Below are 109,239 nucleotides of genomic sequence, written 5' to 3'. Positions count from 1 at the left end.
AGTGCGGTGGTGGGGAGTGCGGTCATGGTTGACCTGGGGCTTGACGGTGAGGCTGGGAGTGCGGGAGCGGTGCGGGCCCGGGGGTTGGAGTGCGGCTGGGAGTGCGGGAGCGGTGCGGGCCCGGGGGTTGGGGTGCGGCTGAGAGTGCGGAAGGACTGCGGCCCAAGGGTGAGGTATGCCTGAGAACGCGGTAGGGCCCGTAGTTTCGGGGTGCGCTGAGTTGTGGAGTGCCGGTTGTTGCGGGTTCAGGGGTGGTGTGGCTGGGGCCGGTTAGGTCAGGCGGATTTCGGCTGCTGCTCGGCCGAAGAGTTTGCGGCCCTCGGAGATTCCGCTCAGTAGGACTGTGGCGGCGCGGCGGTCCGGGTCGATCGATTTGATCTTTCCGGAGAATTCGATGATGCCTGCTTCGGCGGGGGGAACGGGGACGAAGCCGGAGAAGCGGACGCTCAGCTTCTCGATGGCGGTGGGGTCGCCGAGCCAGTCGGTGAGGTATTGCGCGGCCAGGCCCATGGTGAGCAGGCCGTGCGCGACCACGGTGGGTAGGCCGGCCAGTTCGGCGGCGCGGTCGCTGAAGTGGATCGGGTTGGGGTCGCCGGAGACGCCCGCGTAGTTGGCCAGGTCGCCGCGGGTCACGCGGGCGGTGGCGGGGGGAAGTTCGGTTCCCTTTGCGAGGGTGTCGAATTCGGGGGTGGTGTTGACGGCGACGGGTTCGCGCGTGGGGAGCGCGGGGACAGGGCCGGTGTGGCGGACCAGGAGATCGCCGGTGTTCACACCGCCGATGGTGGCGGGGCGCGGGTGCATGCTGATGTTCTCGACGGCCTCGACGATATTGGGGTCGACCTCGATGCCGCGCCGGGCCACGATCGTGGTGGTGCCCTGCACGGCGACCTGGCCGTGCTGGTTGCGCAGCTTGAAGCCGACGCTGATGAAGTCGTTGTCGCTGAACTGGCGGATCGACTCGATCTCGATCTCGGTGCTGATCCGGTCGCCCGCCAGTATCGGGTGGAACAGCTCGAAAACCTGGTCGGTCTGCAGAACCTGCGACAGGTCGTACTCGGTGAGCACGCTGTCGAGCAGGGCGCGGGTGGCGGTCATCCCGATCACCGAGGCGAAGGTCGGCGGGGCGATCACCCCGTCGTAGCCGAGCTTGCGCGCGTCGACTTCCTGCTGATGGGCGGGGTGCAGATTCTGCACCGCGCGCGCGAATTCACGAATCTTCTCGCGGCCGACTTCGTAGTGATCGCGGACACCGAAACGCTGACCGACCGGCGTCGCATCCGGGACCACAGCATCGATGTCCGGCTGCGCCACTGTCTGTTCCCTGCTCATGATCCGGAAGACATTACTTGTTCACCCGGCTGGATCTCCAGTTATGTGTGACCCGTCATAGCAGTCAGCCATCGCGAAAAGAGACTGTTACGACGGGTCGACGCACGATCACGGAGTTCCCGCGGGGTCACACACCTTCCAGCTACCGTCGGTGCGCTGCAGGTCGAACGTTCGCGCCGTTCGCTTCGACGGATCCGCCGTGGTGTACACCGTGGCCTGGGCCAGGGCGGTATCGCCGGTGATCCGCACCGCGTCCACGCTGTCGACCACCGGAATGGAACCGCGCTCGGTCGAAACCTCGTGCACACCCTTGAACTGCTCGGCGGTGATGCCCTGATAGAACGTGTGCAGCTCGCCGCACGTGCTCGCTCGCAGGTCCTCCAGGTCACCGCTGCGCAGTGCGTCGGTGTAATCCCCGATCACCGCCTTCACCTGCCCTTCGGGCGAATCGTCGGCACCGCCCATCAGCGCCACGACCGTCGCGATCAGGGCGACGACCAGTACCGCGGCGCCACCGGCGGCCAACAGCCATTTCGACGACCGCTTGGTCGCGGGCGCACCGGCCTGCTCGCCCGGCCGGCCCCCGATCCGCTGCGGCGGCGCCACCTGCCGCTGCCCGTCGGCCAGTTGCTGAGCGGGTCTGGTCGGCTGGATATCGGCGGGTGACGGCGCGGATCCGCCCGTCCGCTGCGGTACGCCCGGACCGCGCGGCGGCGAGGGCTGTGTCTCCTCGACCCCGCGCTGATCGGAATCGACCGGTCCGGGACCACCGGGGGGCTGGTTACCCGCTGCCGCGAGACCGGCCGCCGCGGGACCGAATTGCTTGGGGCCCACGGGTCCCTGCTGGCCGGGGCCCTGCGGACCGCGCGGGGGTCCCTGCTGTGCGGGCCCCTGACCGTATGGGCCGAGACCCGGTCCCTGCGGGCCAGGACCGGCGGGACCGCCGAACCCTGGCTGTCCGGCCTGTCGGGGACCGGCCGGACCACGCGGCGTATTCGGCGGCGGCGTCATCGCGGGCCGCCCACCCGCGGTCGGCGTCACGCGGTCGGTCCCACCCGGTCCGGCGGTCTTCGCGCGCTGCACCGGCATCGCGGTGGTCGGCGCATCCGCCGCACTCACCGTCCGCATCGCCACGGTCCGATCTTCGGACCCGTCGGCCCCACCCTGGAGATCGGCGGTCTGGATCTTCTCGGTCGCGTCGACGTCGGTCGACTTGTCGCCCCGCGAGTTACCTTCTCCCGCGACGGCACTGGCCTTGACGACTGAAGGTCCGGCAACCGCGGATCCTGCGACGGACTCAGCTTTGGATTGTGCGGCCGGTGGTCCTGCTGCCTCGGTGTCTGCCGTTGGCCCGGTAGCCGAGGAGTCTGCGCCTGCGGGTCCGGTAACTGTGGACCCTGTGACCGAGTCGGCCTCGGTGTTCGCCGTCGCGGCCCCTGTCGGGTCGTCCTGCTGTTCCGCCGCGGCGGAGACACTCGAATCAGCTTCGGCGGCAGTGTCTTTTGCGGAAGTATCGCCGTCCTGCACTCGCGTGTCGGTGCCGTCTTCGGTGTTCGACTTCGAGGCCGTCGGATCCGACTTCTTGTCGGATCGACCGTCCGCTGTCGCCGCACCAGCGGCGACAGCGCCCGCCGCTACGGTTCCGGCGACGGCGCCGCGTGCGGTGATGTCATCCGGTGTGAAGTCGTCACCGAACTCCGCATCCGATGCCGCTGTGAGATCGGCCCTGTTCATCGCGGCAGTCGGCACATCGGCCTGAGCCGCTTTCGACTGGGAGCCACCCATTTTCACCGTGCGGTCGTCCGCCGAACCGCCGCGCGGCTGCGCCGGATTCCAGCCGGGAATCGACATCGAGGTCGTCGGCGCGTCCGGCCCGGCGGGCAATCCTTTCGACAACCCGGCCAGCGGAGACCCGTCCTCAGCTGAATCCTGTTCCGTCCCTTGCTCGCCGGGGCGGCCATTCGAACCCGGGGTCGCGTTCCCTTGCCGACCTGCCGAAGGCGATCCGCCACCGGGTCCACCGCGTGCGGTGCCACCCGGACCTGCGGGCTGCGCTCCACCATTCACGCTGCCCGGCCCGATCGGCTGGCGAGCAGTGGACGCATCGGCGTTTCCACCTGCGACACGTGGTCCGCCGGTCTGCTGCGAGCCGGGACCATATCCCGCGTGCGGTCCGCTCGCTTGCTGAGGGCCTGGCCCGCGTCCCGCCTGGGCCCCGCCTGCTTGCTGCGAACCCGGCCCGCGTCCGGCCTGGGGTCCGCCCGCCTGCTGAGGGCTCGGTCCGCGTCCCGCCTGGGGTCCGCCTGGTTGCTGAGGATCTGGTCCGCGTCCGGCCTGGGGTCCGCCTGGTTGCTGCGAACCTGGTCCACGTCCGGCCAGTGGCCCGCCGACATGTGGCGAACCGGGCCCGCCGCCCTGACCGGCCGCGCGTGGCGCACCCGGACCCGAATGCGGTTGTGCGCCAGGCGCATTGCCTGGACGGCCCGAAGGCTGCTGAGCGCCGGAAATACCACCCGGCCGTCCCGCGCCCGGACCATTGCTCGGACGCGCCCCGCCCGGCGCGAATCCCGGGCGGCCCCATGACTGCTGCGCGGGACCTGAAGGCTGTTGCCCACCGGGCGCATTGCCCGGCCGCGCGGGACCGCCCGGCCGTCCGGCGGCGGCGTTACCCTGCGGTGCGTGCGGCCCGACATTCGCGGATCCGCCCTGCGCCCGAGGCCCACCGGGAGACCCCGGTCCGCCTGCGCGCTGCACACCACCGGGCTGATCACCCCGCCCGCCGGGAGGCGGTGTCATGTCGGAACGTTCGTCCTGCACACGCGCGGCATCGGCGGGCTGACCCGGCAGGTCTTCTCGCCGGATCACCACCGTCTGATCGGGGCCGACCGGCGGCGTCGTCGCGCGGTCCGGCTCGGTGACCGAATTCGGTGCGCCGGGAGGGGACACGGACGAATCGGCACTCCGGCCGGGCGCGCCGGGCTCGGCAGACTCTGCTGCCGGATTGTTCTCGTCGGTCGGGTCGGACACCTCTGTACCCCTCGCTCAGGCTCGAACGTTGCACTCCGGGCTCAGCCTAATAGGCACAGCCGCGATGCGGTCCCAAGTCTCCCGCGCACGGCCGTGGCGAGGCGAAGTCGCCCTCGAACGCATGGCCGCGCGGCCGCGGTGCACAATGAACCCATGACCTCCTTCGGTGACCTGCTCGGACCGCAGCCGGTCCTCCTTCCCGAACTGATCGACGCCGAAGACGCCATCGCCGCGGGCACCGACCCGGTCGAGGTGGCCGCGCGGTTCCCGGCCGCGTCGATCGCGTGGGCCCAGCTGGCCGAGGCCGCGCTGGGGCGCGCGGGTGGCGAGGTGAACCACGACACCGTCGCGGCCTATGCCTTCGCCCGTACCGGTTACCACCGCGGCCTCGACCTGCTGCGTCGCAACGGCTGGAAGGGTTTCGGCCCCGTCCCGTGGAGCCACGAACCCAATCAGGGTTTCCTGCGCAGCGTCGGTGCGCTGGCGAGCGCCGCGAAGACGATCGGCGAGACCGAGGAGTACGCGCGCTGCCTCGACCTGCTCGAAGACTGTGATCCGCGCGCGGCGAACGAACTCGGCCTGGACTGAGCCGACGGTCGGGCCGAGCCGTAGGTGAGCGAACACAAGCCCTTCGTCGCCGTCGCCACGCCGGTTGTCGCGGCCGCCAAGGACACGACCGTCGGCCGGTACCGGTCGTCGATCGTGCGCCTGCGGCTCTCCGCGATCCCGATCATCCAGTGCGCGCTCGGCGCCGCACTGGCGTGGTTCATCGCGCACAACCTCGTCGGCCACATCGAACCGTTCTTCGCGCCGACCGCCGCGGTGGTCTCCATCGGTATCTCGTTCGGCGCGCGGGTGCGCCGGTCGGTGGAACTCGTGGTGGGTGTCGCGGTCGGCATCGGCATCGGTGACCTGTTCATCGCCCAGGTCGGGACGGGTGTCTGGCAGGTGGCCCTGGTGGTCGGCGGCGCCATGTCGGTGTCGGTCTTTCTCGGCAGCGGCGCGCTCATGACCATGCAGGCGGCGGGCTCGGCCGTGCTGGTCTCGACCTTGAATCAGGCGCCGGGCGCGGGTCCGAACCGCATGATCGACGCCCTGATCGGCGGCCTCGTCGGCGTGGTGATGGTGGCGCTGATCCCGCTGCACCCGGTGCGCCGGGCCCGCGAGCACGCCGCGGGCGTGCTGTCGGTGATGAGCAAATCGATGATCGCGTGCGCCGAGGGCCTGCTCGAACAGAACTCGACGAAGGTGGCGGACTCGCTGTCGGCGGTGCGCGGGACGCAGCCCCAGATCGATGCTCTGCGCGACGCGCTCGCGGGCGGCCGGGAGATCAGCCGCATCTCGCCGCTGTACTGGAATTCCCGAAAACGTCTGGAACGCATTCATAACGCGGCCGACCCGCTCGACAACGGCATCCGCAATACCCGTGTGCTGCTGCGCCGTTCCCTGACCCTGGTCCGCGACGACGAGGTACTCGATCCACGCTTGATCGACCTGGTCGACCAGCTGGGCCACGCCACCGACGTGGTGCGCAAGATGATGCTCGCCGATCCGGGCGAGCAACCCGATCAGGCCGAAGCCCTCACGGCGTTGCGCAGCGTCGCCAAGGGAGCCCGCCCCGAACTCGTCGTCGGGGCGGGGTTGTCGGCGCACGTGGTGTTCGCGCAGCTCCGCTCGATCGTGGTGGATCTGATGGTGGTGTGCGGAATGCAGCGCATCTCGGCGATCGCCCTGCTTCCGCCCACCGTGCCCAACCCGTATGTGACGCCGGAGGAGTAGAAGTGTCTCAGTCGCCTACCGGGGACACCCGAGCGCGCCCCGATTGCAGCGAGAAACGCTTGCGGTCGAAGTCCCACGCCCGGTAGATCGGCCACTGCGAGGTGTGCATGATCCAGGCGCCGGTGATCACCGCGCGATGGAACGGCACGACAGCGTAGCCCTGATTGGCGATGGTCTGCAGGCCGCGCAACTGGTACTTCCACCACACGTCCGGTGGGGTTTTGCGGCGGCGCGCGGAGATCTCGGCACGCAGGGTCGGCAGCTGGTCGATGCGCAACTGCGCCTTCGACAGGCACAGTGCCAGATCCAGGTCTTCGTGCAGGTCGCGACGGGTGGTGGTGGCGGCACGCACCTGGTCCCACGCCGAGCGCCGGATCGCCATATTGGCGCCGTGCACATTGCCCACGGGCTGGGTCTTGATCATCCCCAGCCGTCGCTGCCCACTGATCGCGGCCGCGAGGAAGACGCCGATCGGGGAGTCGTGATAGGTGCTGATGCCGGTCACCGCCATGGTGTCCGAGCAGGCGTCGAGGTGAGCGCGCACGGTGGCGCCCCACTCGGGGGAGACCAGGGTGTCGGCGTCGATGCGGCCGAGGTAATCACCGCGAGCCTTGTCGAAGCCGGTGTTGCGAGCGAACGCGACGCCGGGTTGCGGCTCGCAGATCAGCTCGATCTTGGGATGTCGGGTCGCGAATTCGGCGACGATCTCACGGGTGTTGTCAGTGCTGCCGTTGTCGACGACAACGATCTCGTCGATGGTGTCCTGGCCGACAAGGCGCTCGAGGCATGCGGTGATGCCCGCTGCTTCGTCCAGTGCCGGGATGACGACGGACAGAACAGCGGATGATCCGGTGGAGCTCATACGAAATTTCCGTTCCAGGGTCGATTCTGACCCGAGGCTATCAACGCCAGAAACGGGTCAACTGACCACCGTAGGCGGCCCACACCTCTGGTACCCCGGAGAATCCGAACAATGCGTAAACACTGTCGAAGAACAGCTGGCTGAGCGGGGTGAAGAAGATAACGGCGAACAAGATCAACATGCCGTACGGCTTGAACTGATCGAGCGAGCGCCGCGTCTGGTAACTCAGCGAGGGCTCGATGATCCCGTAGCCGTCCAGCCCCGGCACCGGCAGAATATTCAGCAGAAACGCGGTGATCTGCAAAAACGCCAGGAAGCTGAGCCCGCACCAGAACGCGGGCTGCTCGGCGACCGATCCGAAAGCCCGGATCACGATCAGCAGCACCACCGCGCACAGCGCGTTCGAGGCCGGGCCGACCGCGCTCACCAGGCGCTGCACGCTCGTCTTGAACCGCGTCGTATCCACATACACCGCGCCGCCGGGCAACCCGATCCCCCCGAGCGCGATGAACACCAGCGGCAGGGCGATCGACAGCACCGGGTGGCTGTACTTCAGCGGATTCAGCGTGAGATACCCACGCACCTCCACTTCGTGATCACCCGCCCGCCACGCCACATACGCGTGGGAGAACTCGTGCAGGCACAAACTGATGATCCAGCCGAACACCACGAGTACGAAGACGCCGACCTTGGCGCGCACCGAATCGACATCGGCGTCCCAGGCGAGCGCGCCGCCGCCCACGGCGATCAGCACGATCAGCAGGAAAACCGGGCTCGGCCGGACCGCGCTGTGCCCGGACCGCCGATCCGAGGGGAAGGAGTAGGTCATCGCACCAGGAGCCAGGGTTGTTCGAATCGATAGAACGTCGAGCGGGGAACGGCGCGTTCGGTGGTGATCCCGTCGCGGGTGACCACCGCCGCCGGCGTGCCGAGCTGGGCGGCGCGACCGGCGACCCAGGTGCGCTTGCGGAGTCCTTTGCGGACTCGCGCGCGGACGCCGGGCATGGTCATCGTCGGCGAGATCAGCATCGTGGTGACCTTGCCGGTGAACAGCAGCGTGTCGTCGACATACGCTTCGCCCTCTAGTTTCGCGGCGTCCACGCCGGTGATGCTCGCGCGGCCGACCAGCACGGTGCCGGTGTCGTCACGGATCAGGGGCGTCTCGATCGCTTTGCCCTCCACCGCTCGCTTCGCGGCGCCGTTGCCGGTTCCGGTCTGATAGACCCGCGAGGCGTAGGTGGTGTCGACCGGGACGAAACCGACTTCGACGTGCAACCGCTCGGTGCGCATCAGATGGGTGAGCACGGCGGCGAGCGAGGCATCGGCGCCGAGCACGATCAGGCGCGGCAGGCTGTCGGCGGCCAGCACGGGCAGCAGCTCGTCGATCACCGCGACATCGGGAACACGCCCGGTCTGGGTATTGGGTAAGGAGGAGAGTGCGATCGGGACCGGCATTTCACCGCATCGGAGAACGTGGGTACTCAAACTGCGGTACACCTTCCTCGGTCACGCAAGAACTCACTGCCGACTGGTAACCGTAACCGATCAGAGCAGGTGCGGTAGGGCGGGGTCGAACCACTCCGGCGGGGCAGGTCGACAGGACCTGATCAGGCGTCGGCTAGACTGTGCCTCCGGCCACCGCCTCAGTACGGCGGGTAGCTGCAGTGCCGCGTGTGCTGCCGTCGATCTGTAGGAGACTCCGAATGCCGGCAATCGTCCTCATCGGTGCCCAATGGGGCGACGAGGGTAAGGGCAAAGCTACAGACCTGCTCGGTGAGCGGTTGCAGTGGGTGGTCCGATACCAGGGCGGCAACAATGCCGGCCACACGGTGGTCCTGCCCAATGGCGACAAGTTCGCGCTGCACCTGATTCCGTCCGGCATTCTCACCCCCGGTGTGAAGAACGTGATCGGCAACGGCGTCGTCGTCGATCCCGGTGTGCTGCTCGACGAACTGGCCGGTCTGGAAGAGCGCGGAGTCGACACCTCCGGCCTGCTGCTCTCCGCCGACGCGCACCTGATCATGCCGTATCACGTGGCCATCGATAAGGTCACCGAACGCTTCCTCGGCAACCGCAAGATCGGCACCACCGGTCGCGGCATCGGCCCCTGCTACCAGGACAAGGTCGCCCGCGTCGGCGTCCGCGTGGCCGATGTGCTCGACGAGAAGATCCTCACCCAGAAGGTCGAAGCCGCCCTCGAGTTCAAGAACCAGGTGCTGGTCAAGATCTACAACCGCCGCGCGCTCGACCCGCAGCAGGTGGTGGACGAGGTGCTCGAGCAGGCCGAGTCGTTCAAGCACCGTATTTCCGACACCCGGCTCGAGCTGAACCTGGCGCTCGAGCGCGGCGACACCGTGTTGCTGGAAGGCTCGCAGGGCACGCTGCTCGACGTCGACCACGGCACCTACCCGTTCGTCACCTCGTCCAACCCGACCTCGGGTGGCGCGGCGGTCGGCTCGGGCATCGGACCGAACAAGATCGACACGGTGCTGGGCATTCTCAAGTGCTACACCACTCGCGTCGGCTCCGGCCCGTTCCCGACCGAGCTGTTCGACAACTTCGGTGAGTTCCTGGCCAAGAACGGCGGCGAGGTCGGTGTCACCACCGGTCGCGCGCGTCGCTGTGGCTGGTTCGATGCGGTGATCAGCCGGTACGCCACCCGCGTCAACGGGGTTACCGACTACTTCCTCACCAAGCTGGATGTGCTGTCCGGGCTGGACACGGTGCCGATCTGCGTGGCGTACGAGATCGACGGTGAGCGGGTCGAGCAGATGCCGACCACGCAGACCGGGTTTCATCACGCGAAGCCGATCTACGAGGAGATGCCGGGCTGGTGGGAGGACATCTCCCACGCTCGTACTTTCGAGGAGTTGCCCGCCAACGCTCAGGCGTATGTGTTGCGGCTCGAAGAGCTCTCGGGCGCGCGGATCTCGTGCATCGGTGTGGGACCGGGGCGGGATCAGACGATCGTTCGGCACGACGTTCTGGCTTGATGTGAGGCGACCCGGGTTGGTCGCGGCGGCGCTGCTCGTGCTGGCGGTGCTGCCGGGATGTGGTGCGCAGGAAGGTCCGGCTCCCGCGCCCAGCGTTGTTCCGGTGAGTTCGGTGCCGCCCGCGCAGACTCTCACTCCCGCACAGCAGCGCAACGAACGCATTCGCGGAATGCTCTACACCGCCGGTTGCACGAGCAACAGCTGCGTCCAGGCGTACTTCGCGTGTCTGGACGGCTACCTCACCGGTGAGCCGTGCCAGTTCTTCCGCGATCACCCACCGCCGCCCTGATTACCCTGTGCGGGTGAGGAATTCGCCGACAGCGGGGGCCAGGATCGAGATCTTGGGATTGTGGCTCACTCCGGTGAGTTCGGCGAATTCCGCATTCGGCAGCACCTGGGCGGCGGCCTTCGAGCCCTTGATGAGCAGCGGGGCGGTTCGGTCGCCCGCGAGAACGAGCACCGGGACCTCGACTCCCTGCCAATCGGCCGGGTCGAGCTTCTTGCCGCGCATGTAGGGCTTCATCACGGCCCAGTCGTGCGCGGTGGAGTTCGATGTCGCCGTCAGTGTCTTCCAGAACGGTGTCACCCGCATCGCGGCCACCATCAGCGACGGCATTCCCATCGCCTTGGTCATGTAGTAGCGCACGGTCTTCCCTCGATCGCCCGCGGCGATCATCGGGTGCAGCTTGGCGTCCAGATCCTTCGGCGGCACATGGCCTTTCGTGTCGACCACGAACGGCGGCTCGAAGGCGACAACCTCGGTGACGCCGGGCACGGACCGCGCGGCCAGCAGCGCCAGCACGGCACCGGAGGACCAGCCGAACAGCGCCACCTTCCCGCCCGCGGCCTCGGCGAGCGCGGCGATATCGGCGACCTCGTTGGCGGCGTCGTACACGCCGGGGGAGTCGGTGCTGTCACCGCGCCCGCGCCGGTCGTAGTTGAGCACGGTCAGCGCGTAATCGTCGGCCAGGGTCTGCGCGAGCTCGACCATCGTCGGGAACGCCCGGTAGCTGAACGCGCCACCGATCAGAATGACGGTTCCGGCTGTCCCCTCCCCGACCCGGTCGTAGGCGATCGTGGTGCCGTCGGCCGACGTCACAGTCTGCATGGGGATTCCTCTCGATAACGGGCCGCCGCGTTCGACGGTACGCGATCACCTCGACCGCAGGTCCGCGCGGGTTTCGCGGACCCGGTCGTCGACCCGAACCGGGTGGGTGGTGATCTTGTTCGTTGAGACGGGACTCGTCGAGCGGATTCATCGGTGGTCGGGCGGGGAAGTGCCGATCAGAACAGCATCGGTTCGCCGAACCCCGGCGTCCGTTCGATCTCCAGCAGCCGCGCCTTGGTGCCGATACCGCCCGGCGCCGAGAATCCGTGCAGCGCGTGATCGGCCGCGAGCACCCGGTGACAGGGAATGATGAGCGGTACCGGGTTGCGCCCCAACGCTTGTCCGACGGCCTGTGCGGAGCCGGGTGCGCCGATTCGACCGGCGATATCGCCGTAGCTGAGCGTGTGGCCGGGGTCGATCGCGCGCGTCACCGCGTATACCGCGCGATGGAATTCGGGCACGCCGCGCAGATCCACCTCGATCCAGCGCAGTGCGTCGACCGCTCCGTCGAGGTGGGCGCGAATCCCCGCGATCGCTTCGATGATCACGGGTCCCGGCGCGCTCTCCGGCACCGGTGACCCGTCGAACGGCCGAGTGATCCGGGCGAGGGTCTGCTCCTCACTCGCCTCGGGCAGCTGGAATCGGACGACGGTGTCACCGTGCCAGGCGATCGCGCACAGCCCGATGGCGGTGTCGAACAGTGCCGAGACCACCGTCTCGGTCTGCGTCGAGTCACTCATGGTCACAGTGTGCGCCGCCCCACCGACAAAGACATACTCACGCGGCTAGCGGTCCCTGTCGGGTGTCCGTCGAGTGGTCTTCAATGCCAGTTTTGGAAAACTGGACTGATTCTTCACCGATCTCGTGAGTACGCATCGCCTCTAGATCTCGGTAGAGGCGTTGCTCGTCGTAGGTGCCGAATGCCCGGTCATGCGGCAAATTATGAAAGGGCCAGAACGGCAGCTCGCCCTTCTTGGGGGAGAAGCGATAGACCGCCACCCCGAAGGCAGCGGCAACGGCGACGGCAAGAAAAGTGGTCATGCCAGTAAGAATCCACCGACTGGCCTTGCTTAGAAATATCCACTTAGGGAATACTGGACTTTATGGCGACAAGGGTTATCGGTGCGGCAGGCTTGGCTCGCGACCTCGGCCGGTGGCGTGACCCCGAAACCGGCGGCGACGCCGAACGCCGCCCGCACCGGCCCGCCTACCTGGCCCTGGCCGAGGCCATCCGACTGCTGATCCACGACGGCCGCGCGCCCCTCGGCGTCGCCCTGCCCAGCGAGCGCGATCTGGCGGGCACTCTCGGCGTCAGCCGCACCACCATCACCTCCACCTATTCGCTGCTGCGCGAACACGGTTACCTGATCAGCAGGCAGGGTTCGCGCAGTACCGTCGCGCTGCCGCCCGCGATCCAGCACGACGGCGCCAAGCCGAGCCGAGGGATCATGGCCCTGATGGCGCAGCCGGAACTGCCGACGATCGATATGACCTACGCCGCCATGCCGGCGTCCCCCGAACTCCACGACGCGTATTCGATTGCGCTACAAGGCATACCTACCTATCTCGGCACCCACGGCATGGACCCGGTCGGCATTCTCGCGCTGCGCGAGGCGCTGGCCCGCCGATACACCGCGCGCGGACTGCCGACAGAACCCGAACAGATCCTGGTGACGCTCGGCGCGCAACACGGACTCCGGTTGCTCCTCAACGTGCTCGCCTCACCCGGCGCCCGGGTGCTGATCGAGCACCCCTCCTACCCGAACGCCATCGAAGCGATCCGCGATGTCGGCGCCCGACCCATCCCGATTCCGTTGCGACCCGAATTCCCCGATGCCGGTTGGGATCTCGAAGGGCTACGCAGTACGGCGCGGCAGACCGCGGCCACGCTGGCCTACCTGGTTCCCGACTTCAACAACCCCACCGGCCTGCTGCTGGGCGCCGAGGGGCGTGCCGAACTGGCCGCCATCGCCCGCGACACCAGAATGACCATTGTCATCGACGAGTCGATGGGCGAACTGAGCCTGTCGGACGCGCCGATGCCGCCGCCGGTCGCCGCGTTCGCGAAGGGCTCCGAGATCGTCACCATCGGTTCGGCGTCGAAATCGTTCTGGGGTGGCCTACGCGTCGGCTGGATCCGTACCGGTCAGCCGCTGATCGCCAAGCTGCTCGGCATTCGCTCCACGGTCGACCTCGGCACCCCGGTGATGGATCAGCTGGCCACCGTTCACCTGCTCGAGAACGCCGAGCCCATCCTCGAACGCCGCCGCGAACAGCTGCGCGCCCAGCGCACCGCCCTGCTCGACGCGGTCGCCGAAGACCTGCCGGGCTGGCACATCGCGGTCGGCGCGGGCGGCATGTCGGTGTGGGCCCAGCTGCCGAGCCCGGTCTCCACCGCGCTCGCGGCCACCGCGCCCAATCACGGCGTATTGCTCGCCGCCGGGCCACGTTTCGGTGTTCAGGGCGCGTTCGAACGTTTCGTCCGGCTGCCCTACACCCACCCCGAAGCCGAGCTCCGCATCGCCGTCAAATCCATCGCCGCGGCCTTCGACGCGCTCACGCCCCGCGCCGCCGACCCGCTGCAACCGCTCACCTGCTACTGAACGCGCACGGGTTGTGCCCGGTAGAAGCCGGTTCCGGGCGGACGGTTTCATAGCCCGCCCCGAACATGAACAGCACCGAGGCCACCAGACCGAGCGCGGTCAGCGGCACCGCGACGGTGTTGCGTTCGGACGGATAGCGACAGAGCAACACCAGTAGGCACAGCAGTGACACGGCGGCGGCCAGCAGCATCCCGGTCGCGAGCCCGTTCAGCACGCTCACCATCACCGGTACCGGTGCCGCACTGTGGCAATGGTTTTCGGCGATCTGCGCGGTTCGGGCGTCGAACAGGCCCTCGGCCAGGATGAAACACAGGACTGCCGCTCCGAAGGTGGTGACCGCGATGAGGGCGGCGAGCACCTTCGGAGGGGTTCTGACGGTTCGGAACCTCGGCCTGGCGTCGATAGGGAGAACTTTACCGACGACAGGCCGACAAATCAGTCAGCCCAGACCGTTTCGATCGGTGTCGCGACGTTCGGCGGGGGAGTGGGCGTGCCGCCCGGAGTGCGCGAGAAGCGCGGCGCGGGCGCGTGCTGGACCACGCCGTCGATCTCGATCAGGCCGGTACGGGCCACGATGTGGGGGTTCTCGGTGGCCTCGGTGAAGGTGAGCACCGGTGTGGTGCAGGCATCGGTGCCGTCGAAGATCGCGGCCCACTCGTCGCGGGTCTTCGTCAGGAACTTGTCGGTGAACAGCTTGCGCAGCTGTTCCTGACCGTTCGGATCGATCTGCATCGGCAGACCTTCCGGATCGATCTCGAGCCCGGCCAGCAGTTCGGCGTAGAACTGCGGCTCGATCGCGCCGACCGCCATGTACTTGCCGTCGGAGGTCTCGTAGGTGTCGTAGAACGCCATGCCGGTGTCGAGCAGGTTGGTGCCGCGCTCATCGGACCACAGACCCATCCCGCGCATGCCCCAGATCATGTGCGACAGCGAAAGCGCCCCATCGACCATCGCGGCGTCGATCACCTGGCCCTTGCCGGAGTTCTGTCGCTCCACCAGCGCGGCGAGCACGCCGAACACCAGGAACATCGAGCCGCCACCGAAGTCGCCGACCATGTTCAGCGGCGGCACCGGCCGCTCGCCCTTGCGTCCGATGGCATTGAGCACACCGGTCAGCGAGATGTAGTTGATGTCGTGTCCCGCGCGCTCGGCGAGCGGGCCGTGCTGGCCCCAGCCGGTCATCCGGCCGTACACCAGGCGCGGGTTGCGGGCCAGCGTGTCGTCCGGGCCCAGGCCCATGCGCTCGGTGACGCCGGGGCGGAAGCCCTCGAGCAGGACGTCGGCCTTCTCGACCAGGTCGAGGATCTTGGCGACGTCGGCGGGGTCCTTCAGGTTCGCCTCGACGATCGTGCGCCCACGCCACTGCGGGCGTTCCATGAAGCCGGGTAGCTGGTTCGGGCGCTGCACGCGCACCACGTCGGCGCCGAGGTCGGCCAGCAGTAGCGCGGCGTGCGGGCCGGGCCCGATGCCCGCCAACTCGATGACCTTGATGCCCGCAAGGGGGCCCTGCTTGGCGGTGGACTCCGTGCTCACGCGGTGACCTCAGATCGTTGATCGAACGGTATTGACACTTCGACAATAGCGCTGGGGTGGCGACTCGGGTAGAGCATGGGCGAGAATTCGCCACGAGCGCGTCTCGGCGCGGCGCGGCAACGGGAGGACCCGGTAGTGGGTGTGTGGGGTGAGGTCGTTGTCGGCCTCGTCATTCTGATCGGCATCGTCGGCGTGGTCCTTCCGATCCTGCCGGGGGTGATCCTCGTCTTCGCGGCAATCGCGGTGTGGGCGTTCATGACCGGCGGCGCCACGGCCTGGACGGTGCTGGCGGTGGCGACCGTCGCGCTGGTGCTGTCCGGCGTCGTGAAGTACACGTGGCCGGGTAAGCGGATGCGCGAGGCCGGGGTGTCCAACCGTGCGCTGCTGGTCGGTGCGGTGCTCGGCATCGCCGGTTTCTTCGTGATCCCGATTGTCGGGCTGTTCATCGGCTTCGTACTCGGTGTGTACCTGGCCGAGCTGTACCGCTTGAAGACCAACGACCTGGCGTGGCCTGCCACCGTGCACGCGCTCAAAGGCGTCGGCCTGTCGATGCTGGTCGAGTTGTTCGGTGCGCTGATCGCGTCCGGCGTGTGGCTCGCCGGGGCGATCATCAGCTGAGTAGCGGCGGCCGTTCCCTACTCGATGATCGGCAGCGGACGGGTGTGATCGCCCGCGCCGGGAAGTTGGTGGCGCGGGATCGGGATGGTCGGATTCTCGACGCGCCGCGGCTGCGGCCGCGGACGACGGCGTGCGGGCAGACGGTAGAACTCGCGGGCGTTGTCCTCGAGGACAGCGTGGATGTCGGTGCCGACCACCTGTGAGATGAGGTCCACATCGCGTTCCTCGAACGGCCGACCGGCGCGCGAGCCGGGCAGATCGCTGCCGAACATCAGCGCAGCCGGGTTGACCGTGTGGATGCGCCGCAGCGTCTCGGCCACATCCATCTGGACCCGGCCGAACCCGGTCGCCTTCACCCTGGCGCCCCGGTCCACCAGGTCCAGCAGGTAGGGCAATCCCTCGTCGGACATGCCGAGATGGTCGATCGAGAGCGCGGGCAGTTTCGAGATCACCGGTTGCAGCGAGGCCAGCATCTGACCGTCGATGTAGAGCTCGACGTGCCAGCCCGCCAGTTCGTGGGCGCGCAACGCCTGCAGGGTCATCTCGGTGATGTCGGCGGCGGCGCGCTTGAGGTTGAACCGCAGGGCGCGCACGCCTGCCCGGTTCAGCTCGAGGATCTCGTCGTCGGTGGCGTCGAGATCGAGCCGGGTCACGCCGACCCAGTCGGGCCCGAGCGCGGCCAGTGCTGCCTTCAGGTAGCTCTGATCAACGCCTTGGAAAGACGCGCTGACGACAGCACCGCCGCGAACATCGAAGTGCGCCATACGCTTTCGATAATCATCGATCACGTAGGGCTCGGGCAGATAGCCTTCGTTCGCGATCAGCGGAAACCGCGGATCGATAAAGTGGACGTGGGCATCGAACACCAGTACAGAATGCCTTATCTCTGCGGCGCGAGCGCGCTCAACCCAGCGCCCCCACGAAGACTGGACCACCGAAACCCCGAGTCAAGGCCGTGACAGCAGCATCCCACCCCCACACATCCCGACCTCGAGGAGGGATCGGCGGCGAAGCCGCCTTCGCGGGCCATTCAGGGCCGCGAAAACGCGCGCGCCAGCGCGCCAAAAATCTAGCCCTTGTTCGGCTCGGAGGCGCGCAGCATGTCCTCGCGCTCCACGACCTTCACGCGCTCACGGCCTTCGGGCTCGCCGAGGGCGCGCTCGTGGGCGTCGAGGCGGTACCAGCCGGCCCAGGTGGTGAACGGGATGCCCTTGCCCTCGAGGAACTCGGTGACGGCGTCGAGTTCCGGCTTCGGCGCGGGGGCGAAGGCCTTGGCGTCGTCGAGCAGGCAGGCGATGGTCTCGTTGGCGTCGCCCTTGGTGTGGCCGATGAGGCCGACCGGGCCGCGCTTGATCCAGCCGGTCACGTAGGTGGCGGGCATGAACCGGGCGTCACCTACGGCGGTGTCGTCGGCGATCACGCGACCGGCCTCGTTGGGCACCGTGCCCGCCTGATCGTCGAACGGCAGCTGGGTGACGTTCTGGGAGAGGTAGCCGACGGCGCGGTACACGGCCTGGATGTCCCAGTCGGTGAAGTTGCCGGTGCCCTTGACGTTGCCGGTGCCGTCGAGCTGGGTGCGCTCGGTCTTGAGACCGACGACCTTGCCGTCCTCGCCGAGGACTTCGGACGGGGACTCGAAGAAGTGCAGGAACAGCTTGTGCGGGCGGTCGCCGTGGTCGCGGATGGCCCACTGCTCCAGGGTGTTGGCGACCATGTCGACCTGCTTGGAGTTGCGGCGCGCGGCTTCGGAGCCCTCGTCGTAGTCGATGTCCTCGGGGTTGACGATGACTTCGATGGTCGGCGAGTGATCCAGTTCGCGCAGCTCGAGGGGCGTGAACTTGGCCTGCGCGGGCCCGCGGCGCCCGAACACGTGGACTTCCAGGGCCTTGTTGCCCTTGAGGCCCTCGTAGACGTTCGGCGGGATCTCGGTCGGGAGCAGTTCGTCGCCGGTCTTGGCGAGCACGCGGGCCACGTCGAGGGCGACGTTGCCGACGCCGAGCACGGCGACCTTCTCGGCCTCGAGCGGCCAGGAACGCGGGACATCGGGGTGGCCGTCGTACCAGGACACGAAGTCGGCGGCGCCGTAGGAGCCGTCGAGGTCGATGCCGGGGATGGCCAGCGCGCGGTCGGCGTTGGCGCCGGTGGAGAAGATGACCGCGTCGTAGAACTGGCGCAGGTCGTCGAGGGTGATGTCGGTGCCGTAGTCGATATTGCCGAGCAGGCGGACCTGGTCTTTGTCGAGGACCTTGTGCAGGGCGGTGATGATGCCCTTGATGCGCGGGTGGTCGGGCGCGACGCCGTAGCGGATCAGGCCGAAGGGCGCGGGCATGCGCTCGTAGAGGTCGATGCTCACGTCGGCATCGGACTTCATCAAGGCGTCGGCGGCGTAGATACCGGCCGGTCCCGCACCCACGATCGCGATGCGAAGTGGGCGAGTCGCTGCACTAGTTTCGGTCATATCTACGCGCACCCTTTGGTCGAGAACTGTTTGACGGCGTCAACTTAGCTTAGGCTAAGTCGTCGAACCGGCTTGCTGGCAGCTGCCATCGAGTTGGCATCAGCCCGCAGTCATGGCGATTCTAGCTGCGGCATTGCGGCCACCCGCCGCGCGGTGTAGCCGCCCACGCGGGTCTGTCAGGATTACAGCATGAACGAGGAACAATCAGGCTCGGACGACCAGCCCGTAGTGGTGGATCAGACCGACAAGCGTTCCGTCGTCCCGTTCGTCGCGGCCGTGGTGATCGCGATCGTCGTGCTCATCGGCATCGTGGCGGGCGGACTGCTCTCTCCCGCTGAGAAAAATGTCACAGAGGCCGACCGTCTCGCGGCCGCCGTCACCAACTATATCGACGCCCGCTCGCGCAGCGACCTCCGTCCGCCGCCCGGCGTGGCCTGCCCCGGTTTCAGCGAGGAGACCTCCGGCCTCGGCGAACAGCTCGGTGGCCCGAATTCCACTGTCACGATCGACGGTAAGGGCTTCGAAAACGCCACCGTGAACGTCGACCGGGCCAAGATCGACGCGGCGCTCGTGGTCAACGGCAACCCGGTGCCGAGCAGCTGGAAACTGACCAGGGTCGACAGCGCGTGGCTGGTGTGCTCGTTCTGAATCGTTTGACACGATGACCGGTGCCGAGGCAATCTCAGATCGCAAGGTCATGAGTGCCAGCGTCAAGCCCCGGCTCGCTGGTCGGCAACCCTCCTCCGCGGTGGGGTGCTCCGGGTGACGACCTGGCCGTGCGTTCGGGGACTTCCGGCACGGCAAGAGCGGATTCACGCAGGAGGATCGACATGACTTACGCCGGCGACATCACCCCTGAGAAGGCGTGGGAGCTACTCACCGAGCACCCCGGCGCCGTGCTGGTCGACGTGCGCACCGAAGGCGAGTGGGCACACATCGGCATTCCCGACACCAGTTCCATCGAGCGCCCGGCTCACTTCATCGAATGGGTCGACGGCACCGGCACCCGCAACCCGGAGTTCGGCGTCCAGCTCGAGCAGGCGCTCGCCGGTCGCCCGGATGACGCACCCGTGGTGTTCCTGTGTCGGTCCGGTCAGCGTTCCGCGCACGCGGCGAACCTGGCGACGGCGGCGGGCGTCGCGCCGTCCTACAACGTGCTCGACGGTTTCGAGGGTGGTCCCGACGCGTTCGGTCAGCGCGGCAGCACCGGCTGGCGCGCTGTCGGCCTGCCGTGGCGTCAGGCATAAGGAGAAAAGCATGATCACCGGTGGTTCGTTCGACAAGCCGCTGCCCGAGGGCGTCGGGCCCGGCACGCTCGGCGTGCGTGGCGGCCTGCGCCGTTCGGGCTTCGACGAGACCTCCGAGGCGCTGTACCTGACCTCGGGTTTCGTCTACGAGAGCGCCGAAGCCGCCGAGGCCGCGTTCACCGGCGATGTCGAGCACTTCGTGTACTCCCGTTTCGGCAACCCGACCGTGGCCATGTTCGAGGAGCGCATCCGTCTGCTCGACGGCGCCGAAGCGGCCTTCGCGACCGCGTCCGGCATGTCGGCGGTGTTCACCGCGCTCGGCGCGCTGCTGAAGGCGGGCGACCGGCTTGTCGCCGCCCGCAGCCTGTTCGGTTCGTGCTTCGTGGTGTGTAACGAGATCCTGCCGCGCTGGGGCATCGAAACCGTCTTCGTCGACGGTGACGACCTCGACCAGTGGGAGCAGGCGCTCGCCGTGCCCACCCAGGCGGTCTTCTTCGAGACCCCCGCCAACCCGATGCAGAACCTGGTCGATGTCCGCAGGGTCACCGAGTTGGCGCACGCCGCGGGCGCGAAGGTGGTGCTGGACAACGTCTTCGCCACCCCCCTGCTCCAGCGTGGGTTCGAACTCGGCGCCGACGTGGTGGTCTACTCCGGCACCAAGCACATCGACGGCCAGGGCCGCGTCCTCGGCGGCGCCATCCTCGGCGCCAAGGACTACATCGACGGCCCCGTCAAAACCCTGATGCGCCACACCGGCCCCGCCCTGAGCCCGTTCAACGCCTGGACGTTGCTCAAGGGTCTGGAAACCATGCCGTTGCGCGTGCGCCATTCCACCGAGTCGGCCCTGCGGGTGGCCGAGTTCCTGGAGACCAAGGATTCGGTCGACTGGGTGAAATACCCCTTCCTGGAATCACATCCACAACACGCGCTCGCCAAGGCGCAGATGACCGGCGGCGGCACCGTCGTCACCTTCGCCCTCACCGGCGACGACGGCAAGAAGCGAGCCTTCGAGGTCCTCAACCGCCTGCGCGTCATCGACATCTCCAACAACCTCGGCGACGCCAAAACCATGATCACCCACCCCGCCACCACCACCCACCGAGCCATGGGCCCGGAAGGCCGCGCCTCGATCGGCCTGTCCGACGGCGTAGTCCGCATCTCGGTCGGCCTGGAGGACCTGGAGGATCTCCTCGGCGACCTGGACCACGCCCTGAGCTAGCGGAAGTACGCCAACCCGTCACGAGTCGATCGCAAGCTCCAATTCTCCTCGCCGCGGGCGCAGCTCACGCCGGGTCCTGTTCAGCGGCGAACCGGTAAACGGGAGCTGATCGAGATCGACCGTCGCGGCGGCTCGGAGCGCAAATTGCTGCGCTGATTTCACAGCCTTGGCAGGCAGGTCGATCTGTGCGGCGAACTCGGCCCAATCTCGTCGGCTGACATGCAGTCGACAAGCGCGGGAACGTCAACAGGTTCCGCACCGGCGGGAAATACTTGCACGTCGCCGGGTGCGTCGGCACCGACCGCGAGCAGGAGGCTGAGTTCGTCATCGGCACTGGTCTTCACGGCACGACGGAGCACTGTCAAGCGGTGTCCTTCCGGCAGCAGTCCGGTGAAGAACGCTGGGACAGCCTCAGATCCGCCGCTGATCGACTCAGCGCCGAGCGGCAGGGTCGAAGCGACAGCGCGCCCGCCACCGCTGCGACCGTCCCGATGCTGGGTGAACCTCGCCCCTGCTCGATATCGCGGACCGTTCGGGTCGAGGTGCCCGCAATCTCAGCAAGCTGCTCCTGCGTCAGCTGATGGAGACGCCGCTCCAATCGAATCCTCGCGCCCACGTCCTTCAACGTATCCACAGTCCAGTCTCCAATCGGCAGAATGCCGCCGAAATTGCCATCGGCAAGGTGAGGATGCCTCGAGCCGTTAATACATCGGCAGTATTCTGCCGATTAGCCCCTGAGCTGGATTCACATCCTCGCGGCGTCGAGGATCTTGATCGCCTCGTCGAGCGGATCGATGACGAACAGTTCGGTTCCGGCGTCGGTGTCCACCCGCAGACGAGTGCGCAGGCCACCGCTGAACAGGCCGCCATCCGGGCTTTGCTGCCCGACGGCGCGCAGTTGGGTCAGCGGCGCTTCCCAGCGCTTGCCGCCGGTGATCGCGTCGAGGTGATTGGGGACGAAGAGCAGCCGGGTTTCGGTCAGGTGCAAGCGTCCGCCGACGGCCCTGCTGCCCTGTGTGCGATTGGCGAGTTTCTGCCAGACGACGTTCTCGGCGTCGTTCAGCGCGGGGCTACCGATCCACAATCCCATGGTTGATTTCCTTGTGTCGTTCCGGCGTTCGTCACCATGGATCGATATTCGGCCGGACGTTGTTAATCACGCCCGGCCGGAGGTTCGACCGATCTCAGCCCAGAGCGCGCAGGCGGGGAGCCAGGTCGCGCTTGAAGAGGTCGAGGAAACGGAGCTGGTCGTGGCCGGGGGCGTGGAACACGAGGTGGTTGAGGCCCGCGTCGAGGTAGGGCTTGATCTGGGCGACGGCTTCGTCGGGGTCGCTGGCGACGATCCAGCGCTTGGCGACCTGTTCGATCGGGAGGGCGTCGGCGGCCTTCTCCATTTCGATGGGGTCGGTGATGTCGTGCTTCTGTTCGGGGGTGAGCGAGAGCGGGGCCCAGAAGCGCGTGTTCTGTAGTGCCAGTTCGGGATCGGTGTCGTAGGAGATCTTGATCTCGATCATCTTGTCGATCTCGGCGATATCGCGCTCGACCTTGCCCGCGCCCTCGGCGACGGCGGGCAGCAGCTTCTCGGTGTAGAGGTCCATGCCCTTGCCCGAGGTGCAGATGAAACCGTCGCCCGCGCGACCGGCGTACCTGGCGACCACGGGGCCGCCCGCGGCGATGTAGACGGGGATTCCGCCCTTGGGAACGTCGTAGATGGAGGCGCCGACGGTGTGGTAGTACTCGCCGTCGAAATCGACGCGATCGCCGGTCCACAGTTCGCGCATCATCTGCACCGATTCGCGCAGGCGGGCGAAACGCTCCTTGAAATCGGGCCATTCGCCCTTGTAGCCGGTGGCGATCTCGTTGAGCGCCTCGCCGGTGCCGACGCCGAGCATCACCCGGCCGGGGTACAGGCAACCCATGGTGGCGAAGGCCTGCGCGATCACCGCCGGGTTGTAGCGGAAGGTCGGGGTGAGCACGGAGGTGCCGAGCTGGATGCGCTCGGTGCGCTCGCCGACGGCCGCCAGCCAGGCCAGCGAGAACGGCGCGTGTCCACCGTCGTGGCGCCACGGCTGGAAGTGGTCGCTCACGGTCGCGCTGTCGAGACCGTGCTGCTCGGCGGCGACGCCGAGTTCGACCAGCTCTCGTGGCCCGAACTGCTCTGCCGATGCCTTGTACCCGAGCTTGAGCTCAACCATTGCAGCCACTCCTGTCATCCATTGACCCCTGCCAACACGACACTAGCGCGCGGCGCGTGATCCGCACCCCCGGCATTTCGTCACCCGCCACGCCGATTTTTAGCGGACAATTAACTGGTGGCCACCCATGATGAGCAGATTCTGTCCTACCTCACCGACATGGACGGCGTGCTGGTACACGAGGACCAACTGATCCCGGGCGCCGACGAGTTCCTCGCCGAACTGCGCGCCAACGAGATCCCGTTCCTGGTGCTGACCAATAACTCGATCCGCACGCCACGCGACCTGCAAGCCCGGCTGCGGCACACCGGCCTCGATATCCCCGAGGAGTCGATCTGGACCTCGGCGCTGGCCACGGCGACCTTCCTCGACGATCAGCGCCCCCACGGCACCGCGTACGTGGTCGGCGAATCCGGTCTCACCACCGCGCTGCACGAGATCGGCTACGTGCTCACCGACAGCGATCCCGACTATGTGGTGCTCGGCGAGACCCGCACCTACTCGTTCGAGGCCATCACCACCGCGATCCGCCTCATCGATCGGGGAGCGAAGTTCATCGCCACCAACCCCGATGCCACCGGGCCCTCCCGCGACGGCGTCCTGCCCGCCACGGGTTCGGTCGCCGCGCTCATCACCAGGGCCACCGGCAAGGAGCCGTATTACGTCGGTAAGCCGAATCCGTTGATGATGCGCTCGGCGCTGCGCCGGATCGGCGCGCACTCCCAATCGACGGTGATGATCGGCGACCGGATGGACACCGACGTGATCGCAGGCCTGGAGGCGGGCCTGCGCACGGTGCTGGTGACCTCGGGTATCTCGACGAAGTCCTCGGTGGAGGCCTATCCGTTCCGCCCGACCATGGTGGTGGGCTCGGTGGCCGACTTGGTCGGGCGAACGCGCCGCCCGTTCGCTGACCAGTGATGTGAGCTGCATCTCATCGGAATAGGTGCTGGCCTGTCGTGGTTATAGTTGCCATGGCAACCAAAGGAGGGCCCGTGCAGTTCGGAATCTTCAGCGTCGGCGATGTGACCACCGATCCCACCACCGGCCGCACCCCCACCGAGGCCGAGCGGATCAAGGCGATGGTCGCGATCGCGCAGAAGGCCGAGGAAGTGGGTCTGGACGTGTTCGCGATGGGCGAGCACCACAATCGGCCCTTCGTGCCGTCGTCGCCGACCACGATGCTCGGCTATATCGCGGGCCGCACCGACAACATTCTGCTGTCCACCTCGACCACGCTCATCACCACGAACGACCCGGTGAAGATCGCCGAGGACTTCGCGATGCTGCAGCACCTGGCCGACGGTCGCGTCGACCTGATGCTCGGGCGCGGCAACACCGGCCCGGTCTATCCGTGGTTCGGCAAGGACATCCGCGACGGCATCCCCCTGGCCATCGAGAACTACGCGCTGCTGCACCGGCTGTGGCGTGAGGACGTCGTGAACTGGGAAGGCAAGTTCCGTACGCCGCTGCAGTCGTTCACCTCGACCCCGCGTCCGCTCGACGACGTGCCGCCGTTCGTGTGGCACGGGTCGATTCGTAGCCCGGAGATCGCCGAACAGGCCGCGTACTACGGCGACGGCTTCTTCGCCAACCACATCTTCTGGCCCACCGACCATTTCAAGCGGCTGATCGACCTGTATCGCCGTCGCTACGAGCACTACGGCCACGGCAGCGCCGACCAGGCGATCGTCGGTCTCGGCGGACAAGTGTTCCTGCGCAAGAACTCTCAGGACGCGGTTCGCGAGTTCCGCCCGTACTTCGACAACGCGCCCGTCTACGGACACGGGCCTTCGCTCGAGGATTTCACCGAGCAGACCCCGCTCACCGTCGGCAGCCCGGAACAGGTCATCGAGAAGACGCTCACCTTCCGCGAGCACTTCGGCGACTACCAGCGCCAGCTCTTCCTGGTCGACCATGCCGGGCTCCCCTTGAAGACGGTGCTCGAGCAGCTCGACCTGCTCGGCGAGGAGGTGATCCCGGTGCTGCGCAAGGAGTTCGCCGCCCGACGCCCCGCGCACGTGCCCGACGCCCCGACACACGCCGCACTGGTGGCGGCCGAGACGGCGAAGGAGGTGACGGTATGACCACCCGCGTCGCGGTAGTGTCGGCCGGGCTCTCGCAGCCCTCGTCGACCCGACTGCTGGCCGACCGGCTGGCCGCAGCCACGGCGCGCGAACTCGGCGGCGAGGTGGAGTTGGACTTCGTCGACCTGCGCGATCACGCTCGCGATCTCGCCGACAACCTGCTCACCGGTTTTCCGGCTCCCGCGCTGCGGGCGGCGATCGAGCAGGTTGTCACCGCCGACGGGCTGATCGCCGTCACCCCGATCTTCAGCGCCTCCTACAGCGGCTTGTTCAAGACGTTCTTCGATGTGCTGGAACCGGATTCGCTCGCCGCGATGCCGGTGCTCACCGGCGCGACCGGCGGCACCGAGCGGCATTCCCTGGCGCTCGAGCACGCGGTGCGCCCGCTGTTCGCCTACCTGCGCTCGATCGTCGTCCCCACCGCCGTCTACGCGGCGTCGACCGATTGGGGCGCCAACGGCGCCGACAAGGCGCTCAACCATCGAATCGACCGTGCCGCAGCCGAATTCGGCGCGCTGCTACTCGGCAGGTCCGCCACCCGGCCGAGCGACCCTTACACCGACACCACCCCGTTCGAAGACCTTCTCGCAGCACAGCACTGATACACACCTACCTCGAAGGAGCACAATCGTGACCACCGCCATCGCCAAGGGACTCACCGCGGGCACCTGGGCCATCGACCCCACCCACTCCACCGTCGGCTTCTCCGTACGCCACCTGATGGTGAGCAAGGTCCGTGGCCGCTTCACCGATTTCGACGGCGCCCTCGTGATCGCCGAGGACGGCACCGCCACCGCGCACGCCGAGATCCGCGTCGACTCCCTCACCACCGACAACGCCCAGCGCGACGGCCACCTGCGCACCGCCGACTTCTTCCACGCCGAGCAGTTCCCGCTGATGACGTTCAAGTCCACCGGATTCCGTGGCGAGGGTAGCGATTTCGTCGTCGACGGTGAGTTCACGGTGCGCGGCAACACCAAGCCGGTCTCCCTCGAGGTCGAGTTCATCGGCGTCAGCCCGGGCATGGGCAACGGCCCGGTCGCCGGCTTCGAGGCCAAGACCGTGGTCTCGCGCCGCGATTTCGGCCTCGATATCGACATGCCGCTGCCCGATGGCGGCGCCGTGATCGGCGACAAGATCACCCTCACCCTCGAGATCGAGGCTGTCCTGCAGAGCTGACCGGTCACCGACACGACGCCCCCAGCACCTGTTCGGTGCTGGGGGCGTCGTGTCGCCGATGAACCTACTGGCCGACCTCCGCTGACATCACAGCTGGTCCTCGTCGGCGATGATCGTGTCGAGGGTCGCCGCGAGACGCTCGAGCGTCGCGACCGTCGCGGCGAACTCGGCCGGGCCGAGCGCCTCGGCCAACCGGTGGGCCATGGCCGCGTGCTGCGGGTCGATGCGCCGGATCGCGGCCTCGCCCTCCTCGGTCATCGCGACCAGCTTGGCCCGCTTGTGCGCCGGGTTGGGCCGGTACTCGCACATGCCCTTGCCCACCAGCAGGTCCGCGATCCGCTGCACACTCTGCCGGGTGACGCCCATCGCGCGGGCGATCCCGGCCACCGGCTGCGGCTGGTCCTGCACAGCGGCCATCACCTGCCACCAGGCCACCGAGATTCCGGCAGGCGAGGACAGTCCGTCGCCGATGGTCAGGAATTGGCCGTTGAGCCGGTAGACGGTGAGGGCGGCGCCGTCGAGTAGTTCCTGTTCGGAATTCAAGCCGCATGGCTCCCTTCGTATTCGGCGAGCACGGCGTACCCGGCCGGGTCCTTCCGCGCGTACAGCTGGTACCAGGCCTCGAGTATCCGCGGTTCGTACAGATCGAGGCGCGCGAAGATCTCTCTCGCGAATTCGAACGGCGACATACCGTCCGCGGTGATCACGTCACGGTCGGTGACCGCGGGCGCGTCAACGTAGTGTGCGGCGCCCGAATACTCGCTGTACACAAGCAATTCCGCCGCATTGCTGGTGTGCGTGCGGTTGTCGAGCAGGCCCGTCCTGGCCAGGCCGAAGGTCGCGCCGCAGATCGCCGCCACCGGTACCCCTGCGTCGACGAACTCTTTCGCCTTGTACGCGAACGCGATCAGATCCTCGCCCATCCACTGGTCCGCGCCGGGCAGGATCAGCATGGCGCTGTCGGCCGGCTCGAGGTCGGCGACAGCCAGGTCGGGCGTCACCCGCAGCCGACCCATGGTGGTGATCGCGTCGGTGGTGAGGCCGACGGTCGCGACCTCGAATATTCCGGGCTCCCGGTGCCAGTTGCCGTTGGCGATATGGGCCGTCGCGGCCCCCACTTCCCAGTCGGCGAGGGTGTCGTAGACGGCGACGTGAACTGTTTTCATCGACATGACAATATGCTGTCATATTTGACAGAATGCTGTCAATAAGAATTTTGCTACCGACTTGTAGCCGACCCTCCGTACGCTGACGGCATCCGGTGCGAGACAGAGAGGTTCACCCGTGATGACCGATTCCGTGCAGGGCATGACGGGCACCATCACGTCGCCGATTCGGGAGGCGGGCGCACTGGGTGAGGTACTGATCTCGATTCGCGGGGGCACCGAGCTCTATCTCGCCCGAGCCGACGAGCCGATCGCCGCCTGGACCACTGTGTTGATCGTCGCGGTCCATCCGGGGCGCCTGGTCGACGTGGTCACCTGGATACCGCTTCCCACTGACTGAAAGGGGCCCGCGATGCTGGGCTATCACGTTCCCGATCCCGACGAAGCCATGCTGGTCAGCGGTGCGAAGACCAAAGACGACAGCCCGTTCAAGGTGGTCATCGGGCGCGGCGCCTGGGTGGTGCCGCTGTTCCGCAAGGTTCGCTACCTGTCGCTGGCCATGTTCGAGTCCGAGATCCGCGAGCGCTGCGTCACCAAGCAGGCCATTCAGCTCGATGTGCGCGCGGTGATCGCGTTCAAGGTCGCCAACGACACCCAATCCATTGTCAACGCGGCACAACGCTTCCTGTCCGAACAGGAGCAGGAGATGTCGGTGCTGACCGGTCGGATCTTCTCCGGTCACCTGCGCTCGATCGTGGGCTCGATGACGGTCGAGGAGATCATCCGTGAACGGCAGAAGCTGGCCGACGAGGTACTCATCGCCTCCAAGGTGGAGATGAGCAATATCGGCCTGTGGGTCGACTCGTTCCAGATCCAGTCCATCGACGACGGCAACCTCGGCTACATCAATGCTCTCGCCGCACCGCACAACGCGGCCGTGCAGCGCGATGCCCAGATCGCCCAGGCCCAGGCCGCGCAGCGCTCCGCCGAGGCCGAGCAGGAATCGTTGCGGCGTCGCGCCGAATACGAACGCGAGACCTCGATCCTCAAGGCCCAGTACCAGCGCGACATCGACAAGGCCAATGCCGAAGCGGCACAGGCGGGCCCGCTCGCCGACGCCATCGCCAGGCAGGCCGTGCTGCACGCCCAGGCCGAACAGGCCCGCAAGAACGCCGAACTCCGTGAACAGCAACTCCAGGCCGAAGTGGTGAAACCCGCCGAGGCGGAGGCGGAACGAGTCCGCATCCTGGCGGTGGCCGAGGCCGACCGCACCCGCATTCAGGCCGAGGCGGCGGCGTCCAACAACCGCATCGCCCTGGACCAGATGCTCATCGAGCAGCTCCCCGAAATCGTCAAGCAGGCCTCCCACGGCCTCGCGGGCGCCAACCTCACCGTCCTCAACGGTCCCGACGGCGTCGGCGAACTGCTCAACGGCATGGTCGGCCAGGGGCTGACGGTCTTCAACTCCCTCCAGAAGGCCCTGTCGAACGGCGAGGTCGACAAGATCTGAGTACCGAGCGCCCCGGGCTCGCTGAGTCCGGGGCGCTCAGTGCGCAGCGGCCCGGACGACCTCGCGGCGGTGACCAACGACAAGACCATGGCCGCGGTCGCCGGTCACCTGGCGTCGGTGGTCTACGACCCGGTCCGACGCAGGGCGAACATGCGCAGGTCGCGGGTGGTGCGGTCGCGGTAGGCGGAGTAGGCGCGGGTGATCTCGATGAAGCGGGCGTAGATCGCGTCCTTGTCCGCGCCCTCGACCTGGGTCGCGACGACCGGTATGCGTTCGCCCGCGATGGCGACCACGGCGGTCGGGTCGGCGCGCAGGTTGCCGGTCCAGGCCGGATGGTGGGCTTGGCCGAAGTTGGACCCGACCACGTACAGGGTGTCGCCGTCGTGGACATAGAGCAGTGGCTGGGTGCGCGCGATACCGGACTTGCGGCCGGTGGTCGTGAGCAGGATCACCGGAGCGCCGATCGGGCCGAGCACGGTGTACTTGGCGTCGGTGCGCGCGAGGACGGCGCGGTCGAGCGGGGTGATGGTGCGGACCAGCCAGGAACCCGGCTTGGTCGCGGCGAAGCGGTTGGCCGCGCGGGACACGGCATTGGTGCGCGAACCCCACTGGCGATCCGGGAACTGCGATGTCATGGGCGGACTATAACGTCGACGATTCACTAAGCTCGCGAGCATGGTCGAACAAGCGCCGTCCACCGTGTACATCGCCTCGCCCGAGGGCGACACCGGAAAGTCCACGGTGGCGCTGGGTGTCCTCGGCATGCTGTGCGCGACCACCGCCCGCGTCGGCGTGTTCCGGCCGATCACCCGTTCCGCCGACGAACCCGATTACATTCTGGAACTGTTGCTCGAGCACAGCACCGCCGATATCAGCTACGAGCAGGCCGTCGGCGTCACCTACGAGGACGTCCACCGCGACCCCACCGCCGCTATCGGCGACATCGTGATGCGTTTCCACGACGTCGCCAAGGCCTGTGACGCGGTGGTGATCGTCGGCAGCGACTACACCGACGTCGCCAGCCCGAGCGAGCTGCGCTTCAACGCCCGCATCGCGGCGAATCTGGGCGCGCCCGTCCTGCTGGTCGTTCGCGGCGCGCAACGCAAGCCCTCCGAGGTCGAACAGCTCGTCGAACTGTGTACCGCCGAGCTCACCGCCGAGCACGCTCGGCTGGTCGCGGTCGTCGCCAATCGCTGCGCCCCGGACGCGATCGACGACATCGCCACCGCATTGGCGAGTTCCGAGGTGCCCTCCTGGACGCTGCCCGAGGTGCCGTTGCTGATGGCGCCGACCATGAGCGAGCTGTGCGCGGCGATCGACGGCGAGATCTACAGTGGCGATCCGGAGCTACTCCAGCGTGAGGCATTGCGCATCATGGTCGGCGGAATGACCGCCGAGCACATCCTGGAGCGACTCTCCGACGGTGTGGTGGTGATCGCGCCGGGCGACCGCTCCGACGTCCTACTGAGCCTGGTGAACGCCCATGAGGCGGAGGGCTTCCCGTCGCTGGCGGGGGTGATCATGAACGGCGGGCTGCGCCCGCATCCGGCCATCGCGCGGCTGATGGCGGGCCTGCGCCCCAGGCTGCCGATCCTGGCCACCGAGCTGGGCACCTACGACACCGCCAGCGCCGTGCACGGCACCCGCGGCCGAATGTGGGCGGGTAGCCCGGGCAAGGTCGACACCGCGCTCGCGCTGATGGAACAGCGGGTCGACGCACCGGAACTGTTGCGGCGCATCCAGGTTCCGTCCTCGACGGTGGTGACGCCGCAGATGTTCGAATACCGGCTGATCGAGCGCGCTCGCGCCGACCGCAAACGCATCGTGCTGCCCGAGGGCGATGACGACCGCATCCTGCGCGCCGCCGGACGGGTGCTGCAGCGCAAGATCGCCGACCTCACCATCCTCGGTGACGAGACCTCGGTGCGGGCCCGCGCCGCCGAGCTCGGCGTGGATATCGCCGACGCCCAGGTGATGTCGCCGCGCACCTCGGGCTACCTCGACGAATTCGCCGCCGAATACACCGAATTACGTAAGCACAAGGGCATGACGCTCGAGCGCGCGCGCGAAACCATGGCCGATATCTCGTATTTCGGCACCATGATGGTCTACAAGGGGATCGCCGACGGCATGGTCTCCGGTGCCGCGCACACCACCGCGCACACGATCCGGCCCTCATTCGAGATCATCAAGACGGTGCCCGGCGTCGCCACGGTGTCGAGCGTGTTCCTGATGTGCCTGGCCGATCGTGTTCTCGCCTACGGTGATTGCGCGGTGGTACCCGATCCGAGCTCGGAGCAGCTGGCCGATATCGCGGTGTCCTCGGCGGGCACGGCGGCCCGGTTCGGGATCGAGCCCCGGGTGGCGATGCTGTCCTATTCGACCGGCGCGTCCGGCACCGGCGCCGATGTCGACAAGGTTCGCGCGGCCACCGAACTCGTGCGTGAGCGCGCGCCGCGACTGCCGGTGGAGGGCCCGATCCAGTACGACGCGGCGATCGAGCCCGCCGTCGCCAGCGCCAAACTGCCCGACTCCGAAGTAGCGGGCAAGGCCACGGTTTTCGTCTTCCCCGACCTCAATACCGGCAACAACACCTACAAGGCGGTGCAGCGCAGCGCGGGTGCGGTCGCGATCGGGCCGGTGCTGCAGGGCCTGCGCAAGCCGGTGAACGATCTCTCGCGCGGCGCGCTGGTGGCCGACATCGTCAACACCGTGGCGATCACCGCCATCCAGGCTCAGGGAGACGGCAAGTGAGCGATCTCGTACTGGTGCTGAACAGCGGCTCCTCGTCGATCAAATATCAACTGCTACAAGCTGTCTCGTCGCAGGTGCTGGCCTCCGGGCTGGTCGAGAAGGTCGGCGAGTCGCACGGCGGGCGGATCGTGCACGAGGCAGGCCCCGCGAAACTCGAATACGACGGGGCGATCCCCGACCACCGGGCCGGACTGCTGCGGGTGTTCGAGATGTTCCGCGAGACCGGCCTCGACCTGGCCACGATCGGCATCGGGGCGGTCGGGCACCGGGTCGTACACGGCGGCGAGGTGTTCTGGGAACCGACCCTGATCACCGACGACGTGCTGCGCGCGATCGACGACCTGTCGGTGCTCGCGCCCCTGCACAACCCCGCCAACGTGGTCGGCATCGAATCGACCCGGGAACTGCTGCCCGGCGTACCCGAGGTCGCGGTCTTCGACACGGCGTTCTTCCACACCATGCCCGACGCCGCCAAGACCTATGCGATAGACGCGAAATTAGCGGCGGCCCATGGCATTCGGAAGTACGGATTCCATGGCACCTCGCATCAGTACGTGTCGGAGCAGGCCGCGCGGTTTCTGGGGAAACCGACCGAGGAGCTGAACCAGATCGTTTTCCACCTGGGCAACGGCGCGTCCGCGTCGTCGATCCGAGGGGGCGTCGCGATCGATACCAGCATGGGTATGACGCCGCTCGAAGGTCTGGTGATGGGGACGAGGCCGGGCGATCTGGATCCCGGTATCACGCCGTATCTGATGCGGGCGGCCGAGCTGGATGTGAGTCAGGTGGAACAACTGCTCAACCGCGGTTCGGGCCTCAAAGGGTTGAGCGGGGTCAACGACTTCCGCGAATTGCAGCAGCTCATCGACGGCGGCGACAGCCAGGCGAAACTCGCCTACGACGTCTACATCCATCGCCTGCGCCGCTACCTCGGCGCCTACCTGGTGGAACTGGGCCGCGTCGACGACATCATCTTCACCGCCGGTGTGGGGGAGAACAGCCCCGCGGTGCGCGCCGACGCACTCGCGGGGCTACAGGCGCTCGGTATCGACATCGACCCGACCAGGAACGAGACGAGAGCCCCTGGCATCCGGCGCATTTCGCCGGACCACGCCGCGGTGACGGTGCTGGTGGTACCCACCAACGAGGAACTGGCTATCGCCCGTGCCGCCTATCGGCTGGTCAGCACGCGCTGAGCTCAGAACCAGGATTTGGGGCGTAGGGAATTGGCCAGGTCGACGAGGGCATAGCGGTGCGTGCGGTTCGGGGCGTTGCGAGCGAGCGAACGCAGGCCGGTTTCGGTACCGTCACGCAGTTCTCGTTCGGTGAAGGCGCGGCCGAACAGCTTGGCGTCGAGGCGTTTCGGTGTGTTGCCGTCCTGGAGCCACGCCAATGCCGAGCCCTGGACCAGGGTGCGCATGAGCGTGGCTCGGTGCTCGCCCGCGGCGATGGACTGGGCGCGCGAGGCGGCCAGCCGCAGGACCTGCTCGTCGAGTTCGGCGACGGGAGAGCTGGTGAGCAGCAACAGGATCGCCGTCGTCTGGGCGGTGGTGAAGTGGCGTGACGCGGCGGGCACATCGTCGAGGGCATGGACCGCCTCGCCGACTCGTCCGGCGACCGCCAGTTGCCTGGCCAAGCCGAATGCCGCGCTCACCACGGCCCGGTCGGTGCGCCAGACGGTGTCGTAATAGCGCTCGGCGAAGCTTCGCCACTGCTCGGGGGCGGTGGAATCCCAGTGTTGCAGAATGAGTTCCGCGGTGGCGGCCAACGCGACCTTCGGCGCGATCTCGCCCGGCAGCACCCGCAACACCTCTTCGAACGAGGCGAATGCAGCCTCGTAGTCGAGTTCGAGCAGGTGAGCCTGACCGGTGAACCAGTCGGTGCGCCAATCGGATTCGATCGGCTCCCGGTCGAGCAGGTGCAATACCGCCGCCGACTCGCCCAGTTCCAGCCGAGCTCGCGCCTCGGCGAAGATCAGCTCACCGGCCAGGGTGTCGGGTGCGCTGTCGGGATCGGCTTCGGCCCGCTCGCGGGAGTCGTGCAGCGCCTCCAGTACCCGCTCCGGTTCCGGATTGGCGGTCGCGGCCAGCAGCGGCGCCGACGGGTCGGCGGGGTCGATCAGCGGAATCGGCAGCGCCGCGACCACATCACGGGAATCGAGCAGCGGCGAACGACCGGCGCCGTCGAGATAGGCGTCGGTCTGGCGGATCAGTTCCTCGGTCCCGAAGCTGGTGCGCTGTGGACTGAACACTGTGGACAGCTGTGGATGTTCGGTGCCGGTGTCGTAGGCGAGGATCTCGCGCAGGACACCCGCCAGCTGTGCCGACATCGCCCGTGCCGACGGAAACCGCTGTGCCGGATCGAGATCGGTGGCGGTGAGCAGGAATCGGTGGAAGAACTCGTAGCGGGCCAGCAGCGGTTCGTCGGCGGGGTCGGGGATGCCGTCGAGGTAGCGGCCGTGTTCGCTGGGCAGCGCCAGTGTGAGCGCGGCGATCGTCCGGCCGACGGTGTACACGTCGGAGGCGGGCGTCGGCCCGGTTCTGGCGATTTCAGGAGCTTGGAAACCCTTGGTGCCGTACAGGTTTCCGTAGGCGTCGATGGTGGCGACCGCGCCGAGGTCGATCAGTTTCACCTGATCCTCGGTGACCATCACATTGTCGGGTTTGAGGTCGTTGTAGGTGAGACCGATCGAATGCAGGTATTCCAGCGCGGGCAGGATCTCCAGGACATAGGCGATGGCCTCGGCCAGCGGCATCTGCTCGCCCCGGGGCCTGGCGTCGAGAATGTCGCGCAGCGAATGGCCGCCCACGTACTCCATCACGATGTAGCCGATGGATTCCTCGCCCGCGGTGTGCTCGACGAAGTTGTGGATCTTGACGATGCTCGGGTGCGCCACCTCGGCCAGGAACTGGCGCTCGGCCACCGCCACGGCCTGCGCCTCGGCGTCACCCGCGTGCAGCAACCCCTTGAGCACCACCCACCGATCGCTCACATTGCGGTCGATGGCCAGATAGATCCAGCCGAGGCCGCCGTGCGCGATGCACCCCTGGATCTCGTACTGCCCGGCGACCATATCGCCTTCGTGCAGCGACGGCCGGAAATCGAAAGCGGCCCCGCAGGTCTCGCATTCACCGCTGGACGAGGCGGCCCGCGCCGGTGTCGACCGCCCGACCGGATTAGCGCAGCGCCAGCAGAACCGCCTGCCTTCGGAGACCATCGGATCGGCCAGCACGGCGTCACGCGGGTCGGCCGGGGTGACGGTCGGAATCGGCACCAGCCCGGCGCCGAGCCGGCGCGTTGGCCGCGACCGCGCGGTCCGCACACTGCGGCCCGAACGGGCGGTACTCACGCCGGTCTGTGGCGCGGAGGGCCAGGGTTGCGATGTCGCCCCCGCACCGGTCGACTCGTCGCGCTGGGCTGCCTCGGTCGCCGCGTGCGGTGTGCCGGACGGGACCCGTTGTGCCATTTCGGTCGCCGCGTGCGGTGCGTTGGCCGGGGGCCGTTGTGTGGCTTCGGTCGCTGCGTGCGGTGTGCTGACTGGAACCTGTTGTGCGGCTTCGGTCGCTGTCTGCGGTGCGTTGGCTGGAACTCGCTGTGCCATTTCGGTCGCCGCGTACGGTGCGGTTTCGGCGGGGCGATGCGCCATTTCGGTGGCCGCGTAGGGTGCGGTCTCCCGGGCGTTCTGTGCCGCCTCGGCGGCGGTCGCCGTGGCCTCTGGGGCGCGTTGCGTTGCTTCGATCGAGACGTCGGCGGCGGATTCGTGGTCCACCGGCTCGGGTCGGCTCGCCCGCTGCGTCGCGATGTTCTCCCGCGCGTGCTGCGAGTCGGCAGGTGCGACGCCGCCGGTTTCGCGGCGGCCACCGGGCTCTTCGGCGCGACGGGTGGCGTCGATCGACGGGGTGTGGTCGCCGCCGCTCGCCTGCTTGTCCGCGAACTCCGCGGCCGCCTCGGCGGTGAGTTTGGGCAGCGGCCGGGTCTCGTCGTCGCCCGGCAGCGTCCAACCGCCGGGCAGGGTGCCGGGACGGTGGCGCTGCGTCAGCTGGGTGGGCACGCGCCGTGGCTCGTCCTCCGGTGGGGCGGCCTGGGGCGTCGAGTCGGTGCGCGCCGGGTCGTGGTCCAGTTCGTGGCGTGGAGCCGATGTGGTGGGCGCCGGGTTGTGATCTGGTTCGTGGGGTGGGGCGGATGCGGTGCGCGCCTCATCGTTCGCGACCCGATCACGTTGTCCTGGTTCACCATCGGTCGGATTCGTGTCCATGGCTGTCAGTCCTGGTACTTCGGTGCGGGCGGGCTCGGAGTCTCGCCGAGAGTCGCGAGCCAGCGGCGATGGATGCGGGTCCAGGTACCGTCGTTGCGGATGCGGTCCAGGGTGGAGTTGACGAAACGCACCAGGTCGTCGTCGCCCTTGGGAATGCCGATGCCGTACGGTTCGGCGCTGATGCTGCCCCCGACCACTTCGGTGTAAGGGTCCTGGGCGGCCAGGCCCGCCAGGATCGAGTCGTCGGTGCTCACCGCGTCGACCTGGCGTTGTTGCAGGACCACCAGGCAGTCGGCCCAGGTCGGCACCGTCAGGATCGTGGCGGCCGGTTGATCACGGCGAATGTGATCGAGGGAGGTGGTGCCGCGCACCACGCACACCCGCTTGCCCGCCAGATCGGCGAGACCGTCGATGCCGGAGCCCTTCACCGCGAGTACCCGCTGATCGGCCCGCAGATACACCGTCGAGAACGCCACCCGCTGCCGTCGCTCGCAGGTGATCGTCATCGTCTTCGCGACCAGGTCGACGGTGTGATTCTGCAGGGCTCGCTCGCGCTCTTCGGAAGCGAGACTGCGGTATTCGATCAGGTCGGGGTTGCCGAGCAGATCGCGGGCGATCTCGCGGGCGATGTCGGCGTCGAATCCCACGATGCGACCGGAGAGGGGATCGCGGAAGCTGAACAGGTTGCTGCCCGCGTCGAGGCCGACGACGAGTCGGCCGCGCGCACGGATGGCGGCGATGGTCGGGCCGGTGGCGGTGCTCGGTCGCAGACTCGCGGTCGGATCGCCACACTGCTCGCCGCCCGAAGGCGGCACCGGGGTGTCGGTGCCGATCGGAATAACCTTGGCGGGCAACGGTGGTACGGAATAGACACCCCGCTCGTCGGGCGCGGGAGTGCTGTCGGAACAGCCGGCCAGTAGCCCGGCCAGCACCAGCGCCGCGAGGACGCGGCCGCGCCTCACCGGTACTCCCGCAGCCGTGGCCACAGGCCGAGCGCGACGAACGCCGCCGCCACGATCCCGAGCACGAACGCGCCGGGGGAAAGGAACGACAGCACATCCATGGCTTGCGAGACCTTGGTGCGCAACGTGTCTCGTGTCGCCGCGCCCGCCTTGTCCAATGACCGATCGAGTGCGTCGACCTGGGCGGCGGAATCGGCGGCGCTCGGACCGGTCGCGACGGCGGCCGCGCCGAGGAAATCGCCGCGCTCGAGTGTGTCGTTCATCCGCTGATGGGCCGACTGCCAGCGGGTGAGCGCGGCGCGCGCGTGCGCCACCTCGTCGCGGGCGGGCGCGTCCTCGGGATAGCCGGCGAGCAGCTCGGTGAGCCGGGTGGCATTCGCATCGAAGGTGCGGTCGTAGTCGCCGGTCGCGTCGCGGCGCACCAGCTTCACCATTTCCGCTGATCTGGCTTGCTGCACCAGGATTCGGCTCTCGGCCAAACGCGCCGATGGCACCGCGCCCTCATCCCGGCAGCGGATCATCGCCACGGCGGAGACCGATCCGGCCGCGACCGTCCAGAGCAGGGTCAGCGCCAGCGCGCCGGTGCCGACCAACAGCCCCATATTGAAGAACCGGCGCGAGCGGCGTGCCAGCTCGACCTGCACCCAGATCAGCGCGCCGAGCGCCACCACCAGCAGCACGATCGCCGTCCACGGTGGCCGCACGTGCCGATACTGCGCCGCGGTGACCGAGTCGAAGCGGTGGTCCTCCAGCTCCTCGGCCATCGGTAGCAGTCGAGCCTGCATCTGATGCGATGCCTCGCTCAGATAGGCCGCGCCGACGGGATAGCCGTTGCGATTGTTCACCCGCGCGGTCTCGATCAGCCCGCTGTAGACGGGCAGCCCGGTCGCGATGCCGGTGCGCAGGCGGCGATCGGTGCCCGTCGGATCGGCCGCCTCCTCGTCGGAGATGTGCCCGGCCTGCGTCACCAGTTCGGCGGCGGCCTCACCGATGGCCTGGGTGTAGCGGTCACGCACCGCCTGGGGTTCGAGTCCGCCCGCGATGAACGCGGTGCCCGCGGCGGCGTCGGCGATGGAGAGCGAGGTGTAGAGGTGATTGGCCGAATGCGCGTCGGGTTCGGTGTCGTCGAGCAGAACGCCGAGAGCTTGCTGGCGCTCCATCACGGTCGTCGAAGTCACCGCGCCCGCGGTCACGCACAGCACCATCAGGACCAGTCCGGCGGCGACGAGCCGGCCCGGCGAGGAGTGCGCGAAGCTGCGCAACCGGGCGGGTCGGAACTGCGCGCGCAACGCCGCGACGTCGGGTGCGGGCGGCCGATCGACGGGCGCGGCCGGTCGGCGCGGCGGCGCTGAGCGCGGTGTCGCCGGTGCCGCGTCGGCCGTCCCCGCGTGCTTCGCACCCGCCTCGGCCTGCGACGACGGGCGAACGCGAACGGCCGCCACTTCCGTCGCGGCATGGCGATTCCCCGGTTCGACCATCGTTCACCTCCCGGCGCTGTCCGTGTACACCTACCTGTGCGGAGTTTATTGTGGGCCTACGGGTAGCGCAGCCCCTCACATACCCCCGCAGCGGTTGCTGGTCGGCTGCTCGCAGGAAAGAGTATGGGATGCGCGGCGACGGCGACGGCTGGTTCAAGAGCCCCGATGGGGTCAAGCACTGGGGCAGATTCGGTGCGGCGGGACTACTGCTGCGCGCGCCGCTGCCCGATGGCGGGTCCGCGGTGCTGCTGCAGCACCGGGCGCCGTGGAGTCATCAGGGCGGAACCTGGGCGCTCCCGGGTGGGGCGCGCGACTCGCACGAGTCACCCGAGCACGCGGCCGTCCGAGAGGCCGAGGAGGAAGCGGGCATCACCGCCGCCGACCTGCGAGTCCGCGCCGAGCGCCTGACCATGACCGCACCCAGCGGGTGGACCTACATCACCGTCGTCGCCGACGCCGACAAGCCCCTGCCGACAGTCGCCAACCGGGAGAGCGCCGAACTGGCTTGGGTGCCCGAGGACGAGGTCGCCGACCTGCCGCTACACCCCGGCTTCGCCGCCGCCTGGATCGAACTGCGCGCGGTGCCGTTGCGCGTGCGCCTCGACGCCGACACCGACCTCGCCGACGCCCTGCCCCGCACAGTCGAGCTGCCCGAACAGGGCTTCTTCTGGCTGCACGCCCGACCGGACGGCCCGGGCGCCGAAGTCGTCCTCGGCACGCAGGCTCTCGGCGCCCCTGCCCTCAGCCGCGCCGATATCCTCGCCTGATTCCCGCTGGTAGCTCTCGCCGAGCTCAGTCTATTTTCTTGATCACCCGGGCGGGGACTCCCGCGACCACAACGCCGGCAGGGACATCGTGAGTGACCACTGCGCCGGCGGCGACCACCGTGCCGGCACCGATGCTCACCCCCTGCGTGATCACGGCGGCCGTCCCGATCCAGACGTCGTCCTCGATGACGATCGGGGCGAAGCAGAGGTACTCGCGGCGCTCGGCCAAGGGCAGTGGATGGCCTCCGGTGATGAGGCTGACCTTCGGGGCGATCATGACGCCGTTCCCGATGCGGATGCCGCCCTTGTCCATGAAGGTGCATCCCTGGTTGACGAAGACGTTGTCCCCGAACGTCGTGTTCAGCCCGTGCTCGGTGAAGAACGGCGGGTAGATCGTCACCGATTCCGGCAGCGGACCACCGAACACAACGGATAGCAGTTCCGCGCGCCCTTCGCTGTCGCTGAACGGAAGTACGTTCAGCCGAGACGTCGCATCGGTCACTTCCGCGATCCGCTCCGTGTGACGCGTGAACTCAGCCGTCTGGACATACATGATCTGCTCTGTGCGGGTAGACATTCGCTGATCTCACCACCGCGCAGAACAGTCGATCAAACAACTCGGCACCAGACCGGACACAACCGCAGGTTGTGGAAATAGGCTGGAAGCGTGGATATTCGGGCGCTGCGGACGTTCGTGGCCGTCGCCGAGTTCGGCCAGTTCCAGGCTGCGGCCGACGAGTTGGGTATGAGCCAACAGGCGGTCTCCAAACGGATCGCGGCCTTGGAGCGGCACGTCGGGGTCGGGCTGCTGGTGCGCACCCCCCGAGGTTCCCGGCTGAGCCTGGACGGGCAGGTCTTCCTGCCGCACGCCAAGAAGGTCTTGGCGGCCGTTGCGCAGGCCGAGCAGGTCGTGCGCCCCGGAAAGCGCCTCCTGCGCATCGATGTCCTCAATCGGCGCATTTGCCCGGCCCAGGCCGTCTACCGGTTCTACCGCTCCCACCCCGAGATGGACCTCGACGCGGTCACGCTGAGTGCGGAGAACGCCGCCCAGGCCGCTCGAGCTGTGCTCGATGGGACCGTCGACGCGTCCTTCCGTGCCCTGTCGCCAGATCAGGTCCCGGTCGGCATCAGCGCCGAACGACTCCTGGATGCGCCCCTGGAACTCCTCGTAGGTCCCCGCCACCCGCTGGCTGATGCGCCCTGGGTCAGTCCCGCTGACCTGGCCGGCCACCGCATCTGGATCCCCGGGATCCGGCCGGGCACGGAGTGGGCGGCGTTCTATCAGGCGCTGTCCGAGGCGTTCGGACTGAGCATCGACGCGCTCGGTCCCAATTTCGGTGACGAGGCCCTGATGGACGCGCTGACCGACTCGGCCTCGCTGGCCACCCTGGTCGGTAGCGGGGACCGGTACCTGTGGACGCAGACTCACGATCTACGGCGTATCCCATTGCGTGACCCGACCCCGGTCTACCCACACATGCTGTTGTTCCGCAGCGAAGACCAGCACCCCGTGCTGACCGCGCTACGTGGGTATCTGCGCACCGCAGGCCCGCGACCCACGCTCGACGTCTGGGTACCGGGGTGGGTAGACCGCTGACCGGACAACCGAATCGGCAGGCACGCCCAGTTCGCGGTGGGCGCAGCTCGCCCCAGGAGCGATCCGCGAGCTCAGTTCGCGGCGAGGAGGGCTTGCTTGAGTTCGCGCGCGGCGGTTTCGGGGTCGGTGGCTTCGGTGATCGCCCGCACGACGACCACGCGCCGCGCGCCTGCCGCCAGCACCTCGGGCAGGCGCGTCGGGTCGACGCCGCCGATGGCGAACCAGGGGAGTGTGGGATGGGAGTCGGCGGTCGAGCGGATGAAGTCGACGCCCGCCGCCTGGCGGCCCGGCTTGGTCGGGGTGGTCCAGATCGGGCCGGTGCAGAAGTAGTCGAGATGGCCGTCGATGGCGGCCGAGCCCGCCTGCTCGCGGTTGTGGGTGGAGCGGCCGATCACCACATCGGGACCGAGGATGCGGCGCGCGTACGCGGGCGGCAGGTCACCCTGTCCGAGGTGCAGCACATCGGCGCCGGCGGCCAGCGCGATATCGGCGCGGTCGTTCACCGCGAGCAGCGCGCCGTGACGTCGGGTCGCGGCCTTGATCTCGGCCAACGCGCCCAGCTCGGCCTTCGCCTCCAGCGCGCCGAACTCGGCTTCGCCCGGCGATCCCTTGTCGCGCAGCTGCACGATATCGACGCCACCGGCCAGCGCAGCGTCGACGAATCCGGCCAGATCGCCCCTCTCCCGGCGCGCATCGGTGCACAGATACAGCAGTGCGCTCGACAGACGTTCCCTCGGCGGGACGGAATGGTTCGACTGGGAGGGCTGCACGCCCCCGACGGTAGTCGCGCTACCGTTGGAGTGCGAACGCCGTGGCGGGCGATAGGTGAAAAAGACAAGGTGGAACGTGATGCGAACTCTGGCGGTCGTTGGCGGCGGCGCCGTCGGACTTGCCGTCGCGTGGCGGGCCGCCGAGGCGGGCTGGACGGTCACCGTCTACGACCCGCGCCCCGCGCGCGGGGCCTCCTTCGTGGCCGGTGGCATGCTCGCTCCGCTGTCGGAGGGCTGGCCGGGGGAGGATCGGGTGCTCGCCTTCGGGGCGGCGGCGCTGGCACGGTGGCCCGCTTTCGCCGAACAGCTCGCCGCGGTGGCCGGTTCATCGATGTTCGTGGCCGAGCAGACGCTCACCGTCGCACTCGACAGCGCCGATGTGACGGACCTGCGTACGGTCTCGGACTGGCTGGCCGGTTTCGGTCACGATCTGCGAGTGCTCGACCGTGCGGGCGTTCGCGCACTGGAACCCGCGCTCGCGCGTACCGTCCGCGCGGGTCTGCACGCGAAAACCGAACCCGCCATCGACAATCGGCGGGTACTGCGGGCGCTCCAGTCCGCCTGCGCCGCGGCCGGGGTCGAGATCCGCGCCGAATCCGTGGCCGCGCTCGACGAGCTACCGCACGACCGGGTGGTTCTCGCGGCGGGGGCCCGCTCGGCCGAGCTCTGGCCCGGCCTGCCGGTGCGACCGGTGAAGGGTGAGATCCTCCGGTTGCGTCGCAGGCCCGGCGTGAGCCCGCCGCCGGCCAGGGTGATCCGCGCCCGAGTCCACGGCCGACAGGTCTACCTGGTTCCGCGAGAAGATGGAATCGTCGTCGGCGCGACACAATACGAGGCCGGCTTCGACACCACCGTGACCATCGGTGGGGTCCGTGATCTGATCGCCGACGCCGAAACCATCCTGCCCGGCATCGCCGAATACGAACTGGCCGAAGCGAACGCGGGCTCGCGGCCCGCGACCCCGGACAACCTGCCACTGCTCGGCCACCTCGATGACCGTGTCATCGCCGCCACCGGTCACGGCCGCAACGGAATGCTCACCCTCGCGCTCACCGCCGCGGTCGTGCCTGCGCTGCTCGATGGTGCGACCCCCGAGATTGTCGAAGCCGCAGCGCCCCAACGTTTTCCGGCATCGCAGATGCCATCTCTGTCGCAAGGAGGAGTTCGATGACCTCGACCATTCCGATCGGCGTCACCGTCAACGGTGTCGACCACGAGTTCCCCGAGCCGCTCAGCGTCCGCGAACTGCTGACTAGGCTCGAATTGCCCTGCCAGGGTGTGGCATTGGCAGTCGACGGCGCGGTCTTCTCGAAGTCGCGCTGGGACGAACCGGTCGGCCGCGGCTGGACCATCGAGGTGCTCACAGCGGTGCAGGGTGGCTGAGCCGCTGCGGATCGCCGACAAGGAGTTCGGCTCCCGCCTGATCATGGGCACCGGCGGCGCCGAGAACCTCGCTGTCCTCGAACAGGCACTGATCGCCTCGGGCACCGAGCTCACCACCGTCGCCATGCGCCGGGTCGACGCCGCGGGGGGCACCGGCGTGCTCGACCTGCTCAAGCGCCTCGACATCACCCTGTTGCCCAACACCGCGGGCTGTCGCACGGCCGCCGAAGCGGTACTCACCGCCCAGCTGGCCCGCGAGGCCCTCGACACCAACTGGGTCAAGCTCGAGGTCGTCGCCGATGACCGCACTCTCCTGCCGGACCCGTTCGAACTCCTCGATGCCGCCGAGAAGCTCGTCGACGACGGGTTCGTGGTCCTGCCGTACACCACCGACGACCCCATCCTCGCCCGCCGTCTCGAAGAAGCGGGCTGCGCCGCGGTGATGCCGCTGGGCTCCCCGATCGGCACCGGCCTGGGTATCGGCAACCCCCACAACATCGAGATGATCGTCGCCGCGGCCGGGGTCCCGGTGATCCTGGACGCGGGCATCGGCACCGCGAGCGACGCGGCGCTGGCCATGGAACTCGGCTGCTCGGCAGTTCTGCTCGCCACCGCCGTGACCAGGGCGAGAGAGCCCGAACTCATGGCATCGGCGATGTCGGCGGCGGTTCAGGCCGGCTATCTGGCCAGGCAAGCGGGCCGTATCCCCAAGCGTTTCTGGGCTCAGGCGTCTTCTCCGGCGGTCTAAGGGTCGAGGTCATCCTCGAGGATGACCCGACTCGCTACTTCCCGGCGACGCGCGGCACGGCGATCGTGCGGCAAGCTGGAGCGCATGATCGAGCTGAAGGGCCTGACGAAGCAATTCGGCCAGACCGTAGCGGTGCAGGACCTCACGTTCACCGTCCGACCAGGACTGGTGACCGGGTTCCTCGGACCCAACGGCGCCGGTAAATCGACGACCATGCGGATGATCCTCGGATTGGACAAGCCGACGGCGGGCAGTGCGCTCATCGGCGGCAAGCACTACCAGCAGCTGGAACGCCCGCTCACGCAGGTCGGCGCGCTGCTCGATGCGAAGTGGGTGCATCCGAACCGCTCGGCGCGCGCCCACCTGGAGTGGCTGGCCGCCTCCAACGACATCCCGAAGTCGCGGGTCGAGGAGGTGCTGCGGCTGGTCGGCCTGTCCGAGGTGGCGAGCAAGAACGCGGGCGGATTCTCGCTCGGCATGTCGCAGCGGCTCGGCCTGGCCGGCGCGCTGCTCGGCGACCCGAAGGTGCTGCTGTTCGACGAGCCGGTCAACGGCCTCGATCCGGAGGGCATCCTGTGGATCCGCCGGTTCATGCAGCGTCTGGCCGCCGAGGGACGCACGGTGCTCGTGTCGAGTCACCTGCTCTCGGAGATGTCGCAGACCGCCGAGCAGCTCATCGTCATCGGCCGTGGTCAGCTGATGTTCGACGGCACCACCCAGGAGTTCATCGACCGCGCCTCCGAGCAGTCGGTGCGGGTGCGCAGCCCGCAGCTGGATCAGTTGCGCAGCCTGCTCACCTCGCACGGCATGACCGTGAAGGAAGACGGCGCCGCCGCGCTGATCGTCGCGGGTGTCACCTCCGACGAGGTCGGCAAGGTGGCGGGCACGAACAACGTCACGCTCTACGAGCTGGCACCGCAGCAGGCCTCGCTCGAGGAAGCGTTCATGCGGATGACCGGCGGCGCCGTGGAGTACCACGGTGAAAGCTTCGATCAACAGGCGATGGGAGGTGCGCTCTGATGGGCGTGCTCGCAGCGGAACGAATCAAACTCACCTCCACCCGCTCGCCCTGGTGGTGCTCGGCGGTCGTGGTCGTGCTCGGTATCGGCCTCGCCGTGCTGATCGCCCTGGTCACCAACGCCGACTCCACGGGGGATTCGGGAGAGGGCCCGCCGTTGCTCACGCCGAGCGTGGCGGTGTCGGGTGTCGCGGGCTTCGGCGTCATGGTCCTGATGATCATGGCCGCGCTGACGGTGACCAGCGAATACCGCTTCGGCGTCATTCGCTCCAGCTTCCTCGCGGTACCGAACCGGTCCAAGGTCGTGCTGTCGAAGACCGCGCTGGTCGGCATCTACTCGGCCGTGCTCACCGGTGTACTCGCGCTCATCGCGTTCATTCTGGCCAAGCTGATCACCGGTGACGACGCTCCCGGTCTGGTGCTCGACGGCAACTGGCGGGCCATCTACAGCGTGCCGATCTACGCGTTCCTGTGCGTCATGCTCGCCATCGGTGTCGGTGTGCTGGTGCGTCAGTCCGCCGCGGCGATCTCGCTGATCGTGCTGTGGTCGCTGCTGTTGGAGAATCTGCTCGGCGCGTTCGGCAGCTTCGGCCGCACCGTCAAGCCGTTCCTGCCGTTCCAGAACGCGAACCGGTTCCTGAGCGTCGAGGAGTACGCGGGGAACTGGCACTGGGGCGTGTGGGGAAGCCTGGTCTACTTCGCCGTCTTCGTGGCGATCGTGTTCGCCGGCGCGCTCGTGGTGGTCAACCGCCGCGACGCCTGATAATCCAACCCGGGCCGTCCCCGCGACGGCCCGGGTCGCGAGGGCCGCGACCTTGTCGGGAGGTCGTGCCCACTCGAGCCCCCGACGTCCGCTGCCCGGACGTTGGGGGCTCGTGAGTTGGTGCGGTCATCAGTCGGGCGGTGGCGGATCGGCTAACCTTTTGTCGTGAGTGAAACGCCTTCTGGCGGGGTGAATCCGCGGCCCGACGCCGCCGCGGACGTGTCCATCCCGTTGGAGCCGATCGTCAGTGAATCCCCAGAGTCCGACACCGGCGCGCGCGCAGGCCGCAAGCGCGCCCAGCTCTCGTCGAAATTACAGGCCGCCAACCGCCGCGCCGATGTGATCGGCGCGCTGCGTAAGGCTCGTCAACAACTGCCCGGCGATCCCGCCTTCGGCGACCCGCTGTCGGTGACAGGTCCCGGCGGCGCCCGCGCGGTGGCTCGGGCGGCGGACAAGATCGCGGGCGGCGCGCCGACCGCGGCCAGGGAAATCGGTTTCGGCGCCCTGCAGGTGTGGCAGGCGGGGCTGGAGCGGATCGGCCGTGGGCGCGGGACCGAGGAGGTGACCATCGTGTTCACCGATCTGGTCGGGTTCTCGAGCTGGTCGCTGTCGGTGGGCGACGAGGGCACCCTCGACCTGTTGCGCAAGGTCGCCAAGGCCATCGAACCGCCGATCGTCGAGCGTGGCGGTCAGGTGGTGAAACGGATGGGCGACGGACTGATGGCGGTGTTCTCCTCGCCCGATCGGGCGGTGCGCGCCGCGCTGGCGGCCCGCCGCAATCTGGCCGGGGTCGAGATCAACGGCTACACCCCGCGCATGCGGGTGGGTCTGCACACCGGCACTCCCCGGGAGATCGGTGGCGATTGGCTCGGCGTCGATGTCAATATCGCCGCGCGGATGATGGAGGCGGGCGGCAACGGCAACACCATGATCTCCAGCACCACCTTGGCCGCGCTGCGCCCGGAAACTCTCGATGAACTGGGCGTTGTCGCCAAACCCTATAAGCGCAACTTCTGGGCCGCGCCGCTGAACGGGGTCCCGGAAGATGTCAGGATCTTCAAACTACATACGTCGCGCTGAGCGCTTCGCCAGCCGATCCTGTTCCTTCCAGTAGGCGCGGAACGCCTGCTGGGTGGGGGTCGGCTTGGTGGTCAGCGCCTGCCAGTTCGTCGAACGAACGAAGTCGATGATGAGCAGCACCGGCAGGATGAAGGCGTGGAAGAAGATCAGATAATCGCCGCCGTCGAACACGAACCACAGGTAGCCGGCGTACCCGAGAAACGCGATGCCGAACACGGTGTTGAGCCCGCGCGAGAGCTGGCCGCGGCCGTTGTCGATGGTGGCCATGATGATCATCGCGAGGCCGCTGACTGCGAGCAGGCCGACATACCAGGTGAACATGTCGGCAAGCCAACAGCGGACGCCTTGCCCTGAGCTTGCGAAAGGCTTGTCTATTCGAGCCAGAGCGCGGCGCCGAGGCCCGCGAAGACGGCGGCCACGATCAAACCGATCGCCATCGCGCGATTGTTCTTCCAGGTCGTATACGCGCCGCCGAGCAGGAATCCGGCGAGGGCGAAGAGGAGGACGGACAGCATGGGCTCCATCTTGCCTGGTCGAATCCGCGAAATTAACAAGCACGCATGCTTGCTTTTTTTCTGAACCGCTGCGATCCTGGGTGCCATGAGTGCTCTCTCCGCCGACCCGGACCTGATCCGGATCGGGAACTGCTCCGGGTTCTACGGCGACCGGCTCGGCGCCATGCGCGAGATGCTGGAGGGCGGTCAGCTCGACGTGCTGACCGGCGACTACCTCGCTGAACTGACCATGCTGATCCTCGGCCGCGACCGCGCGAAGGATCCGAGCCTCGGCTACGCCAAGACCTTCGTCAAGCAGCTCGAGGACTGCCTCGGACTCGCGCTGGAGAAGAACGTCCAGATCGTCACCAACGCGGGCGGGCTGAATCCGGCTGGTTTGGCCGAGCAGTTGCGCAAGGTGGCCGCCGAACTCGGGCTCGATGCCAAGATCGCGCATGTCGAAGGCGACGATCTGGTGGCACGGGTCGCCGAGCTCGACCTCGGTCAGCCGCTCACCGCGAACGCCTATCTCGGCGCCTGGGGCATCGTCGAGTGCCTGAACTCCGGCGCCGACATCGTCGTCACCGGCCGGGTCACCGACGCCTCCGTGATCGTGGGTCCCGCCGCGGCTCACTTCGATTGGGCCCGAACCGATTACGATGCGCTGGCGGGTGCGGTGGTCGCGGGGCACGTGATCGAGTGCGGCACCCAGGCCACCGGCGGCAATTTCGCCTTCTTCACCGAACTCGCGGATCTCGGACGCCCCGGCTTCCCGATCGCCGAGATCCGCCGTGACGGGTCCTGTGTGATCACCAAGCACGACGGCACCGGCGGCGCGGTCACCGTCGACACTGTCGAAGCCCAGCTCATGTACGAGATCCAGAGCGCGCGCTACGCCGGACCCGATGTGACCACCCGCCTGGACAGCATCACGCTGAGCCAGCAGGGCAGCGACCGGGTGCTGATCAGCGGCGTCACCGGCGAGGCCCCGCCGCCACAGCTCAAGGTCTCGCTGAACACCCTCGGCGGCTTCCGCAACGAGATGTCGTTCATCCTCACCGGGCTCGATATCGAGGCCAAAGCCGAACTGGCGCAACGACAGCTGGAATCCTGGCTGCCGGACAAGCCCGCCGAGCTCACCTGGACCCTGGCCCGCCTCGACCGCCCCGACGCCGAGACCGAGGAGCAGGCGAGCGCGATACTGCGCTGCGTGGTGCGCGATGTCGATCCGAACAAGGTCGGCCGTGGGTTCTCCAGTGTCGCTGTGGAATTGGCGTTGGCCAGCTACCCCGGCGCCAGTTTCACCGCCGTGCCGGGGCAGGGTTCGCCCTACGGGGTCTTCACTCCCGGCTTTGTCGACGCGCACGAGGTACCGCATGTCGCCGTGTTGGCGGACGGCACGCGGGTCGATATTCTCCCGGCCACGGAAACCGCTGTGCTCGAACCTGTTTCCGAACCGGAGTTGCCCGCACCGCTGTCACCGTCGCAGACCACTCGCGTCCCGCTCGGCACGATCGCGCTCGCCCGCAGCGGGGACAAGGGCGGCGACGCCAATATCGGCGTGTGGGTGCGCACCGACGACCAGTGGCGCTGGCTCGTGCACACCCTCACCGTCGACAAGCTGCGGGAGCTACTCCCGGAGACGGCCGAGCTGACCGTCACCCGCCACGTGCTGCCCAACCTGCGCGCGATCAACTTCATCATTTCCGGGCTGCTAGGCAAGGGCGTCGCCTACCAGGCGCGTTTCGACCCGCAGGCCAAGGGGCTCGGCGAATGGCTGCGCTCCCGCCACATCGATATGCCGACGGAGCTGCTCGAATCATGACATCAGTGTGGGAAACGCCGGAGCGTAAGGAACTGCGCGCCACCGTGCGTGGGTTCGTGGAGCGGGAGATCCTGCCCGATCTCGATGCCTGGGAGCGCGCCGGCGAACTGCCGCGCGAGCTGCACAAGAAGGCGGGCGAACTCGGTCTGCTCGGCATCGAGTACCCGGAATCGGCCGGTGGTGAGGGCGGCGATGCCATCGACTCGCTGATCGTCGGCGAGGAAATGCATCTCGCCGGTGGCTCCGGTGGTCTGTGGGCCTCGCTGTTCACCTGTGGAATCGCGTTGCCGCACATGATCGCCGCGGGCAACCAGGCCCAGATCGACACGTGGGCCAAGCCGACACTGACCGGCGACCTGATCGGTTCGCTGGCGATCACCGAGCCCGGCGGCGGTTCCGACGTCGGCCACCTCACCACCGCCGCCGTGCGCGACGGCGAGGACTTCGTCATCAACGGTGCCAAGACCTTCATCACCTCGGGTTGTCGCGCCGACTTCGTCGTCACCGCGGTGCGCACGGGTGGGCCGGGCGCGGCGGGCGTCTCGCTGATCCTGGTGCCCACCGATACGCCCGGCTTCACCGTCAGCCGCAGGCTGGAGAAGATGGGCTGGCTCGCCTCCGATACCGCCGAGCTGTCCTATGTGGATGTGCGGGTGCCCGCGTCGAACCTGGTCGGCGCCGAGAACAGTGGCTTCGCGCAGATCGCGTCCGCGTTCGTGAGCGAGCGGGTGGGCTTGGCGGTGCAGGCGTATTCGCTGGCCCAGCGCGCGCTCGACCTCACCGTGCGGTGGTGCCGTGATCGCGAGACCTTCGGGCGCCCGCTGATCAGCCGCCAGAAGGTGCAGATGACGCTCACCGAAATGGCTCAGCGCGTGGATATCTCGCGGACGTACACGCGTGCGCTCGTCGAGCGCTATGTGGCCGGGGAGCAGAACCTGATCGCCGAGGTCTGCTTCGCCAAGAACAACGCCGTCGAGACGGCCGAATGGGTGGCCAACCAGGCCGTGCAGCTGCACGGCGGGATGGGCTACATGCGCGAGTCCGAGGTCGAGCGCATCTACCGCGATGTTCGCATCATCGGCATCGGCGGCGGCACCAACGAGATCCTGACCATGCTGGCGTCGAAAGTATTGGGGTATCAGTCGTGACGACCTTCCGTTCCACGCTCGACAGCGCGTCGCCGGAGTACACCGCGGCCGCCGAGGCGATGACCACCAAGCTCACCGAGGTCGAGGCGGAGTTCGCCAAGGCGATCGCCGGCGGCGGCCCCGACAAGGTGGCCCGCCACCACAAGCGCGGCAAGCTCACCGCGCGGGAGCGCATCGAGCTGCTGCTCGACGAGGACTCGCCATTCCTCGAGCTGTGCCCACTCGCCGCCTGGGGCAGTGACTTTCAGGTCGGCGCGTCGACGATCGCCGGTATCGGGCTCGTCGAGGGCGTCGAGGTGATGATCGTCGCGCCCGATCCGACGGTGCGTGGTGGCGCGTCGAACCCGTGGACGCTGCGCAAGCAGTTCCGGATCAACGAGATCATCCGGGAGAACCGCCTGCCGGTGATCTCGCTCGTCGAGTCCGCGGGCGCCGACCTGCCGACGCAGAAGGAAGTCTTCATCCCCGGCGGCGCGATGTTCCGCGACCTCACCCAGGCCTCGGCCGCCGGAATCCCCACCATCTCACTGGTATTCGGCAACTCGACCGCCGGTGGCGCCTACATCCCCGGCATGTCCGACTACGTGGTGATGGTCAAGGAGGGCGCGAAGGTGTTCCTCGCGGGCCCGCCGCTGGTGAAGATGGCCACCGGCGAGGACTCCGACGACGAGACGCTCGGTGGCGCCGAGATGCACGCGCGCACTTCGGGTCTGGCCGACTACCTCGCCGCCGACGAGCAGGACGCGATCCGGCTCGGCCGCAATATCGTTCGCCGTCTGAACTGGAAGAAGCAGGGCCCGCAGCCGCGCGCCGAGGTGATCTCGCCGCTCTACGATCCCGAGGAACTGCTCGGCATCGTGCCCTCGGACCTGAAGATCCCGTTCGATCCCCGCGAGGTCATCGCCCGCGTGGTCGACGGCTCCGACTTCGACGAGTTCAAGCCGCTCTACGGTTCGAGCCTGGTCACGGGCTGGGCCGAGATCAACGGCTACCCGATCGGCATCCTCGCCAACGCGCGCGGCGTGCTGTTCTCCGAGGAATCGCAGAAGGCCACCCAGTTCATCCAGCTGGCCAACAAGAAGAACACCCCACTGTTGTTCCTGCACAACACCACCGGCTACATGGTCGGCAAGGAGTACGAGCGCGGCGGCATCATCAAGCACGGCGCGATGATGATCAACGCGGTCGCCAACTCCACGGTGCCGCACATCTCCCTGTTGGTCGGCGCCTCCTACGGCGCCGGGCACTACGGCATGTGCGGACGCGCGTTCAACCCGCGTTTCCTGTTCGCCTGGCCGAGCGCGAAGTCCGCCGTGATGGGCGGCGCGCAGCTCGGTGGCGTGCTCACCATCGTGCAGCGCGGCGCGGCCGAGTCCAAGGGCTTGCCGTTCGACGAGGAGGCCGCCGCCGGACTCGCCGCGATGGTGGAGGCGCAGATCGAGGCCGAGGCCATGCCGATGTTCCTGTCGGGCAGGCTCTTCGACGACGGCATCATCGACCCCCGCGATACCCGCACCGTGCTGGGAATGGCTCTGTCGGCCATTCACACAGCCCCGATCAAGGGCGCCGAGGGCTTCGGCGTCTTCCGAATGTGAGGCGAACAATGACTGCATCGCGAAGCGGTTCGGTGGCGGGCGGCCCGATCACGAACGTTCTCGTCGCCAACCGTGGTGAGATCGCGCGCCGCGTGTTCGCCACCTGCCGTCGGATGGGTATCGGTACCACCGCGGTCTATTCCGACGCCGATGCCGCGTCGCCGCATGTGGCCGAGGCCGACGCCGCCATCCGATTGCCCGGCAACACCCCCGCCCAGACCTACCTGCGCGGCGAGCTGATCATCGAGGCCGCGTTGTCGGCCGGTGCGGACGCGATCCACCCCGGCTACGGATTCCTCTCCGAGAACGCCGAATTCGCGCGCGCGGTGCTCGACGCGGGTCTGGCGTGGATCGGGCCGCCGGTCGCGGCGATCGAGCAGATGGGCTCCAAGGTGGAGTCCAAGAAGATGATGGACGCCGCCGGTGTGCCCGTCCTCGCCGAGCTCGACCCGGCCGAGGTCACCGACGCGCACCTGCCGGTGCTGATCAAGGCGTCCGCCGGTGGCGGTGGCCGTGGCATGCGCGTGGTGCGCGACCTGGCCGAATTGCGCGACCAGATCGCGGGTGCCCAGCGCGAGGCCGAGTCGGCTTTCGGTGATCCCACGGTGTTCTGCGAGCGCTATCTGGAGACCGGGCGCCACATCGAAGTCCAGATCATGTCGGACACTTTCGGGACCACCTGGGCTGTGGGCGAACGTGAGTGCTCGATCCAGCGTCGTCATCAGAAGGTCGTCGAGGAAGCACCGTCGCCGCTGGTCGAGAAGATCGACGGCATGCGTGATCGGCTGTTCGAAGCGGCTCGTCTCGCCGCCGAGGCGATCGGGTACGAGGGTGCGGGCACCGTCGAATTCCTGGCCGACGAGAAAGGCGACTTCTTCTTCCTGGAGATGAATACCCGCCTCCAGGTGGAACATCCGGTCACCGAACAGACCACCGGCCTCGACCTGGTCCGCCTGCAGTTGCAGGTGGCGGCGGGTCGGCCGCTGCCCGCCGTGCAACCGGCCCAGCGTGGTCACTCGATCGAGGTCCGCCTCTATGCCGAGGACCCCGCGCACGACTGGCAGCCGCAGAGCGGTCCGGTGCACAAGATCGAGATCCCGTTCACCGCAGGCGAGTTCACCGTCCTCGACCAGCCGGGCGTGCGCCTGGACACCGGTGTCGTCGACAATTCGGTGGTCGGGGTCCACTACGACCCGATGCTCGCCAAGGTGATCTCCTACGCCGAAACCCGCTCGGAGGCAGCGCATCTGCTCGCCACCGCACTGCAGCGCGCCAAGATTCACGGCCTCGTCACCAACCGCGACCTGCTCGTGCGCGTGCTGCGCCACCCGGCGTTCCTCGCGGGCGACACCGACACCGCGTTCTTCGCCACCCACGATCTGGCCGTGCTCTCGGCGCCGCTGGTATCGGCGGCCGACGAGGCGCTCTCGATCGTGGCGGCGGCGCTGGCCGATTCGGCGGTCAATCGGGGCGCCTCGCGCCTGGCCGGACTCACCCCGAGCGGCTGGCGCAACCTCGCTTCGCAGCCGCAGACCAAGTCCTACGAGAGCCGCATCTCCGGCACTCATGAGGTGCGTTACCGCTTCACCCGCACCGGTGTGGCGGTCGAGGGCCACGACGGCCTCGAGCTGATCTCGGTCGCCCCCGATCGTGTCGTGCTCGGCGTCGCGGGCGAACGCGGCTCGGTGCGTAGGCAATTCGAGATCGCCCGCTACGGCGACCTGGTCGCGGTCGACTCCCCGCTCGGTCCGGTGGCCGTGCGCAGACTGCCCCGCTTCACCGACCCGTCCGAGCAGGTCGCGGCCGGTTCGCTGCTCGCGCCGATGCCGGGCAGTGTGATCCGCCTCGGCGCCGCCGAAGGGGACCAGGTGAAGCAGGGTCAGCCGATCCTGTGGCTCGAGGCGATGAAGATGGAACACACCATCGCGGCTCCGGCCACCGGCATTCTCAGCGCACTCAACGTGACCGTCGGCCAGCAGGTCGAGGTCGGAACCGTCCTCGCCGTCGTCGAGGAAGAAGAGCAAGAGCAAGAGCAGGAGCAGGCATGAGTTTCGTCGAAACCGAAGAGCAGAAGGCGCTGCGCGCGGCGGTCGCCTCGCTGGCGAGCAAGTACAACTACCGCGACTACGTGCTCCCGCTCTCGCGCAAGAACGAGCCGCTCACCGAACTGTGGGACGAGGCGGGCAAGCTGGGCTTCCTCGGCGTGAACCTGCCCGAGGAGTACGGCGGCGGTGGCGCGGGCATGTACGAACTGGCGCTGGTGCAGGAGGAACTGGCGGCCCAAGGCGCCGGGCTGCTGCTGATGGTCGTCTCGCCTGCCATCTGCGGCACCATCATCACCAAGTACGGCACCGAGGCACAGAAGCAGAACTGGCTGACCAAGCTGGCCGACGGCTCGTCGAAGATGGTCTTCGCGATCACCGAACCCGACGCGGGCTCCAACTCACACCAGATCACCACCACCGCCCGCCGCGACGGCGGCGACTGGATCCTCAACGGCCGCAAGATCTTCATCTCCGGCGTCGACCAGGCCGAAGCCATCCTGGTGGTCTCGCGCACCGAGGATCACAAGACCGGCAAGCTCAAACCCGCGCTGTTCATCGTGCCGGTGGACGCGCCCGGCCTGGTGAAAAACGTCCAGGAAATGGACGTCATCGAGCCGGACAACCAGTTCACGCTGTTCTTCGACGACGTGCGACTGCCCGCCGACGCTCTCGTCGGGTCCGAGGACGCGGCCATCGCGCAGCTGTTCGCCGGGCTGAATCCCGAGCGCATCATGGGTGCGGCGATGGCGGTCGGGCTCGGTCGCTATGCCATCGATCGGGCTGTGGAGTACGCCAAGGAGCGGACTGTCTGGAAGACGGCGATCGGTGCGCATCAGGGTATTTCGCATCCGCTGGCCCAGGTGAAGATCGAGCTGGAGCTGGCCAAGCTGATGATGCAGAAGGCGGCGACGCTGTACGACTCGGGTGATGAGTTCGGTGCGGCTGAGGCTGCGAATATGGCTAAGTATGCTGCGGCTGAGGCCAGTATCAAGGCGTTGGATCAGTCGATTCAGACGCATGGTGGATCGGGGTTGACTCGGGAGGTGGGGTTGGCGGCGATGCTGCAGGCGGCTCGCATCGCTCGTATCGCGCCTGTTAGTCGGGAGATGATCTTGAACTTTGTTTCGCAGCATTCGTTGGGGTTGCCTCGGTCTTACTGATGTTCGGTAGTCCGTGGGGCACTGGCTGTGTTTTTGGAGCGCTGGCGCGTTTTTGGAGCGCTGGCGCGCTCGAGTCGCGGCCCCGAGGGGCCGCCGGTTAGGCACCGGGGCTTGCTCCTTCGTCGCGTACGCCCCGGCGCCTAACCGGCGGCCCGGCCGCGACCGCCCACTTTGTGGCCGTCCCTCCCTAGGGGTCGGGAGGGCGGTGGCTGGGTTGGGAGGGGTGTGGATGACGGGGACGGGCTGGGTGTGCGGTGTGGTGGAAGACGGGACGGGCTGGGTGCCCGGTGTTGTGGGTGTTGGAGGTGGGACGGGCTGGGTTGTGGTGAGTGGGACTTGGGACGGGCTGGGTTGTGGTGTTGCGGGTAGTGGAAGGCGGGACGGGTTGGGTGTGGGTGGTTGGGGGTGCGGTTGTGACGGAATCGGGAACTAGTAGGAGGCTTTGATGGACGGATCGGCTGATAGTCCTTATGTGCGGTATGAGGTTGTTGACGGGTTCGCGACGCTGACCTTCGACTCGCCGCATAACCGTAATGCGCTGTCTTCCAGGCTTGTTCGCGAGTTGCTTGCCGGATTCGACGCCGCGGCGGCGGACCCGGCGGTGCGCGGGATCGTGCTCGCTCACACGGGGGACACTTTCTGCGCGGGGGCCGATCTCAAGGAGGCGAGCAACGCCGATCCTGCGGTGGCCGCTGATGAACGCACCCGGGTGATGATCGATGTGCTGCGTGGGATCCTCGTCTCGCCCAAGCCGGTGATCGCGCAGATCGACGGCAATGTGCGGGCCGGCGGTATGGGGATCATCGGGGCCTGTGACCTCGTCGTCGCTGGGCCGGGCAGCAGTTTCGCGCTCACCGAGGTTCGCATCGGGATGGCGCCGTTCATGATCTCGCTCACGCTGGTACCGCGGATGGACCAGCGGGCGGCGAGCCGTTACTTCCTGACCGGCGAGAAGTTCGACGCCGCGACCGCGCAGGAGATCGGCCTGGTCACCGTGGCCGCGCAGGATGCCGCCGCCGAGGTGAAACGCCTGAGTGGTGAGCTGCGTAAGGGGTCGCCGCAGGGGTTGGCCGAGTCCAAGAAGCTGGTCAACGCGGCCGTGCTGGCCACCTTCGATACCGAAGCGGAGGCACTGGCCGCGCGGTCGGCGAGCTTCTTCGGCACCCCGGAGGTTATCGAGGGCATGACGGCCTTCTTCCAGAAGCGTCCGCCCACCTGGGCACAATAGTCCGATGGCGACACCCCACGAACCCAAGCAGGACCGCAGCCGGGCCACCCGGCAGCGGCTGCTGGAGGCGACTATCGACTGCTTGGCCGAAACCGGCTGGGCAGCCGCCACCGTGTCGGTGGTCGCCGAGCGGGCCGGGGTGTCGCGCGGCGCGGCCCAGCACCATTTCCCCACCCGCGAGGACCTGATCACCGCCGCGCTCGAGTTCATGTTCGAGTTCCGGATGGACATGGCCAAGGCCGAGTCCGAGACGGTGAACGCGGTCGCCGAGGGGGCCGGCCGGACGCGCGCCGTCGTTTCCGCGCTGGTCGAGTCCTACACCACGCCGTTGTTCAAAGCCGCCCTCCAGGTCTGGACCCACGCCGCCGCCGATCCGGCCCTGCGCGAACGCATCCTGCCCCTCGAGGCGCGCTTCGGCCGGACCTCCCACCGCCGCGCGGTCGAGGCACTCGGCGTCGACGACGCCGACCCGGTCGCCCACCACCTGGTCCAGGCCACCCTCGACCTGGCCCGCGGCCTCGGTCTGGCCGATGTCCTCACCGACGACTCCGCCCGCCGCAAACTGATCGTCGACCAATGGGCGGCCACCCTCCACACCGCCCTGCACCGGTCCCACTGAACCCTTGTGACCTGCCCGTTTCGAGGTATATAGTTCGGGCATGGGGGAATATATATCGAGGGACTGTGCGATGACCAAACGCCTGATCGAGATCGACGACGAGCTACTCGAGTCCGCGCAGGACGCACTCGGGACTACCGGCGTCTCCGATACCGTTCGCGCCGCGCTGAACTCGGCCGTGGTGGCGCACGCGCGCGCCAGTGAAGTCGAATGGTTGGTCAACGGCGGCATGGCCGAAATGGCCGACAAAGATCGGCGCGATGACGTATGGCGATAACGGCGCGCTACCTCATCGACACCAGCGCGGCCGCTCGAATGCGTCATCCGGACGTGGGGGCCGCGCTCGGGCCACTGCTCGAGGCCGGGCTCATCGCCACCTGCGCACCGCTCGATTCCGAGGCGCTCTACAGCGCTCGAAGCCCAGCCGAATACGAGCAGATTCGATTCCGGCGCCGCGCGGCCTATGAGTACCTGCCCACCAACGACGAACACTGGCAGAGCGCGTCCACGATTCAACGCGAACTCGCACGGTCGGGCCGCCACCGCGCGGTCGGCATCCACGACCTGCTCGCGGCGGTACTCGCGATCGAACACCGCCTCGTCCTCTTCCACTACGACTCCGATTTCGAAACAGTCGCGTCGGTGGTGGACCTGAATCATCGCTGGGTCGCGCCACGGGGCAGTCTCGAAACATCGTGACCAGGTGATGTCACACTCCGGACCGCTACTTCGTCGACTCTGTGAACGCGAAAGAAGCGACGAAGGAGTGGATCATGGCGCAGCAGAAGAAGATCGCGGTGGCGGGTGCGACCGGGCGGTTGGGTCGGCATGTGGTGGATGTGCTGGTCGAGCGCGGGTACGACGTGGTCGCGTTCTCGCGGGCCGACGGTGTCGACATCGAGACCGGTGTCGGTCTCGATGAGGCGTTGACCGGGGTCGACATCGTGATCGACGCGTCGAGTACCCCCTCGGCTGATCAGCAGGTGGCAACCGAGTTCTTCACCGCTTCCGCCCGGAATCTGCACGCGGCCGGGGAGCGGGCCGGGGTCGAACGACTGGTGGTGGTGTCCATCATCGGGATCGATGGTTCGCTCGCCGGGTACAACGCCGCCAAGCTCGCCCACGAGCAGGAGCTGCTCAAAGGCGCTCTGCCGGTGCAGATTCTGCGTGCGGCCCAGTTCCATGAGCTGGTCGAGGTGATGGTGGGCTGGGGAACACAGGGCTCCGTCGCCTACGTCCAGGGCATGCGCACCCAACTGGTCGCTGCCCGAAGCGTCGCGCAGGCGCTGGTCGATCTGGCCGCGAATCCGATTCCCGCCGAGGACATTCCGTTCCCGGAGATCGCCGGCCCGCAGCCGGAAACGATGGCCGCCGCGGCCGCCGCTCTGGTCGCGGCTCGCGGTGACGTCGTGCGGATCATCGAAACCTCCGACTCCGCCAATCCCGACCGCGAGCAATTCGAGAACGGCACCCTGCTGCCGTCCCCGCACGCCACGCTGGCCGGTCCATCCTTCGCCGAATGGGTCGCCGCCACGGTGCCCGCCGCTCGATGACGCTGCTCACCTGCCGGCACCGGCAACGTCACCGCGCCCAACTCACCCCCGACACGCAGGCCGAACGGCGGCGGGGTGCGTGACCGCGCAAAGGCTGGGCCCGGCGGATCGGGGTGATCCGCCGGGCCCAGCCATCGGTGAGACGGCTACGACTTCGGTTGGGTGAGGTCGTAGAGGGTGACGCCGTCGACTGTCGTCGCGGTGAAGTTCGCCGTCACCCAGGAGGTGATCGCCGAACTGGTCGATGCGCTGTTCCCACCGGGACCACCGCGCCCACCAGCGATGAAGTAGTGGATCTTGCCGTCGGCCACATACTGCTCGAACTGCTCGAGGGTGGGCGAGGGGTCACTGCCGTTGAAGCCGCCGATCGGCATCACCGGCAGCTCGGTGGCGAGCTGATACCCGGCGGCGCTGTTGGAGCCGACCGCCGCCGCGACCCAGGTGTAGTCGGTGCCGTTGGACTCGAGCAGGGTGACGATCTGCGCGCTCGGACGTGATCCGCCCAGCAATCCGCCCGTGCCACCCATGCGCTGGTCACCGTAGTTCGTACCCTGCGCGGAACCATCGAAGCCGTCACCCTGTCCTCGCGTGCCGCCGTCCGACGGCATGCCGCCCGGCGCACCCATGGCCCCACCGTCCGGGGGTGTACCTCCGGGTGATGTCATCGACGGGAGACCGTCCTCGCCGCCGGGTCTGCCGCCATCGCCGCCGGGGCGCGTTCCGGGGCCACCCATTCCGTGCATCCCACCCGAGCTCGGTCCAGCGGACGGAATCGAACCCGAGTGCGCGGACGCGAGGGTATCGACGGAATAGGCGATCGGTCCGGCGAGCCCGATGAAGGCGGCGGCGAGCGCGACGATCACCGATTGCCTGCGTCCGAGCGGGAACAGGAAGGTGACGGTGGCGACAACGCCGACAGCCAGGATCGACCAACGCAGCCATGGCTGGAAGGAAGTGCTGCGCGACAACAACATCCACGCGGTCGCCGTGGTGAGGCCGAGAGCCACAGCGCCTGCGCACCGCACCCACAACCGGTCCCGCGAACCCCAGATCTGCGCGGCTCCGATCCCGACCAGCGCCGCGACAGCGGGCGCGAGCGCCACCGTGTAGTACTGGTGGAAGATCCCCGCCATGTAGCTGAACACCAGCCCGGTGACGAGAAGCCAACCGCCCCAGACGATCAGCGCGGCCCGTCGAGCATCGGTACGCGGCGCCCGTCCGCGCAGGACGAGTCCGACCACGAGCGCGAGCAATGCAGCCGGGATCAGCCAGGCGATCTGACCGCCCTGGGCGGGTTCGAACATCCGGGTGATCCCGGTGCTGCCCCACATCCCGTTGCCGCCGGCGGGCAGTTCCCCGCCCGGCCCGACGCTGCCGGTCTCGTTGCCGTTCAACCGCCCGAGCCCGTTGTATCCGAGGGTGAGCTCGATGATCGAATTGTGCTGCGACCCACCGATCCACGGCCGCGAATCCGATGGCCACAGCTCCACCGCCAGCAACCACCAGCCCGCCCCGGCCACCATCGCGGCCCCGGCGGCGAACAGCTGCGCGATCCGCTTCCCCAGTTTCGGGGGGCCCGCGATGAGATACACCAGCGCCAGCGGCGGCACCACCAGCAGCACCTGCAACTGCTTGGCCAGGAACCCGAATCCGATGAATCCGCCGGTGAGCAGCAACCATCGCCACCGTCCGTCTTCGACCGCCCTGGTCATGGCCCACGCGGCCGCGATCATCAGCAGGACGAGCAACGCGTCGGGATTGTTGAACCGGAACATCAGCACCGCGACGGGCGTCACCGCCAGCACGGTGCCCGCGATCAACCCCGCCGCGGGTCCGAATGATCTGCGTACCGTGGCCCACAGCAGTGCGACGCTCGCGACGCCGAGCAGCACCTGCGGCACCAGCATGCTCCAGCTGTTGAGCCCGAACAGCCGGACCGACAGCTCCATCACCCACAGCGAAGCGGGCGGTTTGTCCACGGTGATCGAGTTGGCGGCATCGGAGGAGCCGAAGAAGAACGCCTCCCACGATTGCGAACCGGCCTGTACCGCAGCGGCATAGAAGTCATTGGCCCAGCCGTTGGCGCTCAGGTTGATGAGGTAGGCGATCAGTGTGCCGAGCAGCAGCACCGCCAATGCGGGCCGCTCCCAACGCTGTCGGGTGACAGTGGGCCGCGCTGTGTCGGCCGGTGCGATGGTCGTGGTCATCGACGGACCCCCACCGTGTTCGGGCGCGCTGCCGAATCCGCGCTGTCGGTTGCTACGACAGGCGAGACACTCGGGGTTCGATCAGCGCCCGCGTGCCGGAACACCCAACGCAGGCCGACGAAACGAGCAAGTGTCGCAACGAGGTTGGCGGTGATGAGGACGGTGAGTTCCACCGGGACCGGTGCGTCGGGAGCCCAGCGATGCAGGGCGAACAGGGACCCGCTGGTGACCGCGAGCCCGAACGCGAAGATGGCCAAACCCTGGAACTGGTGCGACATCGCGTCGCCGCGTCCGCGCACGCCGAAGGTGAATGCCCGGTTGGCGGCCGTATTGCCCACCGCGGTGATCAGCAGCGACACCAGATTGGCGCCCTGGCCGCCGAACAGCGGCTGCAACAACAGGTACAGGGCGATGTAGGCCAGCGTCGAGGTCACCCCGACGATCGCGAACCGCACCAGCTGACCGACCATGCCCAGCGGCACTCCGGCGACCAGTGGTTCACGCCCGACAGCGGCCCGCAGCTCGTCCAGCGGGAGCGCGCCGGTGGCCAGCGCCCTGGTCAACCGCCAGATGCCGCGCAGATCCTTACGCGCGGTGTCGACGATGTCCACCCGGCTGTCGGGATCGTCGATCCAGTCGACGGGCACTTCGTGAATCCGCAGACCCGCTCGCTCGGCCAGCACCAGCAGTTCGGTATCGAAGAACCACTCGCCGTCGCGAACCAGCGGCAGCAGTTCGCGGGCGACCTCGGTGCGCACGGCTTTGAACCCACACTGCGCGTCCGAGAAGTGGGCCCGCAGTGTGGTTTTCAGTAGCAGGTTGTAGCAGCGGGAGATGATCTCACGCTTGGGTCCGCGCACCACGCGCGACGACGAGTCGAGTCTGGTGCCGATCGCGAGATCGGAATGCCCGGACACCAGCGGCGCGATCAGCGGCAGCAGCGCGTTCAGGTCGGTCGACAGGTCGACGTCCATGTACGCGACCACCGTCGCGTCGGAGGCTTCCCACGCCGCCCGCAACGCTCGACCGCGTCCTTTGGCGTCCAGGTGCAGTACCTGGACGCCGTCGAGTTCGGCGGCCAGCAGCCGCGCCACCGCCAAAGTGGCGTCGGTGCTGGCATTGTCGGCGATGGTGATGCGGGCGGTGAACGGGAATCCGGCGCGCAGATAGGCGTGCAGCCTGCGCACGCACAGGCCGAGATCGACCTCTTCGTTATAGACAGGTATCACTACATCGAGCACCGGCGCGCGGCTGCTCGGCATGGCCTTCTGCTCGGCCTCGGTCTGAGTCATGGCACCCAGAGTCGATGGCCGCGCTGCCACCGGGCTGGGACCGAGCTGTGAGGTTGCTGGGGATCGTGGTCAGCCGCGACGCAGGCGCAGCACGCTGTCGGCGCGTTCGCCGACCACACCGTCGGGGCTGGTAGAGGGGCTGTGGACCAGCTCGGCGGTCTCGACCTGCCATTGCGGCCCGAGTTCGAGCTGCTCGAGTACCTGCTTGATAGTGGGGAACACATGGGCGTGCATCTGGCTGGAAGCCCAGCTCGGCGCGGCCGCGTGCGCGCCGATCACCAGCACGCCACCCGGGGCGACAGCCGCCGCCGCACTGCGCAGGATCCCGGCCCGCTCGTCGGGCCGCTCCACCGGCGAGTGCAGGAACTGCGCCGAGACCAGGTCGAAGGTGCCTGCCGGGAAGCTCGCCTGGAGGTCGTGGCGTTCCCATGCGATCGTCACGCCCGCCTCGGCGGCTCGCCGCGCGCCACGCTCCATCGCGGTGGCGGAGATGTCGACTCCGGTGACCCGCCAGCCCGCCTTCGCCAGCCAGATCGCGTCGGCGCCCTCGCCGCAGCCGAGGTCGAGGGCTGTCCCCGGGGTCAGTTCGGAGACCTCACGCACCAGGAGCGGGTTCGGGTTACCGGTCCAGATCTGCTCACGTTCGCGGTAGAAGTCTTCCCAGAACTCTTCGGCGTTCGCCACGGTCTCGGTCATCGATGCTCCTGGTCGGTCAGGGTGAAAGGATCATCCGATAGTGCATCGGCGGCTCCGACGACCGCCAGAAATATTGCCGTTTCGGCAAATGTGTTCCCGCTCTCGGTGGGGTGCGTAACCACGGGTACGGCCCGCCCTAGTATTACTACCGTGACGCGCGGTTACCCCAAGACGGACGAGGCGCCCCGGCGTCGTGTCGACGCGCGGACCGAACGCTGGCGTGAGCATCGCGTGCGGGTGCGTATCGAATTCGTCGACGCGGCGTTCCGGGCGCTCGATCAGGTCGGGCCCGATGTGAGTATGGGCGATATCGCCAAGGAGGCCGGTGCGGCCAAGCCGAAGCTATATCGCCACTTCGAGGACAAGACCGACCTCTACAACGCGATCGTCGACCGGGTACGCGACATGCTCTGGGATCGCGTGCTCACCAGCGTGAACCTCACCGACGATTCCATCGCCGAACTCGTCCACACCGCCGCCGCCGAATATGTGGCCGTGGTGTCGGCGCACCCGAATGTCTTCCGATTCATGCTGCACAGTCATTTCAGCCAGCAGGCCAAGGAAACCGAACGCGCGCTGGTGGCGGCCCGCCAATCGGCGCGGCGGGCGGCGGAATTCTTCGCTGGTCTGCTGCCGACGGAATCCATCGACGTGACCGGGATCGAATTGGTGAACTATTCGATTTTCGGCGCGGTCGCCTCGGCCACGGACTGGTGGCTCGGCGCGAACCAGCGCGAAGTATCGGCGATGCCGGTCGAGCGCTTCGTCGACTATCTGGCCGAGAGCATCTCGGCGCTGGCACATGCCCACGCCCGTTTCAACGGAGTGCGGATCGACCCGTCGAAACCCTTGCACAACGCGTTCGGCATCGACTGAATCCGTCGCGCCCGACACGAACTTCGTTGTTCTCGCCGATCACGCCTTTGGGGTCGGCGGGGGTGCGATGAGTTCAGTATGGACCCGGGCACCGACAAGTTCGCGACGCCACGCTCGGCGTATCCGACCCTTCGTTGTGGGCAGTGTGAGCGCTGCGACCGGTCAGGCGTCGGTGCGCAGTCTCCACAGCGGTGAAACGGGCCCATGGCCCGCGCCGAGGTCGTAGGAGGCCGCCAGGCAGCGGTAGGTCCATTCCTTGGCGAACTCCACCGCATCGGGCACCGAATAGCCGTGGGCGAGCGCGCAGGCGATCGCCGCGGCCAGGGTGTCGCCGCCGCCGTGATCATTGCCGGTGGCGATGCGCGGGGCGCTGAACTCGCGGAAAGTATCGCCGTCGTAGAGCAGGTCGGTGCTGAATTCGGAGGCGCGCAGGTGTCCGCCTTTCACGATCGCCCACTGCGCGCCCAGTGCGTGCAGTGCCTCGGCGGCCTTGCGCGCGGTGGGGTCGTCGACCACCTCGATGCCGGTGATCAGGCGCACCTCGTCGAGATTGGGGGTCACGACGGTCGCGAGCGGAATCAGCGTAGTGCGCACTGCCTCCAGGGCTTCCGCGTGCAACAGCGGATCTCCGTGCATCGAGGCGGCGACGGGATCGACCACCAGCGGGATCGTGCCCGCGCGCCCGATGCCGAGTTCGCGGCACACTCCGGCGACGGCTTCGATGATCGCGGTGGAGGCGAGCATGCCGGTCTTGGCCGCGCCGATGCCGATATCGCGAACGACCGCGCGTACCTGATCGGCCACGATCCGCGGCGGGATCTCGTGAAAACCGCTGACGCCCACCGTGTTCTGCACGGTGACGGCGGCCACCGCCACGCACGCGTGTACCCCGCACAGCGCCATGGTGCGCGAATCGGCCTGGATGCCGGCGCCGCCGCCGGAATCGGTGCCCGCGATGGTGAGCGCGCGAACGGGGGTCTGGCCATCGGGGGTCAGCGGCAACATCTTCACGCTCCCAACCCTACGACCGCGTTCGCCGCCGCGAGACCCCGCCGCCCAACTGTAAATGAAAACCATTATCATTAACTTGTGACCAACACCCTGACACCGCTGCCCGTCACCGTCCTGTCCGGCTTTCTCGGCGCGGGCAAGACCACGCTGCTCAACCACATCCTCGCCAACCGCGACGGCCGCCGGGTGGCGGTGATCGTCAACGACATGAGCGAAGTCAATATCGACGCCGCGCTGATCGCGGGCCAGGGCCACCTCGATCGCACCGAGGAGAAGCTGGTCGAGCTCACCAACGGCTGCATCTGCTGCACCCTGCGCGAGGACCTGATCGAGGCCGTCGCGCGGCTGGCGCGCGAGGGCCGCTTCGATCAGCTGGTGATCGAGTCGACCGGCATCTCCGAACCCATGCCGGTGGCCGCCACCTTCGACTGGGAGTTCGACGACGGGTTCCGCCTCGGCGATCTGGCCCGCCTCGACACCATGGTCACCGTGGTCGACGCCTCGACCTTCCTGGCCGAACTCGTTCGTGGACAGGCGCTGGCGGAGCGCGACCTCGCGGCGGGCGAGGGTGATGCCCGCTCGATCGCGGATCTGCTGGTCGACCAGGTGGAGTTCGCCGACGTGCTGCTGATCACCAAGACCGACCTGGTCAGCGCCAACGCCGCGGCCACCGTCGAAGCGACCGTACGCAAGCTGAACCCACGGGCCCACGTACTACGCACCGAGAAGGGCGTCGTCGACCTGGCCGAGGTGCTCGCCACCGGCCGCTACGACCCGCAGGTCGCCGCCGAATCCGACGGCTGGGCGGCGGAATCGGCGGGTGGGCACACTCCCGAAACCGAGGAATACGGGATCAGCAGTATCAGTTTCCTCGCCGACCGGCCCTTCCATCCGCAGCGCCTGGCCGACGCGCTGGCCCGGATGCGAGGGATGCTGCGCAGCAAGGGATTCTGCTGGATCGCGAGCCGTCCCGAGCTGGCGGCGATCTGGTCGCAGGCCGGTCCCAATATGACCTTCGAACCCGGCGCGTGGTGGTCGAGACTGGAAGTGCCCGCCGGACAGGAACTCGTGTTCATCGGGGTGCGCCTCGATGCGCCCGCGGTGCGACGCGAACTCGACGCCGCGCTGCTCACCGACGTGGAATTCGCGGCGGGCCCGCAGGCGTGGACCGGCTATGCGGATCCGTTTCCGGCCTGGGCCGAACTACACGAGCATTACTGATTGGCATCTTTGGTACACGGATAACACTGCGCTGGTGCATGATTCGGAAGGGCCGCGACCCACGCGCCGATGAGGGGAGCGTGGGCCGCGGCACCGAGGCGACTCAGGCGAGCCCGGCGAAGAACTCGCGGATGTCGCCGACCAGCACGTCGGGCGCCTCGTGCGCGGCGTAGTGCCCGGCCGCGTCGTTCGCGCCGCCCGTGCCCGCGCTGGTGTCGTAGGAATTCCAGCTCACGATCTTGCTGTGGTCGCGCTCGGCGAAGCGGCGGATCGACTGGAAATCGCCGGCGAACATGGCCAGCCCGGTCGGCACGGCGGTCGGCTCGCTCGGCTGCTCGCCTGCGTGCGCGTCCTCGTAGTAGAAGCGCAGCGACGAGCCCGCCGTGCCGGTGAGCCAGTACAGCGCCACATTCGCGATCACGAACTGCGCGTCGAGCGACTCGCCGAACAGCTGCGCGTTCCAGCCGAGCAGACCCACCGGGGAATCGGCGAGCGCGTAGGCCAGGGTCTGCGGCTGCTGGCTGTGCAGGGTGTTGAAGGCCATCTTGTTCTCGTGGAACCACTGAAGATGTTGCAGCGCGGCCATATCCGCCTCGGAGAGACCCTCGAATTCGGCCGGGTCGCCGGACGGGAAGGAGAACAGCTGGGTGACGTGCACGCCGATCACGTTGTCGGGTGCGATCCGGCCGATCTCGGGAGAGACCATCGAGCCGCCGTCGTTGCCGATGGCGCCGTAGCGCCGGTAGCCCAGGCGCGTCATCAGCTCGGCCCACGCGCGGGCGGTGCGGTAGCGGTTCCAGCCGGTGCTGCGGGTGGGGCCGGAGAAGCCGAAACCGGGCAGCGACGGGATGACCAGGTGGAACGCGGGCGCATCGGCCGATTCCGGCTCGGTGAGCGGCGCGATCACGTCGAGGTATTCCAGGATCGAACCGGGCCAGCCGTGGGTGAGGATCACCGGGGTCGCGTCGGGGCGCGAGGAGCGGATGTGCAGGAAGTGGATGTCCTCGCCCTCGATCTCGGTGGTGAACTGCGGGTAGGCGTTGAGCTCGGATTCCACTGCGCGCCAATCGAACTCTTCGAGCCAGTACTCGGCGAGAGCGCGGACGCGACCGGCCGGGACGCCGTAGGCATCGCCGACGCCGGGCAGCTCGTCGGGGTACAGGGCGCCGCGCAGCCGGTCGGCGAGATCGTCGAGGCGGGCCTGTGCGACGTCGATCCGGAACGGGGTGATGGTGGCCATGTCGACTCCTCTTATTGAAACGGAATGTTTCGTTCTGTTTCAAACGTAGCAGAACGGAACATTCCGTTTCAAGTGGTAGGCTGATATTCATGGCACACCAGACCGAAACCGCAGATCAGCCCCGCTTGCCCGGCCGCAAGGCACAGGCCGCGCGCAACGACGGACTGATCCTCGACGCCGCCCGCGGGGTGTTCCTCGACGATCCGAACGCGCCGATCGCCGCCGTCGCCGAACGAGCGGGCGTCGGGATCAGCGCGCTCTACCGGCGCTATCCGAGCAAGGAGGTGCTGCTGCGCACCCTCTGCCACCAAGGGCTACGGCGCTTCAACGCGGAAGCTGATGTGGCGCTGGCGGATCCGGACGGCTGGCACGGGTTCGTCGGGTTCCTGGAACGGGTCGTCGAGGCCGACGTGCACTCGCTCACCGTGCGCTTGGCCGGCACGTTCACGCCCGACGAGTCGATGCTGCCCGATGTCGTGCACTCGGGTGAGGTCGGTGCGGAGCTGGTCCGGCGCGCTCACGCGAGCGGTCGTCTTCGGGCTGATGTGGATGCGCTCGATGTGGGGTTGATTCTCGAGGCTTGTTCGGCGATCACGATGCCTGACCCGGTGCGCACCGCCGAATTGCGGCGACGGGTGTTGGCTTTGATGGTGGATGGGCTCGCCTGCGGTGGGGAGTTGCCGGGGCCTCGTCCGGTTTCGGGGGAATTCGCGTGGCGATGGGAGCGGAAGGGGTGACGGGTGGAGGGAGTGGCAGACTCGGGGTTTCACCTGAACTCGAGCGCGGAGGCGTGGAGTGGACTGGACGCTGGAAGTTGTGATCGTGCCGGTTTCCGATATCGATCGGGCCAAGGATTTCTATGCGCGGCAGCTCGGGTTCGCCGTCGATCACGACACGGTGATCTCCGAGGACGTGCGGATCGTGCAACTCACTCCACCGGGGTCGGGCTGCTCGATCGTGATCGGGAAGGGTGCGGTGCCGGAGATGGTGCCGGGCTCGGTGAAGGGTCTGCAACTCGTGGTCGCTGATATCGAGCGGGCGCACGCGGAGCTGGTGGCGCGCGGGGTGGAGGTCAGTGAGGTGCGGGAGCTCGGGGAGAATCCGCGGCCGGTTCCGCATCGGCTCGACAACGTCGGCTTCGTCTTCTTCAGTGATCCCGATGGGAATAGCTGGGCGGTGCAGCAGATCTCCAGTCGAGCCGACAAATCCTCGAGCTGATTCGAACCCTGTCGGTCTACCGCTTCGGGCGGGCACCATGCTCGCATGCTGTTGGAGAGGCCCACTGAAACCGGCGAGCGACGGATTCCGCTGTACCGTCGCCCGGGGTTGCTGCGCGCGCTCTCGCCGATCGCGGTCCTGATCATCTGGCAGCTCGCCAGCGCCAGCGGCGCGATCCCGGCCAAGAAACTGCCCGCGCCGTCGGCGGTGCTGGACGCGGGGCTGGAAACCTACCGATCCGGCCAGCTCACCGAGGCCCTGCTGGTGTCCGGTCAGCGCGCGCTGTACGGCTTCGCGCTCGGCGCGGTGCTCGCGCTGGTGCTCGGCGTGCTCGCGGGGCTGAGCAAGATCGGTGAGTACGCGGTGGACCCGCCGCTGCAGATGATCCGCACCATCCCGCTGTTCGGCCTGATCCCGCTGTTCATCATCTGGTTCGGCATCGGCGAGGAACCCAAGGTCTACCTGATCGCGCTCGGCGTGTTCTTCCCGCTGTACCTCAATACCTTCGCCGGCATCCGTCAGCTCGACCCGAAACTGCTCGAACTCGGCAGTGCCCTGCACCTCGGACTCGTCGAACGGCTGCGCCTGCTCGTGCTTCCCGGCGCCCTGCCGCAGATCCTGGTCGGCGCGCGCCAGAGTCTGGGCATCGCCTGGCTCTCGCTCATCGTGGCCGAACAGATCAATGCCAGTGCGGGACTCGGCTTCGTCGTCAACAACGCTCGCGAATTCCTGCGTACCGACATCGTGGTGTTCGGCCTGGTGGTCTACAGCCTGCTCGGCCTGCTCACCGACTCGATCGTGCGCCTGCTCGAACGCCGCGCCCTGCGCTGGCGCCCGGCGGTGCGCCACTGATGTCCGCTGCATCCGCCGACTCGAGGACCCACCCCGTCTTGCGAGTGGGCAGGCCCGCTACCCGCCGCCGTTCGATCGCGAGGTTCCCATCATGACCGCTGCCGCCGCCACGACCGTCACCCCCATCTCCGCTCGATCGGCCCGCGTGGCCGCCGCGCGAATCACCGCTCTCAGCAGGCGATTCGGTGAACGAACCGTGCTCGACGGGATGGATCTCGAGATCGGCGCGGGCGAGATCGTCGCGCTGGTCGGTCGCAGTGGCTCCGGCAAGTCCACGCTGCTGCGAATCCTCGGCGCACTCGATACCGCCACTCGCGGTGAGGTTTCCGTCGAAGGCAGGCCGACGATCGTCTTCCAGGAACCTCGGTTGATCCCGTGGCAGCCGGTGGTGCGCAATGTCGCCCTCGGCCGACCGAAGCCGCGCAACCGACGCGCCGACGAGCGCGCCGCCCGTGACCTGCTCGCCGAGGTCGGGCTGGCCGAACGCGCGGATGCGTGGCCGCTCACGCTCTCGGGCGGAGAGGCCCAACGTGCCGCGCTGGCACGGGCATTGGTGGCCGAGCCGACGCTGCTGCTGCTCGACGAGCCGTTCGGCGCTCTCGACGCGCTGACCCGGCTGACGATGCACGAGCTGCTCCTGCGCCTGCACGCCCAGCGCGAGTTCGGCGTACTGCTGGTGACCCACGACGTGCTGGAGGCGATCACCCTGGCCGACCGCGTTCTCGTTCTCGACGACGGTCGCATCGCCGCCGACGTCCCCATCGAACTGCCCCGCCCACGCACCGCCGCCGCGCCGGAAGTCGCCGAGTACGCGACGCACCTGCTCGCGCTGCTCGGCGTGCACTGAATCCTCCGCACCACCGCACGAAAGTTGTTCCTGTGAAACGCACTTCGATGTCCCGCCTGTCGGGCCTCGCCCTCGCTGTCGTCGCCACGCTCGCGCTGAGCGCCTGCGGCGACGACGCGACGACCGAGGCCGCGCCCTCGGGGCCGGTCGACCTCAGCACCGTCACGCTGAAAGTCGGTGATCAGAAGGCGATTTCGATCGAGGTGCTGTTGAAGGCATCGGGACAGCTGGAGAACCTGCCCTACAAGATCGAATTCTCCACCTTCACCGCCGGTCTGCCGCTGGTCGAGGCGGCGAGCGCGGGCGGCATCGACATCGCCCAAACCGGCAATACCCCGGTGATCTTCGGCGCGGCCGCCGATGCCGACGTCAAGATCGTCGGGGCGCTGTCGGCCACCGGCAAGGGTGACGCGATCCTGGTCGGCAAGGACTCCACGGTCGGTACCGTCGCGGGGCTCAAGGGCAAGAAGGTCGCCGTCTACAAGGGCAGTTCGGCCAACGCGAATCTGCTGCTGCAACTGCAGAAGGCGGGCCTGTCGCTCAGCGATGTCGAGCCGGTCTACCTCAGCCCCGCCGACGGCTACACCGCGCTCACCCGCGGTGACGTCGAAGCCTGGGCCACCTGGGACCCCTACACCGCCATCGCCGAGAAGGAGATCGGCGCCAAGTCGATCGCCACCGCCGACCAGGCCGCCAACGGCTACAACTTCTGGGTGGCGGGCAACAAGACCGTCGCCGACGCGGGCAAGTCCGCCGCCCTCGCCGACTTCTTCCAGCGCTACGCCGCGGCCACCAAGTGGTCCTCGGACAACCTCGACGCCTGGTCGACCAAGTACGCCGAATTGACCCAGATCAGCGTCGACGCCTCCCGCACCACCTGGACCCGCTCGATCAAGCAACCGATCAAGCTCTCCGACCAGGTCATCGCCTCCGAACAGGAAATCGCCGACGCCTTCACCAAGGCCAAGGCCATCCCCGGCAAAGTCGACTTCAAGTCCTTCGTGGACACCCGCTTCGACAAGCAGTAGTCCACGCCCGCCAGACCACGGCGCCCTCGATCCGTCTGGATCGTGGGCGCCGTCTTGCGTGGTGCGCCCACAATTCGCCGACCGCACGGTCGGGCTCCCGGGGGAACTGTCGCCGACTCGGTAGGTTGAGCGGCGGATCGGATGCCGGGCACCCGAATACCGGTCGCGACCAGAATCGGCGGTGAGGCGGCGTGGTGGAAGACAGCGCGGGAGCGTACGGGTCGGTGCGCTGGATGATGCTCGGGGTGTTGTGCGCCAGCCTGTTGCTGGTGGCGATGGACGCCACGATTCTCAACGTGGCGTTGCCATCGCTGATCGAGGATTTGCAGGTGGGGCCGCTCGAGCAGTTGTGGATCATCGATATCTACGGGCTCGTGCTCGGTGGGCTGCTCATCACCACCGGTGCGCTCGGTGATCGGGTGGGGCGAAAGCTGTTGTTCATCAGCGGTTTCGTGCTGTTCGGCATCGCCTCGGTGGTCGCCGCCACCGCGGACAGCGCGGCGCAGCTGATCGGTGGTCGGGTGCTGCTCGGGGTCGGCGGTGCGATGGTGATGCCCTCGACGCTGTCGCTGATCCGCACCATCTTCTCCGATGTGCGCGAACGCACCATGGCCATCGGGATCTGGGCGGCGGTCGCGGGCGTCGGCGCGACGGTCGGGCCGATCGTCGGCGGGTTCCTCGTCGAGCACTACGGGTGGGCGTCGGCGTTCTGGCTCAACGTGCCGGTGGTGCTCGTGACCGTGGCGGTGGGGCTGTGGGTGTTGCCGGAATATCGGGCGCCGCAGGCGGGTGGGCTGGACTGGTTCGCGGCGGCACTGTCGGTGGCGGGCATCGTCTGTCTGGCGTGGGGCATCAAGCATCTCGCGAAAGGTGAAGCGAGCGAGGTGGACTGGGTGATTCTGTGCGTCGGCATCGCCGCGCTGGCCTGGTTCACCCGGCGTCAGCTCACTGCCGCCGACCCGCTGCTGGATGTGCGCCTGTTCCGCAACGGCGCGTTCACCGCGGCGGCGCTCGCGACCTTGCTGGCCATGATGGCGATCGGCGCGGCGATGTTCCTGATCTCGCTGTGGCTGCAATACGTCCACGGTTACAGCCCGTCGCAGGCGGGCATCCGGATGTTGCCCGCCGCGCTCACACTGCTCACCGCCTCCCTGCTCACCCCGTTGCTGATGGAGAAGTTCGGTGTCCGCGCGGTGCTCGGTTTCGGCCTCGGCGCGGTGGCGCTGGGCTTTCTGCTGTTGGCGGTGAGTCCGGAACCCACCACCTATCCGGTGGTCGCGCTGGTGCTGGTGTCGTTCGGTCTCGGTGACGGTATGGCCGTGACCGCGGCGGCGGCGGTGCTGGTCGGCGCCGTGCCCGCGGACCGGGCCGGTCAGGCGGGCGCGGTGGAGGAGACCAATTACGAGGTCGGTGTCGGTTTCGGCGTGGCTCTGCTCGGCAGTCTGCACGCCAGGATCTTCAGTCAGCACATGACGGATCTGCCTGTCCCCGCCGACCGGGTGGACCAGGCGAGCGGCTCGATCGGCGGGGCGGCCGAGGTGGCCGCCGATCTCCCCGAACCCGCCCGCGACCAGCTCACCCAGGCTTCGAGCCACGCCTTCGACGTCGCCCTCACCACCACGTCCTACATCTCGGCTGTAGTCGTCGCGGTAGTGGCTGTGGGAACGGTCTGGCTCGTTCCGAAGGGCTTCCGCGTCACCGGCGGGCACTGAGCCACCCTTGACGCAACCAATTGGTTGCCATAAAGTCAGTAGCAACCAATCGGTTGCTACTGACGAAGGAGACATCATGGGATTCCCTGATCAGATCGTGCGAACTGTGGAACTCGCCCATCCGCCGACGAAGGTGTGGGCGGCGATCACGACGGCCGAGGGGCTGGGTAGCTGGTTCGGCAATACCGCCACCATCGACCTGCGGCCGGGCGGTGCGGCGCAGATGACCTGGGTGGAGGGGCATATCGCGAACATGCGGGTGGAGCGGGTAGAGGAGCCGTCGGTGTTCGGATACACCTGGGGGATCAATGGACTGCCCGATGACGATCCGCGCCGCACCTATGTCGAGTTCAGCCTCGAGGCGGTCGGCGACGGCACCCGGCTGACCGTCACCGAGACCGGCTTCGCCCAGTTGCCCGATGACGCGCACAAGGCAGCGTTCGAAGGCAATATCGGCGGCTGGAAGAGCGAGCTGGGCGAGCTCGCCGAGTACCTCGATGCGGCCTGAGCTGGAGGCCACCGCCGAACGAGTCTTCGTCGCGCTGGCCGATCCGAGCAGGCGGTCGGTACTGGCCGAACTCGCCGCGCACGGCCCGGCCACCGCGACCGACCTCGCCGATCGTCTGCCCATCACCCGGCAGGCGATCGCGAAACACCTCGCCCTGCTCGCGGAGGCGGGCCTGGTGATCGCGGAACCGGGGGAGCGGCGGCGGGTGCGCTACCGCCTCGACTCCGCCCCGATGCAAGTGGCACAACAATTCCTGGCCGCCCTGTCCCGTGACTGGGACGGCCCACTCGACGCGCTCCGCCGCCATCTCGACTGCTGAGCCGAAAGGAAAAGCGATGAGCGACAACGACTTCACCGCCACCATCACCGTCGCGAAGACACCCGACGAGGCTTTCGCGGCTATCAACAATGTATGGGCCTGGTGGTCGGAGACCATCGAGGGCAGCACCGGCACGGTCGGCGACAGCTACCTCTTCGAGGTCCCCGGCCTGCACCGCTGCACCATGACCACCACCGAATCGATCCCCGGCGAGCGCCTGGTCTGGCACGTCACCGACTCGCACCTGTCGTTCATCGCCGACACCACCGAGTGGGAGGACACCGACGTCGTCTTCGAGCTCACCGAGAACGCCGAAGGCACCGAAATCCGTTTCACCCATGCGGGTTTGGTCCCCGCCGGAGAATGCTACGAGGTGTGCGCCAACGCCTGGGGCGCCTACATCACCAGCAGCCTGCGCGGCCTGCTCACCACCGGCGAAGGCGATCCGTTCCGGCGCACGAGCACCGGGGAGTCGGAGTTGCGCAAGCACGGCAACGCCGATTTGGTGAAGCCGCGTCCCTGATCAGCCCCGCGGCGCGATGAGCAGCGTCTGGGTGCTGCGCCCGATCGGCCCGGTCTCGTCGAACAGCGCGGATTCGGCGAGACCGATGCCGTGTGGCTGTGGGTGGGTGATCGCGTCCAGGCACACCCACTCGCCGACGGGCTGGCGATGCAGGGTGACGATGAGGTCGGTATTGATGAACAGGTATTTCGACCAGTCGAGGACCGAGCTGACCCCATTGCCCGAGTCGGCGGCGGCCAGCGTGCGTTCCAGCGGGCTCGGGGTGGTGCCCGCGACGATCGGGTACTTCAACCGGATCCAGCAGACCGCAGGGCCCGGCGCGGCGAAAGAGCCTGCGCTGAAACGGTATTCGATACCGGTGTGAAAACCGATCGCCTGATCGGAGGGAAACCGCTCCGGCTCGGCCGCCGCGGGCAGCGGCCTGGTACCGGTCGGCACGAACTCCGTCGGCAGATCGAGGGCGGGCTCGGCGAGCTTGAGCCGCCACGCGTTGGCCTGCATCACCGGCCCGCGCTCCGACGACAGGGTCGCCTCGATCAGTTCGACACTGCGCCCCGAGCGCACCACCTTCGCCTGCGCGGTGAGCGGAGCCAGCGGTACCGGCCCGAGAATCTCGACGGCGACTCGTCCCACCTGGAATCCCGGCCGGGGCTCGCAACGCTCGATCACATGCCCGAGCAGAGCGGACGGTGGTCCGGCGTGCTGGGCGTCCGGCGACCACGGCCCCCGGGTCAGCTCGGTCGAGAGGTACCGGTTGGGGTCCGCGGGGTCTCGGCGGTAGAAGGCATCGGCCACCCAGCCGACGTTACCCCGCGCGACGATCCGGGCACAGCCGCGGTGCTCGTCGTCGGCGGCCGCGCTCCCGGGTGAATCCGCCGATCGGCGCGACCCACCACGGAGCTCGCTCGCGCGCGGGTCGGGTCTAGGCGCTGCCCGTGGTGATGGCTGTGAACAGGTCGAACAGCGGACGCAGGGCGCACGGACTGGTATCCGAGGTGCACCCGATGGACGACGAACCGGAGTCGGCGACCGGCACGGACGCGGCCGCGGCGGTGCCGAGCGGTGCGGCGATGGACAGGGCGGCGGCCGCGAGGGCTCCTGCGACGATGCGCTTCATTGATTCACCTCAGTGCTGGGCGTGCCGGTAGGTCGACACGATCGCCATCGTTACCGATCGCCACGGTGCGCGAAAGCCCCGAATTCAGGGTGCACGCGCCACGACGCCCGCCCGATCACGGTGACCGGACGGGCGTCGACGATGGTGGTGCGGGTCAGGAGACGACCGGGAGGTACACCTTGCCGCCCTGGTCGGCGAACTCGGCGGACTTCTCGGCCATGCCCGCCTCGATGGCCGCCACATCGGTGAGCCCCTGCCGCTGCGCGTACTCGCGCACATCGGCCGAGATGCGCATCGAGCAGAACTTCGGACCGCACATGGAGCAGAAGTGCGCGGTCTTGGCGGGTTCTGCGGGCATGGTCTCGTCGTGGTACTCGCGGGCGGTGTCGGGATCCAGCGAGAGCGCGAACTGGTCGTGCCAGCGGAATTCGAAACGGGCCTTGGACAATTCGTTGTCGCGGTCCTGGGCGTGCGGGTGGCCCTTGGCGAGGTCGGCGGCGTGGGCGGCGATCTTGTAGGTGATCACGCCGACCTTGACGTCGTCGCGGTTGGGCAGGCCCAGGTGCTCCTTGGGGGTGACGTAACAGAGCATCGCGGTGCCGGCCTGGGCGATGATCGCGGCGCCGATGGCCGAGGTGATGTGGTCATAGGCGGGCGCGATATCGGTGGCCAGCGGGCCGAGGGTGTAGAACGGCGCCTCCTCGCACAGCTCTTCCTCCAGCCGCACGTTCTCGACGATCTTGTGCATCGGCACGTGGCCGGGGCCTTCGATCATCACCTGCACGCCATAGGATTTCGCGATCTTGGTGAGTTCGCCGAGGGTGCGCAGTTCGGCGAACTGAGCTTCGTCGTTGGCGTCGGCGATGGAGCCGGGGCGCAGGCCGTCACCGAGGGAGAAGGTGACGTCGTAGCGCGCCAGGATCTCGCACAGTTCCCGGAAGTGCGTGTACAGGAACGATTCCTGGTGATGGGCCAGACACCAGGCGGCCATGATGGATCCACCGCGCGAGACGATGCCGGTGACGCGCCCGGCGGTGAGCGGGATGTAGCGCAACAGCACACCCGCGTGCACGGTCATGTAGTCGACGCCCTGCTCACACTGCTCGATCACGGTGTCGCGGTACATCTCCCAGGTGAGCTTGGTGGGATCACCGTTCACCTTCTCCAGCGCCTGATAGATCGGAACGGTGCCGATCGGGACGGGGGAGTTGCGCAGAATCCACTCGCGCGTCTCGTGGATGTTCTTGCCGGTGGACAGGTCCATGATGGTGTCGGCGCCCCAGCGCGCGGCCCACACCATCTTCTCCACCTCTTCGGCGATCGACGACGACACCGCCGAATTGCCGATATTGGCATTGATCTTGACCAGGAACTTCTTGCCGATGATGGTCGGCTCCAGCTCCGGGTGGTTGTGGTTGGCCGGGATCACCGCGCGACCGAGCGCTACCTCCTCGCGCACCAGTTCGGCCGAGACGCCCTCGCGGGCGGCGATGAACCGCATCTCGGGGGTGATGATGCCCTGGCGAGCCCAGGCGAGCTGGGTCGGTGGGCCGTCGACGGTGGGGCGGTCCCATTCGTCGCGCAGTTTCGGCAGCCCGGCTTCGAGGTCGATCACCGCGTTGTCGTCGGTGTACGGACCCGAGGTGTCGAACACATCGAAGTGATCGCCGTTGGTGAGGTTGATCCGGCGAACCGGGATGCGCAAGCCGTCTACCTGCTGGTAGTGCTTGACGCTGCCCTGGATCGGACCGGTGGTGACGGTGTCGACCGTCCTGTCAGAAGACGCGTTCGAACCCACGATATTTCCTCCCTACGCCGGCATTACCCGGTCAGGTTCAACGGTCGACGGCCCTGAGCGCCCGATATGGGCTAGCCGTCCTCTCAGCCCGCTGGTGCGAGCCCCCGTGTTTGTTGGAGCGCTGGCGCGCTCGAGGTCGCGGCCCCTGGTGTCCCGCCGATGGGAGGCCGTTGCTTGCTCCTTCGTCGCCTACGCATCGGCCTCCCATCGGCGGGACGGCCGCGACCGCCGACTTCGTCGGCGGCCCCTTCTCGAGGTCGGGGAGGGCGTGACGAGTGTGGAGTGTATTCGTTGCCTCGGGTGGCTGTTAGGCCGATGCGCTCTTTTCCAGGATTCCCGGGGTCGGTGCCGGTGTTTCCTCGGCTTCGTGCAGGCCGAATCGGTTGTGCAGTTTCACCAGGGGTTTCGGCGCCCACCAGTTCCAGACGCCCATCATGCGCATGAGGGCGGGGGCCAGCAGGCCACGGATGACGGTCGCGTCGCTGATCACCGCCAGCGCGCAGCCGAGGCCGAACAGTTTCATCATCGACACCCCGGAGCTGGCGACGCCGAGGAACACGATGCTCATCAGCAGCGCGGCGGCGGTAAAGATGCGCCCGGTGCGGGCCACGCCCATCGCGACGGCCTCGGTATTGCCCTCGGTGGTCTTCGGTCCGGCCAGCCATTCCTCGCGGATCCGCGACAGCAGGAAGACCTCGTAGTCCATGGACGCGCCGAAGGCCAGGCTGAACATGAGGATGGGCATGGCCAGGTTGAGGGTGCCGGTGGAGGTGAAGCCGAGCAGCCCGGACAGGTGGCCTTCCTGGAAGATCCACACCATCGCGCCGAACGTCGCCGCCAGCGACAGGATATTGAGGATCAAGGCCTTCACCGGCAGCACCACGCTGCCGGTGAACAGGAACAGCAGTACCAGTGTGGTGAGCGCGATCAGCGCGCCCGCCAGCGGCAGTTTGCCGGTGATGGCGTTGACCGAGTCCTGGTTCAGCGCGGCGGGGCCGGTGATCAGAGCCTTCGACGGCGCGGGAACGGCGCGCACGGTGTCGAGTTGGTCGCCGCCCGCGTCGGAGTAGGGGTCCAGCGAGGTGGCCACCGACAGGTAGGCGCCGTGCTGCGGGTCGGTCATCTCGGGCACGCCGGCGGCCACCCGCATCCCGTTGCGGTACACCGCCGCGCTGCTGAGCACGGCCGGTACATCGGCCACCTTGGACAGGTCGCGGGCGTAGGCATCGAGTTCGGCTGTGCTGCCCCGGAATTCGGGGAGGACGATGGTCGCGCTCGAGGCCATGTCGGCATCGAACTCGGTGCGCAGGATGTCGCCCACTTCGCGACTGGCGACGCCGGTGGGCAGCGATCGGTCGTCGGGGTAGCCGAACTGGACGCCGAGGAACGGCGAGCCGAGCAGCAGCAGGAACGCGGTGGTGGCCAGCGCGATCGACAACGGGCGCTTCATCACCCAGACGACGAGGCCGTACCAGAAGGTCTCACGCGGTTGCTTGTCCGCCCTCGGGGCCAGCCGGAACAGTCGGCGGACGGGGGCGCGCAGGTCGCCTGCGTCGATGCGGTCGCCGACCAGGATGAGCAGGGCGGGCAGCACGATCACGGCGGCGGCGGCCGCGGCGGCGACCACGGCGATACCCGCGTAGGCGAACGACTTGAAGAAGTACTGCGGGAAGACCAGCAGTGCCGACAGCGAGAGCGCGACGACCAGCGCCGAGTACACGACCGTACGACCGGCGGTCTGGATCGCGCGGATCACCGCCGCGGCCGGGGTAGCGCCGTTCGTGAGCTCCTCGCGATAGCGGCTCACGATGAACAGGCTGTAGTCGATCGCCAACGCCAGGCCGAGCGCCGTGGTCATGTTGAGTGCGAAGATCGACACGTCGGTGAGCGAGGTCAGCACGCGCAGAATGCCCAGGGACGCCGCGATGGCGAACAGCCCGAGCGCGATGGGCAGCGCGGCGGCCATGAGACTGCCGAACACCAGCGCCAGCAGCAGGCCGGTGATCGGGATCGCGATCGCCTCGGCGATGATCAGATCCTTGCTGATCTGGGTGTTGATATCGGCGAACGAGGCGGCGAGCCCACCGGCCCTGACGGTGACCGGACCGCTCTCCACCTGGAGTTCCTCGCTCAACTGGGCGGCCCGAACGGGCAATTCGGCGTCGTCGCCTTCGATGCTGGCCAGGATGAGCGCGTGCGTGCGGTCCTTGCTGAGCATCGCCTGCTTGAGGTCGGGGCGCGCGGTCCAGTACGACTGGACGCCGCTGACGATGTCGGGATGCGATCCGAGGACGGCGAGCGCGCGGTCGGCGGCGGCCCGCGCGGCGGGGGAATCGGCGACGCCCTCGGCGGTGACCGTCAGGACGTAGTTGGGCTCACTGCCGGGGAAGTGTTCGCTCAGGTACTGGCTGGCCTGCACCGAATCGAGATCTTCGGTGACGAATCCACCGGATTTCATGTGCGAGTGCACGGTGGCGCCGATCGCGCCGCACAACACCATCAGCACCAGTGTGACCGCGACCACCCATCGTGGTCGGGCAACGGCGGTGCGGGCGATTCTCGTCAACATCGTCGGTGCCCTCTGCTCGGAAACGTTCGAACCGTCACCGTATCCCGCGCCGAATTCTTTCCGATACCGCCTCGGGGTGGAGGTGGGTCCAGTACCATCTCCGCCCCTGGGTGGACGCGGAGACGGGCCCATAACCGCTAGCGGCGCCTCACGTGTCGCGTGCGGGCAGGATTGCGCCACCGACCTCGCCGAGGCCGATTCGCCTGCCCTCGGTGCCCGGCGCGGTGGCGGTGATCGTCACCTCGTCGCCGTCGGCCAGGAAGGTGCGGGTCTGATCGTTCACCATGACGGGTTGTGTTCCACCCCAGGATAATTCGATGAACGAGCCGCGTTGGGACGGTCCGGGGCCCGAGATCGTGCCGGAGGCGTAGAGGTCGCCGGGCCGGATCGAGGCGCCGTTGGCGGTGAGGTGGGCCAGCATCTGGGCGGGTGACCAGTACATGCGCGCGTAGGGCGGGTGCGCGACGACGTCACCGTTCCAGGAGACGGCCAGGTCGATATCGAGGCCGAAGTCCTCGGTGCCGCGCAGGTACGGGAGAGGTTGGGGGTGCTGGGTCGGCAGCGGCACCCGGGCCCGCGTCAGCGCGGCCAGCGGGGTGATCCAGGCCGAGAGGGACGTGGTGAACGATTTACCCAGGAACGGGCCGAGCGGCTGGTACTCCCAGGCTTGGATATCGCGGGCCGACCAGTCGTTGACCAAGGCGACGCCGAAGACATGCTCGGTGAACGCGTCGACGGTGACCGGCACGCCGAGCGGGGAGCCGCAACCGACGACGAAGCCGAGTTCGGCCTCGATGTCCAGCCGCTGCGATGGACCGAAATCAGGTGTGCCGGAGGCTGTTCGCCGTTGTCCGCGCGGCCGGATAACCGGGGTGTCCGACACGACGACGGTGCCCGCCCGGCCGTGGTAGCCCACGGGCAGGTGCCGCCAATTCGGCAGCAGCGGTGCGCTGTCCGGGCGCAAGAGCCGGCCGAGATTGGTGGCGTGGTCGATGCTGGCGTAGAAATCGACGTAATCGCCGATCCGCACCGGCAGCGCCATCCGCACCGTGGCGACGGGATACACGGCATCGGTCGGCAGCGCTGTATCGGCGAGTGCGCGCAACCGCTCGCGGACTTCACGCCAGCGTTCGTGACCCTGCGCGAGAAAACCGTTCAGCTCGGGGCGCGCGAAGACCGGATCGCCCAGTAGCGCGGCCACATCGAGCACCATGTCGCCCAGTCGGCAACCGACCCGGAAGTCGCCGTCGGGGGGTGCGAAAACGCCGTAGGGCATATTCTCCGGCCCGAACAGCGAGTCGGCCGGTATCTCGACCCGCGAAACCCCCGTGCCGGTCATCGGCTGCCCGCCGCGTTCGCTCATGCGAGCCCCGGTCCACGACCGGACCAGGTCCACGCGTAGGCGGGATCTTCGCAGGCCAGCGCCCCTTCGCCGAGTTGCAGCGGTCGGAAGGTATCCACCATCACCGCCAGTTCGTCGAAGTACTCCACCCCGATGCTGCGTTCGTAAGCGCCGGGTTGTGGGCCGTGCGCGTAACCGCCCGGATGCACCGAGACCGAACCGTGGGCGATCCCGGAACCCTTGCGCGCCTCGTAGTTTCCGCCGCAATAGAACATGATCTCGTCGGAATCCACATTCGAGTGGTAGTACGGCACCGGAATCGACAGCGGGTGATAGTCGACCTTGCGCGGTACGAAATTGCAGATGACGAAATTAGTGGCCTCGAAGGCCTGATGCGCCGGCGGCGGCTGATGAACGCGGCCGGTGATCGGTTCGAAATCGGCGATATTGAACGTGTACGGATACAGGCAACCGTCCCAGCCGACCACATCGAACGGATGCGTCGCGTAGACCATCCTGGTGCCGATCACCTCGTTTCCCGCCCGATGTTTGACCAGTACCTCCACCTCGGTGTCCTCGACGAGCGGGATTTCGAGCGGCCCGTGCAGATCTCGCTCGCAGTACGGCGAATTCTCCAGTAGCTGACCGAATTTCGAGAGATAGCGTTTGGGCGGGGTGATATGGCTCGATGCCTCGATCACATACGCGCGCAACGGTGCATCGCCGGTCGGCAACCAGCGATGCGTTGTCGCCCGTGGCATGAGTACCTGATCGCCCTGCCGGACCGGCACCACCCCGAACACGCTCTCCACCACGGCCGCACCGGATTCCACATAGACCAGTTCGTCGCCGATGGCATTGCGGTACAGCGGGGACGCGCCCTTGGCGACCACATACGAGATCCGCACATCGGCATTGGCCAGCAGCAACCTGCGTCCGGTCACCGGGTCGGTCGTCGTCGCGGTATCGCCGGGAAACAGCAGCGGTAGCCGCAGATGCCGATGGCGCAGCGGATGGTTCGGTGTCAATGTCTGGTCGGGCAGATTCCAGACCGCCGAGTCGACGATCGCGGGCGGCAGCGCGCGGTGATACAGCAGTGAGGAGTCCCGGCGAACCCCTCCTCGCCCATCAGCTCTTCGTAATAGAGGTTGCCGCGCTCATCCCGATGCTGGGTATGCCGCTTCGGCGGCACCGCGCCTACCTGACGATAGAACGACACGAAACGCACCTCCCGCTACGTTGCAGGCTGGAACTTCCGCCTCCAACGTATCCGAGAACGCGCGCGGTGCCGTCAGAATTCGGCGATCACCGGCGCGTGGTCGCTGGCGCCCTTGCCCTTGCGCTCCTCACGGTCCACCGAGGCGTCCTTGATCTGGTCGGCGAGAGTGGGCGAGGCGAGGATGAAGTCGATGCGCATGCCCTCTTTACGGGGGAAACGCAGCTGGGTGTAGTCCCAGTAGGTGTAGACGCCGGGACCGGGGGCGAACGGGCGCAGCACGTCGCGGAAACCGAGATCGAGCATCGACTGAAACGCCTCGCGTTCGGGCGCGGAGGTGTGGGTCTTGCCGACGAACAGTTCCGGCGCCCACACGTCGTCGTCGGTGGGGGCGATATTCCAGTCGCCGACCAGTGCGATCTTCGCGTCCGGGTCCTCGGTCAGCCAGCCGGCCGCCTGCGCGCGCAGGGTCGAGAGCCAGTTCAGTTTGTAGGTGTAGTGCGGGTCGGCGAGCGCGCGCCCGTTGGGGACGTAGAGGCTCCACACCCGCACCCCGCCGCAGGTCGCGCCGATCGCGCGCGCCTCGACCACCGGCGATTCGATCAGCGAATCGCCCGCGTCCTTGTCGAAGCCCGGCTGATCGGGGAACGCGAGTTCCACCTCGGTGAGCCCGACCCGGGAAACGATCGCGACGCCGTTCCACTGATTGAGGCCCACGTGCGCCACCTCGTATCCCGCGGCCTCGAACTGCTCGAACGGGAACTGATCGTCACGGCACTTGGTCTCCTGTAGGGCCAGCACATCGATATCGTGGCGGTCCAGAAAGGCGACCGCCCGATCGACGCGGGAGCGGATCGAGTTGACGTTCCAGGTGGCGAGACGCACGAGCGCGCTGGTCCTCTCGGGAGCTGTGTTACTGGCTTTGGGGGGCGGCGTAGCGGTAGGCGTGGTGTTCGATGAAGCCGAGTTCGCGGTAGAGGGCGATGGCGCCGGAGTTGCCCACCGCCACCTGGACGTACGCGTGGGTCGCGCCCTGTTCGGCACCCCACCGGATCAGTTCGGCGCACAGCAGCGCGCCGAGTCCGTTACGGCGGTGCGCGGCCGCCACGGCCACGCAGGTGAGCCCGATCCAGCGTCGGCCGTCCGAGGCGGTGGTCACCGCGCCCCGGCCGATGGAAAGGGGCTCGGGCAGGCCGAGCGAGGCGAAGCCGAGCACACCGTCAAGCACCGAGGTGAGCACTGCCCGGTCCGGTTCGCGCACTGCCGGGTCGACGGGTATCTCGCCGCGGTAGCGGTGTGTCCGCAGCCAGCCCTGCTCCGGTTCGTCGGCGATGCGTACCATCGACGGTCCTTGCGGCAGCACGAAATTCGCGATGTCGAGACCGAGTACCACGGTCTCGTTCCAGGTGTTCCAGGTCGGCGGGACGGGGGCGAGCCGGTCGGGCAGTTGCAGCAGCAGCGGCAGCTCCTGACTGGTGTACCAGTCCGCGATCTTGCGCATGGTGTCGATCGACAACACCGCGGGCATACCCGACTCACCCAGCGGCACAGCCGAATTCGCGCGCCCGGTGTAGCCGTTGCCCGCTCGCGCCAGCCAGCCGTCGATCCACAGATGCGCGCTGCCCGGCCAGGCCATGGCCGCCGCGGTCTCCAGTGAACGGATCTCCTTGGTCCGAATGGGCCTGGGCCCCAGCGCTTTCAACGCGACAACGCGATCAGCGGCCACCGAGACCAGCTCGCCCTCCGCGGTCCGCACCGACGGCGGCGTCATCGAGACCAGTTCGCCGATCACATCGGTGAGCGGCTGGGGATAACCCGCAGGCAGCTGATATCGCATCACCACCCGGCGACCCAGGGGGATCATTGTTCTCGGCCGCCTCGATCTGGACCGACCGGAGGGTGCGACGAGAACCGCGGCGCAGGCCGCCATCTCTCAGTCATGACCGAAGGGATCGGGAACGGTGCCCGGGATCCAGCTCAGACCTGGTGTGCCCCAGCCGTTTCGCTTGATCGCCTTCTTGGCGGCGCGGGCATTGCGGCCGATCAGCACGTCGACGTAGAGGAAGCCGTCGAGGTGGCCCACCTCGTGCTGGAGCATGCGCGCGAAGAAGCCGGTGCCCTCCAGTTCCACGGGCTCGCCGTCCGCGTCGGTCCCGGTGACCTTGGCCCAGTCCGCGCGACCGGTCGGGAACTGCTCGCCGGGGACCGACAGGCAGCCTTCCTCGTCGTCATCGGGGTCGGGCATGGTCTCGGGGATCTCCGAGGTCTCCAGCACCGGGTTCACCACCACGCCCTTGCGGCGCAGAGGGTTGCCGGTGGCGTCGAAGTCCGGGCAGTCGTAGACGAAGAGCCGCTTGCCGACGCCGACCTGATTGGCGGCCAGGCCGACACCCTTGGACTCGGCGAGAGTGTCGTACATATCCGCGATGAGCTCGGCCAGCTCCGCGGGGGTCTCCGTCACCTTCGCGGTGGGGTTGTGGAGAACGGGGTCACCGACGATCACGATCGGGAGAATTGCCATGCTCGCCATTATCGCCGCTGGCGTGGGCGGGCGATCGGCGGACCCCTGTGGGCCGCGCCACCCTACTGGCCTTCAGTCAACACACCGTGACATGGGTCGAGGGATCGGGCCGAGCCGTGGTTGAATGACGGCGGTATCTACCCATCTCGTGATACTCGGCGAGGGAGCAAGATGGACGGCGCAGCAGCTCAGCACATCGCGGCGGGCGAACAGGATTCGGCCGCCGACGAGAGCGCCGGTCTGAGTCGTCGCGAACTCGACATCCTGGACTTCGAGCGCAAATGGTGGAAATACGCCGGCGCCAAGGAAGACGCGATCCGTGAACTGTTCGCCATGTCGGCCACCAGGTACTACCAGGTCCTCAACGCCATCGTCGACTCCGACGCGGCGCTGGCCGCCGATCCGATGCTGGTCAAGCGGCTGCGCCGACTACGAGCGAGCAGGCAGAAGTCGCGTGCCGCCCGCAAACTCGGTTTCCAGGTCTGACATGACGGCCACACACTCTCGTTTGGGTCTAGGGTTGGGCGGGTGAGCAACCCGAACCCGACTCCCGGCGGCCCGCCGTTGCGCGCGCTGGCGATGGTGTTGATCGCGCTGGCCATTGTCTTCGCAGGTCTGGGTGCGATGTCGCTGTCGAACTCCGACGCCGTGGCCGCCGACGCGGAACCGGAGACCACCACCTCCAGCGCGGTCGCGCAGGCGCCCGCCACCACACCCGCGCCGAAGACCACCAGCGTGGCCGCCGCCCCGACCACAACCACCACCACGACGTCGGTGGCGCCTACGACCTCCGCCACGACACCCGCGACGGGCGGCACGGATCAGACTGTCTCGGTGCGGGTGCTGAACAACAGCCTGGTGGTCGGCCTGGCCGCGCGCACCGCGAGCGAACTGACCACCGCGGGCTGGACCAACGTGAGCACCGGCAACTACAACGGCGAGAACCTGACCACCACCACCGTGTACTACGGCGGCGGCGCGCGCGACAAGGCCGCCGCCACCGAGATCGCCGAGCAGGTCGGCGGAACGGTCGTGCCCAAGTCGGGCGACACCTCGCCGGGTGTCGTTGTCGTGCTGACCGGTCGCTGAACCAGGCGCGGCACGCGGTGCCGTAGGTCGTGTCGCCGCTGTGGCATCATCTTGAGCGGTATAGCCCCAGTCCGATAAGGAGTCCCCTGATGGCCACGTCGACAACTCGTCGCCCGTCCTGGCGCATTGTGACCCCGGTGCTCGCGGTCGCCGCGTTCGGGCTCGTTGCCTGCACCAACAGCCAGGAGTCGAGTGACGTCAAGGGCACCACGCCGCCGGTGTGGACCAGCTCACCCGCACCCGCGGGCGAAAGCGGCGGCCACGGTGGCGGTCACGCCGCGTCGTCGCAGTCCGCGGCCCCCGGCCACGGCGACGACCACGGTGGCGTGGCGGGCGGTCTGAAGACCTCGCTCAAGAACGGCGCGGGCGCCGAGGTGGGCACCGCGACCGTCGTCCAGGAGGGTAACCACCTGGTCGTCACCGTCGAGGCGCGCGGTCTGACGCCGGGCTTCCACGGGCTGCACTTCCACCAGAACGGCACCTGCGAGGGCGACTTCGCCTCGGCCGGTGGACATCTGCAGGTCGGCGGTGCCACCGCGCACCCGGCCAGCGGTGACCTCACCTCGCTGCAGGTCAACGCCGACGGCACCGCGAAGCTGGTCACCCGGACCGACACGGTCACCCTCGACAACGTCAAGGGCAAGGCGCTGATCATCCACGCCGGTGCCGACAACTTCGGCAACATCCCGTCGCGCTACACGCGTGAGGGTGGCACCGGACCGGACGAGACCACGCTGAACACCGGCGACGCGGGCGCCCGGGTGGCGTGCGGCGTCGTCGGTTAGCGAGACACATCCCATGGCCGGGGCATTCCAGCCGGTTCCGTTTCCTGGTTCGCCCCGGCCGACCATCGGCATCGAGTGGGAGATCGCGCTCGTCGACAAGGTGACGCGCGACCTGTCCAATACCGCCTCCGCGGTCTTCGACGCCGTCGGTGATCTGCGCGCCCACGACGGCACCCAGCAGGTCACCAAGGAGTTGCTGCGCAACACGGTCGAACTGGTTACCGGCGTGCACGACACGGTCGGTGGCGCGGTCGAGGATCTGCACGGCACCATGAACGCGGTGCGGCGCGCGGCCGATCCGCTCGGGGTCGACCTGTTCTGCGCGGGCACCCACCCGTTCGCGGCGTGGTCGGCCCAACAGCTCACGCGCTCACCGCATTACGACGAACTGATCGAACGCACCCAGTGGTGGGGCCGTCAGATGCTCATCTGGGGTGTCCACGTGCACGTGGGAGTGTCGCACCGGGACAAGGTCTTTCCGATCCTGAACTCGCTGCTGCTGTCGTATCCGCATCTGCTCGCGCTGTCGGCGTCCTCGCCGATGTGGTCCGGCGACGACACCGGCTACGCCAGCAACCGGGCGCTGATGTTCCAGCAGTTGCCGACCGCGGGCCTGCCGTTCCAGTTCGAGAACTGGCGCCAGTTCGAGGGTTTCGCGCACGATCAGATGAAAACCGGTGTGTTCGAACAACTCGGCGGCATGCACTGGGACATCCGGCCCGCGCCCAAGTGGGGCACCATCGAGGTACGCGTGTGCGACGGGCTGTCCAGCCGCGCCGAACTGGCCTCGGTGGCCGCGCTGATCCACTGCCTGATCGTCGACCTGGATCAGCGGCTCGAGAACGGCGAGGAACTGCCGACGTTGCCGCCATGGCATGTGCAAGAGAACAAATGGCGCGCCGCGCGCTACGGGCTCGACGCGATCGTGATCGTCGACGACGCCAGCAATGAGCGATTGGTCACCGACGATCTGATGGATCTGCTCACCCGGCTCGAGCCGACCGCGAAGCGCCTCGGCTGTGCCGACGAGTTGGCCGCGGTGGCGGATATTCCCCGGCACGGTGCCTCCTACCAGCGACAACGCCGTGTCGCCGCGCAGACACAGGGCGATATGGTGGCGGTCGTCGACGCGCTGGTACGCGAGCTGGATCAGTAGCGTTCAGCTACCCAGGGATATGGCGTTAACCCGCCGTTTACGATGGCTGGATGCTTGTCGAATATCCGCGCGCCGTTGCGGGGGGTGCAGACCTCGGTACGCGTCTGCGTGAACCGCGCGTACTCGCCGTCGTCGGGGTGGGCGCAGTGCTCGCGCTGCTGGTGGGATTACAGATCGTCGCCTCGGTCAGTGGCTTCGATGGACCGCTCGCCAGCCTGGCTCGTGACTTCGTCGGTACGCCCAAATCGATGTCGGTGCCATGGGCGGGGTTGATCCTCGCGCTCGTCGGGATCTCCACGCGCCGCCGCGTGTTGGCGCTGGCCGCCGCGATCGGGATCGATGCGGTCTGGGTGGCGCTGCGACTCATCGACGGCAAGCCGTTCACCGTCGGCAACGGGCCGACGATCGTGCTGGCCGCGCTGGCCGTCGTCGCGGCAGTGCGGTGGCGGGGGCGCGAGCGCGCCGACGCGCTGAAGGCAGTCGCGCTCGGCGCGCTGCTGGTGCTGGCCACCAAGGTCGGTGACGTGTGGTTGCACCTGACTTCGGCGATGCGACCCACGGTGTTCGACGAATACGCGCTCCTCGCCGATCACGCGCTCGGTGACCCGTCGTGGGTCGTCGGGCGGGTGCTGGATGTGCTCGGGCCCGAGGTGTACGCGGTGCTGCACTGGGTCTACATCGAGCTGCCGGTGGCCGCGATCGCGGTGGCGGTGTGGCAGTTGCGCAAGGTGGTCACCACCGGGCAGTGGCCGAGCCACTATCTGGTGCGCACCTTCCTGGTGCTCGGTCTGGTCGGGCCGCTGTTCTATGTGCTGTTCCCGATCGTCGGGCCGATGTTCGCGTTCGGCGCCGACGGGCACGGTTTCCAGGTGGGCAATTTCTGGCCCGCCGCGATGCCACCGCTGGGCTCGAACCCGGCCGCGCTGACCTTCGACGAGTTCACCCCGCGCAACTGCATGCCCTCGATGCATACCGCGTGGGCGCTGTCGCTGTTCATCCACACCCGCCGCGATGTCGACGGGTCCCGAGCCCCGGTCTGGATGCGCTGGGGCGGGGCGTTCTGGCTGGCCGCCACGGTCACCGCGACACTGGGATTCGGCTATCACTACGGCGTGGATCTGGTGGCGGGCGCGGTGCTGTGCCTGACCGTCGAATCGGCGCTGCGCGCGCCCGAGCGGGGTTGGGGCGGTTTCCGGATCGGGCTGGTCGGCTTCGGGGCGGCGGTGTTCGCGGGGCTGCTGCTGTCCTACCGGTATCTGGCGGTGCCGATGTCGGAGTATCCGGTGGTCGCGGGTGCGATCGTCATCGGGCTGCTGGCCGGGGTCGCTATCGCCTTCCACAACACCTGGTTCGCCACCGCGCCCGCACCGGCCATCGAGCGAATCGCGACGCCCGCTATCTAGAAGAGGCCATCGCGGTGGCGTTGTTCGCGGTAGGCGGTGCGGCCGATGAGATGGGCGATGACCGGCGCGGTGATGACCGTGAACAGACCGGTGAGCAGGAGCATCCAGACGTTGACGTCGTCGCGGATGTCGATACCCGCGCCGACGAGGACCAGGATGAGGCCGACCACCTGTGGTTTCGTGGCCGCGTGCATGCGGGTGAGGGTGTCGGGGAAGCGCACGATGCCGATCGACGCCGTGAACGCGAGCGCGCAGCCGGTCAGGATCAGGACCGCCGAAACCCATTCCCACACGCTCATCGGTCATCCCGCACCCGGAAGCGGGTCACCGCGGCGGAGCCGAGGAAACCGACCAGCGCGAGCGCCACGATCGCGGGGATCACGGTGGTGTCGCCGCTGTAGGCAGCCCAGACCGCGAGCCCGGACGCGGCGATGGCCATCAGCGAATCGATCCCGACGACCCGGTCGAGGGTGCTCGGCCCGGCGAGGACGCGGTAGCTGGTGATCACCGCGGCGGCCGTGAGCAGGACAGCGGCGATGACGGCGACGACGGTCATGGTTGCACCTCCGGTGGGGTTTCGACGCGGCGGCGCTCGCTCGGTCGTTCGAAGGCCATGATCATCAGATGTTCCAGACGCCGGGTGATGCGGTAGAACTTCACGACCGCCTCGTCGCTGCCCACATCGAGGACGTGGACATAGACCACACAGCGCGCGCGATCGAGTTCGAGGACCATGGTGCCGGGAATCAGGTTGAGCAGGTCGGTGCATATCACCAGCACGAGATCGGACTGGATGCCCAGATTCACGCGGAGCACGCCCGAGACCGGCGGTCCGCTGGGCCGGATCGCGAACCAGGCCACCTGAAAGCTCGATTCGAGCGCGTAATAGCCGGCCACAACGATCAATTCGAGAAACGACAGCGGATGGAAGCGCCCGGCCACGGGGACCAGGGGCAGAGGCAACGCGAACACCACGACCAGTGCGACGACGACGCCCGCGAAGGTGTTGGCCAGGCTCAGATCGCCCCAGAGCGCGATCCAGACGGCGGTGAGCCAGATCAGCACGCCGATGCGAAGGGCGTTGTCGCGGTTGATCAGTCGGCTCATCGCAGCACCGGGCCCAGGACCGAGTCGATGTAGACCGACGGGTCGTGCAGGTCGTCGGCGGCGCGTTCGGCGATGCCGAGAACCGGCCCGGCGAACACCGTGAGCGCGAGTCCCGCGCAGACGAGCCCGATGGTGGCCAGCGTCATCAGGACCGGCATACGGCCGGGATCGGTGCGATCCTCGTAGTGCACATCGGTCGAATCCTCCACCAGCGTGGGCAGATTCGCGGCGGTGAGATGGCCCTCCGGCGCGTCTTCGCGTGGTCGCCAGAACGCTTTGCTCCACACCCGGGCTACCGCGTACAGCGTGAGCAGGCTGGTGATCACCGAACCCGCGACCAGCACCCACGCCAATACACTGCCGTCGGCGGCACCCGCCTCCAGCAGCGCGACCTTGCCGATGAACCCGGAAAACGGCGGGATACCACCGAGATTCAGGGCCGGGACCAGGAACAGCACGCCCAGCAGCGGACTGGCGCTCGCCAGTCCGCCGATCCGGCGCAGCGACACCGACCCGGCCTGGCGTTCGATCAGTCCGACAGCGAGGAACAGCGCGGTCTGCACCAGGATGTGGTGGGCGATATAGAACACCGCGCCGGTGAGTCCCGCGGTGGTGGCGAGCCCGATCCCGAACACCATGTAGCCGATATGGCTGATCAGGGTGAACGAGAGCAGACGCCGGATATCGGTCTGCGCGATAGCGCCGAGGACGCCGACGAGCATCGTCGCCAGTCCGCATACCAGCAGGATGTCATCGAACGCGCCGTCGGGAAACCAGAGCGTGTGGGTGCGGATGATCGCGTACACACCGACTTTGGTGAGCAGACCCGCGAACACCGCGGTGACCGGCGCGGGCGCGGTCGGGTAGGAGTCGGGCAGCCAGCTCGACAGCGGGAACACCGCCGCCTTGATCCCGAACGCGATGAGCAGCACCGCGTAGCAGGCGGTGCGCACGCCACTGGGTGTCGCTTCCAGGCGCACGGCCAGTTGGGCGAGATTGAGGGTGCCGGTCGCCGCGTAGGTGAGGCCGATGCCGATCAGGAAGATCAGCGACGACACCATCGACACCATCACATAGGCGATGCCGGTGCGGATCCGCTCCTCGGTGGCGCCCACGGTGAGCAGCACGAACGAGGCGACGAGCAGGACCTCGAAGCCGACGAACAGGTTGAACAGGTCACCGGCCAGGAACGCGGTCGACACACCCGCGGTCAGGATCAGGTAGGTGGGCCGGTAGATCGAGGTCGGCTGGTGCTCGTCGCCGTCGGAGATGTTCTGTCCCGCACCGTAGATCGACACCAAGAGCAGGACGAAGGCCGAGACCAGCAGCATGGCGGCGCTGAGCCGGTCGACCACCAACGTGATGCCGATCGGGGTGGGCCAGCCGCCCACCTGCACGGCGGTGGTGCCGTCGCGGTCGGCGAGATACAGCAGCAACCCGCTGATCACCAGCACCGCCGACAGGGCCGTGAGCGTGATGATCGCCTGGAGTCGGGGGCGGCGGCCGAACACCAGCGTCGCCGCGGCGGCGAGCAGCGGAACCAGCACAGGCAGTGCGGCGATGGCGGGCAACAGCTCCGGGGACAGGGTCACTTCTCGGGATCCTCCCGTTCGCGGCGGGCGGCGACCTGGGCGTCTTCGGGGTCGTTGGTCACGTCTTCGGTGGTGGTCAGCATGTAGGCGCGATATGCCAGCGCCAGCACGAAAGCCGCCAGGCCCATGGTGATCACGATCGCGGTGAGCACCATGGCCTGTGCGAGCGGATCGGCCATGCCGTCGGGGGAGGTGTCGGAGCTGCCGAGGATCGGTGGTTTCCCGTCCTCGCCGCCCATCGTGAGAATGAGCAGGTTCACCGCGTTGCCGAGCAGGATCATCCCCAGCAGCATCTTCGAGACCACCCGCTCCAGCAGCAGGTAGACACCGCACGCGGTGAGTACACCGATGGTGATCAGCAGAACTAGGTTGGCGCTCACGGGATCTCCTTGTCCAGGCGGGCGCCGAGGCTGCGCAGGACATCGAGCACCAGCCCGACGATCACCAGGTAGACGCCGAGGTCGAAGAACATGGCGGTGACCAGTTTGATCTGCCCGAGCAGCGGCAGCGTCACCTCGATGATCGCCGAGGACAGGGGCGGCGCGCCGAGCAGCAGCGACGCGGTCGCGGTGCCCGCGGCGAGGGTGAGTCCGGCGCCGAGCAGGTGCCCGGCGTCCACCGGGAGCGCTTCGCCCAGTTCGTATCGGCCACCCGCCAGATACCGCAGGGTCAGGGCAAGCCCGGCGACCAGGCCACCCGCGAAGCCGCCGCCGGGCGCGTTGTGGCCGGCGAAGAAGAAATACACCGACAGCACCATGATGGTGGGGAACACCAGCCGGGTGGTGATCTGCAGGACCATCGAGCGATCGCGGCGATCCAGCAGACGGGCGGCGGGCAGCCAGCTCACCGCGTCGGGGTCGTAGTTCGGGGAATCGGCGGCGCGGGGTGCGCTGCCGAAGCGGCGGCTGCGAAAGACCAGTGACGCGACGCCGGTCGCGGCGACGACGAGCACCGAGATCTCACCGAGGGTGTCCCAGGCGCGGATATCGACCAGCAGGACATTGACCGCGTTCTTGCCGCCGCCGATCCGATAGGCCGCGTCGGGGATGGCCTGCCAGATCGGGTTGGCGTGCTTGGCGGCGATGGCGAACGCGGCGAGTACGGGGACGGTGATGCCGACGCCGATGGCCAGCAGCGCGCGCCGGAATTTGAACGCCGTGCCCTGACTCTCGGCGATCTCGGCCGGGAACGCGCGCAACACGAGCACGAACACGACCAAAGTCAGTGTCTCGACGAGAAATTGGGTCAGTGCGAGATCGGGGGCGCCGTGCAGCGCGAAGATCACGCCGCACCCGTAGCCCGTCACCCCGACGACGAGCACGCTGGCCAACCTGTTGCGCAAGACGGTGGCGGCCAGCGCCATCGCGATCAGGATCGCACCGATCGCCGCCTGCAACGGTGAATCCCACAGTCGCAGGCGCACTCCGGTCCTGGTACCGACCGCGAGCAGGACCGTCGGCAACACGATGAGCGTGCCGAGGATGGTGGCCTGGCTGGCGGGCAGCGAACCGGACTGCACAGTTGCGGTGATGCGCAACGACAGTCGATCCATCGCGCGCAGGGCCGCGTCGTAGCCGCGATCGGCGTTGCCCAGGCGCGGGTGCGCGGGTTCACCGATCCGGCCGCGGATCAGGAACAGCGCGATACCGGCCGCGACGATGACCACCGTCAGCGCGAGCGGTCCGGTGAAGCTGTGCCACAGGGCGAGATGGGCGTCGAGTACGCCGGGCAACGACCCGGCATAGGGGCTCAACCATCGGTCGACCGACTGGGTGTCGAAACCGCCCGCCAGCCCGGCCACCGCGAGCACCGCGGGCGGGCCGAGCAGCAGCGGGCCCGGTGCGTGCCAGGTGAGCGCGTGCCCGGGATTCGCGGTGCCGCCGAAAGCGCCCCAGACGAATCGGATGCTGTAGGCCACGGTGAACGCCGAACCGACGGTGACCCCGGCCAGCAGGGCCAACCGCACCGGTGAGCTCAGCACCTCGGCCGACCACAGCGCGCCGAGCGCCGACTCCTTGCCGACGAAACCGAGCAGCGGCGGCAGCCCGGCCATGCTGAGCGCCGCGAGCACCGCGGTCGCGCACAGCACCGGCACCCGCCGCCCGAGCCCGGACAGTTCGCGCAGATCCCTTGTCCCCGCGCCGTGGTCGATGATGCCGACCACCATGAACAGGCACGCCTTGAACAGCGCGTGCGCCACCAGCAGGGTGAGCCCGGCCAGCGCCGCGTCGGGCGTGCCGACGCCCATCATCGTGATCATCAAGCCGAGCTGGCTGACGGTGCCGAACGCCAGCACCAGCTTCAGATCGTGCACCTGGATCGCTCGCCACCCGGCCAGCAGCATCGTGGCGATGCCGAGCGGCAGCAGCATCAGATGCCATGGCGGGGTCTGCGCGAGCGCGGGCGCGAGCCGGGCAACCAGGTAGATACCGGCTTTCACCATCGCGGCGGCGTGCAGATAGGCGCTCACCGGTGTCGGCGCGGCCATCGCGCCGGGCAACCAGAAGTGCAGCGGCACGATCGCCGATTTGCTGATCGCCCCGATCAGCACCAGCCCGACCGCGACCGAGACGGCGCTGCCGGCCGGTACCGAGCTCGCCGCGAGCAGATCCGAGAGCAGGAAACTGTCGTAGCGCAGCCCGAGGATGACGATCCCGACCAGCATCGCCAGCCCGCCCGCGCCGGTCACCAGCAGCGCCTGGATCGCGGCCCTCCGACTGACCGAACGTTCGGCGTAGTGGCCGACGAGCAGGAACGACAGCACGGTCGTGATTTCCCAGAACACATAGAGCAGCAGCATGTTATCGCTGGTGACGAGCCCGAACATGGCCCCGGCGAACCCGGTCAGCTCGGCCGCGAACACCCCGAGCCTGGCCTCGTCGCGCTCGAAGTACCGCCCGCAGTACGCCAGGATCAGCGCGCCGATGCCGAGCACCAGCGTGCACATCACCGCGGTGAGGGCATCGAAACGCAGGTCGATGTTCATCGAGATCTGTGGCGCCCACTGCATCCGCGTGGTCACGGTGGTTCCCCAGTGCGCGATCACCCAGCCGAGGCTGCCGAGCGGTACCAGGGCGAGCAGGTAGAAAGCGTTGCGGCCGAGCACTCGTACACACAGCGGGGCCAGCAGGGCGGCCAGTGCGTGAACGAGCAGTACGGCTAGCAACTCCCCCTCCGTCGGGTAGGTAGCGGTCGAGTAGCGCGCCCCGATCCTACGGGCGCGGACGCGATGTGCGGCGGCACCGAGGTTGTCGCGTCGGCCATGTCGCGTGCGGTGTGGCTATGGCCGCGCCGCCTGGGGCCGCGCGGCGGGCCGGATCTGGTACAGCACAGCGAGTCCGGCCGCGGCCCCGACGGTGATGGCCAGCGCGACCTGTCCCGGCACCCGGTCGGCCAGGGCGGTGCCGCCCGTCGGCCACTGCCGCTCCCCGGTGGGAATGGACCACAGGACCGACGGCAGGTACAGGCTGCCGAGACACAGCATCGCGCTCGGCAGATAGCTCACCCGCAGGGAGCCGATCGCGAAACCGGCGACACCGGTCACCAGTAACACCCCGGCCGTCCACACTAACGCCCACGGAAGGCGGTCGGCCACGATGGCGAAACCGCAGAGCACGGCGGCGCCGAGCAGCGCGCCCCACGGTGTTGCCCAGCGCCGGCCCGCCAGGATGGCCGCCACACCGACGACGAGGACGAGGACGAGATGCCAGCCGAGGCTGGGTGCCTCACTGAGGGAATCGGCTGCCGCGGCGACGCTCACGGCGATCAGCACGCCGGTGCCGTCACGGCCCGGCAGCAGCACGGCGGCCGTGAACGCCGCCACGATGGTGACGATCACGGCGAGGGCGACCTGCCAGGGGTTCGCGCGGCGTCCGTCGAACTCACGGCCGAGCCATTCGGTGGCGATCAGCAGCGACAGCGACAGCACGGTGGTGGCGATGATCGGGGCGATCGGCAGATCCGCCGCGATTCGCGGCATCGCGGGCAGCATGAGGCCGTGCCGGTGGCGTGCGGTGTTCACCGCCAGCAACACCACCGCCGACCCGACCAGCCAGATCGGAGTGTGCACGACCTGGTCCGCCATCTCCGAGGCGTTCGAGGTGAATACCGCGACCACTTCGCCGTAGACGAACACGACCAGGACCCCGAGCCCGAAACCGACCGCTGACCAGCGCGTCCGCCACGTGCAGACGCACAGCGCCCCGAACAGCACACCGCCGCACAGTGAGTCGATGTAGTTCTGGGTGGTGAGCACATCGGCGGAGGTCATCGCCTCGCCGATGAGGTAGTTGAGCGCCAGCGTCGCCGCGCCGCCCGTCGCGGTGAGCCAGATCAGTCCCGGCCGGGTCACGGGCCTGGCCAGCACGGCGACGACAACAGCGACGATGAGACCGAGGGCGGCCGCGCGGGGAACGCTGTTGATCAGACTGGTGACGCGATACGGCGAATCGATCGTCGCGTCGTCACTGAAGCTGAACGGTACGAACAGCGACATCCCCGCGGCGGCGGCGCCGGCGAACGCCGCGACCGCGTCCAGACCATCACCGATCTTGGGCACCGCATCGACGTTACCGGCGATGCACGCCGCCACCGGGGATATCGGGGCCGGACCAGGGCGGCGAGTTCGACCTCACGCTCTGCTCTCGGCGTAGCGGCGCAGCGATTCGACCTGCGCGGGGTCGAGGGAGGGGCGCACGCTCGCGCGGGCGGTGGCCACGTCCTGCGCCGTGACATCGGCGGCGGCCATATCGCGGCGCAGTGCCGACAGCGCGGCCTCGCGGAGCAGTGCGGCGCAGTCGGCGGCCGAGTAGCCGTCGAGATCGGTTGCCAGCGCGGCCAGGTCGACGTCCGCGGCCAGCGGCACCGAGCGGCCCGCGGTGCGCAGGATCTCGAGCCGGGCCGGGCCGTCCGGCGGCGGCACGAAGACCAGGCGGTCGAGTCGGCCCGGCCGCAGCAGCGCGGGATCGATCAATTCGGGACGGTTGGTCGCGCCGACCACCACCACATCGCGCAGCGGTTCGACCCCGTCGAGTTCGGTGAGCAGCGCGGCGACCACGCGGTCCGCCACCCCGGAGTCGCTGCTCTGGCCGCGTCGGGGGGCGAGCGCGTCGACCTCGTCGAGGAAGATCAGCGAGGGTGCCGAGTCGCGGGCCCGCTGGAACAATTCGCGCACCGCGCGTTCCGACGAGCCGACCCACTTGTCCATCAGCTCAGCGCCTTTCACCGCGTGCACGCTGAGCTGGCCGGTCCCGGCCAGTGCCCGGACCAGGAAGGTCTTGCCGCAGCCGGGTGGTCCGTAGAGCAGGACCCCGCGCGGCGGTTCGATGCCGAGGCGGGCGAACGAGTCGGGGTGGCGCAGCGGCCACAGCACCGATTCGGTGAGTGCCTGTTTGGTTTCGACCATGTCGCCGACGTCGTCGAGGTCGAGCGAGCCGATCGCCAATTCCTCGGTGCCCGAACGCGACAGCGGTCGGATCACCGCCAGCGCGCCGATCAGATCGTCCTGGACGAGTTCGGGTTCGGTGTGCTCACGACTGGCACGGCCCGCCGCGCGCACCGCCGCTTCCCGGCTCAGCGCGGTCAGATCGGCGACCACGAAACCCGGTGTGCGTGCGGCGATCACCTCGAGATCCAGCTTCCCCGCGGGCACCTTGCGCAGCAGCTGCTCCAGCAGTGCCCGCCGGATCGCCGCGGTGGGCAGCGGCAACGCCAGTTCGCGATCGCACAGGTCGGGCGCGCGCAGCCGGGCGTCCACCTGGGTCGGATGGGCGGTGGTGGCCAGCAGGGCGACGCACGGTGCGCGCACCGCGGCCCGTAGCTGGTCGAGAACGAGGGTGGCCACGGGCTCGGCCTCGGCGGGCAACAGCGCGTCGATGTCGGTGATCAGCAGCACGCCGCCCTGTCCGGTGGCGACATCGGCCACCGCCTCGGCGACCGCGCGCAGTCGGTTGCCGCTCTCGGTGGCGCCGACACTCGGCCCGTCGAGTTCGACGATACGGCGCGGTGCGGCGACAGCTTTGGCGAACGTGGCCTTGCCGACCCCGGCGGGACCGGTGATCACCACACCGAGATGCGCCGGTGCGCCGAGTGTCTTGAGCAGTTCGGGTTCGTCGAGCGCCAAGCTCAGCCACTCGGCCAGCTTGGCCGCCTGGCTCTGCACCCCGGCCAGGTCCTCCAGCTGGATCGGCGCGCTGCCCGAACTCACCTGCACGGCCGCCGATCCCGGCTGATCCGGACTCGAGAACTGCCCCAGCTCGCTGTCCGAGGGCTGGTGCCCGTCTCGTTCCACCGTGTGCTGGATCGCGGCCGCGCCCGCACCCCAGCCGACGGCGGAGTTCGGTTGCACGCTCACCGGTCCCGGCATGGGGTCGATCGCCGTCACGGTGAGCAGTTCGGTGGTCCAGGCGATCCCGAAGGCGCGCGAGAGCGCCTGGGTGGCCGCCGCGGAACTGATATCGGGTCCCAGGTCGCGCGGCAGCAGCGACACCGTGTCGCCCACGGTCACCACCTTGCCGAGCAGCGCCTGGCGCAGGGTGGTCGCGGCGATACTGGCCATCGCGTGCGCCGAGCCGCTCAGCGAGATCTGTCTGGCGCCGAAGACGGTCACCGGCGCGACGGTCACCGCCGCGTTCTCCCGCAAGCCCACATTCGACAGCGTCACGTCATCGAGCAGCGCCACCCCCGGCGGACTGTCCGCGGGCGCCTTCGCCACCACCGCCGCGGTCCGACGGCCGCCGATCAGCGCGATGCCGTCCCATTCGCGCAGGCCGAGCGCGGTGAGCGTCTCGGGGTGCAGGCGCACCACCCCGCGCCGGGCGTCGGCCGCGGAGGGATTGAGCCGGGCGGTGAGCGAGAGTTCAGCCACCGCCCCATTCTGCCCCTCGCGCCGCGATCAGGAATCGATAGGCCGCTCGCAAGGTCAGGCGGCCATTCTGGCCGACATGACGAACTATCGCCGCCAGTCGGTACGCTGCACCGGACGCGCCGGAGGCACCGGCGCCACGATCTACCGGGGAAAGCAGCAGATGAACCGAATCTCCCTCGCCGTTCTGGCAGCCGGGACATTGGCCCTGACCTTGGTCGGGTGCGGGTCCGACGACTCCGCTGATGCGAGCGGGCTGCGCAAGGGCACGCCGAGCTCCAGCGCCCCCGCCACCACCAAGGCGTCCACCTCGAGCGCGGCGCCGACCTCGGCCTCGCCGAGCGCCGCCATCACCTGCACCCAGTTCAAGTCGCTCGACTCCGACGGTGAGAAGAAGGCGATCGATCAGATCCTCGCGGCCAACCCCGGCGGTCCGTTCGAGAACAGCCCCAACGTGGCGCTCAGCACCGTGAAACTGGTCTGCCTCGTCCCGTCCAACGCCGACAAGCCGGTAGCCGACGCCGCCGGAATGAAGCCGTAACTCCCCGCTCAGCCGAGCAGCGATTGCCAGTTCGCGGGGACCCGCGCGGCCGGTCCGGGAACGGACTGATCGGTGGGATGGCTGGTCGGCGCGGCGAGTTCGGGACCATCGCTGTACATCTCGCCACTGGCGAAGTTGTAGAACCAGTCCTCGCCCGGTTCGTAGCTCTGGATGAACGGGTGCGCGGTGGCCTCGAAGTGCTTCGTCGCGTGCTTGTTGGGGGAGCTGTCACAGCAGCCGACATGCCCGCATTCGGCGCAGCGGCGCAGATGCACCCACCAGCTGCCGCTCGCGTCGCACTCGACGCAGCCCGCGCCGCTGGCGGGCACGCTCGGGTCGATCCCGGCTTCAGCCATCCTGACCTCCTGTAGTAGGTGTGCTGACATCCTCCGCCGCCGGGTGCAACGGCAGACGGACGATGAAGCGCGTGTTGCCGGGTTCCGATTCCACCCGGATGTCACCGTTGTGCTTGTTCGCCACGATCCGGAACGAGATGTCGAGGCCGAGTCCGGTGCCGTCGCCGACCGGTTTGGTGGTGAAGAACGGCTCGAAGATCCGGCCACGCGCCTCGGGGGCGATGCCCGGCCCGGTGTCGCCGATCTCGATGGCGGCGCAGTCGTTGTCCTTGGAGGTGCGGATCGTCAGGGTGCCCTCACCGGCCATCGCGTAGACCGCGTTGTCGATCAGGTTGGTCCACACCTGATTGAGTTCGGCGGCGAAGCAGGGAATCGGCGGCAGGCCGCGGTCGTAGTCCTTCACCACGCGGATGCCGTCGCCGAGTTTGCGGTTGAGCATCACCAGGGTGGAGTCGAGTAGTTCGTGCAGGTCGACGACCTGATAGGGCGCGCGATCCATCTGCGAATACTGTTTGGCCGCCCCGACGAGCGTGGAGATCCGGGTGGTCGAGTCGAAGATCTCGTTCATCAGCAACTCGGTCTCGATGGTGTAGTTCAGCCAGCGCACGGCGCCCTCGAACACCGGCGCCTGGCAGGCCTCCAGGGTCGCGTGCACGCCCTCGAGCCAGTCGGTGTCCAGGCCGGCCTGCACGAAGGTGGGCGCCAGGTTCCAGCCGTCGGCGATGCCGCGCTCGTCGAACCACTCCGCCAGCGCGTCCTCGCGATCGGCGGCTTCCAAGGGGCTGAGATCGGGTGCCTTGGCGACCCGGTCGGCGGCCTGCTCCTGCAGCTCGACGAGTTGGACCAGGGCGTCGGCCGGGAACTTGCCCTCGGCCATCATCTTCAGCTTGTGCCGCATCCCGGCGACGCGTTCGCGCAGGCCGGAGGTGGCGCGCACCGCGGCGGCGGCGGGATTGTTGAGCTCGTGGGTGAGCCCGGCCGACAGCGATCCCAGCGCGAGCAGGCGTTCGCGTTCGGCGATCCGCTGGTTGGATTTCTGTCCGCCGAAGAACGCGCCCTCGAGCAGGTGCACGGCCATCGGGAACCACTCGCGCATGATCCTGGCGAAATCGGCAGCGTCCATCACCAGGAATCGGGAGCGGCGCAGCACATACATCGAGCCGTTGTAGTCCTGGTTCGCCCGCTCGCCCAGGTAGGCCATCCAGGCGCCCGCGTATACCCCGCGATGGTCGGTGCGGTTGATCTCGATGTCCACACCGCCGGACAGTTTGGTGAGCCGGACCTCGCCGTCGATCAGCACGTAGAAGCAGGTGGCGGGGTCACCCTCGCGGAACACCGGGCCCGGGTCGACGTACTCGATGCGCCCGATCGCGCACAGCTCGGCGAGCTGGGAGTCGTCGAGCTTCTCGAACAGGAACAGGGTGCGCAGTTCTTCCGGATCGCAGATCATCGAGTCCTCACTCACGCTGTCTCCATGGGCATGCTCGGGCCGCTCATGCCAGATACCGGTGAACGAGCATGACCGCCATCGCACCCTCACCGACCGCCGAGGCGACCCGCTTGGCGGATTCGGCGTGCACATCGCCGGCGACGAACACGCCCGGGACGCTGGTCTCGAGGTGTTGCGGTGGGCGTGGCAGTTCCCAGCCGGGTGGGCGCGCGCCGTCGACCATCAGATCGGGCCCGGCCAGTACGTATCCGGCGGCGTCCCGGAGGACGACGCCGTCGAGCCAGCCGGTCTGCGGCGCGGCGCCGATGAACAGGAACAGCCGTTGCGCGTCGACCTTGTCCTCGGTGCCGGTGCTGTTGTCTCGCAGGATGATCCGTTCCAGGTGCGTGTCGCCGTCGGCGCCGACCACCTCGGTCTCGGTGTGCACGACGATGTTGTCGATGCCCGCGATCTGGCGCACGAGATAGTGCGACATCGACCGCTCGAGCGAGTCGCCCCGAACCACCAGATGCACGCGAAGGGCGTTGCGGGACAAGAACACCGCGGCCTGCCCTGCCGAATTGGCCCCGCCGACGATGTAGACCTCCTGCTCGGCGCATTCGGCCGCTTCGGTCATCGCCGATCCGTAATACACACCGCGCCCGGTGAATTCGTCCACACCCGGCGCCGGATGACGTCGATAGTCCACGCCGGTCGCGATCAGAACTGTATGCGCGCACAGCTTTCCGCCATCGGCGAAGCGCACCGTGCGCGCCGACCCGTTGATCTCGAGCGCGACCACATCACGGGTGGTGATGAGCTCCGCGCCGAACTTCGACGCCTGCCGCCGGGCCCGGTCCGCCAGCTGCGAGCCCGACACCCCGTCGGGAAAGCCGAGATAGTTCTCGATCCGCGAGCTCTGCCCCGCCTGTCCGCCGGTCGCCGTGCGCTCGACCAGCACCGTGCGCAGTCCCTCCGACGCGCCGTAGACCGCCGCGCCGAGCCCGGCGGGTCCGCCGCCGACCACGATCAGATCGTAGAAGTCCCCGCTCGGCTCGACGGTGAGCCCGACGTTCTCGGCGAGCTCGCTGTCGGTCGGCTGGATCAGCGCGGTGCCCGCGGCCGTGATCACCACCGGACAGGTCAGCGGATCGGCGCCCGCCGCCTCGAGCAACCGGGTGCCCTCCGGCTCATCGACCGGGTACCACCGATACGGCAGCTGATTGCGCGCCAGGAATTCGCGCACCTGCGAAGACCGCGGCGACCATCGATCGCCGACGACCTTGGTCTCGTACACCGGCCGCTGCTCCGCGCTGCGCCACACCTCGAGCAACCCGTCGATCACCGGGTACAGCTTCTCCTCCGGCGGGTCCCACGGCTTGAGCAGATAGTGGTCGAGATCGATGACGTTGATCGCGTTGATCGCGGCGTCGGTGTCGGCGTAGGCGGTGAGCAGCACCCGGCGCGCGTACGGGTGCAGGTCCATCGCCTGCTCGAGGAATTCGATCCCGTCCATGCCCGGCATGCGGTAATCGGCGATCAGCACCGCCACCGGCTGCCCACGCAGTTTCATCTCGCGCAGCGCCTCGAGTGCCTGCGCCCCCGATTCGGCCCGCAGAATCCGATAGTCGGCGCCGTAACGGCGGCGCAGATCCCGAACCACGGCGCGCGATACGCCCGGATCGTCGTCAACGCTCAAAATGGCCGGTTTGGTTACCGAGGGAGTGCTCACCCGATCGAGTATCCCCTTCCGAGCCCCACTACCCACGCTCGTAGCCCCCAGCGGCCCGCCCGACCCCGGCCGGCGCTCCACAACCTAAACCTGGCGGTGCAGCACGATGTCGAGCTCAGAGGGCGTGAGCAACCGTTCGAGGCGTTCCTCGCGTTTGAGACGGGTGCCGCGCGGCATGAGCGCGCTGGGGAGCGCGAAGGCGTCCTCCGGTCCGATGCTCGGCAGGAGCGGGACCTCGTTGGTGTGCCTGCGTGGCAGGAGTGAGCGCAGTTTCACGGCCGATCACCTCGGGTTCGACGATGGGAAGGCTGGAGGCTGAGCTTCGTCGATCAGCAAAATGGAGATAGCGAAAAGTTTGCCAGCCTGTCCGGGCTGGTGCAAGAGGGGCAGGATGGACGCGGCGAGCCAGCCGGTCGGTGGCCTGCTCCGGTGCAGGCCACCCCCGGTTATGAGAGAAGTTGCCGGTCGGTTATTTCCAGGCGGGCATGGTGACAACCTGTGCCGCATAGGACAGCCCGGCGCCGAAGGCGATGAGCAGCGCGGTGTCGCCCGGCTTCGATTCACCCTTGCGTAGTAGCGCCTCCATTGCCAGGGGAACCGATGCTGCCGAGGTGTTGCCGGAATCCTCGATATCGTTGGCGAGCGCGCAGTGCTCCGGCAGTTCGAGTACCCGGGCCATGATCTCGATGATCCGGCCGTTGGCCTGGTGCGGGATCATCGCGTCGAGGTCGCCGGTGGTCAGGCCAGCGCGGTCGATCGCGTCGCGGCACACCTTCTCCAGCGAGTGCGCGGCCCAGCGGAACACCGCGGTGCCCTCCATCGTGAGATAGGGGCGCACCGCGTCGGTGCCCTTCTCCTCGATCTCGTCGAAGAACTCCACCCAGTCCTTGGTCTGGCGGATGGCGTGGTGCTGGGTGCCGTCCGAACCCCATACGGTCGGGCCGATGCCCTGTTCGGCGGACGGGCCGACGATGACAGCGCCCGCGCCGTCGGCGAACAGGAAGGCCGTCGCGCGGTCGGTGAAGTCGACTGTGACGCTCAGTTTTTCGACGCCGATCACCAGTACGTGTTTCGACGTACCCCCGCGGACCAGGTCCGATGCCATGCCGAGCGCGTGACAGAACCCGGCGCAGCCCGCCGAGATGTCGAAGGCGGCCGAGCCGGTCATGCCGAGTTCGGTGGCGATGCGTGGACCGACCGCCGGGGTGAGCATCAGATGGGTCGACGTCGCCACGATGACGCAGTCGATCTGGTCGACCTGCACCCCGGCGGCGGCGATCGCGTCGCGCGCGGCCGCGACGCTCATGGATTGGATGGTCTCCTCATCCGAGGCGAAGCGCCTGGTGTTGATGCCGGACCGGGAGCGGATCCACTCGTCGCTCGAGTCGATCGGCCCCGCTACCTCGTCGTTGGTGACCACCCGGGTCGGGCGGTAGACGCCCAATCCGAGGATCGCGGTGTGCTCAGTACCCGTTGTCTGGGCGATTCGAGCCATTGTGCGTCTCCTATGTACCTGTCTACCTGCGGCAGTACCGCTGGGTGTACCCGAAGCATCGAAATCTGTCCCTCATCGCCCGTGACTTGTGCGTGGACACCATGTGAACGCTCAGACATGAGGCTTCCTCATATTAACGCGTGGTGATCCGAGTGTCGATTGTCACAGCAGGGCCCGGGCGTACCGTGGACAAGACCATCGCTCGAGTGACCACAGGTGCTTGCCCCGGGGTTCCCGTAAGGTGTGAACGCTCGTAGTCATCACACGAAAGAGGGAGCCCGTGGCACGCCGCCCCACCCCGCCCGGCACGCCCGACACCACCGGCGTCGGACATGTCGTCGACCTGGTGCGGGCCGCTGTACCCCCGCTACATCCCGCCGGACTGCCGTTCGTGGCGGTGCCGTTGGCGGTGGCGGTCATCGGCGGACGCAATAAATGGGTGCGTCGGGCCGGCCTGGCCTCGGCCGCCGCCTGTGCTGCTTTCTTCCGGCACCCGCATCGGGTGCCGCCGAACCGGGCGGGCATCGTGGTCGCGCCCGCCGACGGCGAGGTGGCGCTGGTCGACACCGCCGTGCCGCCCGCCGAGCTCGGACTCGGCGATCAGCCGTTGCCGCGCGTGAGCATCTTCCTGTCGGTGCTCGATGTGCACGTGCAGCGCGTTCCGGTGTCCGGAACCGTGCGCGAGGTGCTGCATCAGCCGGGCAAGTTCCTCTCGGCCGATCTGCCGGAGGCCTCCGACGCCAACGAGCGCAACAGCATTGTCATCGACACCGCCGACGGCAAGCAGGTCGTCGTGGTGCAGATCGCCGGACTGTTGGCTCGGCGCATCGTCTGCGATGCCCGCGTCGGCGACCTGCTCACCATCGGTGACACCTACGGCCTGATCCGGTTCGGGTCTCGCGTCGACACGTACTTCCCGGTCGGCACCGAACTGCTGGTGGCCCCCGGACAGCGCACGATCGGGGCCGAAACAGTCCTGGCTGTGCTGGGATGATCGAACAGGCTCGAACAGCACCTCGCAAACGGCCCCGCTCGGTGCGATTGCTGCCGAGCGTGGTCACCATCCTCGCGCTGTGCGCCGGCCTGTCGGCGGTGAAGTTCGGGCTCGACGGCGAGCTCGGGATCGCGCTGGCGATGGTCGGTGCCGCCGCGGTACTCGACACGCTCGACGGGCGGCTCGCGCGCATGCTCGACGCCACCAGCAAGATGGGCGCCGAGCTCGACTCGCTGTCGGACGCGATCTCGTTCGGCGTCGCGCCCGCGCTGGTCATCTACATCACCCTGCTCGACGGCAACAGCGCGGGCTGGATCGTCGCGCTGCTGTTCGCGGTGAGCCTGGTCTTGCGTCTCGCCCGCTTCAACACCCTACTCGACGACGACTCCCGCCCGAATTGGGCGCGTGAGTACTTCGTCGGCGTCCCCGCACCCGCCGGCGCGCTGATCGCACTGGTGCCGATCGCGTTGAAGGTCCAGTTCGGTGACGGCTGGTGGGACAGTTTCGCTTTCGTCGCCGCCTGGACGGTCTTCGCCGCGTTGCTGTGCGTGAGCACGATCCCGACCCTGGCGATGAAGTCGGTGTCGGTAGCACCGCAGGCCGCGGCCGGGCTGCTGGTCCTCACCGCGCTGGCCGCCGCGCTGCTGGTCACCTACCCGATCGTCCTGCTGCTGATCTTGGTCGCGCTGTACCTCGCGCACATCCCGTTCGCCTGGCGGTCCGCCCGCTGGGTGGCCGCGCGCCCGGAAACCTGGCAGCACAAGCCGGCCGAGCGACGAGCGCAACGACGAGCCCAGCGCCGAATGCCCGCCATCCGCCGCCCCGCGATCCGCCGCCCCGCGATCCGCGGATCGGCCCGCCTACGCCTACGCCGCCCACGCAACGACGACGACTGAACAGACGCAAACACCCCGCGCCTGGACGTCTCCCCATGAAGCAACCACCGCCACCGCCCCCACCCGAAACCCTGCGGCGCCAGCCGAAAAGCTTCAGCAACCCCCGCGACTGGACGTCTCCCCATGAAGCAACCAACGCCACCACCTGAACCGGAGGACCACGGTTTTCGGCCGCCTCGGATCCGAGGGGCGAGACGGAACGCCGAAGGCGCAGTATCGCCCCTCGGATTCGAGGCCCCCAGGGCCGAAAACCCCGCGGCGCCAGCCGCCGAAGACACAGCAAACCCCGCGGCGCCAGCCGCCGAAAACACAGCGCCAGCCGCCGACGACACCTCCTTCCTGGAGCATCGGCAGCGGTTGTTCTCGTTGGCATATCGCATGTTCGGCGCCGTGGCCGAGGCCGAGGACGTGGTGCAGGAGGTCTATCTGCGGTGGGCGCTGGCCGATCGTGGCGAGATCACCAATCCTGAAGCGTGGTTGACGACCGTCACCGTGAATCTGTGTCGCACCCAGCTGGTTTCGGCTCGGGCTCGCCGCGAGACCTATGTCGGTCAGTGGCTGCCGGAGCCGGTGCCGACCGGCGCGGGCGCGCTCGGTCCGTTGGGGACCGTCGAGGAACGGGAGTCGGTCTCCCTGGCTGTGCTCACCGCGATGGAACGGCTCAGCCCGATCGAGCGGGCCGTGTTCGTGTTGCGCGAGGCCTTCGGCTACCCGCATGCCGAGATCGCGCGGATGCTCGATCTCACCGAGGCCAACACCCAGCAGATATTCCATCGGGCGGGTCAGCGCGTGCGCACCGGCAAACAGCGGTATGTGGTGTCGGCCGAACACGCGCGCACGATGATCGAGAAGTTCCTGCAGGCGGCGTCGACCGGCGATGTGGGTGGTCTGCGCGAACTGCTCGCCGACGACGTGGTGTCGGTCGCCGATGGCGGCGGCCGGGTGGTCGCGGCCAAGATCCCGGTGGTCGGTGGCGATGTGGTCGCGCGCTACCTGTCCAACCTGCGGCGTTTCCTCACCCCGACGGCGCGGTTCGAATTCTGCGAGATCAATGGCGACGTGGGACTGGTCCTGTTCCAGGACGAGGTCGTGGCCGGTGTGTTGGTCTTCGACTTCGACGACGCGGGTTCGATCGCGGCGGTGCGCACGGTCGTCAACCCGATCAAACTGGGCGCCGTCACTCTGTGATGCAGGTCACTTCGAGAACCTGTCAGGAACTCGGGTGCTGATCAGTCTGGTGTGTGTAGGCATTTCGAGAGAAGGAGCCACACCATGACCGGTCAGCATCGGATCGTCGTCCTCGGCGCCGGGTACGCGGGTCTCACCGCGGCCCGCGCGCTCGCGAAGAAGACCCGCGACACCAAGATCACCGTCGTGGACGGCCGTGCCGAGTTCGTGCAGCGGGTGCGCCTGCACCAGGCCGCCGCAGGCCAGCCGATCAAGCGGTTGAACCTGCGGAAGTCGCTGGGGCGCAAGGGTATCGAATTCCTCCAGGCGCGGGTCACCGATTTGGACCCGGACCGCAGGATCGTGGCGGTCGACGGCGAGTGGACGCTGCACTACGACACCCTCGTCTACGCGCTCGGCAGCCAGGCCGACCGCGACGCGGTGCCCGGCGCGGCCGAGCACGCGAAGTTCGTCGCGACCGCCGAGGACGTGACCGAACTGTCGGGACAGATCGTCATCGTCGGCTCGGGCCCGACCGGGATCGAACTGGCCACCGAACTCGCTGAGTCGCAGCCGGATTCGCGGATCAGCCTGCTCGGTACCGAGGATCCGGGCGCTTGGCTCTCGCCGCGCGCCCACACCGCGATCCGTGCCGCGCTCACCCGTCTCGGCGTCGAAGTCCGCTCCGGCGTCAAGGTCGTCGAGGTGCTGCCCGACGCTGTCCGGCTCGCCGACGGTTCCCTGGTGCCCGCCGCCACCACCGTCTGGACCACCGGCTTCACCGTGCCCGACCTGGCTCGGCGCGCGGGCCTGGAGGTCGCGAGCGACGGTCGCATTCGCACCGACAACACGCTGCGCTCGGTGTCGCACCCCGACATCTACGCCGTCGGCGATGCCGCGCTGATGACGGGCGTGGACGGTCGCCCGCTGCGGATGGCCTGTGCGACAGCGATTCCCGCCGGGCAGTACGTGGTGTCGGCGATCACCGCGCGGGCGCGTGGTCGCGAGCCGGAGCCGATGAACGGTCGCTACGTCGCGCAGTGCATCAGCCTCGGCCGTCGTGACGCGGTATTGCAGCTCGTCAAGGCCGACGACACCCCGACCGGCACGGTGTTCACCGGTCGCGTCGGTGTGGTGATGAAGGAACTCATCGTGCGCGGGACCGCCTTCACGGTCGGATTGCGCTAACTCGCGGCCCTACCGCCTCCTTCGCCGCTGACCAGGGCGGGCGAAGGGGGCGATGACGCCGGGTCGGTAGCCCGCGCAAGGCCGACGCGGCGCAGAGTCCACACCCAGGGCGCGATGGCGATCAGGATGAGCACACTCAGCCACGGCAGCCGCCACCACCAGCGCAGCTCCCGCCCGAGCGTTGTCGGTGGCTCGGTGAGCGGCCGGGCTGTCGAGGACCACACGACGAACGCGTCGCCGATCGGCAGCAGCCCGAACGCGTAACGTTTGGACCAGGGCAGATCGACCGGCAGTCCGATCAGCTCGCCTTCCGCGCCGATCGCGGCGGCCAACGCGCGATCGCCGTTCATCCTGGCCGCGCCGACGGCGACGACGGTGGCCGACAGGCTGATCCCGGCCACCAGTGGCCCGGAGTCGACATCTCCGCTGCCGTCGACGCCCTTCGGATACTCGCGCACCACGGGGCCGAAACCGCCGGGGTAGGCGAGGAACTGGTCGCGGTAGCGCGTGTACTGGCTTGTCGCGAACGCTGGATCGATCTCGGGCAGGAATCGAAGTATCACTGTCTGTGAGGTTGCCCGCGCACCGGTGAGCATCGACCCGTCGGTGGGTGAGACCTGATGCGGCAGTAGTCCGGTCGCGGGATCGAGGCGGGTCTCGGCCTGCTCGAGCCACCGATCTGTCACCGCCGTGTACCGCGCACCGAACAGCTTGTCGTGCAGGCGAAGCGAGGCCATCGCGACGGTCGAGTCGACCGGCCACGCTTGTCCTCGATATGCCTGGAGAAACGGTGTATCGGCCGCGGCGAACGCCTGTGCGAGTTCGGTGCTGTGGGTGGAGAACTGTTGTACCGCAGCGGTATCGGATCGATCGAGGGTCAGGATCGCCCCGCGCAACCAGTTGGTCCACCCCGCCCAGAACACCCCGTACGCGGGCTGCAACCGGGGGCTGAAGATCGCGCGTCCCTCGTCGGATTCCACCCGTGCCAGCGCCCAGCGTGACTCGCGGAGCGCGTCGGCGCGCAGCCCCGGATCGGTGTGCGCGGCTTGCACCCAGGCGAGACCGTAGAGCACGTTGGAGAAGACGTACCCCTCCGGAAACAGCTGCTGCGCAGCGGTATCCGAGCCTTCGTCGAGCGCGTCACGGAGGAAGGCCAATTGGCGCGCGGTCGACCCGGGCTGTTCGTCGAGGCCCGGCTGCGGCCACAGCAGTCGCGTGGCCCCGATCAGGCAGGCCACT

At 68.1% G+C, this 109,239-nt stretch carries 107 protein-coding genes, 3 pseudogenes and 1 riboswitch (1 of these 111 cut by a window edge); of the genes and pseudogenes, 56 read left to right on the top strand and 54 right to left on the bottom strand.

All coding sequences use genetic code 11. The features are described 5' to 3' along the window. Positions 1 to 270: 270 nt before the first annotated feature. Entirely contained in the window at positions 271 to 1,329 is a 1,059-nt protein-coding gene (locus tag NA12_RS15090; RefSeq protein ID WP_067450395.1) for a fused (3R)-hydroxyacyl-ACP dehydratase subunits HadA/HadB, read from the bottom strand. Between the two features lie 108 nt (positions 1,330 to 1,437). Further along, entirely contained in the window at positions 1,438 to 3,225 is a 1,788-nt protein-coding gene (locus tag NA12_RS34635; protein WP_243654762.1) for an Rv0361 family membrane protein, read from the bottom strand. 1,284 nt (positions 3,226 to 4,509) lie between these two features. Here NA12_RS34635 and NA12_RS15075 point away from each other — a divergent pair. Then, a complete protein-coding gene (locus NA12_RS15075) occupies positions 4,510 to 4,944 on the top strand; it encodes a DUF3151 domain-containing protein (protein ID WP_067450531.1) in 435 nt (144 codons plus the stop codon). Between the two features lie 24 nt (positions 4,945 to 4,968). After that, positions 4,969 to 6,135 carry an FUSC family protein gene (locus NA12_RS15070; protein ID WP_067450388.1) on the top strand — a complete coding sequence of 389 codons (1,167 nt, stop codon included), beginning with the start codon at positions 4,969 to 4,971 and terminating at the stop codon, positions 6,133 to 6,135. A 7-nt stretch (positions 6,136 to 6,142) separates the two neighbouring features. On the opposite strand, the gene NA12_RS15065 is transcribed toward NA12_RS15070, so the two are convergent. Genes NA12_RS15065 through NA12_RS15055 form a run of 3 tightly spaced genes read right to left on the bottom strand, consistent with a single transcriptional unit; the run spans position 6,143 to position 8,452 of the window. After that, positions 6,143 to 6,997 carry a glycosyltransferase family 2 protein gene (locus NA12_RS15065; protein ID WP_067450385.1) on the bottom strand — a complete coding sequence of 285 codons (855 nt, stop codon included), beginning with the start codon at positions 6,995 to 6,997 and terminating at the stop codon, positions 6,143 to 6,145. Between the two features lie 40 nt (positions 6,998 to 7,037). Continuing rightward, positions 7,038 to 7,826 carry a site-2 protease family protein gene (locus NA12_RS15060; protein WP_067450383.1) on the bottom strand — a complete coding sequence of 263 codons (789 nt, stop codon included), beginning with the start codon at positions 7,824 to 7,826 and terminating at the stop codon, positions 7,038 to 7,040. Further along, entirely contained in the window at positions 7,823 to 8,452 is a 630-nt protein-coding gene (locus tag NA12_RS15055; RefSeq protein WP_084472772.1) for a hypothetical protein, read from the bottom strand. The genes NA12_RS15060 and NA12_RS15055 overlap by 4 nt, the downstream gene beginning before the upstream one ends. Before the next feature lie 248 nt (positions 8,453 to 8,700). Between NA12_RS15055 and NA12_RS15050 the strand changes: the two genes are divergently transcribed. Beyond that, positions 8,701 to 9,990: an adenylosuccinate synthase gene (locus NA12_RS15050; protein WP_067450377.1), complete on the top strand. Its 1,290-nt coding sequence runs from the start codon at positions 8,701 to 8,703 to the stop codon at positions 9,988 to 9,990. Between the two features lies 1 nt (position 9,991). Continuing rightward, complete coding sequence (locus NA12_RS15045; protein WP_067450374.1) at positions 9,992 to 10,279, top strand: hypothetical protein; 288 nt, start codon at positions 9,992 to 9,994, stop codon at positions 10,277 to 10,279. Here the strand turns inward: NA12_RS15045 and NA12_RS15040 are convergent, their stop codons facing one another. The 3 genes from NA12_RS15040 to NA12_RS15030 all read right to left on the bottom strand — a co-directional run bounded on the left by NA12_RS15040 (position 10,280) and on the right by NA12_RS15030 (position 12,139). After that, on the bottom strand, positions 10,280 to 11,098 hold the full coding sequence (locus NA12_RS15040) for an alpha/beta fold hydrolase (RefSeq protein WP_067450370.1): 819 nt from the start codon (positions 11,096 to 11,098) through the stop codon (positions 10,280 to 10,282). It lies immediately after the preceding gene. Positions 11,099 to 11,274: 176 nt separating this feature from the next. Next, positions 11,275 to 11,838, bottom strand: coding sequence for a methylated-DNA--[protein]-cysteine S-methyltransferase (locus NA12_RS15035; protein ID WP_067450367.1), 564 nt, complete (start codon positions 11,836 to 11,838; stop codon positions 11,275 to 11,277). A gap of 37 nt (positions 11,839 to 11,875) precedes the next feature. After that, positions 11,876 to 12,139, bottom strand: coding sequence for a hypothetical protein (locus NA12_RS15030; RefSeq protein WP_067450364.1), 264 nt, complete (start codon positions 12,137 to 12,139; stop codon positions 11,876 to 11,878). Between the two features lie 62 nt (positions 12,140 to 12,201). On the opposite strand from NA12_RS15030, the gene yczR reads away from it, so the two are divergent. Next, the gene (gene yczR / locus NA12_RS15025) at positions 12,202 to 13,701 is read left to right on the top strand and encodes a MocR-like transcription factor YczR (RefSeq protein ID WP_067450361.1); all 1,500 of its coding nucleotides are present in this window, start codon (positions 12,202 to 12,204) and stop codon (positions 13,699 to 13,701) included. On the opposite strand, the gene NA12_RS15020 is transcribed toward yczR, so the two are convergent. Together NA12_RS15020 and NA12_RS15015 are read right to left on the bottom strand one after the other, a co-directional pair. Then, positions 13,688 to 14,059, bottom strand: a complete 372-nt coding sequence (locus NA12_RS15020; RefSeq protein ID WP_067450358.1) for a hypothetical protein — start codon at positions 14,057 to 14,059, stop codon at positions 13,688 to 13,690. The genes yczR and NA12_RS15020 overlap by 14 nt on opposite strands. A gap of 77 nt (positions 14,060 to 14,136) precedes the next feature. Beyond that, a complete protein-coding gene (locus tag NA12_RS15015) occupies positions 14,137 to 15,234 on the bottom strand; it encodes a CaiB/BaiF CoA transferase family protein (protein WP_067450355.1) in 1,098 nt (365 codons plus the stop codon). 135 nt (positions 15,235 to 15,369) lie between these two features. Here NA12_RS15015 and NA12_RS15010 point away from each other — a divergent pair, with 135 nt between their 5' ends. Next, entirely contained in the window at positions 15,370 to 15,852 is a 483-nt protein-coding gene (locus NA12_RS15010) for a DUF456 domain-containing protein (protein ID WP_067450528.1), read from the top strand. A gap of 17 nt (positions 15,853 to 15,869) precedes the next feature. Here NA12_RS15010 and NA12_RS15005 read toward each other — a convergent pair whose 3' ends face one another. Together NA12_RS15005 and NA12_RS15000 are read right to left on the bottom strand one after the other, a co-directional pair. Continuing rightward, complete coding sequence (locus tag NA12_RS15005) at positions 15,870 to 16,718, bottom strand: amidohydrolase family protein (RefSeq protein ID WP_067450352.1); 849 nt, start codon at positions 16,716 to 16,718, stop codon at positions 15,870 to 15,872. A 203-nt stretch (positions 16,719 to 16,921) separates the two neighbouring features. After that, the gene (locus NA12_RS15000; protein WP_067450348.1) at positions 16,922 to 18,310 is read right to left on the bottom strand and encodes an FAD-dependent oxidoreductase; all 1,389 of its coding nucleotides are present in this window, start codon (positions 18,308 to 18,310) and stop codon (positions 16,922 to 16,924) included. 189 nt (positions 18,311 to 18,499) lie between these two features. On the opposite strand from NA12_RS15000, the gene NA12_RS14995 reads away from it, so the two are divergent. The 3 genes from NA12_RS14995 to NA12_RS14985 all read left to right on the top strand — a co-directional run bounded on the left by NA12_RS14995 (position 18,500) and on the right by NA12_RS14985 (position 20,776). After that, a complete protein-coding gene (locus NA12_RS14995) occupies positions 18,500 to 18,958 on the top strand; it encodes an Rv0361 family membrane protein (protein ID WP_132369707.1) in 459 nt (152 codons plus the stop codon). A gap of 45 nt (positions 18,959 to 19,003) precedes the next feature. Beyond that, positions 19,004 to 19,123, top strand: a riboswitch (SAM riboswitch). Positions 19,124 to 19,140: 17 nt separating this feature from the next. Then, positions 19,141 to 19,557, top strand: a complete 417-nt coding sequence (locus NA12_RS14990) for a rhodanese-like domain-containing protein (RefSeq protein WP_067450341.1) — start codon at positions 19,141 to 19,143, stop codon at positions 19,555 to 19,557. 10 nt (positions 19,558 to 19,567) lie between these two features. Then, positions 19,568 to 20,776: an O-succinylhomoserine sulfhydrylase gene (locus NA12_RS14985; RefSeq protein WP_067450338.1), complete on the top strand. Its 1,209-nt coding sequence runs from the start codon at positions 19,568 to 19,570 to the stop codon at positions 20,774 to 20,776. Positions 20,777 to 20,934: 158 nt separating this feature from the next. Here NA12_RS14985 and NA12_RS33115 read toward each other — a convergent pair. The 4 genes and pseudogenes from NA12_RS33115 to fgd form a co-directional block, all read right to left on the bottom strand. After that, positions 20,935 to 21,276: pseudogene (locus NA12_RS33115) on the bottom strand (HipA N-terminal domain-containing protein); the annotation flags it as partial. Positions 21,277 to 21,293: 17 nt separating this feature from the next. Then, a pseudogene (locus NA12_RS35055) lies at positions 21,294 to 21,392 on the bottom strand (hypothetical protein); the annotation flags it as partial. Between the two features lie 129 nt (positions 21,393 to 21,521). Further along, positions 21,522 to 21,866, bottom strand: coding sequence for a hypothetical protein (locus NA12_RS14980; protein WP_067450334.1), 345 nt, complete (start codon positions 21,864 to 21,866; stop codon positions 21,522 to 21,524). Between the two features lie 94 nt (positions 21,867 to 21,960). Next, positions 21,961 to 22,971, bottom strand: coding sequence for a glucose-6-phosphate dehydrogenase (coenzyme-F420) (gene fgd / locus NA12_RS14975; RefSeq protein ID WP_067450331.1), 1,011 nt, complete (start codon positions 22,969 to 22,971; stop codon positions 21,961 to 21,963). A 159-nt stretch (positions 22,972 to 23,130) separates the two neighbouring features. Between fgd and NA12_RS14970 the strand changes: the two genes are divergently transcribed. The 4 genes from NA12_RS14970 (at position 23,131) to NA12_RS14955 (ending at position 26,237) form a co-directional block, all read left to right on the top strand. Continuing rightward, entirely contained in the window at positions 23,131 to 23,892 is a 762-nt protein-coding gene (locus NA12_RS14970) for an HAD-IIA family hydrolase (RefSeq protein WP_371855998.1), read from the top strand. A 74-nt stretch (positions 23,893 to 23,966) separates the two neighbouring features. Further along, the gene (locus NA12_RS14965) at positions 23,967 to 25,058 is read left to right on the top strand and encodes an LLM class flavin-dependent oxidoreductase (RefSeq protein ID WP_067450525.1); all 1,092 of its coding nucleotides are present in this window, start codon (positions 23,967 to 23,969) and stop codon (positions 25,056 to 25,058) included. After that, positions 25,055 to 25,660: an FMN reductase gene (locus NA12_RS14960; RefSeq protein WP_067450325.1), complete on the top strand. Its 606-nt coding sequence runs from the start codon at positions 25,055 to 25,057 to the stop codon at positions 25,658 to 25,660. The genes NA12_RS14965 and NA12_RS14960 overlap by 4 nt, the downstream gene beginning before the upstream one ends. 28 nt (positions 25,661 to 25,688) lie before the next feature. Continuing rightward, complete coding sequence (locus NA12_RS14955) at positions 25,689 to 26,237, top strand: YceI family protein (protein ID WP_067450322.1); 549 nt, start codon at positions 25,689 to 25,691, stop codon at positions 26,235 to 26,237. A gap of 87 nt (positions 26,238 to 26,324) precedes the next feature. Here NA12_RS14955 and NA12_RS14950 read toward each other — a convergent pair whose 3' ends face one another. Together NA12_RS14950 and NA12_RS14945 are read right to left on the bottom strand one after the other, a co-directional pair. Next, positions 26,325 to 26,780: a MarR family winged helix-turn-helix transcriptional regulator gene (locus NA12_RS14950; protein WP_067450319.1), complete on the bottom strand. Its 456-nt coding sequence runs from the start codon at positions 26,778 to 26,780 to the stop codon at positions 26,325 to 26,327. After that, positions 26,777 to 27,403 (bottom strand): DJ-1/PfpI family protein, encoded by a 627-nt coding sequence (locus tag NA12_RS14945; protein ID WP_207905564.1) that lies wholly within the window; start codon positions 27,401 to 27,403, stop codon positions 26,777 to 26,779. Before NA12_RS14945 ends, NA12_RS14950 begins: the two co-directional genes overlap by 4 nt. Positions 27,404 to 27,524: 121 nt before the next feature. Here NA12_RS14945 and NA12_RS14940 point away from each other — a divergent pair, with 121 nt between their 5' ends. After that, positions 27,525 to 27,743 (top strand): NfeD C-terminal domain-containing protein, encoded by a 219-nt coding sequence (locus tag NA12_RS14940; RefSeq protein WP_067450312.1) that lies wholly within the window; start codon positions 27,525 to 27,527, stop codon positions 27,741 to 27,743. Positions 27,744 to 27,755: 12 nt separating this feature from the next. Continuing rightward, positions 27,756 to 28,853 carry an SPFH domain-containing protein gene (locus NA12_RS14935; RefSeq protein ID WP_067450308.1) on the top strand — a complete coding sequence of 366 codons (1,098 nt, stop codon included), beginning with the start codon at positions 27,756 to 27,758 and terminating at the stop codon, positions 28,851 to 28,853. A gap of 122 nt (positions 28,854 to 28,975) precedes the next feature. Here NA12_RS14935 and NA12_RS14930 read toward each other — a convergent pair whose 3' ends face one another. Then, the gene (locus NA12_RS14930; RefSeq protein WP_067450304.1) at positions 28,976 to 29,488 is read right to left on the bottom strand and encodes a nitroreductase/quinone reductase family protein; all 513 of its coding nucleotides are present in this window, start codon (positions 29,486 to 29,488) and stop codon (positions 28,976 to 28,978) included. A gap of 40 nt (positions 29,489 to 29,528) precedes the next feature. Here NA12_RS14930 and pta point away from each other — a divergent pair, with 40 nt between their 5' ends. Next, positions 29,529 to 31,607 (top strand): phosphate acetyltransferase, encoded by a 2,079-nt coding sequence (pta, locus tag NA12_RS14925; protein ID WP_067450303.1) that lies wholly within the window; start codon positions 29,529 to 29,531, stop codon positions 31,605 to 31,607. Further along, the gene (locus tag NA12_RS14920) at positions 31,604 to 32,803 is read left to right on the top strand and encodes an acetate kinase (protein WP_067450300.1); all 1,200 of its coding nucleotides are present in this window, start codon (positions 31,604 to 31,606) and stop codon (positions 32,801 to 32,803) included. The genes pta and NA12_RS14920 overlap by 4 nt, the downstream gene beginning before the upstream one ends. 2 nt (positions 32,804 to 32,805) lie before the next feature. Here NA12_RS14920 and NA12_RS14915 read toward each other — a convergent pair whose 3' ends face one another. The 3 genes from NA12_RS14915 to NA12_RS14905 form a co-directional block, all read right to left on the bottom strand. Beyond that, complete coding sequence (locus NA12_RS14915) at positions 32,806 to 35,073, bottom strand: serine/threonine-protein kinase (protein ID WP_067450522.1); 2,268 nt, start codon at positions 35,071 to 35,073, stop codon at positions 32,806 to 32,808. 794 nt (positions 35,074 to 35,867) lie between these two features. Then, complete coding sequence (locus NA12_RS14910) at positions 35,868 to 36,824, bottom strand: glutamate ABC transporter substrate-binding protein (protein ID WP_067450298.1); 957 nt, start codon at positions 36,822 to 36,824, stop codon at positions 35,868 to 35,870. Further along, on the bottom strand, positions 36,821 to 38,302 hold the full coding sequence (locus tag NA12_RS14905) for a GlnX family signal transduction membrane protein (RefSeq protein ID WP_243654761.1): 1,482 nt from the start codon (positions 38,300 to 38,302) through the stop codon (positions 36,821 to 36,823). The genes NA12_RS14910 and NA12_RS14905 overlap by 4 nt, the downstream gene beginning before the upstream one ends. A gap of 128 nt (positions 38,303 to 38,430) precedes the next feature. Here NA12_RS14905 and NA12_RS14900 point away from each other — a divergent pair, with 128 nt between their 5' ends. Then, positions 38,431 to 39,069 carry an NUDIX domain-containing protein gene (locus NA12_RS14900; RefSeq protein ID WP_067450295.1) on the top strand — a complete coding sequence of 213 codons (639 nt, stop codon included), beginning with the start codon at positions 38,431 to 38,433 and terminating at the stop codon, positions 39,067 to 39,069. Between the two features lie 25 nt (positions 39,070 to 39,094). Here the strand turns inward: NA12_RS14900 and NA12_RS14895 are convergent, their stop codons facing one another. Then, positions 39,095 to 39,622: a sugar O-acetyltransferase gene (locus NA12_RS14895; RefSeq protein ID WP_067450516.1), complete on the bottom strand. Its 528-nt coding sequence runs from the start codon at positions 39,620 to 39,622 to the stop codon at positions 39,095 to 39,097. A gap of 114 nt (positions 39,623 to 39,736) precedes the next feature. Between NA12_RS14895 and NA12_RS14890 the strand changes: the two genes are divergently transcribed. After that, positions 39,737 to 40,666 (top strand): LysR family transcriptional regulator, encoded by a 930-nt coding sequence (locus NA12_RS14890; protein WP_067450292.1) that lies wholly within the window; start codon positions 39,737 to 39,739, stop codon positions 40,664 to 40,666. Between the two features lie 71 nt (positions 40,667 to 40,737). On the opposite strand, the gene thiE is transcribed toward NA12_RS14890, so the two are convergent. Continuing rightward, entirely contained in the window at positions 40,738 to 41,436 is a 699-nt protein-coding gene (gene thiE, locus NA12_RS14885) for a thiamine phosphate synthase (RefSeq protein ID WP_067450289.1), read from the bottom strand. A gap of 79 nt (positions 41,437 to 41,515) precedes the next feature. Between thiE and thiO the strand changes: the two genes are divergently transcribed. The 6 genes from thiO (at position 41,516) to NA12_RS14855 (ending at position 46,428) form a co-directional block, all read left to right on the top strand. Further along, positions 41,516 to 42,607: a glycine oxidase ThiO gene (thiO, locus tag NA12_RS14880; RefSeq protein ID WP_067450287.1), complete on the top strand. Its 1,092-nt coding sequence runs from the start codon at positions 41,516 to 41,518 to the stop codon at positions 42,605 to 42,607. Continuing rightward, positions 42,604 to 42,819: a sulfur carrier protein ThiS gene (thiS, locus tag NA12_RS14875; RefSeq protein ID WP_067450284.1), complete on the top strand. Its 216-nt coding sequence runs from the start codon at positions 42,604 to 42,606 to the stop codon at positions 42,817 to 42,819. The genes thiO and thiS overlap by 4 nt, the downstream gene beginning before the upstream one ends. Next, entirely contained in the window at positions 42,812 to 43,567 is a 756-nt protein-coding gene (locus NA12_RS14870; protein WP_084472769.1) for a thiazole synthase, read from the top strand. The genes thiS and NA12_RS14870 overlap by 8 nt, the downstream gene beginning before the upstream one ends. Before the next feature lie 84 nt (positions 43,568 to 43,651). Further along, entirely contained in the window at positions 43,652 to 44,587 is a 936-nt protein-coding gene (locus tag NA12_RS14865) for an ABC transporter ATP-binding protein (RefSeq protein WP_067450281.1), read from the top strand. Beyond that, complete coding sequence (locus tag NA12_RS14860) at positions 44,587 to 45,348, top strand: ABC-2 transporter permease family protein (RefSeq protein ID WP_067450278.1); 762 nt, start codon at positions 44,587 to 44,589, stop codon at positions 45,346 to 45,348. The genes NA12_RS14865 and NA12_RS14860 overlap by 1 nt, the downstream gene beginning before the upstream one ends. A gap of 240 nt (positions 45,349 to 45,588) precedes the next feature. Continuing rightward, complete coding sequence (locus NA12_RS14855; protein WP_371855997.1) at positions 45,589 to 46,428, top strand: adenylate/guanylate cyclase domain-containing protein; 840 nt, start codon at positions 45,589 to 45,591, stop codon at positions 46,426 to 46,428. Here NA12_RS14855 and NA12_RS14850 read toward each other — a convergent pair. Together NA12_RS14850 and NA12_RS34145 are read right to left on the bottom strand one after the other, a co-directional pair. Beyond that, positions 46,411 to 46,749 carry a hypothetical protein gene (locus NA12_RS14850; protein WP_067450275.1) on the bottom strand — a complete coding sequence of 113 codons (339 nt, stop codon included), beginning with the start codon at positions 46,747 to 46,749 and terminating at the stop codon, positions 46,411 to 46,413. The two genes, NA12_RS14855 and NA12_RS14850, sit on opposite strands and share 18 nt — an antisense overlap. 50 nt (positions 46,750 to 46,799) lie before the next feature. Beyond that, the gene (locus NA12_RS34145) at positions 46,800 to 46,943 is read right to left on the bottom strand and encodes a CG2302 family histidine operon protein (protein WP_165914743.1); all 144 of its coding nucleotides are present in this window, start codon (positions 46,941 to 46,943) and stop codon (positions 46,800 to 46,802) included. 85 nt (positions 46,944 to 47,028) lie between these two features. Between NA12_RS34145 and NA12_RS14845 the strand changes: the two genes are divergently transcribed. From NA12_RS14845 to NA12_RS14800, 10 genes are all read left to right on the top strand, one after another. Beyond that, positions 47,029 to 48,747, top strand: a complete 1,719-nt coding sequence (locus NA12_RS14845) for an acyclic terpene utilization AtuA family protein (protein ID WP_067450272.1) — start codon at positions 47,029 to 47,031, stop codon at positions 48,745 to 48,747. After that, positions 48,744 to 49,895, top strand: a complete 1,152-nt coding sequence (locus tag NA12_RS14840) for an acyl-CoA dehydrogenase family protein (protein WP_067450269.1) — start codon at positions 48,744 to 48,746, stop codon at positions 49,893 to 49,895. The genes NA12_RS14845 and NA12_RS14840 overlap by 4 nt, the downstream gene beginning before the upstream one ends. Next, on the top strand, positions 49,892 to 51,490 hold the full coding sequence (locus tag NA12_RS14835) for an acyl-CoA carboxylase subunit beta (RefSeq protein WP_067450266.1): 1,599 nt from the start codon (positions 49,892 to 49,894) through the stop codon (positions 51,488 to 51,490). The genes NA12_RS14840 and NA12_RS14835 overlap by 4 nt, the downstream gene beginning before the upstream one ends. Positions 51,491 to 51,498: 8 nt before the next feature. Further along, positions 51,499 to 53,538 (top strand): acetyl/propionyl/methylcrotonyl-CoA carboxylase subunit alpha, encoded by a 2,040-nt coding sequence (locus tag NA12_RS14830; protein ID WP_067450263.1) that lies wholly within the window; start codon positions 51,499 to 51,501, stop codon positions 53,536 to 53,538. Next, a complete protein-coding gene (locus NA12_RS14825; protein ID WP_067450261.1) occupies positions 53,535 to 54,695 on the top strand; it encodes an acyl-CoA dehydrogenase family protein in 1,161 nt (386 codons plus the stop codon). Before NA12_RS14830 ends, NA12_RS14825 begins: the two co-directional genes overlap by 4 nt. A gap of 445 nt (positions 54,696 to 55,140) precedes the next feature. Then, the gene (locus NA12_RS14820) at positions 55,141 to 55,923 is read left to right on the top strand and encodes an enoyl-CoA hydratase family protein (protein WP_067450258.1); all 783 of its coding nucleotides are present in this window, start codon (positions 55,141 to 55,143) and stop codon (positions 55,921 to 55,923) included. 4 nt (positions 55,924 to 55,927) lie between these two features. Then, the gene (locus tag NA12_RS14815) at positions 55,928 to 56,542 is read left to right on the top strand and encodes a TetR/AcrR family transcriptional regulator (protein WP_067450256.1); all 615 of its coding nucleotides are present in this window, start codon (positions 55,928 to 55,930) and stop codon (positions 56,540 to 56,542) included. Positions 56,543 to 56,612: 70 nt separating this feature from the next. Next, the gene (locus NA12_RS14810) at positions 56,613 to 56,819 is read left to right on the top strand and encodes a hypothetical protein (protein ID WP_067450253.1); all 207 of its coding nucleotides are present in this window, start codon (positions 56,613 to 56,615) and stop codon (positions 56,817 to 56,819) included. After that, positions 56,810 to 57,241 carry a PIN domain-containing protein gene (locus NA12_RS14805; protein ID WP_067450250.1) on the top strand — a complete coding sequence of 144 codons (432 nt, stop codon included), beginning with the start codon at positions 56,810 to 56,812 and terminating at the stop codon, positions 57,239 to 57,241. The genes NA12_RS14810 and NA12_RS14805 overlap by 10 nt, the downstream gene beginning before the upstream one ends. Positions 57,242 to 57,315: 74 nt before the next feature. Then, positions 57,316 to 58,095 (top strand): SDR family oxidoreductase, encoded by a 780-nt coding sequence (locus tag NA12_RS14800; RefSeq protein WP_067450507.1) that lies wholly within the window; start codon positions 57,316 to 57,318, stop codon positions 58,093 to 58,095. A gap of 146 nt (positions 58,096 to 58,241) precedes the next feature. Here the strand turns inward: NA12_RS14800 and NA12_RS14795 are convergent, their stop codons facing one another. The 3 genes from NA12_RS14795 to NA12_RS14785 form a co-directional block, all read right to left on the bottom strand. Continuing rightward, complete coding sequence (locus NA12_RS14795) at positions 58,242 to 60,302, bottom strand: glycosyltransferase family 39 protein (protein ID WP_067450247.1); 2,061 nt, start codon at positions 60,300 to 60,302, stop codon at positions 58,242 to 58,244. Further along, complete coding sequence (locus tag NA12_RS14790; protein ID WP_067450244.1) at positions 60,299 to 61,594, bottom strand: bifunctional glycosyltransferase family 2/GtrA family protein; 1,296 nt, start codon at positions 61,592 to 61,594, stop codon at positions 60,299 to 60,301. Before NA12_RS14790 ends, NA12_RS14795 begins: the two co-directional genes overlap by 4 nt. Before the next feature lie 69 nt (positions 61,595 to 61,663). Then, positions 61,664 to 62,290 carry a class I SAM-dependent methyltransferase gene (locus NA12_RS14785; protein ID WP_067450241.1) on the bottom strand — a complete coding sequence of 209 codons (627 nt, stop codon included), beginning with the start codon at positions 62,288 to 62,290 and terminating at the stop codon, positions 61,664 to 61,666. 150 nt (positions 62,291 to 62,440) lie between these two features. Between NA12_RS14785 and NA12_RS14780 the strand changes: the two genes are divergently transcribed. Beyond that, positions 62,441 to 63,166: a TetR/AcrR family transcriptional regulator gene (locus tag NA12_RS14780; RefSeq protein ID WP_067450238.1), complete on the top strand. Its 726-nt coding sequence runs from the start codon at positions 62,441 to 62,443 to the stop codon at positions 63,164 to 63,166. Positions 63,167 to 63,328: 162 nt separating this feature from the next. On the opposite strand, the gene thiD is transcribed toward NA12_RS14780, so the two are convergent. Next, on the bottom strand, positions 63,329 to 64,177 hold the full coding sequence (gene thiD / locus NA12_RS14775; RefSeq protein ID WP_067450235.1) for a bifunctional hydroxymethylpyrimidine kinase/phosphomethylpyrimidine kinase: 849 nt from the start codon (positions 64,175 to 64,177) through the stop codon (positions 63,329 to 63,331). A gap of 78 nt (positions 64,178 to 64,255) precedes the next feature. Here thiD and NA12_RS14770 point away from each other — a divergent pair, with 78 nt between their 5' ends. Then, entirely contained in the window at positions 64,256 to 65,398 is a 1,143-nt protein-coding gene (locus tag NA12_RS14770) for a GTP-binding protein (protein WP_067450233.1), read from the top strand. Positions 65,399 to 65,501: 103 nt separating this feature from the next. Here NA12_RS14770 and NA12_RS14765 read toward each other — a convergent pair whose 3' ends face one another. Beyond that, positions 65,502 to 66,638, bottom strand: coding sequence for an epoxide hydrolase family protein (locus NA12_RS14765; protein ID WP_067450229.1), 1,137 nt, complete (start codon positions 66,636 to 66,638; stop codon positions 65,502 to 65,504). A gap of 89 nt (positions 66,639 to 66,727) precedes the next feature. Here NA12_RS14765 and NA12_RS14760 point away from each other — a divergent pair, with 89 nt between their 5' ends. From NA12_RS14760 to NA12_RS14720, 9 genes are all read left to right on the top strand, one after another. Continuing rightward, complete coding sequence (locus NA12_RS14760; RefSeq protein ID WP_067450226.1) at positions 66,728 to 67,375, top strand: TetR/AcrR family transcriptional regulator; 648 nt, start codon at positions 66,728 to 66,730, stop codon at positions 67,373 to 67,375. A gap of 58 nt (positions 67,376 to 67,433) precedes the next feature. After that, positions 67,434 to 67,856: a VOC family protein gene (locus NA12_RS14755; RefSeq protein ID WP_067450223.1), complete on the top strand. Its 423-nt coding sequence runs from the start codon at positions 67,434 to 67,436 to the stop codon at positions 67,854 to 67,856. 45 nt (positions 67,857 to 67,901) lie between these two features. Next, the gene (locus tag NA12_RS14750; protein ID WP_067450221.1) at positions 67,902 to 68,708 is read left to right on the top strand and encodes an ABC transporter permease; all 807 of its coding nucleotides are present in this window, start codon (positions 67,902 to 67,904) and stop codon (positions 68,706 to 68,708) included. A gap of 91 nt (positions 68,709 to 68,799) precedes the next feature. Further along, on the top strand, positions 68,800 to 69,555 hold the full coding sequence (locus NA12_RS14745) for an ABC transporter ATP-binding protein (protein WP_132369706.1): 756 nt from the start codon (positions 68,800 to 68,802) through the stop codon (positions 69,553 to 69,555). A 32-nt stretch (positions 69,556 to 69,587) separates the two neighbouring features. Then, positions 69,588 to 70,583 carry an ABC transporter substrate-binding protein gene (locus NA12_RS14740; protein WP_067450218.1) on the top strand — a complete coding sequence of 332 codons (996 nt, stop codon included), beginning with the start codon at positions 69,588 to 69,590 and terminating at the stop codon, positions 70,581 to 70,583. A gap of 191 nt (positions 70,584 to 70,774) precedes the next feature. After that, on the top strand, positions 70,775 to 72,295 hold the full coding sequence (locus NA12_RS14735) for an MFS transporter (RefSeq protein WP_207905562.1): 1,521 nt from the start codon (positions 70,775 to 70,777) through the stop codon (positions 72,293 to 72,295). A gap of 76 nt (positions 72,296 to 72,371) precedes the next feature. Next, a complete protein-coding gene (locus NA12_RS14730; RefSeq protein ID WP_067450215.1) occupies positions 72,372 to 72,803 on the top strand; it encodes an SRPBCC domain-containing protein in 432 nt (143 codons plus the stop codon). Then, the gene (locus NA12_RS14725; RefSeq protein ID WP_067450212.1) at positions 72,793 to 73,122 is read left to right on the top strand and encodes an ArsR/SmtB family transcription factor; all 330 of its coding nucleotides are present in this window, start codon (positions 72,793 to 72,795) and stop codon (positions 73,120 to 73,122) included. The genes NA12_RS14730 and NA12_RS14725 overlap by 11 nt, the downstream gene beginning before the upstream one ends. Positions 73,123 to 73,138: 16 nt before the next feature. After that, positions 73,139 to 73,645: an SRPBCC family protein gene (locus tag NA12_RS14720; protein ID WP_067450209.1), complete on the top strand. Its 507-nt coding sequence runs from the start codon at positions 73,139 to 73,141 to the stop codon at positions 73,643 to 73,645. Here the strand turns inward: NA12_RS14720 and NA12_RS14715 are convergent, their stop codons facing one another. The 9 genes and pseudogenes from NA12_RS14715 to NA12_RS14675 form a co-directional block, all read right to left on the bottom strand. Further along, positions 73,646 to 74,440 (bottom strand): thioesterase family protein, encoded by a 795-nt coding sequence (locus tag NA12_RS14715; RefSeq protein WP_067450206.1) that lies wholly within the window; start codon positions 74,438 to 74,440, stop codon positions 73,646 to 73,648. It abuts the gene before it with no gap. A 127-nt stretch (positions 74,441 to 74,567) separates the two neighbouring features. Continuing rightward, positions 74,568 to 74,762 (bottom strand): hypothetical protein, encoded by a 195-nt coding sequence (locus NA12_RS14710; protein ID WP_067450203.1) that lies wholly within the window; start codon positions 74,760 to 74,762, stop codon positions 74,568 to 74,570. A 154-nt stretch (positions 74,763 to 74,916) separates the two neighbouring features. Then, positions 74,917 to 76,560 carry a phosphomethylpyrimidine synthase ThiC gene (thiC, locus tag NA12_RS14705; protein WP_067450200.1) on the bottom strand — a complete coding sequence of 548 codons (1,644 nt, stop codon included), beginning with the start codon at positions 76,558 to 76,560 and terminating at the stop codon, positions 74,917 to 74,919. Positions 76,561 to 76,867: 307 nt separating this feature from the next. Then, positions 76,868 to 79,129: an MMPL family transporter gene (locus NA12_RS14700; protein ID WP_067450197.1), complete on the bottom strand. Its 2,262-nt coding sequence runs from the start codon at positions 79,127 to 79,129 to the stop codon at positions 76,868 to 76,870. 148 nt (positions 79,130 to 79,277) lie between these two features. Beyond that, on the bottom strand, positions 79,278 to 80,492 hold the full coding sequence (gene fahA / locus NA12_RS14695) for a fumarylacetoacetase (RefSeq protein ID WP_243654760.1): 1,215 nt from the start codon (positions 80,490 to 80,492) through the stop codon (positions 79,278 to 79,280). Next, positions 80,489 to 81,690, bottom strand: a pseudogene (locus NA12_RS14690) (homogentisate 1,2-dioxygenase). The gene fahA and the pseudogene NA12_RS14690 overlap by 4 nt, the downstream one beginning before the upstream one ends. A gap of 72 nt (positions 81,691 to 81,762) precedes the next feature. Beyond that, on the bottom strand, positions 81,763 to 82,572 hold the full coding sequence (locus NA12_RS14685) for an exodeoxyribonuclease III (RefSeq protein ID WP_067450194.1): 810 nt from the start codon (positions 82,570 to 82,572) through the stop codon (positions 81,763 to 81,765). A 28-nt stretch (positions 82,573 to 82,600) separates the two neighbouring features. Further along, positions 82,601 to 83,551 carry an N-acetylglutamate synthase, CG3035 family gene (locus tag NA12_RS14680; protein WP_067450191.1) on the bottom strand — a complete coding sequence of 317 codons (951 nt, stop codon included), beginning with the start codon at positions 83,549 to 83,551 and terminating at the stop codon, positions 82,601 to 82,603. A 69-nt stretch (positions 83,552 to 83,620) separates the two neighbouring features. After that, a complete protein-coding gene (locus NA12_RS14675) occupies positions 83,621 to 84,208 on the bottom strand; it encodes a peptide deformylase (RefSeq protein ID WP_067450495.1) in 588 nt (195 codons plus the stop codon). A gap of 171 nt (positions 84,209 to 84,379) precedes the next feature. Between NA12_RS14675 and napA the strand changes: the two genes are divergently transcribed. The 5 genes from napA (at position 84,380) to NA12_RS14650 (ending at position 88,641) form a co-directional block, all read left to right on the top strand. Continuing rightward, positions 84,380 to 84,694, top strand: a complete 315-nt coding sequence (gene napA / locus NA12_RS14670; protein WP_067450188.1) for a nucleoid-associated protein NapA — start codon at positions 84,380 to 84,382, stop codon at positions 84,692 to 84,694. A 42-nt stretch (positions 84,695 to 84,736) separates the two neighbouring features. After that, positions 84,737 to 85,297 (top strand): LytR C-terminal domain-containing protein, encoded by a 561-nt coding sequence (locus NA12_RS14665; RefSeq protein WP_067450185.1) that lies wholly within the window; start codon positions 84,737 to 84,739, stop codon positions 85,295 to 85,297. A gap of 89 nt (positions 85,298 to 85,386) precedes the next feature. Next, positions 85,387 to 86,082, top strand: a complete 696-nt coding sequence (gene sodC / locus NA12_RS14660; RefSeq protein WP_067450182.1) for a superoxide dismutase[Cu-Zn] — start codon at positions 85,387 to 85,389, stop codon at positions 86,080 to 86,082. A gap of 13 nt (positions 86,083 to 86,095) precedes the next feature. Further along, positions 86,096 to 87,238, top strand: coding sequence for a glutamate--cysteine ligase (locus NA12_RS14655; RefSeq protein ID WP_067450179.1), 1,143 nt, complete (start codon positions 86,096 to 86,098; stop codon positions 87,236 to 87,238). Between the two features lie 50 nt (positions 87,239 to 87,288). After that, entirely contained in the window at positions 87,289 to 88,641 is a 1,353-nt protein-coding gene (locus tag NA12_RS14650; protein WP_084472767.1) for a phosphatase PAP2 family protein, read from the top strand. On the opposite strand, the gene mnhG is transcribed toward NA12_RS14650, so the two are convergent. The 8 genes from mnhG to NA12_RS14610 all read right to left on the bottom strand — a co-directional run bounded on the left by mnhG (position 88,638) and on the right by NA12_RS14610 (position 98,205). Beyond that, entirely contained in the window at positions 88,638 to 88,940 is a 303-nt protein-coding gene (mnhG, locus tag NA12_RS14645; RefSeq protein WP_067450176.1) for a monovalent cation/H(+) antiporter subunit G, read from the bottom strand. The genes NA12_RS14650 and mnhG overlap by 4 nt on opposite strands. Beyond that, on the bottom strand, positions 88,937 to 89,197 hold the full coding sequence (locus NA12_RS14640; RefSeq protein WP_067450173.1) for a monovalent cation/H+ antiporter complex subunit F: 261 nt from the start codon (positions 89,195 to 89,197) through the stop codon (positions 88,937 to 88,939). The genes mnhG and NA12_RS14640 overlap by 4 nt, the downstream gene beginning before the upstream one ends. Continuing rightward, entirely contained in the window at positions 89,194 to 89,748 is a 555-nt protein-coding gene (locus NA12_RS14635) for a Na+/H+ antiporter subunit E (protein WP_067450170.1), read from the bottom strand. Before NA12_RS14635 ends, NA12_RS14640 begins: the two co-directional genes overlap by 4 nt. Beyond that, positions 89,745 to 91,340 carry a Na+/H+ antiporter subunit D gene (locus tag NA12_RS14630; RefSeq protein ID WP_067450167.1) on the bottom strand — a complete coding sequence of 532 codons (1,596 nt, stop codon included), beginning with the start codon at positions 91,338 to 91,340 and terminating at the stop codon, positions 89,745 to 89,747. The genes NA12_RS14635 and NA12_RS14630 overlap by 4 nt, the downstream gene beginning before the upstream one ends. After that, a complete protein-coding gene (locus NA12_RS14625) occupies positions 91,337 to 91,720 on the bottom strand; it encodes a Na(+)/H(+) antiporter subunit C (RefSeq protein ID WP_067450164.1) in 384 nt (127 codons plus the stop codon). Before NA12_RS14625 ends, NA12_RS14630 begins: the two co-directional genes overlap by 4 nt. Next, entirely contained in the window at positions 91,717 to 94,506 is a 2,790-nt protein-coding gene (locus tag NA12_RS14620; protein ID WP_067450161.1) for a Na+/H+ antiporter subunit A, read from the bottom strand. Before NA12_RS14620 ends, NA12_RS14625 begins: the two co-directional genes overlap by 4 nt. Before the next feature lie 114 nt (positions 94,507 to 94,620). Then, a complete protein-coding gene (locus NA12_RS14615; protein WP_132369705.1) occupies positions 94,621 to 95,898 on the bottom strand; it encodes a hypothetical protein in 1,278 nt (425 codons plus the stop codon). 72 nt (positions 95,899 to 95,970) lie between these two features. Continuing rightward, positions 95,971 to 98,205, bottom strand: a complete 2,235-nt coding sequence (locus tag NA12_RS14610) for an AAA family ATPase (protein WP_067450155.1) — start codon at positions 98,203 to 98,205, stop codon at positions 95,971 to 95,973. Between the two features lie 76 nt (positions 98,206 to 98,281). Here NA12_RS14610 and NA12_RS14605 point away from each other — a divergent pair, with 76 nt between their 5' ends. Next, a complete protein-coding gene (locus tag NA12_RS14605) occupies positions 98,282 to 98,743 on the top strand; it encodes a hypothetical protein (protein WP_243654759.1) in 462 nt (153 codons plus the stop codon). Between the two features lie 8 nt (positions 98,744 to 98,751). On the opposite strand, the gene NA12_RS14600 is transcribed toward NA12_RS14605, so the two are convergent. From NA12_RS14600 to NA12_RS14580, 5 genes are all read right to left on the bottom strand, one after another. After that, positions 98,752 to 99,099: a UBP-type zinc finger domain-containing protein gene (locus tag NA12_RS14600; protein WP_067450152.1), complete on the bottom strand. Its 348-nt coding sequence runs from the start codon at positions 99,097 to 99,099 to the stop codon at positions 98,752 to 98,754. Continuing rightward, positions 99,092 to 100,549 (bottom strand): ATP-binding protein, encoded by a 1,458-nt coding sequence (locus NA12_RS14595; RefSeq protein ID WP_067450487.1) that lies wholly within the window; start codon positions 100,547 to 100,549, stop codon positions 99,092 to 99,094. Before NA12_RS14595 ends, NA12_RS14600 begins: the two co-directional genes overlap by 8 nt. 43 nt (positions 100,550 to 100,592) lie before the next feature. After that, positions 100,593 to 102,260 (bottom strand): NAD(P)/FAD-dependent oxidoreductase, encoded by a 1,668-nt coding sequence (locus NA12_RS14590; protein ID WP_067450149.1) that lies wholly within the window; start codon positions 102,258 to 102,260, stop codon positions 100,593 to 100,595. An 84-nt stretch (positions 102,261 to 102,344) separates the two neighbouring features. Continuing rightward, positions 102,345 to 102,536: a hypothetical protein gene (locus tag NA12_RS14585; protein ID WP_067450146.1), complete on the bottom strand. Its 192-nt coding sequence runs from the start codon at positions 102,534 to 102,536 to the stop codon at positions 102,345 to 102,347. A gap of 193 nt (positions 102,537 to 102,729) precedes the next feature. Next, positions 102,730 to 103,755 (bottom strand): beta-ketoacyl-ACP synthase III, encoded by a 1,026-nt coding sequence (locus NA12_RS14580; RefSeq protein ID WP_067450143.1) that lies wholly within the window; start codon positions 103,753 to 103,755, stop codon positions 102,730 to 102,732. Positions 103,756 to 104,035: 280 nt separating this feature from the next. Here NA12_RS14580 and NA12_RS14575 point away from each other — a divergent pair, with 280 nt between their 5' ends. The 4 genes from NA12_RS14575 (at position 104,036) to NA12_RS14560 (ending at position 108,000) form a co-directional block, all read left to right on the top strand. Beyond that, entirely contained in the window at positions 104,036 to 104,749 is a 714-nt protein-coding gene (locus NA12_RS14575; protein ID WP_067450140.1) for a phosphatidylserine decarboxylase, read from the top strand. Beyond that, positions 104,746 to 105,645, top strand: a complete 900-nt coding sequence (locus tag NA12_RS14570) for a CDP-alcohol phosphatidyltransferase family protein (protein ID WP_067450137.1) — start codon at positions 104,746 to 104,748, stop codon at positions 105,643 to 105,645. The genes NA12_RS14575 and NA12_RS14570 overlap by 4 nt, the downstream gene beginning before the upstream one ends. A 366-nt stretch (positions 105,646 to 106,011) precedes the next feature. Then, positions 106,012 to 106,833: a sigma-70 family RNA polymerase sigma factor gene (locus NA12_RS14565; RefSeq protein ID WP_243654758.1), complete on the top strand. Its 822-nt coding sequence runs from the start codon at positions 106,012 to 106,014 to the stop codon at positions 106,831 to 106,833. An 84-nt stretch (positions 106,834 to 106,917) separates the two neighbouring features. Beyond that, complete coding sequence (locus tag NA12_RS14560) at positions 106,918 to 108,000, top strand: NAD(P)/FAD-dependent oxidoreductase (RefSeq protein ID WP_067450134.1); 1,083 nt, start codon at positions 106,918 to 106,920, stop codon at positions 107,998 to 108,000. Here the strand turns inward: NA12_RS14560 and NA12_RS14555 are convergent. Beyond that, positions 107,997 to 109,239 carry the 3' portion of a hypothetical protein gene (locus NA12_RS14555; RefSeq protein ID WP_174551091.1) on the bottom strand. 50 nt of this gene lie beyond the right edge of the window, so the window shows 1,243 of its 1,293 coding nt (coding positions 51-1,293); the start codon falls outside the window, past its right edge; its stop codon occupies positions 107,997 to 107,999. The two genes, NA12_RS14560 and NA12_RS14555, sit on opposite strands and share 4 nt — an antisense overlap.

It is taken from the genome of Nocardia alba NBRC 108234 (genome assembly GCF_001612665.1).
Taxonomy (GTDB): Bacteria; Actinomycetota; Actinomycetes; order Mycobacteriales; family Mycobacteriaceae; genus Nocardia; species Nocardia alba.
This window is presented reverse-complemented; position numbering and strand designations above follow the sequence as displayed.

Excerpts from the sequence above, each read along its gene's own strand:
- thiS (WP_067450284.1), top strand. The coding sequence starts at position 42,604 with ATGACCTCGACCATTCCGATCGGCGTCACCGTCAACGGTGTCGACCAC.
- fahA (WP_243654760.1), bottom strand. The coding sequence starts at position 80,492 with ATGAGCGAACGCGGCGGGCAGCCGATGACCGGCACGGGGGTTTCGCGG.
- NA12_RS14750 (WP_067450221.1), top strand. The coding sequence starts at position 67,902 with ATGCTGTTGGAGAGGCCCACTGAAACCGGCGAGCGACGGATTCCGCTG.
- NA12_RS14810 (WP_067450253.1), top strand. The coding sequence starts at position 56,613 with ATGACCAAACGCCTGATCGAGATCGACGACGAGCTACTCGAGTCCGCG.
- NA12_RS14960 (WP_067450325.1), top strand. The coding sequence starts at position 25,055 with ATGACCACCCGCGTCGCGGTAGTGTCGGCCGGGCTCTCGCAGCCCTCG.
- NA12_RS15040 (WP_067450370.1), bottom strand. The coding sequence starts at position 11,098 with ATGCAGACTGTGACGTCGGCCGACGGCACCACGATCGCCTACGACCGG.
- NA12_RS14845 (WP_067450272.1), top strand. The coding sequence starts at position 47,029 with ATGAGTGCTCTCTCCGCCGACCCGGACCTGATCCGGATCGGGAACTGC.
- yczR (WP_067450361.1), top strand. The coding sequence starts at position 12,202 with ATGGCGACAAGGGTTATCGGTGCGGCAGGCTTGGCTCGCGACCTCGGC.
- NA12_RS14605 (WP_243654759.1), top strand. The coding sequence starts at position 98,282 with ATGACGAACTATCGCCGCCAGTCGGTACGCTGCACCGGACGCGCCGGA.
- NA12_RS14730 (WP_067450215.1), top strand. The coding sequence starts at position 72,372 with ATGGGATTCCCTGATCAGATCGTGCGAACTGTGGAACTCGCCCATCCG.
- NA12_RS14675 (WP_067450495.1), bottom strand. The coding sequence starts at position 84,208 with ATGGCAATTCTCCCGATCGTGATCGTCGGTGACCCCGTTCTCCACAAC.
- NA12_RS14560 (WP_067450134.1), top strand. The coding sequence starts at position 106,918 with ATGACCGGTCAGCATCGGATCGTCGTCCTCGGCGCCGGGTACGCGGGT.
- NA12_RS14825 (WP_067450261.1), top strand. The coding sequence starts at position 53,535 with ATGAGTTTCGTCGAAACCGAAGAGCAGAAGGCGCTGCGCGCGGCGGTC.
- napA (WP_067450188.1), top strand. The coding sequence starts at position 84,380 with ATGGACGGCGCAGCAGCTCAGCACATCGCGGCGGGCGAACAGGATTCG.
- NA12_RS14580 (WP_067450143.1), bottom strand. The coding sequence starts at position 103,755 with ATGGCTCGAATCGCCCAGACAACGGGTACTGAGCACACCGCGATCCTC.
- NA12_RS14830 (WP_067450263.1), top strand. The coding sequence starts at position 51,499 with ATGACTGCATCGCGAAGCGGTTCGGTGGCGGGCGGCCCGATCACGAAC.
- NA12_RS14795 (WP_067450247.1), bottom strand. The coding sequence starts at position 60,302 with ATGACCACGACCATCGCACCGGCCGACACAGCGCGGCCCACTGTCACC.
- NA12_RS14650 (WP_084472767.1), top strand. The coding sequence starts at position 87,289 with ATGCTTGTCGAATATCCGCGCGCCGTTGCGGGGGGTGCAGACCTCGGT.
- fgd (WP_067450331.1), bottom strand. The coding sequence starts at position 22,971 with ATGGTTGAGCTCAAGCTCGGGTACAAGGCATCGGCAGAGCAGTTCGGG.
- NA12_RS14860 (WP_067450278.1), top strand. The coding sequence starts at position 44,587 with ATGGGCGTGCTCGCAGCGGAACGAATCAAACTCACCTCCACCCGCTCG.
- NA12_RS14930 (WP_067450304.1), bottom strand. The coding sequence starts at position 29,488 with ATGACATCGCAGTTCCCGGATCGCCAGTGGGGTTCGCGCACCAATGCC.
- NA12_RS14990 (WP_067450341.1), top strand. The coding sequence starts at position 19,141 with ATGACTTACGCCGGCGACATCACCCCTGAGAAGGCGTGGGAGCTACTC.
- NA12_RS14985 (WP_067450338.1), top strand. The coding sequence starts at position 19,568 with ATGATCACCGGTGGTTCGTTCGACAAGCCGCTGCCCGAGGGCGTCGGG.
- NA12_RS14790 (WP_067450244.1), bottom strand. The coding sequence starts at position 61,594 with ATGACTCAGACCGAGGCCGAGCAGAAGGCCATGCCGAGCAGCCGCGCG.
- NA12_RS14570 (WP_067450137.1), top strand. The coding sequence starts at position 104,746 with ATGATCGAACAGGCTCGAACAGCACCTCGCAAACGGCCCCGCTCGGTG.
- NA12_RS14945 (WP_207905564.1), bottom strand. The coding sequence starts at position 27,403 with ATGAAAACAGTTCACGTCGCCGTCTACGACACCCTCGCCGACTGGGAA.
- NA12_RS14935 (WP_067450308.1), top strand. The coding sequence starts at position 27,756 with ATGCTGGGCTATCACGTTCCCGATCCCGACGAAGCCATGCTGGTCAGC.
- NA12_RS14700 (WP_067450197.1), bottom strand. The coding sequence starts at position 79,129 with ATGTTGACGAGAATCGCCCGCACCGCCGTTGCCCGACCACGATGGGTG.
- thiO (WP_067450287.1), top strand. The coding sequence starts at position 41,516 with ATGCGAACTCTGGCGGTCGTTGGCGGCGGCGCCGTCGGACTTGCCGTC.
- NA12_RS14815 (WP_067450256.1), top strand. The coding sequence starts at position 55,928 with ATGGCGACACCCCACGAACCCAAGCAGGACCGCAGCCGGGCCACCCGG.
- NA12_RS15035 (WP_067450367.1), bottom strand. The coding sequence starts at position 11,838 with ATGAGTGACTCGACGCAGACCGAGACGGTGGTCTCGGCACTGTTCGAC.
- NA12_RS15060 (WP_067450383.1), bottom strand. The coding sequence starts at position 7,826 with ATGACCTACTCCTTCCCCTCGGATCGGCGGTCCGGGCACAGCGCGGTC.
- NA12_RS14745 (WP_132369706.1), top strand. The coding sequence starts at position 68,800 with ATGACCGCTGCCGCCGCCACGACCGTCACCCCCATCTCCGCTCGATCG.
- NA12_RS14655 (WP_067450179.1), top strand. The coding sequence starts at position 86,096 with ATGGCCGGGGCATTCCAGCCGGTTCCGTTTCCTGGTTCGCCCCGGCCG.
- NA12_RS14895 (WP_067450516.1), bottom strand. The coding sequence starts at position 39,622 with ATGTATGTCCAGACGGCTGAGTTCACGCGTCACACGGAGCGGATCGCG.
- mnhG (WP_067450176.1), bottom strand. The coding sequence starts at position 88,940 with ATGAGCGTGTGGGAATGGGTTTCGGCGGTCCTGATCCTGACCGGCTGC.
- sodC (WP_067450182.1), top strand. The coding sequence starts at position 85,387 with ATGGCCACGTCGACAACTCGTCGCCCGTCCTGGCGCATTGTGACCCCG.
- NA12_RS14820 (WP_067450258.1), top strand. The coding sequence starts at position 55,141 with ATGGACGGATCGGCTGATAGTCCTTATGTGCGGTATGAGGTTGTTGAC.
- NA12_RS15090 (WP_067450395.1), bottom strand. The coding sequence starts at position 1,329 with ATGAGCAGGGAACAGACAGTGGCGCAGCCGGACATCGATGCTGTGGTC.
- NA12_RS14995 (WP_132369707.1), top strand. The coding sequence starts at position 18,500 with ATGAACGAGGAACAATCAGGCTCGGACGACCAGCCCGTAGTGGTGGAT.
- NA12_RS14800 (WP_067450507.1), top strand. The coding sequence starts at position 57,316 with ATGGCGCAGCAGAAGAAGATCGCGGTGGCGGGTGCGACCGGGCGGTTG.
- pta (WP_067450303.1), top strand. The coding sequence starts at position 29,529 with ATGGTCGAACAAGCGCCGTCCACCGTGTACATCGCCTCGCCCGAGGGC.
- NA12_RS14915 (WP_067450522.1), bottom strand. The coding sequence starts at position 35,073 with ATGGCACAACGGGTCCCGTCCGGCACACCGCACGCGGCGACCGAGGCA.
- NA12_RS14900 (WP_067450295.1), top strand. The coding sequence starts at position 38,431 with ATGCGCGGCGACGGCGACGGCTGGTTCAAGAGCCCCGATGGGGTCAAG.
- NA12_RS14905 (WP_243654761.1), bottom strand. The coding sequence starts at position 38,302 with ATGGTCGAACCGGGGAATCGCCATGCCGCGACGGAAGTGGCGGCCGTT.
- NA12_RS14840 (WP_067450269.1), top strand. The coding sequence starts at position 48,744 with ATGACATCAGTGTGGGAAACGCCGGAGCGTAAGGAACTGCGCGCCACC.
- NA12_RS15075 (WP_067450531.1), top strand. The coding sequence starts at position 4,510 with ATGACCTCCTTCGGTGACCTGCTCGGACCGCAGCCGGTCCTCCTTCCC.
- NA12_RS14940 (WP_067450312.1), top strand. The coding sequence starts at position 27,525 with ATGACCGATTCCGTGCAGGGCATGACGGGCACCATCACGTCGCCGATT.
- NA12_RS15050 (WP_067450377.1), top strand. The coding sequence starts at position 8,701 with ATGCCGGCAATCGTCCTCATCGGTGCCCAATGGGGCGACGAGGGTAAG.
- NA12_RS15000 (WP_067450348.1), bottom strand. The coding sequence starts at position 18,310 with ATGACCGAAACTAGTGCAGCGACTCGCCCACTTCGCATCGCGATCGTG.
- NA12_RS14595 (WP_067450487.1), bottom strand. The coding sequence starts at position 100,549 with ATGATCTGCGATCCGGAAGAACTGCGCACCCTGTTCCTGTTCGAGAAG.
- NA12_RS14785 (WP_067450241.1), bottom strand. The coding sequence starts at position 62,290 with ATGACCGAGACCGTGGCGAACGCCGAAGAGTTCTGGGAAGACTTCTAC.
- NA12_RS14980 (WP_067450334.1), bottom strand. The coding sequence starts at position 21,866 with ATGGGATTGTGGATCGGTAGCCCCGCGCTGAACGACGCCGAGAACGTC.
- NA12_RS14600 (WP_067450152.1), bottom strand. The coding sequence starts at position 99,099 with ATGGCTGAAGCCGGGATCGACCCGAGCGTGCCCGCCAGCGGCGCGGGC.
- NA12_RS14635 (WP_067450170.1), bottom strand. The coding sequence starts at position 89,748 with ATGAGCCGACTGATCAACCGCGACAACGCCCTTCGCATCGGCGTGCTG.
- NA12_RS14865 (WP_067450281.1), top strand. The coding sequence starts at position 43,652 with ATGATCGAGCTGAAGGGCCTGACGAAGCAATTCGGCCAGACCGTAGCG.
- NA12_RS15055 (WP_084472772.1), bottom strand. The coding sequence starts at position 8,452 with ATGCCGGTCCCGATCGCACTCTCCTCCTTACCCAATACCCAGACCGGG.
- NA12_RS34145 (WP_165914743.1), bottom strand. The coding sequence starts at position 46,943 with ATGCTGTCCGTCCTCCTCTTCGCCCTCGCCGGATTCCTGCTCGGCGGC.
- NA12_RS14850 (WP_067450275.1), bottom strand. The coding sequence starts at position 46,749 with ATGTTCACCTGGTATGTCGGCCTGCTCGCAGTCAGCGGCCTCGCGATG.
- NA12_RS15030 (WP_067450364.1), bottom strand. The coding sequence starts at position 12,139 with ATGACCACTTTTCTTGCCGTCGCCGTTGCCGCTGCCTTCGGGGTGGCG.
- NA12_RS14680 (WP_067450191.1), bottom strand. The coding sequence starts at position 83,551 with ATGATCCCCCTGGGTCGCCGGGTGGTGATGCGATATCAGCTGCCTGCG.
- NA12_RS14805 (WP_067450250.1), top strand. The coding sequence starts at position 56,810 with ATGGCGATAACGGCGCGCTACCTCATCGACACCAGCGCGGCCGCTCGA.
- NA12_RS15065 (WP_067450385.1), bottom strand. The coding sequence starts at position 6,997 with ATGAGCTCCACCGGATCATCCGCTGTTCTGTCCGTCGTCATCCCGGCA.
- NA12_RS14765 (WP_067450229.1), bottom strand. The coding sequence starts at position 66,638 with ATGGCCACCATCACCCCGTTCCGGATCGACGTCGCACAGGCCCGCCTC.
- NA12_RS14970 (WP_371855998.1), top strand. The coding sequence starts at position 23,131 with ATGGACGGCGTGCTGGTACACGAGGACCAACTGATCCCGGGCGCCGAC.
- NA12_RS14760 (WP_067450226.1), top strand. The coding sequence starts at position 66,728 with ATGGCACACCAGACCGAAACCGCAGATCAGCCCCGCTTGCCCGGCCGC.
- NA12_RS14640 (WP_067450173.1), bottom strand. The coding sequence starts at position 89,197 with ATGACCGTCGTCGCCGTCATCGCCGCTGTCCTGCTCACGGCCGCCGCG.
- NA12_RS14710 (WP_067450203.1), bottom strand. The coding sequence starts at position 74,762 with ATGAAGCGCATCGTCGCAGGAGCCCTCGCGGCCGCCGCCCTGTCCATC.
- NA12_RS14725 (WP_067450212.1), top strand. The coding sequence starts at position 72,793 with ATGCGGCCTGAGCTGGAGGCCACCGCCGAACGAGTCTTCGTCGCGCTG.
- NA12_RS14720 (WP_067450209.1), top strand. The coding sequence starts at position 73,139 with ATGAGCGACAACGACTTCACCGCCACCATCACCGTCGCGAAGACACCC.